The organism is Aestuariivirga sp., from assembly GCF_041738905.1.
Classification (GTDB): Bacteria; Pseudomonadota; Alphaproteobacteria; order Rhizobiales; family Aestuariivirgaceae; genus Aestuariivirga.
In genome coordinates, this window is sequence record NZ_JBGSOZ010000084.1 from 1 (window position 1) to 87176 (window position 87176).

Annotated in this window: 86 protein-coding genes; 39 read left to right on the forward strand and 47 right to left on the reverse strand. The window is 62.3% G+C overall.

Translation table 11 applies throughout. The annotated features are described in order from the left end of the window. Positions 1-85: 85 nt before the first annotated feature. On the reverse strand, positions 86-544 hold the full coding sequence (locus ACEW8Q_RS07100) for a GFA family protein (RefSeq protein WP_373503354.1): 459 nt from the start codon (positions 542-544) through the stop codon (positions 86-88). After that, on the reverse strand, positions 541-1029 hold the full coding sequence (locus ACEW8Q_RS07105; protein WP_373503355.1) for a GFA family protein: 489 nt from the start codon (positions 1027-1029) through the stop codon (positions 541-543). The genes ACEW8Q_RS07100 and ACEW8Q_RS07105 overlap by 4 nt, the downstream gene beginning before the upstream one ends. 103 nt (positions 1030-1132) lie before the next feature. On the opposite strand from ACEW8Q_RS07105, the gene ACEW8Q_RS07110 reads away from it, so the two are divergent. From ACEW8Q_RS07110 to ACEW8Q_RS07135, 6 genes are read left to right on the forward strand one after another with little or no spacing between them, the layout of a single operon-like run. Continuing rightward, positions 1133-2659 (forward strand): ATP-binding protein, encoded by a 1527-nt coding sequence (locus ACEW8Q_RS07110; protein ID WP_373503356.1) that lies wholly within the window; start codon positions 1133-1135, stop codon positions 2657-2659. Positions 2660-2676: 17 nt separating this feature from the next. Beyond that, a complete protein-coding gene (locus ACEW8Q_RS07115; protein WP_373503357.1) occupies positions 2677-4491 on the forward strand; it encodes a sensor histidine kinase in 1815 nt (604 codons plus the stop codon). Between the two features lie 59 nt (positions 4492-4550). Continuing rightward, entirely contained in the window at positions 4551-6098 is a 1548-nt protein-coding gene (locus tag ACEW8Q_RS07120) for a sensor histidine kinase (protein ID WP_373503358.1), read from the forward strand. A 46-nt stretch (positions 6099-6144) separates the two neighbouring features. Next, the gene (locus ACEW8Q_RS07125) at positions 6145-7566 is read left to right on the forward strand and encodes an ATP-binding protein (protein WP_373503359.1); all 1422 of its coding nucleotides are present in this window, start codon (positions 6145-6147) and stop codon (positions 7564-7566) included. Next, entirely contained in the window at positions 7566-8279 is a 714-nt protein-coding gene (locus tag ACEW8Q_RS07130) for a response regulator (protein WP_373503360.1), read from the forward strand. Before ACEW8Q_RS07125 ends, ACEW8Q_RS07130 begins: the two co-directional genes overlap by 1 nt. Before the next feature lie 27 nt (positions 8280-8306). Next, positions 8307-8672, forward strand: a complete 366-nt coding sequence (locus ACEW8Q_RS07135; protein WP_373503361.1) for a response regulator — start codon at positions 8307-8309, stop codon at positions 8670-8672. Positions 8673-8730: 58 nt separating this feature from the next. Here the strand turns inward: ACEW8Q_RS07135 and ACEW8Q_RS07140 are convergent, their stop codons facing one another. Next, the gene (locus ACEW8Q_RS07140; RefSeq protein WP_373503362.1) at positions 8731-9942 is read right to left on the reverse strand and encodes an NADP-dependent isocitrate dehydrogenase; all 1212 of its coding nucleotides are present in this window, start codon (positions 9940-9942) and stop codon (positions 8731-8733) included. A 146-nt stretch (positions 9943-10088) separates the two neighbouring features. Here ACEW8Q_RS07140 and ACEW8Q_RS07145 point away from each other — a divergent pair, with 146 nt between their 5' ends. Together ACEW8Q_RS07145 and ACEW8Q_RS07150 are read left to right on the forward strand one after the other, a co-directional pair. After that, positions 10089-11231: a gamma-butyrobetaine dioxygenase gene (locus ACEW8Q_RS07145; protein ID WP_373503363.1), complete on the forward strand. Its 1143-nt coding sequence runs from the start codon at positions 10089-10091 to the stop codon at positions 11229-11231. Continuing rightward, complete coding sequence (locus ACEW8Q_RS07150; protein WP_373503364.1) at positions 11228-11812, forward strand: HD domain-containing protein; 585 nt, start codon at positions 11228-11230, stop codon at positions 11810-11812. The genes ACEW8Q_RS07145 and ACEW8Q_RS07150 overlap by 4 nt, the downstream gene beginning before the upstream one ends. On the opposite strand, the gene ACEW8Q_RS07155 is transcribed toward ACEW8Q_RS07150, so the two are convergent. Together ACEW8Q_RS07155 and ACEW8Q_RS07160 are read right to left on the reverse strand one after the other, a co-directional pair. Then, entirely contained in the window at positions 11809-14496 is a 2688-nt protein-coding gene (locus tag ACEW8Q_RS07155; RefSeq protein ID WP_373503365.1) for a CHAT domain-containing protein, read from the reverse strand. The genes ACEW8Q_RS07150 and ACEW8Q_RS07155 overlap by 4 nt on opposite strands. 64 nt (positions 14497-14560) lie before the next feature. Beyond that, complete coding sequence (locus tag ACEW8Q_RS07160) at positions 14561-17524, reverse strand: CHAT domain-containing protein (protein WP_373503366.1); 2964 nt, start codon at positions 17522-17524, stop codon at positions 14561-14563. A 98-nt stretch (positions 17525-17622) separates the two neighbouring features. Here ACEW8Q_RS07160 and ACEW8Q_RS07165 point away from each other — a divergent pair, with 98 nt between their 5' ends. From ACEW8Q_RS07165 to murI, 3 genes are all read left to right on the forward strand, one after another. After that, complete coding sequence (locus ACEW8Q_RS07165) at positions 17623-18867, forward strand: MFS transporter (RefSeq protein WP_373503367.1); 1245 nt, start codon at positions 17623-17625, stop codon at positions 18865-18867. Between the two features lie 67 nt (positions 18868-18934). After that, on the forward strand, positions 18935-19750 hold the full coding sequence (locus tag ACEW8Q_RS07170; RefSeq protein ID WP_373503368.1) for an RNA methyltransferase: 816 nt from the start codon (positions 18935-18937) through the stop codon (positions 19748-19750). After that, complete coding sequence (gene murI, locus ACEW8Q_RS07175) at positions 19747-20565, forward strand: glutamate racemase (RefSeq protein ID WP_373503369.1); 819 nt, start codon at positions 19747-19749, stop codon at positions 20563-20565. The genes ACEW8Q_RS07170 and murI overlap by 4 nt, the downstream gene beginning before the upstream one ends. 4 nt (positions 20566-20569) lie before the next feature. Here murI and ACEW8Q_RS07180 read toward each other — a convergent pair whose 3' ends face one another. After that, the gene (locus ACEW8Q_RS07180; protein WP_373503370.1) at positions 20570-21403 is read right to left on the reverse strand and encodes a carbohydrate ABC transporter permease; all 834 of its coding nucleotides are present in this window, start codon (positions 21401-21403) and stop codon (positions 20570-20572) included. 242 nt (positions 21404-21645) lie between these two features. Here ACEW8Q_RS07180 and rpsD point away from each other — a divergent pair, with 242 nt between their 5' ends. Then, positions 21646-22263 carry a 30S ribosomal protein S4 gene (gene rpsD, locus ACEW8Q_RS07185; protein ID WP_373503371.1) on the forward strand — a complete coding sequence of 206 codons (618 nt, stop codon included), beginning with the start codon at positions 21646-21648 and terminating at the stop codon, positions 22261-22263. Between the two features lie 71 nt (positions 22264-22334). On the opposite strand, the gene ACEW8Q_RS07190 is transcribed toward rpsD, so the two are convergent. Further along, positions 22335-22604 carry an usg protein gene (locus tag ACEW8Q_RS07190; RefSeq protein WP_373503372.1) on the reverse strand — a complete coding sequence of 90 codons (270 nt, stop codon included), beginning with the start codon at positions 22602-22604 and terminating at the stop codon, positions 22335-22337. A 177-nt stretch (positions 22605-22781) separates the two neighbouring features. Here ACEW8Q_RS07190 and ACEW8Q_RS07195 point away from each other — a divergent pair, with 177 nt between their 5' ends. Then, the gene (locus tag ACEW8Q_RS07195; RefSeq protein WP_373503373.1) at positions 22782-23708 is read left to right on the forward strand and encodes a DUF3445 domain-containing protein; all 927 of its coding nucleotides are present in this window, start codon (positions 22782-22784) and stop codon (positions 23706-23708) included. On the opposite strand, the gene ACEW8Q_RS07200 is transcribed toward ACEW8Q_RS07195, so the two are convergent. The 13 genes from ACEW8Q_RS07200 to purC all read right to left on the reverse strand — a co-directional run bounded on the left by ACEW8Q_RS07200 (position 23709) and on the right by purC (position 34097). Further along, on the reverse strand, positions 23709-24077 hold the full coding sequence (locus tag ACEW8Q_RS07200; RefSeq protein ID WP_373503374.1) for a hypothetical protein: 369 nt from the start codon (positions 24075-24077) through the stop codon (positions 23709-23711). Between the two features lie 3 nt (positions 24078-24080). Then, positions 24081-25310: an MFS transporter gene (locus ACEW8Q_RS07205; RefSeq protein ID WP_373503375.1), complete on the reverse strand. Its 1230-nt coding sequence runs from the start codon at positions 25308-25310 to the stop codon at positions 24081-24083. A gap of 77 nt (positions 25311-25387) precedes the next feature. Beyond that, positions 25388-27175: a DMT family transporter gene (locus tag ACEW8Q_RS07210; protein ID WP_373503376.1), complete on the reverse strand. Its 1788-nt coding sequence runs from the start codon at positions 27173-27175 to the stop codon at positions 25388-25390. A gap of 4 nt (positions 27176-27179) precedes the next feature. Continuing rightward, on the reverse strand, positions 27180-28076 hold the full coding sequence (locus ACEW8Q_RS07215) for a DMT family transporter (protein WP_373503377.1): 897 nt from the start codon (positions 28074-28076) through the stop codon (positions 27180-27182). 195 nt (positions 28077-28271) lie between these two features. Then, complete coding sequence (gene grxD, locus ACEW8Q_RS07220; protein WP_373503378.1) at positions 28272-28592, reverse strand: Grx4 family monothiol glutaredoxin; 321 nt, start codon at positions 28590-28592, stop codon at positions 28272-28274. A 3-nt stretch (positions 28593-28595) separates the two neighbouring features. Continuing rightward, positions 28596-28832 (reverse strand): BolA family protein, encoded by a 237-nt coding sequence (locus tag ACEW8Q_RS07225; protein WP_373503379.1) that lies wholly within the window; start codon positions 28830-28832, stop codon positions 28596-28598. A gap of 154 nt (positions 28833-28986) precedes the next feature. Further along, positions 28987-29310: a hypothetical protein gene (locus ACEW8Q_RS07230; protein WP_373503380.1), complete on the reverse strand. Its 324-nt coding sequence runs from the start codon at positions 29308-29310 to the stop codon at positions 28987-28989. A gap of 86 nt (positions 29311-29396) precedes the next feature. Next, the gene (gene purL, locus ACEW8Q_RS07235) at positions 29397-31589 is read right to left on the reverse strand and encodes a phosphoribosylformylglycinamidine synthase subunit PurL (protein ID WP_373503381.1); all 2193 of its coding nucleotides are present in this window, start codon (positions 31587-31589) and stop codon (positions 29397-29399) included. An 80-nt stretch (positions 31590-31669) separates the two neighbouring features. Beyond that, a complete protein-coding gene (locus tag ACEW8Q_RS07240; protein WP_373503382.1) occupies positions 31670-31825 on the reverse strand; it encodes a hypothetical protein in 156 nt (51 codons plus the stop codon). A 154-nt stretch (positions 31826-31979) separates the two neighbouring features. Then, positions 31980-32159 carry a hypothetical protein gene (locus ACEW8Q_RS07245; protein WP_373503383.1) on the reverse strand — a complete coding sequence of 60 codons (180 nt, stop codon included), beginning with the start codon at positions 32157-32159 and terminating at the stop codon, positions 31980-31982. Between the two features lie 155 nt (positions 32160-32314). After that, positions 32315-32977 carry a phosphoribosylformylglycinamidine synthase subunit PurQ gene (gene purQ / locus ACEW8Q_RS07250; RefSeq protein ID WP_373503384.1) on the reverse strand — a complete coding sequence of 221 codons (663 nt, stop codon included), beginning with the start codon at positions 32975-32977 and terminating at the stop codon, positions 32315-32317. A 10-nt stretch (positions 32978-32987) separates the two neighbouring features. Further along, the gene (purS, locus tag ACEW8Q_RS07255; RefSeq protein ID WP_373503385.1) at positions 32988-33227 is read right to left on the reverse strand and encodes a phosphoribosylformylglycinamidine synthase subunit PurS; all 240 of its coding nucleotides are present in this window, start codon (positions 33225-33227) and stop codon (positions 32988-32990) included. A 90-nt stretch (positions 33228-33317) separates the two neighbouring features. Beyond that, complete coding sequence (purC, locus tag ACEW8Q_RS07260; RefSeq protein WP_373503386.1) at positions 33318-34097, reverse strand: phosphoribosylaminoimidazolesuccinocarboxamide synthase; 780 nt, start codon at positions 34095-34097, stop codon at positions 33318-33320. Positions 34098-34319: 222 nt separating this feature from the next. On the opposite strand from purC, the gene ACEW8Q_RS07265 reads away from it, so the two are divergent. The 6 genes from ACEW8Q_RS07265 (at position 34320) to ACEW8Q_RS07290 (ending at position 39585) form a co-directional block, all read left to right on the forward strand. Further along, positions 34320-34640 carry a DUF1476 domain-containing protein gene (locus ACEW8Q_RS07265; protein WP_373503387.1) on the forward strand — a complete coding sequence of 107 codons (321 nt, stop codon included), beginning with the start codon at positions 34320-34322 and terminating at the stop codon, positions 34638-34640. After that, positions 34641-35414, forward strand: coding sequence for an HpcH/HpaI aldolase/citrate lyase family protein (locus ACEW8Q_RS07270; RefSeq protein ID WP_373503388.1), 774 nt, complete (start codon positions 34641-34643; stop codon positions 35412-35414). Positions 35415-35489: 75 nt separating this feature from the next. Then, the gene (locus tag ACEW8Q_RS07275; RefSeq protein ID WP_373503389.1) at positions 35490-36692 is read left to right on the forward strand and encodes a hypothetical protein; all 1203 of its coding nucleotides are present in this window, start codon (positions 35490-35492) and stop codon (positions 36690-36692) included. Positions 36693-36749: 57 nt separating this feature from the next. Continuing rightward, positions 36750-37202, forward strand: a complete 453-nt coding sequence (locus ACEW8Q_RS07280; RefSeq protein ID WP_373503390.1) for a L,D-transpeptidase — start codon at positions 36750-36752, stop codon at positions 37200-37202. Positions 37203-37328: 126 nt separating this feature from the next. Next, positions 37329-37922, forward strand: coding sequence for a dimethylsulfonioproprionate lyase family protein (locus ACEW8Q_RS07285; protein ID WP_373503391.1), 594 nt, complete (start codon positions 37329-37331; stop codon positions 37920-37922). 175 nt (positions 37923-38097) lie between these two features. Further along, a complete protein-coding gene (locus ACEW8Q_RS07290; protein WP_373503392.1) occupies positions 38098-39585 on the forward strand; it encodes a calcium-binding protein in 1488 nt (495 codons plus the stop codon). 21 nt (positions 39586-39606) lie between these two features. Here ACEW8Q_RS07290 and purB read toward each other — a convergent pair whose 3' ends face one another. The 11 genes from purB to ACEW8Q_RS07345 form a co-directional block, all read right to left on the reverse strand. Beyond that, a complete protein-coding gene (purB, locus tag ACEW8Q_RS07295; protein WP_373503393.1) occupies positions 39607-40914 on the reverse strand; it encodes an adenylosuccinate lyase in 1308 nt (435 codons plus the stop codon). A 61-nt stretch (positions 40915-40975) separates the two neighbouring features. After that, positions 40976-41719 carry a DUF2259 domain-containing protein gene (locus ACEW8Q_RS07300; protein ID WP_373503394.1) on the reverse strand — a complete coding sequence of 248 codons (744 nt, stop codon included), beginning with the start codon at positions 41717-41719 and terminating at the stop codon, positions 40976-40978. Positions 41720-41722: 3 nt separating this feature from the next. Beyond that, on the reverse strand, positions 41723-41959 hold the full coding sequence (locus ACEW8Q_RS07305; RefSeq protein WP_373503395.1) for an Lrp/AsnC family transcriptional regulator: 237 nt from the start codon (positions 41957-41959) through the stop codon (positions 41723-41725). Between the two features lie 14 nt (positions 41960-41973). After that, the gene (locus tag ACEW8Q_RS07310; RefSeq protein WP_373503396.1) at positions 41974-43113 is read right to left on the reverse strand and encodes a branched-chain amino acid ABC transporter substrate-binding protein; all 1140 of its coding nucleotides are present in this window, start codon (positions 43111-43113) and stop codon (positions 41974-41976) included. A 104-nt stretch (positions 43114-43217) separates the two neighbouring features. Then, the gene (locus ACEW8Q_RS07315) at positions 43218-44333 is read right to left on the reverse strand and encodes a branched-chain amino acid ABC transporter substrate-binding protein (protein WP_373503397.1); all 1116 of its coding nucleotides are present in this window, start codon (positions 44331-44333) and stop codon (positions 43218-43220) included. Positions 44334-44425: 92 nt separating this feature from the next. Next, entirely contained in the window at positions 44426-45541 is a 1116-nt protein-coding gene (locus tag ACEW8Q_RS07320; RefSeq protein ID WP_373503398.1) for a branched-chain amino acid ABC transporter substrate-binding protein, read from the reverse strand. A 118-nt stretch (positions 45542-45659) separates the two neighbouring features. Continuing rightward, on the reverse strand, positions 45660-46001 hold the full coding sequence (locus tag ACEW8Q_RS07325) for a DUF6867 family protein (protein ID WP_373503399.1): 342 nt from the start codon (positions 45999-46001) through the stop codon (positions 45660-45662). 3 nt (positions 46002-46004) lie between these two features. Further along, entirely contained in the window at positions 46005-46727 is a 723-nt protein-coding gene (locus ACEW8Q_RS07330; protein ID WP_373503400.1) for an ABC transporter ATP-binding protein, read from the reverse strand. After that, positions 46724-47590: an ABC transporter ATP-binding protein gene (locus ACEW8Q_RS07335; RefSeq protein ID WP_373503401.1), complete on the reverse strand. Its 867-nt coding sequence runs from the start codon at positions 47588-47590 to the stop codon at positions 46724-46726. Before ACEW8Q_RS07335 ends, ACEW8Q_RS07330 begins: the two co-directional genes overlap by 4 nt. After that, positions 47590-48975: a high-affinity branched-chain amino acid ABC transporter permease LivM gene (gene livM, locus ACEW8Q_RS07340; protein ID WP_373503402.1), complete on the reverse strand. Its 1386-nt coding sequence runs from the start codon at positions 48973-48975 to the stop codon at positions 47590-47592. Before livM ends, ACEW8Q_RS07335 begins: the two co-directional genes overlap by 1 nt. 2 nt (positions 48976-48977) lie before the next feature. After that, positions 48978-49913 carry a branched-chain amino acid ABC transporter permease LivH gene (locus tag ACEW8Q_RS07345; RefSeq protein ID WP_373503403.1) on the reverse strand — a complete coding sequence of 312 codons (936 nt, stop codon included), beginning with the start codon at positions 49911-49913 and terminating at the stop codon, positions 48978-48980. A 190-nt stretch (positions 49914-50103) separates the two neighbouring features. Here ACEW8Q_RS07345 and ACEW8Q_RS07350 point away from each other — a divergent pair, with 190 nt between their 5' ends. The 3 genes from ACEW8Q_RS07350 to ACEW8Q_RS07360 are packed head-to-tail and all read left to right on the forward strand — an operon-like array spanning position 50104 to position 54988. Then, on the forward strand, positions 50104-50640 hold the full coding sequence (locus tag ACEW8Q_RS07350) for a PadR family transcriptional regulator (RefSeq protein ID WP_373503404.1): 537 nt from the start codon (positions 50104-50106) through the stop codon (positions 50638-50640). Positions 50641-50657: 17 nt separating this feature from the next. Continuing rightward, the gene (locus ACEW8Q_RS07355; protein WP_373503405.1) at positions 50658-51803 is read left to right on the forward strand and encodes an efflux RND transporter periplasmic adaptor subunit; all 1146 of its coding nucleotides are present in this window, start codon (positions 50658-50660) and stop codon (positions 51801-51803) included. A gap of 11 nt (positions 51804-51814) precedes the next feature. After that, positions 51815-54988 (forward strand): efflux RND transporter permease subunit, encoded by a 3174-nt coding sequence (locus ACEW8Q_RS07360; protein WP_373503406.1) that lies wholly within the window; start codon positions 51815-51817, stop codon positions 54986-54988. 43 nt (positions 54989-55031) lie between these two features. On the opposite strand, the gene ACEW8Q_RS07365 is transcribed toward ACEW8Q_RS07360, so the two are convergent. From ACEW8Q_RS07365 to ACEW8Q_RS07375, 3 genes are all read right to left on the reverse strand, one after another. Further along, entirely contained in the window at positions 55032-55601 is a 570-nt protein-coding gene (locus ACEW8Q_RS07365) for a NapC/NirT family cytochrome c (RefSeq protein ID WP_373503407.1), read from the reverse strand. A gap of 138 nt (positions 55602-55739) precedes the next feature. Further along, positions 55740-56459 (reverse strand): cytochrome c, encoded by a 720-nt coding sequence (locus tag ACEW8Q_RS07370; protein ID WP_373503408.1) that lies wholly within the window; start codon positions 56457-56459, stop codon positions 55740-55742. A 156-nt stretch (positions 56460-56615) separates the two neighbouring features. Next, positions 56616-57827, reverse strand: a complete 1212-nt coding sequence (locus ACEW8Q_RS07375) for a pyridoxal phosphate-dependent aminotransferase (RefSeq protein WP_373503409.1) — start codon at positions 57825-57827, stop codon at positions 56616-56618. A 62-nt stretch (positions 57828-57889) separates the two neighbouring features. Between ACEW8Q_RS07375 and ACEW8Q_RS07380 the strand changes: the two genes are divergently transcribed. Further along, a complete protein-coding gene (locus ACEW8Q_RS07380; RefSeq protein ID WP_373503410.1) occupies positions 57890-58249 on the forward strand; it encodes a hypothetical protein in 360 nt (119 codons plus the stop codon). 48 nt (positions 58250-58297) lie between these two features. Here the strand turns inward: ACEW8Q_RS07380 and ACEW8Q_RS07385 are convergent, their stop codons facing one another. Next, positions 58298-58831, reverse strand: coding sequence for a GNAT family N-acetyltransferase (locus ACEW8Q_RS07385; protein ID WP_373503411.1), 534 nt, complete (start codon positions 58829-58831; stop codon positions 58298-58300). Continuing rightward, on the reverse strand, positions 58828-60135 hold the full coding sequence (locus tag ACEW8Q_RS07390; RefSeq protein ID WP_373503412.1) for an NAD(P)/FAD-dependent oxidoreductase: 1308 nt from the start codon (positions 60133-60135) through the stop codon (positions 58828-58830). Before ACEW8Q_RS07390 ends, ACEW8Q_RS07385 begins: the two co-directional genes overlap by 4 nt. A 152-nt stretch (positions 60136-60287) precedes the next feature. Here ACEW8Q_RS07390 and ACEW8Q_RS07395 point away from each other — a divergent pair, with 152 nt between their 5' ends. From ACEW8Q_RS07395 to ACEW8Q_RS07405, 3 genes are all read left to right on the forward strand, one after another. Then, positions 60288-60839: an SRPBCC family protein gene (locus tag ACEW8Q_RS07395; RefSeq protein ID WP_373503413.1), complete on the forward strand. Its 552-nt coding sequence runs from the start codon at positions 60288-60290 to the stop codon at positions 60837-60839. An 89-nt stretch (positions 60840-60928) separates the two neighbouring features. Further along, entirely contained in the window at positions 60929-61720 is a 792-nt protein-coding gene (locus tag ACEW8Q_RS07400; RefSeq protein ID WP_373503414.1) for an oxidoreductase, read from the forward strand. Continuing rightward, positions 61717-62874 (forward strand): MFS transporter, encoded by a 1158-nt coding sequence (locus ACEW8Q_RS07405; protein ID WP_373503415.1) that lies wholly within the window; start codon positions 61717-61719, stop codon positions 62872-62874. Before ACEW8Q_RS07400 ends, ACEW8Q_RS07405 begins: the two co-directional genes overlap by 4 nt. Here the strand turns inward: ACEW8Q_RS07405 and gcvA are convergent. Next, entirely contained in the window at positions 62843-63760 is a 918-nt protein-coding gene (gcvA, locus tag ACEW8Q_RS07410) for a transcriptional regulator GcvA (RefSeq protein WP_373503416.1), read from the reverse strand. The genes ACEW8Q_RS07405 and gcvA overlap by 32 nt on opposite strands. A gap of 117 nt (positions 63761-63877) precedes the next feature. Between gcvA and ACEW8Q_RS07415 the strand changes: the two genes are divergently transcribed. Then, positions 63878-64057: a hypothetical protein gene (locus ACEW8Q_RS07415; protein WP_373503417.1), complete on the forward strand. Its 180-nt coding sequence runs from the start codon at positions 63878-63880 to the stop codon at positions 64055-64057. Positions 64058-64102: 45 nt separating this feature from the next. Here ACEW8Q_RS07415 and ACEW8Q_RS07420 read toward each other — a convergent pair whose 3' ends face one another. From ACEW8Q_RS07420 to ACEW8Q_RS07450, 7 genes are all read right to left on the reverse strand, one after another. Beyond that, positions 64103-64876: an SDR family NAD(P)-dependent oxidoreductase gene (locus tag ACEW8Q_RS07420; RefSeq protein ID WP_373503418.1), complete on the reverse strand. Its 774-nt coding sequence runs from the start codon at positions 64874-64876 to the stop codon at positions 64103-64105. Positions 64877-64881: 5 nt separating this feature from the next. Further along, complete coding sequence (locus tag ACEW8Q_RS07425) at positions 64882-65664, reverse strand: carnitinyl-CoA dehydratase (RefSeq protein ID WP_373503419.1); 783 nt, start codon at positions 65662-65664, stop codon at positions 64882-64884. After that, positions 65661-67700 (reverse strand): acetate--CoA ligase family protein, encoded by a 2040-nt coding sequence (locus ACEW8Q_RS07430; RefSeq protein ID WP_373503420.1) that lies wholly within the window; start codon positions 67698-67700, stop codon positions 65661-65663. Before ACEW8Q_RS07430 ends, ACEW8Q_RS07425 begins: the two co-directional genes overlap by 4 nt. A 135-nt stretch (positions 67701-67835) precedes the next feature. After that, positions 67836-68999, reverse strand: a complete 1164-nt coding sequence (locus ACEW8Q_RS07435; protein WP_373503421.1) for an acyl-CoA dehydrogenase family protein — start codon at positions 68997-68999, stop codon at positions 67836-67838. Between the two features lie 8 nt (positions 69000-69007). Continuing rightward, complete coding sequence (locus tag ACEW8Q_RS07440) at positions 69008-69778, reverse strand: SDR family oxidoreductase (RefSeq protein WP_373503422.1); 771 nt, start codon at positions 69776-69778, stop codon at positions 69008-69010. 125 nt (positions 69779-69903) lie between these two features. Continuing rightward, positions 69904-70974, reverse strand: a complete 1071-nt coding sequence (locus ACEW8Q_RS07445; protein ID WP_373503423.1) for a 3-hydroxyacyl-CoA dehydrogenase NAD-binding domain-containing protein — start codon at positions 70972-70974, stop codon at positions 69904-69906. Next, positions 70907-71800 carry a 3-keto-5-aminohexanoate cleavage protein gene (locus ACEW8Q_RS07450; protein WP_373503424.1) on the reverse strand — a complete coding sequence of 298 codons (894 nt, stop codon included), beginning with the start codon at positions 71798-71800 and terminating at the stop codon, positions 70907-70909. Before ACEW8Q_RS07450 ends, ACEW8Q_RS07445 begins: the two co-directional genes overlap by 68 nt. An 86-nt stretch (positions 71801-71886) precedes the next feature. Between ACEW8Q_RS07450 and ACEW8Q_RS07455 the strand changes: the two genes are divergently transcribed. Next, entirely contained in the window at positions 71887-72825 is a 939-nt protein-coding gene (locus ACEW8Q_RS07455; protein WP_373503425.1) for a GlxA family transcriptional regulator, read from the forward strand. A 31-nt stretch (positions 72826-72856) separates the two neighbouring features. Then, positions 72857-73093 carry a hypothetical protein gene (locus ACEW8Q_RS07460; RefSeq protein ID WP_373503426.1) on the forward strand — a complete coding sequence of 79 codons (237 nt, stop codon included), beginning with the start codon at positions 72857-72859 and terminating at the stop codon, positions 73091-73093. 18 nt (positions 73094-73111) lie between these two features. On the opposite strand, the gene ACEW8Q_RS07465 is transcribed toward ACEW8Q_RS07460, so the two are convergent. Next, a complete protein-coding gene (locus tag ACEW8Q_RS07465; RefSeq protein ID WP_373503427.1) occupies positions 73112-73702 on the reverse strand; it encodes a DUF2585 domain-containing protein in 591 nt (196 codons plus the stop codon). Between the two features lie 133 nt (positions 73703-73835). Here ACEW8Q_RS07465 and ACEW8Q_RS07470 point away from each other — a divergent pair, with 133 nt between their 5' ends. Next, on the forward strand, positions 73836-76115 hold the full coding sequence (locus ACEW8Q_RS07470; protein ID WP_373503428.1) for a spermidine synthase: 2280 nt from the start codon (positions 73836-73838) through the stop codon (positions 76113-76115). A 7-nt stretch (positions 76116-76122) separates the two neighbouring features. Here the strand turns inward: ACEW8Q_RS07470 and ACEW8Q_RS07475 are convergent, their stop codons facing one another. Then, positions 76123-76890 carry an FkbM family methyltransferase gene (locus ACEW8Q_RS07475; protein WP_373503429.1) on the reverse strand — a complete coding sequence of 256 codons (768 nt, stop codon included), beginning with the start codon at positions 76888-76890 and terminating at the stop codon, positions 76123-76125. An 82-nt stretch (positions 76891-76972) separates the two neighbouring features. After that, the gene (locus ACEW8Q_RS07480) at positions 76973-77398 is read right to left on the reverse strand and encodes a DUF4864 domain-containing protein (protein ID WP_373503430.1); all 426 of its coding nucleotides are present in this window, start codon (positions 77396-77398) and stop codon (positions 76973-76975) included. A gap of 257 nt (positions 77399-77655) precedes the next feature. On the opposite strand from ACEW8Q_RS07480, the gene ACEW8Q_RS07485 reads away from it, so the two are divergent. From ACEW8Q_RS07485 to ACEW8Q_RS07525, 9 genes are all read left to right on the forward strand, one after another. Continuing rightward, positions 77656-78120 carry a (2Fe-2S)-binding protein gene (locus ACEW8Q_RS07485; protein WP_373503431.1) on the forward strand — a complete coding sequence of 155 codons (465 nt, stop codon included), beginning with the start codon at positions 77656-77658 and terminating at the stop codon, positions 78118-78120. Between the two features lie 16 nt (positions 78121-78136). Continuing rightward, positions 78137-80506, forward strand: coding sequence for a xanthine dehydrogenase family protein molybdopterin-binding subunit (locus tag ACEW8Q_RS07490; RefSeq protein ID WP_373503432.1), 2370 nt, complete (start codon positions 78137-78139; stop codon positions 80504-80506). Positions 80507-80526: 20 nt separating this feature from the next. Beyond that, a complete protein-coding gene (locus ACEW8Q_RS07495) occupies positions 80527-81318 on the forward strand; it encodes a xanthine dehydrogenase family protein subunit M (RefSeq protein WP_373503433.1) in 792 nt (263 codons plus the stop codon). Positions 81319-81453: 135 nt separating this feature from the next. Continuing rightward, the gene (locus ACEW8Q_RS07500) at positions 81454-82374 is read left to right on the forward strand and encodes an AAA family ATPase (protein ID WP_373503434.1); all 921 of its coding nucleotides are present in this window, start codon (positions 81454-81456) and stop codon (positions 82372-82374) included. A gap of 5 nt (positions 82375-82379) precedes the next feature. Further along, the gene (locus ACEW8Q_RS07505; protein WP_373503435.1) at positions 82380-83633 is read left to right on the forward strand and encodes a VWA domain-containing protein; all 1254 of its coding nucleotides are present in this window, start codon (positions 82380-82382) and stop codon (positions 83631-83633) included. Positions 83634-83642: 9 nt separating this feature from the next. Beyond that, entirely contained in the window at positions 83643-83966 is a 324-nt protein-coding gene (locus tag ACEW8Q_RS07510; RefSeq protein WP_373503436.1) for an XdhC family protein, read from the forward strand. Positions 83967-84122: 156 nt separating this feature from the next. Then, entirely contained in the window at positions 84123-84791 is a 669-nt protein-coding gene (locus ACEW8Q_RS07515) for an XdhC family protein (RefSeq protein WP_373503437.1), read from the forward strand. Between the two features lies 1 nt (position 84792). Next, positions 84793-86412 (forward strand): NTP transferase domain-containing protein, encoded by a 1620-nt coding sequence (locus tag ACEW8Q_RS07520; RefSeq protein WP_373503438.1) that lies wholly within the window; start codon positions 84793-84795, stop codon positions 86410-86412. A gap of 83 nt (positions 86413-86495) precedes the next feature. Then, the coding region (locus ACEW8Q_RS07525; protein WP_373503439.1) for a M24 family metallopeptidase at positions 86496-87176 on the forward strand (681 nt) is incomplete at its 3' end.

Here is an 87176-nt window from a genome sequence, read left to right on the forward strand (position 1 = left end):
GGCGCAGGCCGGCGGCCCGGATGCGGCCAAGGCGGAAGAGGCGATGGCGGCCATCAAGTCCGCGCTGGGCTGATGCCCCGGCGCTTCAGTCCCGGTCGGGGTGCTGGCGGCTCCTGAGCTTCTCCATCATGTCGGCCGGAATATCGTCCTCGGTCCGCGTGCCCGGAAGGGTGTGAAGATGGGCGAAAGCCGGCAACCGGGACTCGGTGCCATACTGGATGGCAGGCATCACCCGCTCGGGATGGTCGAGCGATCCGATGGAGACGGCAATCCGGCTTGAATAGTCATAGGCAAATGACAGCGGCGTGCCGCAATCCCTGCAGAATCCCCGCTGCACGATCCCGGAACTCTGGAAGAACGCGGGTTCGCCCTTCGTCCAGGACAGGCCGGATTTCGAGGTGCCGACCAGGGCCGCAAAATAGTTTCCAAAGGCCTTCTGGCACATGCGGCAGTGGCAGATGTGGGGGTTCTCGAAGGGCGTGGTGATGGCGTAGCGCACAGCACCGCACTGGCAGCCGCCGGTTGCATGAGTGTCGCCCGTCATGGCCAGTGCTCCGTGTCGTGGTCGGGGTGTTGAAGGCTTTTCAGCTTCTCCATGTCTTCGGCTGAACGGTAGTCTGCCGTCTTCTGTTCCGGAAGATCGTGCATGGTATGAAACCACGAGAGCCTGCTCTCGGTGCCCGATTGCTCCGTCATCGGAGGAATGGAGTCCGGATCATCGAGCGTGCCGATGGCCAACTCGTAGTTCACGTCGCCATCCTCGCGCATGAACAGGGGTGTCCCGCAGGCCGCGCAGAAGCCGCGCGAGACGATGGCCGATGAGCGGAACAGGGACGGAACCCCTCGCGACCAGGCGAGGTTTCCAGCAGGAACACTGACGAGCGCCGCTCCGAAATTGCCGAAGGCCTTCTGGCACATGCGGCAATGGCAGATGCCGGCCTTTCCGAGCGCGCCTTCGATCGTGTAGCGCACGGCGCCGCACTGACAGCCGCCAGAGTGGGTCTCCTTGCGCAAGGGAATCTTTACCATGATGCCGCTAGTCTGGTCTCCGCGAGCAGGGATGTCCAGTCGCGGTGGACAGGGACTGGCATGGCCTTGCGGGGGCCTCGCGAGTGGGTTGGAGGGACCTCGGATGAGCAAGGATGAGTCTGGCACGGAACGCATTCAGGACGCTGTCGTCCTGCTCGACATCCTCGACAACCTTCCGACCTCGATCTTCGCCAAGGATGAGAATCTGCGCTTCGTCTATTCCAACGAAGCCCATTGCAGCATCATCGGCCATCCGGAATCGACCCTGCTTGGACAGTCCGATGCCGACTTCTATCCCGCCGCCGAGGCTGCCGCGTTCATCGCGCGGGACCGCGAGGTGATCGAGGAGGGAGCCACCATCGAGTGTGAGGAGGTCGCCACCGGCGCTTCTGGAATCTCGATTCCCGTGCTGACCCGCAAGACCAGGCTCGTCACGCCGGATGGCAAGCGCTACCTCATCGGCACGAATGCCAACATGACGGAGGTCCGCAAGCGCGAGGAACAATATCGCGCGCTGGCGCAAACAGTTCCCGTGGGCGTCTGGCAGGTGGACGAGACCGGCACCACGACTTTCGCAAACCCGCGCTTCATGGCCTATCTGGGGATCGACACGGACGATCTTCCGCAGACCGACATCGCCAGTCTTCTCGGTGGCGCCCGGCAGGACTTTCCTGGCATCGCGTCGCGGTTCGAAACCGACCTCGCCTCGCCAGCGAGCGGCGAGCGGCGGGTTCTGGTGATCAGTTCCGGCTGGCTGTCGCTGACCTCCGACGGCTTGCGTTCGGCCATCGTGAGTGTCGTCGACATCTCCGAGATGACCCAGTTGAAGCGCGTCAATGACGAGATCTCGCGCCTGAACAACGAGCTTGCCGGCAACATGAAGAAGCTGAAGGAAGCGCAGGACGAGGTGCTGCGGCGCGGCCGCATGGCACAGTTGGGGCAGCTGACGGCCACTGTGGCGCATGAAATCCGCAATCCCCTCGGCGCTGTCCGCACGGCCGCATTCCTGCTCGACCGGAAGCTGAAGGACAAGGGGCTGGGCGTCGAGCAGCAGCTCCTGCGCATCGCCAACGGCATCACGCGCTGCGACAACATTATTTCGCAGCTTCTCGACTTCTCCCGCACGCGGTCCTTGCAGGCCGAGGAAACGGCGCTGGACGAGTGGATGTCACGCATCGTCGCGGAGGAGGCCGAGCGGCTTCCGGCCGCCGTCACCATCGAGTGCGAATTCGGACTCGCAGATATCACCGCGATGATCGACGGCGCCCGCATGTGCCGCGTCGTCTCCAACCTGCTGTCGAACGCCTCGGAGGCGATGGTGGGCAAGGGTGACGATCCATCCAAGTTCACGACAGGCACGCCGCATATCCTGGTTTCAACGCGGGCCACGTCGCGCGGTGCTGAAATCATCGTGAAGGACAATGGCCCCGGCATGACGCCTGAAATCCTGTCCAAGGTTCTGGAGCCGCTGTTCACCACCAAGAACTTCGGCACTGGCCTCGGCCTGCCAGCGGTGGAGAAAATCTTGCAGGATCATCATGGCGGCCTCGAGATCGTCTCGGCGCCGGGAGAGGGCGCCACCATCACCGCGTGGTTCCCGCTGCGCCAGCCCGTCAGCGATGCGGCCTGACGGAAAGGACTGACACCGTGACGGAAGCCCTTGCATCCCGCGTCGCCGGCCTCAAGCTCGGAGGCATCGTCGCGGTGTTGCTGCTGCCCATGCTGGTCCTGTCCTTCTTCATGGTCAGTTCGCTGCGGCAGGACATCGGCTTTGCGCAGCGCGAACTGCTGGGCGTGGAAATGAACCGGCTGGTGATGCCTGTCGCCGTCAGTGCGGCGATGGGCAAGCTCGATCCTGCCGCGGTGGATGCGCTTCGGCAGTCAGGCGCTGCGATTTCCGCCGAACTGGGCGTGAAGGCGAAGTTCGACACCGCACTCGCCACCTTGCTCACCTACGGGATCAATCCCCGTTTCGCGCTTGATGCGCTTGTGGCCCTGCAGATCGACGTGGCCACGAAGTCGAACATCATTCTCGATCCATTTGCGGAGACATATTACCTGGGTTCCGTTCTGAGCCAGCACGGCCCTAGCCTTCTGGCCGACTATGTGAGGCTTTTCACACTTGCCTCGCGGGCGTTGAAGGACGGAGCCGTCAGCCGGGCGGATACGGCCGCACTGTTGCTTGCCACGGGCGCATGGAAGGAATCGCAGGACCGGGTGCGCGTCGGCATAAGCGAGGCCGCCGCCGCCACGCATGATCCCGCCTCCTATGCAGCACCGATTTCGATCGCAAAGGAAATGCTCGATCATCCCGAGCATGTGGCAATGCTCTTTGCAAGGACGCCGGATGGGGAGCTTGCGGCGAAGCTCGCCGCCGCTGACGAATTTGGTGCCGAGAGCGGCCACATCATAGAGGACATCGAAGAGCTCTGGTCCTTCTCCGCGGCCGCCTTTGCGCAGCGCCTCGATGGCCGGCTCAATGCGATGAGGCTGAGGCTTTATGCATTGCTGGCCATCGCGGCACTGGCATGCCTTGTGGGGGTCGGTGGCGCGGCCCTGATGTTCCGCTCGACCTTGAAGCAGCTGGATGGCGTGAAACTGTCACGTGACCAAGCCGAACTTGCACAGCGGGAGGCCGAGCAGGCCACTCGCGAAGTGACGCGGATGAACGAGGATGTCGTCCGGCTCAATGCCGATCTTGCGCGAAACCTGGCGATGCTGCGTGAAGCGCAGGACGACAGTCTGCGGAAGGGCAAGATGGCGCAACTCGGACATCTGACCGCGACCGTCGCGCACGAGTTGCGCAATCCGCTCGGTGCCGTCCGGACATCGGCCTTCCTTCTGTCGCGGAAGCTGAAGGACAAGGGCCTGGGCATCGAACCGCAGATCGAGCGCATCAACAATGGCATTACGCGTTGCGACAACATCATCTCGCAGCTCCTCGATTTCGCGCGGGCGAAGAACATCCAGCCTGAACGGATTGCCTTCGACGACTGGCTGGCGCGGTTGGTTGAGGAAGAAGCTCAGAAGTTGCCCGCTGCCGTATCGATTGAGTGCCGGTTGGGTCTCGACGGCCGGTCGATTTCCATCGACCCCGCCCGCATGAGCCGTGCTGTCATCAATCTGATCATGAACGCATCGGAAGCCGTTGTTGGCAAGGGCGATGATCCTTCACGATTTGCGGCACGGGCGCCGGCGGTCGGCATTTCGACGGCACTCTCGGCACGTGGGGTGGAGTTGACGGTCACCGACAACGGGCCCGGCATTGCACCCGAACATCTCGACAAGATCTTCGAACCGCTGTTCACCACCAAGAGCTTCGGGACAGGTCTCGGTCTTCCCGCCGTCCAGAAGATCATGGAACAGCATGGCGGTGGCCTTGAATTCAAATCCGCTCCCGGCCAGGGCGCTTCCTTTACCATCTGGTGGCCGGTGGACGTTCCCGAAGCGAGGGTAGCATGAGGTTTTGGAACAGGCGCAAGTCGGGACCGAGTTCACGGGAGGCCGGCACCTCGCAATCAGTGCAGAAGGCTTCCTGGCCGCGCGTCCATCTCATCTATTTCGCGCTCGCGTCCGTCGATGTCGCGGCCATCGCGGCAAGCCTCGTCATCGGCTTCCATATGCTTTCGACCTTCGAGAAGGGAGCCGACCGCAATCTGTCGTTTGACCGGCAGTCGGCGTCACTCATCGCGTTTTCATCTGCGATCACTGAAACGCAATCGGTTGTCGTGTCAGGCCTGATGCAAAAGCAGTTGATGGCTACCGCAGCCGATGTGCGCCTGAGGGCCGCCACCTTCCGCCGCGAGTTCGCACTGTTCCGGCAGCAGATGAATGGGTCCATCAGTTCCGCTGCGCTGAGCCGCATCACGCCCATCCTCTCCAAGATGGAGAGCGGCTTCAACTCCATGGAAGCGTCCGCCCTCAAGGCCATGGATGACATCGCGGCCGGCAACGCGGAGAGCGCGTGGCGGAATTTCTCGCAGATGCAGTCGCGCTACACGACCTTGCAGTTTCTTATCAGGGACGTCAGCCAGAAGGCCAATCTGCTCCGCAAGAGCGGGAATGAAAGCGACCTTGCAGCGGTCCGCGGCATCCAGAAATACGAGTACCTGATTGCCGGCCTGCTGGCCTTCATCATTCTGGGTATCATCGCCTATGGCCACTTCGTCGGCCGCCTGATGCAGCGGAAGTATGCGGAGGTCGCGGACGCCAACGAGCGCCTTGCCGCCTCGAATGACGAGATCCAGGCTCACGCCGCACAGGTGGAGGCTGTCAACCGGGAGGTTGCCGCGCTCAATCAGCAGATGCAGGAGAACCTCACCCGGCTTCGCGAAACGCAGGACGAACTTCTGCGGAAGGGCAAGATGGCTCAACTGGGCCAGCTGACGGCCACCGTCGCGCATGAACTCCGCAATCCGCTGGGAGCGGTACGGACCTCGGCCTTCCTTCTGGAACGCAAACTCAAGGACAAGCAGCTTGGCGTTGAGCCGCAGATCGAACGCATCAACAACGGCGTCACCCGCTGCGACAGCATCATCTCGCAGCTTCTCGACTTCGCGCGTTCCAAGGCCGTGCAACCTGAGACTCTTGCACTCGACGACTGGCTGGCGAAGCTTGTCGAGGAGGAGGCGCAGCGGCTTCCTTCCGCTGTGTCGGTTGAATGCCGGCTTGGTCTTGGCGAGCTTGCCGTGCCGTTCGATCCTGCGCGCCTCAGCCGGGCGCTGATCAACCTCCTGTCGAATGCGTCTGAAGCCATGGTCGGCAAGGGAGACGACCCATCGAAGCTCACGACGAGAAATCCAACGATTTCCATCGCGACGCGGCGATCGGCTCGCGGGGCTGAAGTGTCGGTCTCCGACAACGGTCCGGGCATTGCATCGGAACACCTGGAGAAGATTTTCGAACCACTGTTCACCACCAAGAACTTCGGTACGGGGCTGGGGCTTCCCGCCGTGCAGAAGATCATGGAGCAACATGGCGGCGGGCTGGAAGTGTCGTCCGCTCCCGGCCAGGGCGCCACCTTCACCATCTGGTGGCCGGTGACCGGGACTGCGGAGATTGCCGCATGATGCCTGTCAGCAGCGAGGGCTTTGGGTGAGCCACGCCGGAGCTTCCATGCCAATCGACGGCCTGTCCATGCGGGATGGCGCATTGCGCCGCCTCGCCTGCGGCCCACGCTTCCTGCTGGCAAGCATTCCGCTGGCCGCGCTTTGCTTTGGTGCGGTTGGCTATCTTGTCGTCGGGCACGCAACGGACCGGATTGTCCGGGCCGATGCACTGGCAACCGCTCAGGGCTGGTCGGCGCAGTTCATCCAACCCTTCGATGAAATGGACAGTCTGCTTGCCACCGGCGAAGTTACCGCTGGGCAGAAGAGCTTCTTCACCGCCTCGGAACGGCAGGGACAGATAATCCGTTTCAGGCTGTTCGATGTTCACGGGCGTCTCGTTATGGCTTCCGACGAAGTTGCCGCGGCGCCGGCCGACATAGCGCTCCGCGATCACGATCCCCATGCCGTGAAAGTCATCAACGGCGGCCGCGAGATTGTCCGGCTGATCGGAAATGCGAACGAAGCAGCACATCCGGTGGTTCTCGCGGAGGCCTATGTTCCGCTGCGGGACGGCCTTGGAGAACTGAGGGGCATCGTTGCCGTTTCCGTCGACGAGACGGCCATGGCCGAAAGCGTATCCAGCGCCTTGTTGTGGGCAGGTGCTGCACTCGGCGCGCTGATGGCGCTTGCCATCGGCACTTCCGCAGCGGTGATCGCCTATGGCAGGAGGTCCAAGCGGCACGCTCTTGATGCGGGTGCGATCGACACGGATCGTGCGCCGATGAACGCAAGCCTTACGGCGCTCGGCGAGGAACTGGAAACGGCACTCCGCCAGTTGAATGACGCCAAGACAAGGCAGTCAACGACAGAAAAAAATGTACCGCTTGGCCAGCTTCCGGTCATTGACCCCAGGAACTTGCACAGTCCGCAGGCGGTTGCCCAAACATCTGCCTTGCTGCTTGAAAGCAAGACCGGGGACAAGCGAAATGGCATCGAACCGCAGAGCATCGCGCTCGATGATTGGATCGCGCGGCTCGTCGAGGAGGAGGCAGAGAGACTGCCCCAGACCATGGAAATCGAATGCCGCCTCGGTCTTGGCGATAGCATTGCTTTCTTCGATCCGGATCGCCTGAACCATGTGCTCGTCAAATTGCTCGTGAATGCCGCGGAGACTTTTGCAGGCAGGGGCGGCGAAGCAGCCCGTGGATCGGTGGAGGTTCCGCGCATTACGGTTTCAACCCGTATCACCGGGCGCGGTGTGGAGATCGCGGTGGCCAACAATGGCCCCGGGATGCCGTCCGATCAACTGGGCAATATTTTCGAGCCGTTGTTCACGGCGAAAAGCGATGAAACCGATCTCGGATTGCCTGCCGCGTTGAAGATCATGGAACAGCATGGCGGCGGCATCGACGTTCAATCCCATCCCGGCCAGGGCGCGGTCTTGACTGCGTGGTGGCCTATCGAAACCCGCATGAAGGAGGCCTCCTGATGTCCAAGCCGCTGCGGATTCTTGTCGTCGATGACGACGAGGACAATGCCAACTCGCTGGGCGAACTTTTCGAACTCGAAGGGCACCACGTCACCGTCGCCCATTCCGGCGAAGATGCGGTGGCGGCCTATGTGACCTCGAACTTCGACCTCGCCTTCATGGATGTGATGATGCCGGGCCTCAACGGCGTCGAGAGCTTCATGGAAATCCGCAAGCTGAAGCCCGAGGCCAAGGTCTTCATGATGACCGGCTACAGCGTCGAGCAGCTCTTGCAGCAGGCGATGGACCATGGCGCCATGGGCGTTCTCACCAAGCCCGTCGACATCGACAAGCTTCTGAGAGCGGTGGACGAGGTGAGGCCCGGCGGCATCGTGCTGATCGCCGACGAGGACCCGATGTTCGGTGCCAGCCTCAAACAACTAGTGGAGGGTGCCGGTTTGCGCTGCGATCACCTGCGGCGTGAGAGCGACCTTCTGATGGATGCCGATGCACTGGCCATCATCGACATCGGTAAGCCGCTGATCAATTGCGTGGAAGTCTATACGCGCCTCAGGCGGCAGGGCCATGCGCGGCCCTCGATCATCGTTACCAAGTCCGCCGACCAGAGCGGCGATGCGATGGCGGCGCTGCGCGACGTGGCCGTGACCGGCATCCTGAACAAGCCCTTCGACCCGATGCTTCTGCTGCAGCGTCTCACAATTCTCGCAGCCTGATTGAAACCCGTATCCCTGGAGATCACGATGTCCCGTTCGCTCAATATCCTTGTCGTCGACGACGATGCCGAAAACGCCGAGTCCCTGGCTGAACTCTTCGCCATGGACGATCACAAGGTCATCGTCGCCTATGACGGCGACCAGGCGATCGAGGCCTTCAGCCTGAACAAGGTCGACATCGGATTCTTCGATGTGATGATGCCGGGCAAGAATGGCGTGGACAGCTTCCTCGAGATCAAGCAGATGCACCCCGAAGCCCAGATCTACTTCATGACCGGCTACAGCGCCGATGACCTGCTGAAGAAGGCCATGGAGAATGGCGCCAAGGGCGTGTTCGGCAAGCCGGTGGACCTGTCGAAGGTTCTGGCGATGCTGGAGAAGGCCGCCGCCTGATCAAGATTGACAAGCCGGGACCGGGCGTCATCCGCCCGATCCCGTGCCATTTTGTGGGTCAGGCCATCGCCTTCTGGAGGTTTGCGTCGACAGCGTCGAGGAAGCCCTCCGTCGAGAGCCACGACTGCTCGGGGCCGACGAGGACGGCGAGGTCCTTCGTCATCTGGCCGGCCTCGATGGTATCGACCACGGTCTTTTCCAACGTATTGGCGAATTTCAGCAGCGCCTCATTTTCATCCAGCTTGGCGCGGTGCTTGAGACCGCCGGTCCAGGCGAAGATCGAAGCCGCCGAGTTGGTCGAGGTCTGCTTGCCCTGCTGGTGAAGGCGATAGTGGCGCGTCACCGTGCCGTGTGCGGCTTCAGCTTCAACCGTCTTGCCGTCGGGCGTCATCAGCACCGAGGTCATCAGGCCCAGCGAGCCATAGCCCTGCGCCACAAGGTCTGACTGGACGTCGCCGTCATAGTTCTTGCAGGCCCAGACATAGCCGCCGGTCCACTTCATAGCGGAGGCCACCATGTCGTCGATCAGGCGGTGCTCGTAGGTGATGTTCTCGGCCTCGAACTGTGCCTTGAACTCGGCGTCGTAGATCTCCTGGAAGATGTCCTTGAAGCGGCCGTCATAGAACTTGAGAATGGTGTTCTTGGTGGAGAGATAGACCGGGTATTTGCGCGACAGGCCATAGTTGAGCGAGGCGCGGGCGAATTCCCTGATCGATTCATCGAGGTTGTACATCGCCATGGCGACACCGGCATCGGGCGCCTTGAAGACTTCCCTCTCGATCACCGTTCCATCCTCGCCCACGAACTTGATCGTGAGGGTGCCCTTGCCGGGGAAGGTGAAGTCGGTGGCGCGATACTGGTCGCCGAAGGCATGGCGGCCGATGATGATGGGTCTGGTCCAGCCAGGCACCAGGCGAGGAACGTTCTGGCAGATGATCGGCTCGCGGAAGATGACGCCGCCCAGAATATTTCGGATGGTGCCGTTGGGCGACTTCCACATCTGCTTGAGGTTGAATTCCCTCACGCGGCCCTCGTCGGGCGTGATGGTTGCGCACTTGACGCCAACGCCGTGCTTCTTGATGGCGTGAGCGGCGTCGATCGTCACCTGGTCGTCGGTCGCGTCGCGGTTCTCGACCGAAAGATCGTAGTAGTGTAGGTCGATGTCGAGATAGGGGTGGATGAGCTTCTTCTTGATGAGGTCCCAGATGATGCGGGTCATCTCGTCGCCATCGAGTTCGACGACGGGGTTGGCCACCTTGATCTTCGCCATGTCAATTGCCTTTTGTTGCACTGCAGAATCTGCTGTCCAGCCTATAGCAAGGGCCTGCCATGCGGGCAATTCAGACGGAAGAGGGAGGCGGCTTGCGGGTCAGCCTGGTGCAAGGCAGATTGCTGCTGAAGATGAAGGATCGAAACATGAACAGCCCTCAGCCTCGGGTGATCGACGGCGGCCGCGCCGTGGAAATGACGCTTGGCGGCACACCGCATCGCTTTCATGCTCTCTGGCTCCGCGACAACGCGCAGGACGGCGAGACGCGCAGCCCCGGCAATGGCCAGCGGCTGATCACCATTCTCGACATTCCGAAGGACACGCGGATTGCGGACGCCCAAGCGTCGAACGGCACCGTGTCGCTCCGATTCGAGCCGGAAGGACGGACCATCGACTATGATGCCGCATGGCTCGCCTCGCATGCCTATGATTGCCCGTCCTCCCGTGAGCCCGGCTGGACGGACCCGGACATCGAACGCTGGGACGGCAGGCTCCACAATCAGGTGCCATCCGAGAGCTGGGCCGCCGTCATCTCCGATCGCAACGCACTGGGCCGCTGGCTCGCTGCCGTGCGCCGTTTTGGCTTCGCGGTGATGACAGGTACGCCCACCGCGCCGGGCACGCTGTGCAACGTGGCAGAGCTATTCGGATATGTGCGCGAGACGAACTACGGGCGATGGTTCGAGGTGAGGGCGGAGGTCAACCCCAACAATCTCGCCTATACCAATCTCGGTCTTCAGGCTCATACTGACAACCCTTATCGCGACCCGGTGCCGACGCTGCAGATTCTTGCCTGCCTCGAAAACTCCGTGGACGGAGGGGATTCGATCGTGGTCGATGGGTTCAAGGTGGCTGAACGCCTGAAGCAGGAAAATCCGCGCGGCTTCGAACTGCTCGCGAAGCATTGCGCGCGCTTTGCCTATGAGGGCTCCAGCGGTGTGAGGCTGCGGTCCAAGCGGCCGATGATCGAGCTGGGGCCGGACGGCGAGCTGATCGCCATCCGCTTCAACAACCGCTCGGCGACGGCTTTCACCGATGTTCCCTACGGGGACATGGAGGATTACTATGCGGCCTACAGGCGCTTTGCGGAATTGATCGAGGATCCGTCCATGGAAGTGACGTTCAAGCTGAAGCCCGGCGAGCTTTTCATCGTCGACAACACCCGCGTGCTTCATGCCCGCAAGAGTTTCTCCGGTTCCGGCAAGCGCTGGCTCCAGGGTTGTTACGCCGACAAGGACGGGCTGCTCTCGACACTCGCCGCCATTGAAGAAGAAGGACTGCCCGCATGACCGCCCCCGCGCTCGACCGTTCAAACATCGTGGACTTGATCGCCGATATCTTCGAACGGCGCGGCGCCGAGTCCTATCTGGGCGAGGCCGTCACCATGTCGGAGCATATGCTGCAGGGCGCGGTGCTCGCCGAAAAGGAAGGCGCGCCCGAGGAACTGGTGGCGGCGGCGCTGCTGCACGACATCGGCCACTACACGTCCGAGTTCGGCACCATGTCATTGGGTGACGAGCGCGACAATTATCACGAGGAGGCGGGCGCTCATGTGCTGGAGCCTTTCTTCCCGCCGGTCATCACCGAATGCGTGCGGTTGCATGTGCCTGCCAAACGTTATCTGTGCGCCACTGACAAGGGTTACTATGACCGGCTGTCGGAAGCTTCCAAGCATACGCTCTCGTTACAGGGTGGGCCGATGAGCACGGAGGAAGTGACCGCCTTCGAGCGCAATCCTTTTCACCGCGAGGCAGTGCGCGTGCGCATGTGGGACGACGAAGGCAAGAAGCCCGAAATGCAGACGCCGCCGTTCCGGCACTATGTGCCGCTGCTGAAACGTGTTGTGGAGCGGCAGGGTGGTGGAGCCTAGAGCCAGTTGCCCATGAGGATAAACGGTGACCAGTAATAAGGGTGGCGCGTGGTGATGGCGGCATCTGGTGCGGGAGCTGCGGCAGGTTCCTCGCCATCAGTGGCGCCGCGGGTCTTGAGATCGACATCCGCAATGGGCATGCCGCGCAGCATGGCGATCTGGGCACGGCGCAGTGCATCGGCCTTGTCGAGCCCATCGTTCACGAGGCCCGCGTAGAAGTCCGCCATCAGCCGGCCCGAGGCATCGTCGGCGATGGGCCAGAGCGTCGCCATCACGGCGGACGCGCCGTTCATCTGCGCGATGGCGCCGAAGCTCTCGACTTCATCGCCTTCCGCGCCGCCGCCCTTGGCCGTTTCGCAGGCCGAGAGTGTCAGAAGATCGACGCCACCGAAGCGGAACCCGCGGCCCTTGCGGATCTGTTCGAGTGTCAGGGAATCGCCGTTGCCGAGCAGCAGGAACGAGTCGGTCTCGTTGCCGGGAACAAACTTGAAGTGGCTCGCGACGTGCAGGAACAGCGGCCGCTTCTTCAAGGCATCCTTCAGGCTGTCTGCTGTGAAGGACTGATCCAGCATGGGCGCGCCTGCCAGTTGGCCGCTGGCGTCGCTGCCCTCGAAAATTGCTTCCAGTTCCCTTGCAACGCCGGGAAGCGGCGAGAAGCCCGGATGTGCCGCGGTCAGCCCGAAGCCCGCGGCGGCTGCATCGTTGCGGTCCACCCCTTCGAACTTCGTTCGCGCGGCGGGCGTGTCCATTGCGATCGAATAGTCCTCGATGAGATAGCCCCGTTCCGATTTCAATGCTGCGAAGGGAAGGTAGCGCAGGAAGCCGCCAAGGTTCAGCATGATCACTTCCGTCCCCGAGGACTTCAGGTCGTCTTCCACGGGCTTGACGAGAATCTCATAAAGTTCAGACAAGTGATCATCGGCGGCAGGGTCTCGCGCTTCGATGGCGTTCAGCGCGTCGAAAATCTTCCGCGACAGATCGCTGCGCGACACACTCACCTTGCGATGCACCGAAACATCCTTCGCGGTAAGGAACAGGTGCAGTGTGTCGTCGAGGCTTGCCGCCTGCAGAAGCACGGTCGGGCGGGGCATGTCGCGCAGCAGTTCCTGCCGGTCGGCCGCATAATCGAGATTGAGCGCGGCAATCTCGTCCTGAACGTCGGCGGATTGTGATGCGCTGTCGGCAAGCAATCCGTCGACCGTCGAAATGAACGCCTCATAGCTCTTGTCGAGTTCCGCCTCGAGAGCGGCGATGCGGGCAATGTCGTCAGGGCTCAGCGTACCTGCCTGCTTTTTCTCGTTCAACTCATCAAGCTCGGTCGAGAGCGCCATGGCGCCCTGCATCGCGCCCTGAAGGCCTTCGGTGGCCGCGGACTCGCGTTTCGTCAATCCGGCCGTTCCGCTTTCGGTGCCGGCGGTTGAATCGCGGCGCACGAATTCGATGAGCTCCTGCTGTTTCAGCATGTCGAGCACGGCCTGACCTTCGGCGATGCGGCCCTCGGATACCAGAAGGTCGGCGAGGTCCTGATAAAGTCCCCGCCAACTTTCAGTCAGCGCGCTCGAACTGCTCTGGTCCAGCTCGCTGTTTTTCTCGCGGATTTTCTGGTGCGTGTTCACTGCAAGCTTTGCGAAGAGGATGGCCTTGCGCTTCTGCCCAAGAGCGCCGTAGGACTTCGACAGTGACCGCAGCGCCCAGCGTTTTGGCGCCAGGCTGATATCCTTGAAACGCTCGTAGACGACCAGCGCGCGGAGATTCAGGGCCACGGCCTCGGCATGGCGGCCTTGCCATTCGCGGATGATCCCCATGTTGTTCAGCACATAGCCGACGCGATCCAGCTTCGGGCCCGGTGCGCGGATGAGAATGTCCAGACCCTTGGCGGACTCCTCGTAGGCCTCGTCGTAGCGCTTGAGCTGGGCGAGCGACCAGCCGATATTGATATGCAGATATGCCACTTCCTGGCTGTTTTTCCCGGAGATGGGCTCAAGGATGGCGAGTGCGTCGCGATAGGCGGTGATCGAGTCCTCGTGGCGGGTCATGTTCTCGAGTGCGTTGCCCATGTTGAGCAATACATTGCCAACGGATGCCGAGGTCTTGCCGTTCAGTTTTTCGTAAATGCCGCGGGCGGTTTCAAGGCGTTTCATTGCCTCGCCGGGCAGGCCCATGAGCTGGTAGTTCATGCCCAGTTCCTCGTTGGCCACGGCCACCATCATCTCGTCGCCGGATGCCTTTGCCAGTTCGGCAACGCGCGACGCAGACTTCACTGCATCGCCATAGAGAGCGAGTTCACGCTCGGACACCGCAAGATAGTTGAGGATCTGGAGCGGGTTGCAGGTGGCCTTGTTCTCGTCGTTCTCGCAGAGCCAGAGCGTCCGCTTCAAGAGATCGCGGGCGCGGCGGTGATCGTCCTCCGCGCCACGGCTCAGGAAGATGTATCCGAGGAAGAAGTTCGCGTTCACGTCTCCGCGCGACGCCGCCGCCGAGTACCACTTGATGGCCATATCGAGATCGACTGGCACACCCTGTCCCATCCGATACCTGTCGCCCAATTCAATGAAGGCCGAGACGTCACCTTGCGCGGCGCGCTGCTCAACGGTGAGGTTCTTGCCGTCCGTCTCCTGGGCAAGGATCGGCGTGGCAAAAGCCATGGAGATAACGACGGAGAGAGGAAAGAAGAACTGGCGCATGAAACCGTTCACTTCGGAAGGGCTAGTGATGTGAATGATAATTCAGGCGGAAATGTGCGCTGTGTCAAAGCCAGTTTCCCATCAGGATGAAAGCCGACCAGAAATAGGGGTGCGAATGCGGCTGCGGTTCTGCCAGTGCTGCACCGGCCTCTTCATCAGCCCCCTGTGCGCCGCGTTTTACCAGCATGGCGACGGCATCGCCGCCACCATGGATCATGGCGACTTGCGCTGCCCGAAGTGCAGTTGCCTTGTCGAGTTCGCTCTCCAGCAGGCCGCGATAGAACTGCGCCATGAGTTCTGCGGTCGACGCATCGGAAATTGGCCACAGCGTGGCCATGACGGATGATGCACCGCTGGCCTGCGCCAGAGTGGCGAAGCTCTCGACTTCCTTGCCGTCTGAGCCAACTTCGCCCGCAGTTTCGCAGGCAGACAACGTGAGGAGGTCGACATCGGTGAACTGGAAGCGTTGATCGGTGCGGATCGATTCGAGTGACAGCGCGTCACCCGTTCCCAGCAACAGGAACGACTTGCTCTCGTCGCCGGGCTCAAGCTTGAAGTGGCTGGCGATATGCACGAATTGCGGCCGCTCTTCGAGGGCGAGCGCGAATTCATCGGCACTGAAGGCGCGGTTCATGCGCGGCATCCCTGCGAAGACGCCGGCATTGTCGCTGCCATCGAACAGTGTTTCCAGTTCCTGCGCCACGCCGGGCAGTCCTGAGAAATCCTGCAACGCGTCAGTCACGCCGAAGCCCACGGCGCGCGTGCGGTCGCGCTCGCTTTCCGCGTATTGCGTGTCGGCGGCTGGCGTCTGCATGGCGAGGGCATAGTCCTCGACCAGGTAGCGCTGGCCTGAATGCAAGGCCGCAAAGGGAATGTAGCGGAGGAAGCCTTCGAGGTTCAGCATCACGACTTCGGCTCCCGACGCCTTGAGATCGGACTCGACCGGCTTGATCAGCACGTCATAGAGCGCCTTGAGTTTGGCCTGGGCCTGAGAGTCCGCGCGGGCAGCGGCATTCCATCCATCGAAGGCCATGCGGGCAAGGAGTGCACGCGGCACCGCGACACTGCGATGGACCTGCGTGGAGGGTCCCGTGAGAAAGATGTGGACGGCATCATTCAGCGAGGCGATCTGGAGCATGACGGCCCGGCCCTTGAACTGGCGGAGCTTCTTCTGTGACTGTCCCAGCATGTCGAGGTGAAGCTGGACGATCTCGCCCTGAACGGCAGCCGTCTCGGTCGCCAGCGCGTCGATCAGCGCCTTCACTTCCGTCTGGAAGACGCGGTAGTTTTCCTTTAGCGCCGCCTTCAGCTCGTCAAGACGGGCCGCCTCCTGCTGATCGAGTTTCTGCTTCTTCGATTTCGCGATGAGCCTGTCGAGTTCGTCTGCCGCCGTGAAGGGTTCTTTCAGCAGCCGGTCGATCTCGCCAAGCGTCTTCTTCTCCGTCTTCGTGAGCGGTGCCTTGCTGTCGGTGGGCAGCAGGTTCGGCCTGCCGCCGCGCACGAAGTCGATGATCTCCTGGCTCTTGATCAGGTCGATCACGCGTTGGGCTTCCTCAAGCCGCCCTTGGCCGATCAGAAGATCGGCGAGAGAGAGATAGACGTCGCGGTAGCGTTGCGCGAAGGAGTTCGAGAGTTCGGGCGGCAGGTCGCGGTTGGCGGCACGGATTTCCTGTTGCTTGTTCACTGCCTTCTTGGCGAAGAGAATGGCGCCGTTGACGTTGCCATCCGCCGCGAGAACGAGGGACAGGGTACTCAAACTGTCGCGCAACTCGCTTGGCGAGTTCTCGCGCTCGAGGCTGCGGATGCTGCGAATGAGCGTGTCGATGGCCTTGCCACGCTCGCCGGCACGCGACTGCACAGACGCAAGCTCGCGCTGGACGATGGCCGAGCGGACATTCTCCGGCCCCAGCAGATCATCGAAGATCGAGATCGAAAGTCCGAAATGATATTCGGCGCCGTCGAGGTCGCCATCATCGCGGGCGTAGGTGCCGAGTCGGGTTTCAGCGTCGGCAACCGTCACATGCATCACGCCATAGGTTTCGGCGAAGCGGCGGCGGGCCTGCGACTGGTACTGGATGGCCTCGCCAAAACAATTGAGCCTGCCCATGCTGCGGGCCGCCTCGTCGAGCGCCTCCGCTGCGCGCTTGCTGCTTTTCTGCAACTCGAGGATCGCGAAGGACTGTCCGAGCGCGGTGAAAGATGCCGTCCATTCGCCAGCACGCCGCAGGGCGATCGCCTGATTGTGAAGGGCACGCGCGGTGGTGAGATCGAAGGGACCGAGCTGCGCACGCGCAATATCAACCGCGCGGGAAATCACAGTTTGCGCGCCTTGCAAGTCATCGAGGCGGCTGAGGATGGTGAATGTGTCGATCAGCACTTCAACGAGACTGCTCGCATGGCGCTTCGGGTTCAACTCGTAGATCTTCTGCGCGCGGCCCAGCGACGTGAGCGCATCGTTGAAACGGCTGAGACCGCGCTGCACCTGAGCCAACGTATGGCTGTTGAGTGCCTCCAGATCCGCGTCGCGCGCCGGTCCCGCGGAATAGAGCGCAATGGCTCTTTCGAGTTCGGTGATCGCGGCCTCGCGGCGGCGCATGTTGGAATAGAGGATGCCGCGCTCGCGCAGCAGCTCCGCCATGGCGAACCCCTGCGGGTCGAGCGCAAGCAAGGTCTTCTCTGCTTCTGCCATTTCGTCCAGCGCCGGCTTGAACTGCGAGGCACGGCGAAGCACCTGCGCGAGGTTGAGCCGGGCCGCCGCGGCCTCGATGCTCTCCCCGCCGTATTCAGCGATCACCTTGGCGAGCTGCTCACGCTTTATGGTCAGGTCCTGGGCCAGGTTGCGCTGCCTGCCGCCGCCGGGAGCCGGTGTGCTCTTGACGATGGGCGAGGCGTCCTTTGCGTAGGATGCGCTGGCGTCGGTAAAGGCTGCGGCGGCTTCGCGGCATGAAGGCGGGGTGGACGCAAACGCACCAGAACAGGCCCAGAACAAGCCCATGCCGATGATCGCCGTCTTCCTCACGCCATACATGGGGGGCGTTCTAACATAGATTGCAGCGCCCCGGAACGGCGGGAGACGGGGCCGCCATCTCACGGTTATCGCCCAAGCTTTGACAGTCTGTGGCGGGCATGGCAGGGCTCGTCACCATGAAGGTTACAGATCCCCGGGCCAACGCGCTGCGCCACAAGCCCTTCGTCTTCTATTGGCTGGCGCTCTGGGCTGCGAGCTTTGCCGTACAGATCATGTCGGTCTCCGTCGGTTGGCAGGTCTATGACATTACGCGCGATCCGCTGGACCTGGGGCTGGTCGGGCTGGCCCAGTTCCTGCCGCCGCTGCTTCTCGTTCTGGTGACTGGCCTCGCCGCCGACAAGTTCAATCGGCGCCTGATCATGGGCCTGTGCCTTGCGCTCGAGGCACTCTGCGCGCTGGCCTTCATGGTCTTCACATGGTCGAACCCGACGACGGTTCTGCCGGTCTTCGGCATTCTGGTGGTGCTGGGCATTGCGCGCGCCTTCCTCAACCCCGCATCAGACGCGCTGGCGCCCAACCTGCTGCCGAAGGAGGCGATCGCGCACGGTATCTCGCTCAACTCGATGGCATGGCAAATTGCCAACATCGTGGGGCCTGTGGCGGGCGGCCTTCTCTACGGTATCGGCGGCACCATCGCCTATGGCGTTGCCCTGGGGCTTATCGCACTCGCCGCCGTTCTGGTGATCCTCATCGGGAGCGTGCCGCAGGCCAACCACGCCGAGCAAACGACGCTCGACACGCTGTTCGCGGGCTTTGCCTTCATCCGCAAGGAAAAGATCGTGCTGGGTGCCATCTCGCTCGATCTCTTCGCGGTGCTGCTGGGCGGGGCCGTGGCGTTGCTGCCGGTCTATGCGCGAGACATCCTTGAGGTGGGGCCATGGGGCCTGGGCCTCCTGCGCGCGGCTCCGGGAATGGGGGCAGTCCTCATGGCGCTCTACCTGGCGAAATTCGGCATCAGGGACAGGGCAGGCGTCATCCTCTTCGTCTTCGTCGCCGCCTTCGGCTTCTTCACCATGGTGTTCGGCCTGTCGACCTGGGTGCCATTGTCGATTGCGGCACTGGCGCTGATGGGCGCCTGCGACATGATCAGCGTCTATATCCGCGAGACACTGCTGCAATTGTGGACCCCGGACGACGTCAGAGGCCGGGTCAACGCCGTCAACCGCGTCTTCATCGGCGCCTCGAACGAGCTGGGTGAATTCCGTGCGGGTGTCGTCGCCGCCGGGATTGGTGCTGTGGCCGCCGTCTCGCTTGGTGGGGCCGGCACCATGGCGGTGGCGTACTTCTGGTCGCGGTGGTTCCCGGAGCTTCGCACCGCGCGGCGGCTCGACGGCCGGTCCTGATCAGGATACTGCGTCCGGCAACTGAAGCCCTTTTCCTCAGGCCCGGTTGGGTCTATCTGCGCTGATCATGGCAGGCACCGACAAGACCAGGAATCAGGTTCTCGGACCCGCACCCATCGCGGTGCTGGTCAATCCGCAGCTCGGCGAGAACATCGGCACGGCGGCCCGCGCCATGGCGAATTTCGGGCTGCATGAACTGCGGCTGGTAGAGCCGCGCGATGTTTGGCCGAACGAGAAGGCGCTCACCTCGTCTTCCGGCGCCAACTGGATCATCGAGAGCGCAACCGTTCATGAAACGCTCGCCGACGCGCTGAACGACATGAACTACGTCTATGCGACGACGGCGCGCCCGCGCGGCATGATCAAGGAAGTGATCACGCCGGAGCAGGCGGGCCATGACATGCGCGCCCGCGTTGCGCGGGGCGAGAAGGTGGCACTGCTTTTCGGGCGAGAGCGCTTCGGGCTTTCGAATGACGAGGTGTCGCTGGCAGACGTGATCGTGACGGCGCCGGTCAATCCCGCCTTCGCCTCGATCAACATCGCGCAGGCGGTGCTGCTCATGGGCTATGAATGGTTCAAGGACCAGGCTGAAACGCTTGGCCAGCAAACGCCGGAACTCGCAGCCCTCGAAGGGCCGGGCCTGCAAACGCCGGACACGCGGCTCGCCACCAAGGAAGAACTCTACGGGTTCATCGCGCATCTCGAACGCGAGCTCGACGTCGCCGGGTTCTTCAAGACCGAGGACAAGAAGCCCGGCATGCTGCGGAACATCCGCAATTTGTTTGCAAGGGCCGCACTCACCGAACAGGAGGTGCGCTCGCTCCGGGGCATCGTCTCGTCGCTCACGCGGGCGCATGAGCGGAGGAAGGAAGGCAGGGGATGAGTGCGCCGCGCGTACTTCTTTTCGATTCAGGTATGGGCGGGCTCACCGTCGCCCGCGCCGTCCGCACGCAGCTCCCCGGCGCGCATCTTGTGTATTCCGCTGACAATGCGGGCTTTCCCTATGGAGCCTGGAAGGAAGCAGATCTCGCGAAGCGCATCGTCCTTGTGCTGGGCGCGCTGATCGAGCGGGTGGAGCCCGCCATCGTCGTCATTGCCTGCAACACCGCCTCGACCATCGCATTGGCCCAGTTGCGCGATGCCTACAAGGTGCCATTCGTGGGGACCGTTCCTGCGATCAAGCCCGCCGCGGCCCAGACCAAGTCCGGCATAATCGGCGTGCTGGCAACGCCCGGCACGGTGAGCCGCGAATATACCCACGCGCTGATCCACACCTATGCCTATCACTGCAAGGTGTTCCTCCATGGTGCGAAGCGGCTGGCCGAGATTGCAGAACTGAAACTCAAGGGCAGGCCTGTGGATATGGACGAGCTCCGCGAGGAGATTGCGCCGGTATTCCGCAAGCGTGACGGCCAGAAGACCGACGTGGTGGTGCTGGGCTGCACGCATTATCCGCTGCTGGTCGAAGACATGCTGAAGGTGCAGCCGTGGCTGGTCAAATACATCGACCCGGCACCCGCCATCGCGCGGCGCGTGGCGGATGTTCTGGACGAGACGCCGCTGAAAGAGGCCGAGAAGACTGTCCCTGTGCACAATTCGGTTCTTCTCACCGCGGCGCGTGGTCAGGCCGCAGACTCACTCGCCGCCTATGCCGCGATGGGCTTCGATCATCCGGAGTTCCTCGACCTTCCGGTCTGAGCGGCTAACCCTTCGCCAATCCCATCGTCAGGCCGCGGACGAGATGGCGCTGCACGAGCAGGATGAAGACGAAGCCGGGCAGGATGCTGGCGGTGCTCAAGGCCGCCGTGAAGCCCCAGGTCTGGGTGACGACGAGGCTCAACTGCACGGGCAGCAGCCTGATGCTGGTCGTCAGGAACAGCGCCATCAGGAATTCCGTCCACGAGAAGATGAAGCACAGCACGGCGGTGGCCGCGATGCCGCCGCGGACGAGGGGCGTATAGATTCTGACAAAGCACTGGACGGGCTTTGCGCCGTCGATCATAGCGGCCTCGCCCACTTCGCGCGGCACGTCGTCGAAGAAAGATTTCAGCAGCAGCACTGCGAAGGGCAGGTTCATCGCCGCATGGGCGAGGATGACGCCCAGCCGCGTGTCGCGGAGGCCCACATGATGGTAGACGAAGACCAGCGGCACGATGATGGCGATGGGCGGCATCAGGCGCTGGAACAGCACCCACAGGAAGAACTGCCGCCGCATCCGGAAGTCATGCAGCGACAGCATGTAGCTCGCGGGCAGGGCGACGGTGAGGACGAGGAGGGTCGAGCCCAGCGCGACCGTCACCGAATCGATGATGGAGGCTTGCGAGGCGAAGAAGGCCGGGCCGCCGCCGAGGATGGTCACGATGTAATTGTCGAATGTCGGTTTGAAGCCGAACCAGACTACCGCATCCTTGTCGAAGATGGCGGAGGCGGGTTTGAGCGACGTCAGGCCCCACCAGAAAAGCGGAAAGAGAAAGACGATCACGACCGCCATGGCGGCGGCATCCCGGAACAGGTTATGGAGTGGGCGGGGTGTCATCAGGTCCGAAGTCTTGGGAATCTCGGCCCAACTTGTGCGGCAGCCCCGCCAATCGCAAGAGCCATCCAGTCCATGGGGCCATGCGGGATTTGACAGGCCATCGGGCATCGCCTATACGCGCCGCAGCACGGGGTCCGTTCGGCCCCGTGTTTGCTTGCCCACGCCTCTTCATGAGGCTGTCGGCCGGGAGACCGGCGTCAAGGAGGGTAGGTTCTCTTGAAACGTCTATTGGAGACCGTAAAATGACGAAGCGCGCAACCGCGAAGTATAAAATCGACCGTCGCATGGGCGAAAACATCTGGGGCCGCCCGAAGAGCCCTGTGAACAAGCGTGAATACGGCCCCGGCCAGCACGGCCAGCGCCGCAAGGGCAAGATGTCGGACTTCGGCACCCAGCTGAAGGCCAAGCAGAAGCTCAAGGGCTATTACGCCAACCTCTCCGAGCGCCAGTTCCGCGCGGTTTATGACGAAGCCGTCCGCATCACGGGCGACTCGTCCGAGAATCTCATCGGCCTGCTCGAGCGCCGCCTCGACGTGGTGGTGTACCGTTCCAAGTTCGTGCCGACCGTTTTCGCCGCCCGCCAGTTCGTGAGCCACGGCCACGTCAAGGTGAACGGCCGCCGCGTGACCATCGCCTCGATCCGCCTCAAGGTTGGCGATGTGGTCGAGCTGACGGAAAAGGCCAAGGGCCTCGCCAATGTGCTTGAAGCCACCCAGCTGGCCGAGCGCGATACCCCGGACTATATCGAGGTCGATCACAAGGGCATGACCGCCCGCCTCATCCGCGTTCCAGGCTTGGGCGACGTGCCTTATCCGGTTCAGATGCAGCCGAACCTGGTCGTGGAATTCTACTCGCGCTAATCGGCGCGATTTTCCCGGCAGATTTCAGACGGCAGGGGAAACCCTGCCGTTTTTCTTTGGGCGGTGCAGCCTCAGTTCAGCGTCCACTCGCTGCCGACATGGCGCAGTTCTACGGGACGAACGATCCCGGCGTGCGCCACGCGGACGGAGGCCAGCGGCCCATCGAGATTGTGGGACCAGAAATCGAGGAATTTGATCAGCCTCGGGAATTTCGGGGCCAGATCGTAGTCCTGCCAGACGAAGGTTTGCAGGATGTCGCGGTAATCGGGCATGCGATACATGATTTCCGCCGTCGTCAAACTCCAGCCACGCAACTGACGCTCGAAGTCTCTGTCACCCATGTCGTTCCTCCTCAGATGTTGAGACTCAAGAATGGTGCCAAGGGCGATATGTTCACGTCAAGAGTGTGAATTAAGTTTTAATGTTTGAAAACAAAGCATTAGCAGCATAATCGAAGGAGTGCTGCCAAGTATTGGCGCCATCTGGACTTCCAGCTCCGATGCCTTGATACTGATGGAATGCCGCTCGATCACGCCCTCCCGAAGCATCGCCCCTATCGCAACTCCGGAGCCATTTTCCAGATCGGGCTCAAGCCCATGGACCCTGAACGATGGCTCGACACGGGTCCGGATCATGCGGCCTTCATGGCCATGAAGCGGGAGCGGCTCAAGGGCAGGCCGCCGCTTTTCTACCGCTCGATTCCGGAGTCCTTCGACGCGCAGTCGGAACTGCTGAATGCCGTCACGGCGCAGGTGCTGAAATGCCATGGCGCGCAATTCAAGATGGACGGCGGACATCTCATCGACCTTGTCGATGGCAGCCGGCATGACCTCGCCGACACGAGCCTCGAACCGTTGGAGATCGTCGGCAACGCGCTGGAGGAAGACTTCATCCTGTTCCAGAAGCGCGCTGGTCAGGACATCATCACGGCGGCGTCGAATGCCTATACGAGTTCGGGCCGCATCGTCTCCTGTGTGGGGCGCGACATGCGTTACGCGCACGATCCGGTGCCGGGCCTCAACGAACAGCTCGCGGCTCGAATCGACCGCGTGCTGGCGAATATCCAGAAGGGCGCGCCCGTCGTGCGCTTCAACTGGTTCATCACTGCGATTTCCAGCCGGCTGTTTCCACAGGGCTGGCACGAGGCGAATGTTTCGGCGTCGGAGCAGGTTGCGCGGTCGCTTCACGAGGATCATCGCCTTGCGGGTGAACTCCTCTGGCTCAGGGTCGAGCGCCAGACCTTCCTGAGACTGCCGGAAACGGAAGCGCTGGCTTTCGGCATCCATACCTATTCGGACCAGTTGTCGTCGATTTCGAATGATCGCGAAAGCCTGGAGGCAATGCACCGGCTTCTGGGGGAGTATTCCAAGGATCGTCTGAACTATTCCGCGATGCTGGCCACACGCGCACCGGTCCTGCGGTGGATCGAGGATAAACTGGCCTGACTACTGGCTGAAACTGGCAATCTTCGCATCGGCAAAGGCAAAGCAGCCTGCGATGGTGGGGCTGATCGGCAGGTCGCGATAGGCGCCGACGGCCCCTTGCTCCACGAGTCTCCCGGCCAGGCCAGGCTCGTCACCCGCGACCACCCAGATGAAGCCCAGCGCGCTGGGGCGCACCACGCGAGCCTCGGCGCGGGTGAGGCTAGCGAAAATCCTTGCTTCCGGGGTTCCCGGTTCGAAGACGGCGAGCATCATGCCACTGGCCTCTGGTGGCAGCGCGGAGTGGCGCATGACGATTGCCATGACCCCCAGCCATAGCGCCAGGACGCCGACGAACACACCCAATGCCAGCCGGTGGCCGGGCCAGCGCATCGCTCAGGCCGCCGCCATTTGCGGTGCCCGCTGCTCGCGGATGGGCAGGTGAACGATGAAGGCAAAGAGCCCGAGGCCAACACCCATCCACCAGACGGGATCATAGGTGCCGAACTGGTCATAGAGCTTGCCGCCGAGCCAGACGCCGAGGAACGATCCCACCTGATGGCTGAGGAACACGAAGCCATAGAGGGTCGCCATGTAGCGGGTGCCGAACATCACAGTGACTAGCGCCATGGTAAAAGGCACAGTCGACAGCCACAGCAGGCCCAGCGAGGCTGTGAAGATCAGCGTGGTGACGGGGGTGATGGGCAAAAGGATGAAGGCGGTGACCAGCACCGAGCGCAGGAGATAGATGATGGCAAGCGGCACGCGCTTTTCCATCCGGCCTCCAATGACTCCCGACGCATAGGAGCCGATGACGTTGAACAGGCCGATGGAGCCCATTGCGATGCCGGCAACCTCTTTCGAAATGCCGTGCTCGCCCAGATAAGGCGGCAAATGCACCGTGATGAAGGCGAGTTGAAAGCCGCAGACGAAGAAACCAGAAATGAGCAACCAGTATGAACCGTGGCCGAATGCCATGCCGAGCGCCTGGCGCATGGTGAGGTCAGCCTCGCCTGCATTGGGCTTTGTTTCCGTGCGGTTCTGCACCATCAAGGGCAGGGCGAAGGGGATGATCAACAGGATGCAAAGCGAGAGCACCGTCAGCGCGTGCTGCCAGCCATAGGCCGAGATCAGCGCGGCACCTAGCGGTGCGAAGATGAACTGGCCGAGCGAGCCCGAAGCCGTGGCGATGCCGAAGGCCCAGCTCCGCTTCTCGGGCGGCACGATGCGGCCCAGCGCCGCCATCACGATGCTGAAGGATGACAGGGCGATGCCGATGCCGACGAGAATTCCACCGCCAATCGTGAACATCACGGGCGTATCCGTGAATGCCATCATCACCGTGCCGATGCTGTAGACGACGGCGCCTGTCATCAGAACGCGCGCCGAGCCGTAGCGGTCGGCCAGCATTCCGGCGATGGGCGTGGCCACGCCCCACAGCAGGTTCTGCATGGCGAGCGCAAAGGAGAATATCTCGCGCGGCCACTGGTGGGCTTCCGAGATTGGCGCGGTGAAGAAGCCGAAGCTGGAACGCACACCGAAATTGACGATGGCCACGAGGCAGCCCGCCACAATGAGAACGGCGGGCGTGTAGTACCAGGGGATACGGGCGGCGGTGACAGGCATCAAGCCTGACTAGTCGAGTCAGCATCATCGGCAAAGCGCTGATATCTCATGCCGCGATGCCGCTGGGGCAAGGCTTGTCAGGCCTCGGCAAGCCGTAGCTTGGGCTTCCACAGCATCGGCCCGAACTGGGCGATGGCGACTCCGAGGATGATCAATACGCCACCGGCAAGGAGGGGCCATGTCAGGTGCTCGCCGAGCAGCAGGATACCGCCCAGCGCCGCCACTACCGGCTGGACGTAGAGGAACACGCCCGCAATCGAGCTCTCCATGTGGCCCAGCGCGAAATTCCAGGCAGACGTGGCGAGGAATGTGCCGAACACCACCACGAAGCCGACGGCCACCCAGGCGGTCGTTCCCATCCCCGCAAGCGTAGCCGGAAAGTCGAGCCCGACGAAGAGCGGCATCGGCAGCGCCGAGATCGCCATGGCGAGGCAGGCGACCTGCACTGACCCATATTTCCGCGAGGCGGGCCGGATGACCACCGTGTAGATGCCCCAGCCCATGGTGGAAAGTGTGACAAGGATGAGGCCCATCACCGATACATCGCCCGATGGGCCGATCGTGCTCCCCAGCATGAGGGCCGCCGTGCCAAGCATGGACACGAAGATGCCGGCCGCGAGCCAGGGGGTGAGGCGCTCGCCCGCGAGCAGCACGGCGAAGAGGGCGATGAACACAGGCTCCAGCCCGAAGAGCAGTCCGGTCCAGCTGGCGGGCACGCTCTGCATGCCGTAGGCGGCGAGGATCTGGTAGCCGAAGTTGCCGCAGATCGACGCGATGACGATGCGGCCCCAGTCGCGCCATGCAATCCGGGGCACGCCCATGACCATCACCACGACGACGGCAAGCAGACCCGCCGGATAGAGCCTCAGAACCATTGCCGTCTCGGGTGACAGTTCCAGGATGAGATAGCGCATCGCCACGGGGATCAGGCCCCACATGGTGACTGCGAAGAGGACCGCGGCCAGCCCCAGGAACCGTCTGTCGAGCCGCAGAGACGCACCAAACTGGGCAATGGCGACGCCGCCCATGATCAGCGATCCACCGAGAATCATTCCCGGCGTGATGGGTTCCCCAAGGATCAAGGCACCGCCCAGAACGCCAATGGGGGGCACGAGATAGAGGAAGGCACCAGCCGCCGCCGCCGGAAGCCGCGCCGCGCCGAAGTTCCAGGTTATGGTGGTGATGGAGGTGACGAAGACGACGAGATAGGCCATTTCCATCCACAGCTGGGGCGTCATGGCCGCCACTGTCTGCAGTGTCGACGGCCGGCCCAGAAGGGCCACGAGTACCGCCGAAGCGATCACCGCCGAGTTGGCCGAGACGACCATCGACCCGTATTTCCGGGTCAGCGGCTTGCTGACGATTGCGTAGATGGCCCAGCAGGTGCCAGAGCCGAAGATCATCGCGCAGCCGGTCAGGAATTGCAGGGGATCGCCCATCACGCCGAGGTCGTTCCACACGAGGAACACTATGCCTGCGAAGCCGACGGCGAGCCCGGCGATGGCAGCGGGGGTGAGCCGCTCCTTGGCGACGATCGCGCCGACCAGGGCAATGAGCAGGGGCTGGGTGCCGATGATCAGGCTTCCAGTGCCCGCATTGATCCGCTCGAAACCAAATGCCGAGCCCAGATTGTAGAAGGCGAGCGCGCAGGCGGCGGCGAAGACCATGCGCGGCCAGTCGCGCCGTTCCATGCGCCAGCTTTTCGTTGCGACGGCGACCCCGATAAAGATCAGTCCTACCAGTGCGTAGCGGATCGCCAGATGGTCGGCGGGGCCAAGCTGGACCGAGAGCGAGCGGAAGAAGACCGGGCTCACGCCCCAGACGAGCATGGTGAAGGTCAGGGCGAGAAGGGCGCGCGGATCCATCAGGTCACGGCCGCCCGAACAGCGCGGGGCCGAATTGCACCGCCGCCACGCCCGCAAGCATGATCAGGCCGCCGCTGACGACATAGACCGTCACCGCTTCGCCCAGCACAAGTGCGCCTGCGGTAACGGCCACCACCGGAATGAGATAGAGAAACGTGCCAGAGACTGTTCCCGACAGGTGCTTGGTGCCGTAGTTCCACAACATGGTGCCGCCAAGGCCCGCAGCCAGCACCAGATAGACGATCTCGAACCATTGCCGGAGATCGAGACGTGCCGCAAGGTCGGGCAGGGGCTCGCTTGCGGCTCCGATCATGATGGGCGCCGCGACGATCATGGTGAGAGCCGTCACCGTCAGGCTGTCATGCCGGTCCAGCAACGGCTTGGTGACGATCGTGTAGACGGCCCAGCAGGCGCAGGCGACCAGCAGGAACACGAGGCCCTTGAGGGACACCGTGTTGGGCGCGGTGGAGGTCAAATCCTGCCAGAACAGGACGATCGAGCCAGCAATGGCCATGGCGACGCCAAGGAGTACGAAGAGGGTCAGCCGTTCACCGAGGAGCATTGCGGCCAGCACGGCGATCATCAGGGGTTCGATCATGGTCACCAGCGTGCCGATCCCCGCGGGCACGAGTTCGAAGCCCGCGTTTACGAACCAATTGTAGCCGGCCATGCCCACGATGCCCGAAATCACGAAGCGCAGCCAATCGCTTCGTGGGATGCGCCATGTTCCCAGATAGGCCAGCATGGCGATATTGATGACGACGAGAATCGTATAGCGCAGAGCCAGCGAGTTTTCAGGCGACAGGGACAGCGCCAGCGTCCGCATGAATACCGCCGAGGTGCCCCACAGGAACATGGTGAGCAGCAGGGCGGCGATGGCGCGGGTCTTGAGGCTTTGCATGGAGAATCCGGACTGGCATTCATGCCTGCCCGATTGGTATCACAACGTCAATCACGCCTTGCGCGTGGTCAGACCTGCGGAACTGCTGCGACGCCACTGCCGGTTGCCGTCACCCGCCGCAAACGCCAAGTCCGCCGCGGGTGAGGCGGCGGTCCAGACGCTCGGCCAGTTGCGGCAGAAGACCCGAAGCTGGCCTCAGGCCACGCCCTTCTCGCCCATCAGGGTCTTCAATTCGCCCGACTGGAACATTTCCATCATGATGTCGGAGCCGCCGACGAACTCGCCCTTGACGTAGAGCTGCGGCACGGTCGGCCAGTTGGTGTAGTCCTTGATGCCCTGACGCAGCTCGTTCGAGTCGAGCACGTTGACGCCCTTGAAGGGCACGCCCAGCTGCTGGAGGATCTGCACCGAGCGGCCTGAGAAGCCGCACATGGGCATGTCGGCGGTTCCCTTCATGAAGAGAACGACGTCGTTCGTCTTCACTTCATTGTCGATCCAGGTGTTGATGTCGGTCATGATTTATTCCTCGGGAATGCTGGTTTGAAGTGCGAGGGCGTGCAACTCACCGCCCATCCGGCCCTTGAGCGCCGCGTAGACCATCTGGTGCTGCTGCACGCGCGACTTCCCCCTGAAGGAGGCGGAGACGACGTTGGCCGCATAGTGGTCGCCATCGCCCGCGAGGTCGCGGATTTCAACCACGGCATCTGGCAGCGCCTCCTTGATGAAGCGTTCGATTTCAGTCGCGGACATGGCCATGGCGGATCACTTTGCATGAAGTCGGGTGGCGGATGTCCGGAGAAATAGGCCACCACCCGGATGATTTCCAGTGATTTGACGTGACTGCCACATGACCCAGCGTTCCGGCGTTGGCTTCGTGCTTTCTGGGAAACGGCCGGTCGGCACTGGATCGTCAGTTCGCCTTGCGCGGCGAATAGGCCCAATAGCAGATTTCGGCGTTGTTGGAGCCCCAATAGCAGACCATGGTTTCATTCTGCTTCTTGACGAGCTTGGTGGCCCCAACCGCTGCGGGCTTGAACTTTCCGTTGTCGGCGCGGGCATAGACCGTGGTGCAGACTTCTCCGGTGCCGCTGTAGTAGCACTCGGTCCAGTAGCCCATCTTCTTCTTGAAGGTGACCCCCTTCGTCGGGATCTTCTGGAACTTCGACGTGTCGGCCGCGGCCGGCGCGGCGGCGATCATGGCGGCAGCAAGCACGAGTGTGAGGCGTGTAAGCATCGGTTGTGGTTCCCTGATGGAGTGCTCCCTCAGAGGTCAGCTAATACCTCTTCGAATTTGCGAGCAACCGGAAATTGGGCCTTCCGTCAGAGCTCGCCCGCCATGTAGGCCGGGAACCAGGTTTCATGCGCGGACTTCAGCTGCGCCACGGAAATGGAGGGTCCGCCTTCGACGCGGAACGACGCGTCCGTGGTGACTGTGCCGACGCGTATGACGTCAACGCCTGCCGCATGGCCCTGGGTGATGATCTTGGCGGCTTCGGAGGCTTTGCAGGTGACCACATAGCGGGCCTGATCCTCGCCGAAGAACTGCTCGTGGGTGAGGGAGACGAGGCTTGCGCCGAGACCCGACGCCATCGCCATCTCGATCACGGCCAGCCCAAGGCCACCATCGGAAATGTCATGCACAGCAGAGACTTGAGCGCGATTGATGAGAGCGCGCACGAAGTCGCCGTTGCGCTTTTCCTTGGCGAGGTCGACCGGGGGCGGGGCGCCTTCCTCGCGGCCGAGGACTTCGCGGAGATAGATCGACTGGCCGAGATGCGCGCCGTGGCCGCCGACCAGCAGAATGGCATCGCCATCCGCCTTGAAAGCGAGCGTTGCCATCTTGTCGAGGTCCTTCAGCACGCCGACGCCGCCGATGGCGGGGGTGGGCAGGATGCCCTGGCCGTTGGTCTCATTGTAGAGCGACACGTTGCCGGAGACGATGGGGAAGTCCAGCGTGCGGGAGGCTTCCGAGATGCCTTTGATGGCGAACACGAACTGCCCCATGATCTCGGGCCGCTCGGGGTTTCCGAAATTGAGATTGTCGGTGATGGCGATGGGCTCGGCGCCCACGGCCGTGAGGTTGCGCCAGCATTCGGCCACCGCCTGCTTGCCGCCCTCGAAGGGATCGGCCTCGACATAGCGGGGTGTCACATCCGTCGAGACAGCAATCGCCTTCTTGCCGCGGATGCGGACCACTCCAGCGTCGCCGCCGGGGATTTGCGCGGTGTTGGAGCCGATGAGACTGTCATACTGCTCCCACACCCAGCGCCGCGAACACATGTCGGGCGAGCCGACGATCTTGAGGATGGCGGCGGCCATGTCGTCCGGCGCTGCCACGTCCGTGAGCACGGGAAGCTTCTTCGGTTCCACCCAGGGGCGGTCATATTCCGGCGCCTCGTCGCCCATCTGCTTGATGGGAAGGTCGGCCTTCACCTCGCCCTCGTGCTTGATGACGAAGCGAAGCGTGTCGGTGGTCTTGCCGACGATGGCGAAGTCCAGCCCCCACTTGTGGAAGATGGCTTCCGCCTCCTTCTCCTGCTCGGGCCGCAGAACCATGAGCATGCGCTCCTGGCTCTCGGACAGCATCATCTCGTAGGCTGTCATGCCGTCCTCGCGGCAGGGCACCTTGTCGAGATCGAGCTCGATGCCGAGATCGCCCTTGGCACCCATCTCGACGGCGGAAGACGTGAGGCCCGCGGCACCCATGTCCTGAATGGCGATAACGGCGCCTGACGCCATCAGTTCGAGGCAGGCTTCGAGCAGGCACTTCTCGGTGAAGGGGTCGCCCACCTGAACCGTGGGGCGCTTTTCCTCGGCCTTGTCGTCGAATTCGGCCGACGCCATGGTGGCGCCGTGGATGCCGTCTCGCCCCGTCTTGGCGCCGAGATAAACGACGGGGAGACCGACGCCCTTGGCCTTGGAATAGAAGATCGAATCGGCACGCGCCAAGCCCACTGCCATGGCGTTGACGAGGATGTTGCCGTTGTAACGAGCGTGGAAGTTCACCTCGCCGCCGATCGTCGGCACGCCGAAGCTGTTGCCATAACCGCCGACGCCGTGGACGACGCCCGACACCAGATGCCGGGTCTTGGGGTGTGCTGGTTCGCCGAATCGCAGCGCGTTCAGGGCGGCGATGGGGCGGGCGCCCATTGTGAAGACGTCGCGCAGGATGCCGCCGACGCCCGTGGCCGCGCCCTGATAGGGCTCGATGAAGGAGGGATGGTTGTGGCTTTCCATCTTGAAGACGATGGCATCGCCGTCGCCGATGTCGATGACGCCGGCATTCTCGCCCGGGCCCTGGATGACCTTCGGCCCCTTGGTGGGCATGGTCTTGAGCCACTTCTTGGACGACTTGTAGGAACAATGCTCGTTCCACATGGCCGAGCAGATGCCGAGTTCGGTGATGGTGGGCTCGCGGCCCAGCAGCTTCACGAAGCGCTCGTATTCATCCGGCTTGAGGCCGTGGGATTTGACGAGGTCCGGGGTGATCTTGATATCGGGGGCGAGGCTCATGGGGGGAGGCTTTAGCGCCTCGCTCCCCAAATCTCAAATGCCCTTTGCGGGTCTTGTCGCCGCAAAAGCGGCTGGCAGCCTCAGGCGGCGGCCTTGCCGGACCCGGTGGCGGCGGGCTTGGACATCTGGGCCACGCGGAACTGCAGAACCTGGGTCGCGCGCTGCAGCGCCTCGACGTCCTCGGGCGACGGCGTCTTGCGGGTCTTGCCGATGAGCGTCTTCAAAATGCTGGTCATTCTCAACTCCACGTTCTGCTTGGTTTCCCAGTTCTTCCCAGAAGCACCCTGCATTTGACCGAAATAGTATCGTTAATCCAAGATTAACGGGTGTTTCGGTGAAGTGGTGCTTAGCGGGACCGTTCAAGTTTTATCGAATTCGTTCCCTGCCGCCTCAGAGCGGGCGGCCGAACATGTCGGTCGTCGGGGGCGGCGGCAGGCGGGTACTGGATTGCTGGATCATCACATTCACGCGCCACTGCAGGGCCTCGTTGGCTACGCGATAGGCCTCGGCTTCTTCCGGCGAAGCGGTAGCCTTGTTGTAACCCAGAAGCGACTTGATGAGACGGGCCATGAGATCCTCCTGATGCCTTGTTGTGGTGTCCGTTAATGATTGGACAACCACATTAGACGACGAAGGACGGCGTTAATCCATTCTTAATAGCGGCCTCGGTGAAGAGGCTGTTAAGGCGCGGGAAAGGATTTTACTTAGGTTTGTCTTAACTCTGGTCAGGCCGCCAGCAGGCTCTCGAACAGCGGGCGGCAATCGGTGCGGCCGTGCAGCGGTTCGATCATGTTCTCGGGGTGGGGCATCATGCCGATGACAGTGCCAGAGTCGTTGACGATCCCGGCGATGTCATTGAGCGCGCCATTGGGATTGGTGTTCTCGGCATAGCGGAAGACGACGCGGTTCTCGCCTTCGAGGCGTTTCAGCGTTTCGGCATCGCAGATGTAGTTGCCTTCGCCATGGGCGACGGGGCAGGAGACGATGGCGCCCTTCGTCATCCTGTTGGTGAAGAAGGTCGAGTCATTCTCGACCCTTAGCCTGACTTCCTTGCAAACGAAGCGAAGATCGGCATTACGGACGAGCGCGCCGGGCAGAAGTCCCGCCTCGGTGATGATCTGGAAGCCGTTGCAGACGCCCAGCACTTTAAGTCCCCTCAAGGCCTTGGCGCGGATGTCTTCCATGATGGGTGAACGCGCGGCGATGGCCCCGCAGCGGAGATAGTCGCCATAAGAGAAACCGCCGGGAACAACCACGAGATCGACCTTCGGCAACTCGGTCTCGGTATGCCACACGGCCACGGGCTTCGTGCCGGTGACGCTCTCAAGCGCCAGCATCATGTCACGCTCGCGGTTTATTCCGGGGAAGACGACGACGGCGGATTTCATGACTGCTCCGTCAGGCCAGTTCGATGTCGTAGTTCTCGATCACCGTGTTGGCGATGAGCTTCTCGCACATGGCCTTCACGGCCTCGCGGGCCTTGGCCGTGTCGGTCTCGGCCAGTTCGATTTCGAAATACTTGCCCTGGCGCACGCCGCCGACGCCGTCGAAGCCGAGATGGCCGAGTGCGCCTTCGATGGCTTTCCCTTGCGGGTCCAGAACGCCGTTCTTGAGGGTGACTTTGACTTTGGCTTTCATTCTACCGTCTTTCGATTTCGTCATCGCCGGACTCGTTCCGGCGATCTGCCAGATGGCCGGGACAAGCCCGGCCATGACGCACTTATCCGATCAGTTCAAATCCGTCTTCACCAGCTTGGGCTTCGAGCGTTCGGGCTTTTCGCCCTCGGCGATGATGCCTAAGCGGCGGGCGACTTCCTGATAGGCCTCGACGAGGCCGCCCATGTCGCGGCGGAAGCGGTCCTTGTCCAGCTTGTCCTGGGTCTTGATATCCCACAGGCGGCAGGAATCGGGGCTGATCTCGTCGGCCAGCACGATCCGCATCATGTCATTTTCGTAGAGACGTCCGAACTCAATCTTGAAGTCGACCAGCTTGATGCCGATGCCGAGGAAAAGCCCCGCCATGAAGTCGTTGATGCGGATGGCCATGTGCATCATGTCGTCGATCTCCTGGGGGCTGGCCCAGTTGAACGCGGTGATGTGCTCCTCGGAGACCATCGGGTCGCCGAGCTGGTCGTTCTTGTAATAGAACTCGATGATGGAGCGGGGCAGCTGCTGGCCTTCGTCGAGACCGAGGCGCTTGGCCAGCGAACCGGCGGCGACATTGCGGACCACGACCTCGAGCGGGATGATCTCCACCTCGCGGACGAGCTGCTCGCGCATGTTCAGCGAGCGCATGAAATGGGTGGGAATGCCAAGTTCGTTCAGGCGCGTGAAGATGAACTCGGAAATCCGCTGGTTGAGCACGCCCTTGCCTTCGATCACGGCCTTCTTCTGCGCGTTGAAGGCGGTGGCGTCGTCCTTGAAGTGGACGATGATGGTGCCGGGCTCCGGGCCTTCGTACAGGATCTTGGCCTTGCCTTCGTAGATACGGGTGCGCCTGCTGTTCATCTGAAATATCCTCATCAATACCCTAATCTACCCCCGTCCTTTTAGACCCGGAAGGCCGCTCACGCCAACTCTGCATCGCAATTTCGGGAAAGTTTCCCCAAAACCTTTTGGCCCGGCTCAATAAAGCAACGTGGTGCGCTGCACAATGTCTGTTTGTTCAGTTGATTTGGCCGGGGGAGGTGTCTAATTCAAGGCCACAGATCGGCTCAAGAGGAGACTTGCATGACCACCTTTGACAAGCGGGAAGAAGGCTTTGAAAAGAAGTTCGCGATGGACGAGGAGATGCTCTTCAAGGCCGGTGCCCGCCGCAACAAGCTTCTGGGCCTTTGGGCCGCTGAAAAGCTTGGCCTTTCGGGCGACGAGGCCGAGGCCTACGCCAAGACCGTCGTCGCGGCCGATTTCGAGGAAGCTGGCGATGAGGACGTGTTCCGCAAGGTGAGGGCTGATTTTGACGCAAAGTCGGTCGACCAGTCCGACCACCAGATTCGCCGCACCATGGAAGAACTCATGGCGGCGGCCGTCCAGCAACTGAAGGACCGTTAAGTGTCGGCTGCCCATTTCGACCTGCGGACGCGGCTCGCATCAGGCGAGCCGTTTCTGTTTTCATGGATGTCCATTCCTTCAGCCAGCCTCGCGGCGCAGGTCGCGCGCCTGCCGCTGGATGGCGTCTGCCTGGACATGCAGCACGGCATGATCGGGTTCTCCGACGCGGGGCCCATGCTGGCTGCCATCAATGCCGCGGGCAAACCCGCCATGGTGCGGGCGCTGTGGAACGACGCTGCGACGGCGGGCCAGGCACTCGACGCGGGCGCCTGTTGCGTGATCTCGCCCATGGTGAACACAAGAGCGCAGGCAGAGGCGCTGGTCCGCTCGGCCAAGTATCCGCCCATGGGTTCGCGCAGCTGGGGCGGCTACACGGCGCTCCAGGCTTCTGGCCTGCCGCCTGCCGATTATCTGAAGCAATCCAACCAGATGACCATGGTTTTTGCCATGGTGGAAACGGTCGAGGCGCTTTCGAATCTCGATGAGATCGCGGCGACGCCGGGTCTCGATGGGCTGTTCGTGGGTCCGTCCGACCTGTCGATCACGCTCTCCAAGGGGGCAGGGATCGACAAGCTGGGCAAGGATACGCTCGCGGCCATGGCGAAGGTCTCGGAGGCTTGCAAGACGAACGGTCTGGTCGCGGGTGCCTTCGGTGGCAGTTCGGATGTGATCAAGGCCTACATCAAGCTCGGCTACACTTTCATCGCCGCGGCGGTCGACGTCGACCTGCTGCAGTCGGGAGCGGCCGCTCTCCGCAAGTCCCTCGAGGTTTGACGGCGCGGAATATTCGCGCCACATTGGATCATCATGGATCAGCGTGCTCCCCTCATTCCGGGCCATGAGGCGATCTTGGATCGTCTCATCGGCCTTGCGCTTTGCGCCGGCCCGGTACAGTCGCAGACCGACAAGTACTTCACCAACACCAGCCGCATCGTGGGGCTCAACGGCGACTCGCGGGTGACCTTCGCGGTCTTCATGCGCCGCCGCGTTGTCGCGGCGCTGGAGCCTGCCATACGGCTGATCCGGCATTTCGTGCCTGATGTCGAGATCAAGCGCTACTACGCGGAGGGCGACATCGTGCCTTCCGAGTCGAAAATGCTCGAGATCACGGGATCGATGGCGAAGCTCTCGGAAGTCGAGACGCTGATGCTGCAGAAGATCGGCTTTCCCTGTGTCTCCGCCAACAATGCCTATGAAATGTGCCGGGCCATCCCGTCCGCCGCCTTCATGGACATGCATGCCCGCCATGGGTCTGGGGCCGAGATGAACATCCTCGCGGCCTACGGTGCGGCGGTGGGCAGTGCCGCGGCGCGACGGGCGGACCCCAACGTCAAGGGCTTCGTCGGTTCCTCGCAGGATCTCACCGCGCCCTTCTTTGGGGCTTCGGGCGGCATGGGAACCATGCCACACGCGCTGGTGGGCTACACTGACGGCGATGTGCTCAAAGCCATGCAGTTGTTCGCCGAGACTTTGCCGGAGGTGAAGAACCTCACGGCGCTCGTCGACTACACCGGCCAGGAAGTGACCGACGCGATCCGTTGCGCCCGCTGGTTCTATGACGAGGCCAAGCTGGACGGGCAGAGCAAGTCCTTCGGCGTCAGGCTCGACACGCACGGCGGGCGTTTTGCCGAGGGGCTCGACTACGAGAAATCGGTGGACACGGTTGGCCAATGGCTGGGTGTTCATGGTGAATACAATATCGTCGAACAGGTTCTGGGCGGCCGCGCCTTCCAACTCGACCCCAACAACATCCTGGTCGACAAGGTGCGCCGCATCCTGTTCGGCAAGGGCGTGTCGGCGGCGGCCATCATCCATGTGCGCCGCGCGCTCGATGCGGCGGGGTATGGGTCGGCCACCATCGTCGGCTCATCCGGCTTCGACCCACAGAAATGCCAGATAATGGGGGCCGCGCGGGCGCCGCTCGACATGGTCGGCACAGGAAGTTTTTTACCAGCAACTTTAACTGAGACTTATGCAACTGCTGATATCATTTCCTACGATGGCACGCGCCGGGTGAAGGTCGGGCGCGAATTTCTCTTTGAGGGAGACTAGCCAGAGGATTGCTTGACAGTTTGAGAGGGGGCTCTCGATGGGGACGGAGAAGAAGCGATGAAAAAGTTTTTGGCCTTGCTGGCCGGCTTGGCGTTCATGGTCTGCAGCATGGCAGGCATGGCGGAAGCCAGCTCCAAGAAGAAGGCAACGCCGGCGGTTCATATCCGGATCGACATTTCGAGCCAGTCGATGGCGGTCGATGTCAACGGCTGGTCCTACGGACGCTGGAAGGTCTCGACGGCGCGCGACGGCTACTACACGCCGCGCGGAACCTGGCGGCCCTTCCTGCTGAAGAAAATGCATTACTCGCGCAAGTACGACAACTCGCCGATGCCGCATTCGATCTTCTTCCTCGGCGGCTACGCGATCCATGCCACCAACTACACCAAGCAGTTGGGGCGTCCCGCCTCGCACGGCTGCATCCGGCTTCATCCGTCCAATGCGGCGAAGCTCTACAGCCTCGTGCAGAAGCACGGCATGGGTGCCACGCGGGTTACCATCACCAACTGAGGTCGCCCTGCATCGTGAACAGAGGGACGGCGGGCAATCGCTGTCCCTTTCCTGTTTCGGGTTGCGCCGGAGAGGGCATGGTCGAACGCTTGACGGCGCCCGATGCGGCATCATACGCATGATAGCATGAACGCCACTCGCGACTCCAACCTGCAAGTCCTCCTCGACCACGCCCAGGCGGCCATTTCCGAGCGCGCCGACGCGCGTATCGGCAAGGCCGCCGCCCTCATTTTCGGGCGTTTGTCGGAACGTGTTGGACAAGCTCTTGCGCTGCCTGCCGAACGGTTGCCGGTGTGCAGTCACCTCGAAGCCATCTATTCCGCAATGGAACTCGACGGTGGGCATCTTCCGGCGATCGCCAGCGCCTTCTCGGCGCTTGAACCGCGCCTGCTATGGACGCGCCGCAAGGGCTCGCTGCCGGACGGGTCGAATTTTTATGATGGCCATGCCAATGCCATGCTGATCGGTCCCGGCGGGATCGAGCAGCGCGACGATGTCTGGGTCGGTGTCACGGTGATGGCGCCCGACGTGCGATACATCGATCACAGCCACCCGCCGGAAGAGATCTATCTCGCGTTCACGCAGGGAGAATGGTGGAACGCTGCGATGGACTGGACAGAGCCCGAACCCGGCGGCCTCATCTACAATCCGCCGGGAATTCTCCACGCCATGCGGTCGGGTGAAAAGCCGATGCTGGCGCTGTGGCTTCTGCCTACCTGAGGCTATAGGCACTGGTTCGACCGATGCTTATCACCGCGTCTGGTTTGGAGTAAGCTGGCCCCAGTGCGTTTGCATGCACGCGCGGGTATTTCTGCACCTGTTACCTCAGAAACACTGATCCGGCTGGATTCCTGCTTTGGTATCCTGCTCCGGATCAAATGAAAGGAAAACAGCCATGGCAGTCACTGCTACATTCTCAGCAGGCATCCTCACTATACTCGGGGATTCGCTGGAAGATCTCATCATCCTGAGCCGCGACCCGGCAGGAACCATTCTCGCCAACAACGGTGCCATCACCATTTTGGGTGGTACGCCGACCGTGGCGAACACAAGCCTGATCAGGGTTTTCGGAGTAGGGGGCAACGATACGCTGTCGCTCAGTGAAACGAACGGCGCGTTGCCCGGAATCGAGTTTTATGGAGGCGGCGGCAACGACATCCTGACCAGCGGGTCCGGCAACGACATGCTATATGGCCAGGCGGGAGACGATGCACTGCTTGGAAAGAGTGGACAGGATCTGCTGGCCGGCGGATCGGGCAACGATGTCCTGACCGGCGGCGATGGTGATGACCAGATGTTCGGCCAGGGCGGTGATGACCGCATGATCTGGAATCCGGGCGATGACAGCGACCTTATGGAAGGCGGTGCCGGATTTGATACGGCCGAGGTCAATGGCGGCAACGGAGACGAAGTCTTCGCCGTTACAGCCAACGGCGCCCGCGTGCGCTTTGACCGGGTTACGCCCGCTCCCTTCAGCCTCGATATCGGAACGACCGAGACGCTGGTGCTGAATGCCCATGGCGGAAACGATCAAATCTCGGCAGTCGGCAATCTTGCAGCCCTCATCACACTCACACTTGATGGTGGCGCCGGCAACGACACCATTCTGGGTGGAAATGGTGTTGATATCCTGATTGGCGGAGACGGTAAGGACTTCGTCGACGGCAATCAGGGCAACGATGTTGCCTTCCTCGGGGCCGGAAACGACGTCTTCCAGTGGGATCCCGGCGACGGCTCGGACACGATCGAAGGCCAGGATGGAATTGACAGGCTTGTCTTCAATGGCTCAGGTGCAAACGAGAACATCAGTATCTCGGCCAATGGAACGCGAGCACTTTTCACACGCGATGTGAGTGCCATCGTCATGGACCTGAACGACGTGGAGCGGATCATCTTCAACGCGTTCGGCGGCACCGATAGCATCAGCGTGCATGATCTGAGTGGCACCGACGTCGATGGTGTCGCTGTGAGCCTGGCCGGCTTCCTCGGCAGCACCTTCGGCGACGGACAGGTCGACACTATCTTCATTGACGGGACGGCAGGCGACGATGTCATCACCTTCTCGGTCGTGGATGGCGTGCTCAAGGTGTTGGGCCTGCCCGCAACAGTCACCGTCACCAATTTCGAGGCTATTGACCAAATCGTTATCAATGGGCTCGGTGGCCAGGATGTTGTCGACGGCTCCGGACTCACAGGCATGCTTCTCACGGTCAACGGTGGTGACGGTGATGACGTGCTGATCGGGAGCGCCGCTGCCGATAGCCTGAACGGCGGGGAAGGTGATGACGTGTTGATCGGCGGAGGCGGTGTCGACGCGCTCGACGGCGGCACCGGTGACAACATCTTGATTCCGAGCCCAGTGCTCCTCGATCCGGTGTTTTGACGACGCCGCTGATGGAGGTGTTCAGCTGGCCCCGAACACTCGCCGGAAGATCGTGTCGACGTGCTTGGTGTGATAGCCGAGGTCGAAGAGGTTTTCGATTTCCGCGCTTGTGAGCAGGGCGGAGACGTCCTTGTCCTTCTTGAGAAGGTCGAGGAAGTTTCCTTCTCCGCGCCACACCGGCATGGCGTTGCGCTGGACGGCGGCATAGGAGTCCTCGCGGCTCATGCCTTTCTGGGTCAAGGCCAGCAGCACGCGCTGCGAATGGATGAGGCCGCCGAGCCGGTCGAGGTTGCGGTTCATGTTCTCGGGGTAGACCAGCAGCTTGTCGATGACGCCGGTCAGGCGCTTCAGCGCGAAATCGAGGTGGATCGTCGCGTCAGGGCCGATGCCGCGCTCGACGGAGGAATGCGAGATGTCGCGCTCGTGCCAGAGGGCCACGTTCTCAAGGGCCGGCACCACGGCGGAACGGACGAGGCGGGCGAGGCCCGTGAGGTTCTCGGTCAGCACCGGATTGCGCTTGTGGGGCATGGCGGAAGAGCCCTTCTGGCCGGGCGAGAAATACTCCTCGACCTCCAGGACTTCGGTGCGTTGCAGGTGGCGGATTTCCGTCGCCAGCCGCTCGATTGAACTGGCGACGACGGCAAGTGCTGCGAAATACATGGCGTGGCGGTCGCGCGGGATGACCTGCGTGGAGACGGGTTCCGGCTGAAGCCCCATCTTCTCAGCCACATATTCCTCAACGCGCGGGTCGATGTTGGCGAAGGTGCCGACGGCGCCGGAAATGGCGCAGGTGGCGACTTCCTTCCTTGCCATCAGCAGGCGCTCGCGGCTACGCTGGAACTCGGCATGGGCCTGTGCCAGCTTGATGCCGAACGTGGTCGGTTCAGCGTGGATGCCGTGGCTGCGGCCGATGCACACCGTGTTCCGGTGCTCCAGGGCGCGGCGCTTCAGGGCGCCGAGCAAGCCATCGACATCGGCGATGAGAAGATCGGCGGCGCGGACGAGCTGCACGTTGAAGCAGGTATCCAGAACGTCGGAAGACGTCATGCCCTGGTGCACGAAACGCGCCTCGGGGCCGACGATTTCGGAGAGGTGCGTGAGGAAGGCGATCACGTCATGCTTGGTGACGGCTTCGATCTCGTCGATGCGGGCAACATCGAAGGTGGCGTCCTTTGCCATTTCCCAGATTTTGGCCGCAGCTTCCTTTGGCACAACGCCCAAATCCGCAAGGCAATCCGTGGCATGGGCCTCGATCTCGAACCAGATTCTGAACCGGGTCTGCGGGTCCCAGATCTGGGCCATCTCTTTGCGGGTGTAGCGGGGGATCATCGGCGCGCCTCTCTTGTTGGCGCGGGATTAACAAATCCAGGGTCGTTGTGCGAGTGCTAAGTCAGTCGCTCAGGGTAAAGGGCACTGCAATGAAGCGGTGGTCCGCCCCCTCGAAGCCGCGGGCATAGACGCCGACGATGGCGACCAGCCTCTCGCTGTCCGGATAGCCTGAAGGCGCCACCACGGCGGCGATGTCGTAACCCAACGGGCAACCGCGTGACGCGGGGATCGCCTTGTCCTCGTGGATCGGGTGCGCGGTGCCGAGTTTCACGTCCTTCAAGGTCAGCGTGAAGCCGAGATAGGGGCCGTCCTCAGGGTAGCAGCCGGCGGGGTCGGGAAGCTTCAGCGTTCCCACAACGAGTTCATGCCGGGCGACGACGCTCTCGATAGGGGCCGGCCGCGCGCCCATGGAAGAATACCAGCGGTCGAATGTGATGCGCGACGGATCGGCAGCTGCTTCGGTTGCGGGGTTGGCGGCCAGAATCACGGTCAGTTCGGTGATGGACATTTCCGTGAGCAGTGCCTGGGCCTGCGACCTTGCCTTGTCTCGGGCGGCGGAGAGCTTCGCCTGCTCGTCCTCCAGCACGACGCGAACGGGACCGCCCTTCACCCACTCGTTCTCCTGCAGGTCGATGACGAAGACCTGCCAGTAGGGGAAACCTGACCCGTCCTGAATGCCATATTGCTCGAAGGCGAAGTAGCGGCTGTCCGGCGAGTAGCCGATGGCGTTGAACTCGGCTCCATCGGCGGCGAGCGTTGTGCCGCAACCGGCCAGCAGGGCGGCGCCGAAGACGAGGCAACGCATGGCTCAGAAAGCCTTGAAGGTGATGAGCGTGTAGGTGTCGCGGATGCCGGGGATCGTCTGGATCTTCTGGGCCACGAAATGACCGACGTCTTCCTTTTCGTCGAGATAGAATTTCACCAGCAGGTCGTAGCCGCCAGCGGTCGAATAGATTTCGGAGGCGATCTCGGCATCGGCGATGGCGGTTGCCACCTCATAGGCCCGGCCGAGCTCGCATTTGATCTGGACGAAGAAGGCGCGCATGGAAAATGCTCCGGTTAGGGTGTCGTATCGAGAAGCGGCGGCTCGAGCGTTGCCGGGTCGACCTCGACATAGCGGCCGTCGATCCATCTGAACCAGGCAAACCTGGGATCGATGAGATCGCCTTTGGGATCGAATCGCACTTCTCCGGTTACGGTGTTCACGCGGTTGCCGGAACGCAGCCACTCTGCGATCTTGGCGCTGTCGGTGCCACCGGTCGCTTCGGCCGCCGCGACCCAGGCCTGGACGGCGGCATAGGCATGGAGCGTGAAACCTTCCGGATTGAACTCTGCCTGCCTGAACTTCTCGACCGCCGATCGGGCGGCCGGGAACTTGCGGGCGTCATAGGTGAAGGTCATCAGGGTGCCTTCGCCCGCTTCCTTCGCCACATTCCAGAAATCGTCGGTCACTAGCTGGTCGCCCGAGATGATTTGCGCGCTGGAGCCCACATCGCGCAGTTCGCGCACGATGAAGCCGCCCTCGACATAGGAGCCAGCCAGATAGACGACCTCGGCGCCAGCGGTGCGCAGCCGCTCGGCCAGTGCTGAATAGTCCTTGGACCCCGGCTTGTAGGTGTCGTCAACGATAGGTGCCGTGCCCTTGACCGCCAGCGCGGCACGGAAGCGCTGAGCAAGAGCCTTCGCTGCGGGTGACTGGTCATTCAGGATGGCGATGGGTTTGCCGGGAAACTTCGCCAGCACAAGGGCTGCGGCGGCATCGCCCTGAGCGTCGTCGCGTGGGGCGATGCGGAGTACGTTCCAGCCGCCCTCGTCGGTGAGTTTCGGATGGGTGGAGGCCGGGCTGATCTGCACGATCCCGGCCTTCTGATAGACTTTGGATGCGGGGATGGAAGAGCCGGAGCAATAGTGCCCGATCACCGCCTTCACGCCCGCGGAGACGAATCCCGTTGCCGCATCGACCGCCTTGCGCGGGTCGCAGCCATCGTCGGAAAATTGAACCGCGAGCCGTTCGCCGCGAAGGCCGCCGGTGGCATTGATGTCGTCAACCGCCATCTGGACGCCGCGCTTCAACTGCTCGCCAAGTGCTGCATTGGGGCCCGAGAAAGGGCCAGCCGCTCCGATTAGGATATCGGCCATGACAGGTTGGGCTGTCAGCAGCAGGGCCGCAAGGGCAAGGGTCAGTCGGGCAGGGGTCATCGTCGGGCCTTCATTCGCCGCCAGTATCGGGTCTTCCCGCCCAGCGCGCAACAAAAGACCCGCGCTTTCGCATGCGCGGGCCCATGATAGCCGAAGCTGTCAGATCACTTGATCGACGGATCTTCGAAGTAGGTGCCGTCCTTGAACGTGTACCAGACGTAGACCGGATCGGTGAGGTCGCCCTTGGCGTCGAGGGTGATTTCGCCCAGCACGGTGGTGGTCTTGTTGCCCGCGCGGAGCCACTCGGCGATCTTCTTGGAATCGGTCGAGCTCGTGGCTGCTGCTGCCTGCTGGTACATCTGGAAGGCAGCGTAGGTGTAGAGCGTGTAGCCTTCCGGATCATAGCCGGACGCCTTGAACTCTTCGACGATTGCCTTGGCCGACGGAATGTTCCGGGGCTCGGGCGCGAATGTGAAGATGAGGTTCTCGGCGGCCTTGCCGGCGATGGTCCAGAGCTCGGCCGAGTTCATCGCGTCGCCCGACAGCATCTTGGCGTTCAGGCCCTGTTCGCCCATCTGCTTCAGCACGAGGCCGGCTTCCGGGTGATAGCCGCCGAAGTAGACGGCTTCGACGCCCGCATCCTTCATCTTGGAGACGAGGGCGGAATAGTCCTTTTCGCCCGCGTTGATCGACTCGCTAAGCACTTCCGTGAGGCCGGCGGCGGCCATCGCCTTGCGGGTCTCGTCGGCGAGGCCCTTGCCGTAGGCCGACTTGTCGTCGACGATCGCCACTTTCTTGCCGGCATAGTTCTTGGCGAGGAAAGCGCCGGCGACGCGGCCCTGCGCATCGTCACGGCCGCAGACGCGTGCGACGTTCCAGCCGCCTTCATCCGTCAGCTTCGGGTTGGTGGAAGCCGGGGAAATCATCAGGATTCCCTCTTCCTCGTAAACCTTGGAAGCGGGGATCGATGAGCCCGAGCAGAGGTGGCCTGCCACGAACTTGACGCCCTTGGAAGCCATCTGGTTGGCGACGTTCACGGCCTGCTTCGGATCGCAGGCATCGTCACCGATCTCGAGAACCATCATCTCGCCGTTGATGCCGCCCGCCGCGTTGATGTCGGCGACCGCCTTCTTGGCGCCCTGGCTGTATTGTTCGCCGAGTGCGGCGAGCTGGCCCGAGATGGGGCCAACGGTCGAAACCGTGATATCCGCCAGCGCCGAGGTGGCGCTGAGCATTGCTGCGAAACCGATTGCTAGCCCCGAGAGTGCAAATTTCTTCATTCTGTAGTCTCCGTCCCTGTTGATTTTGTTTTCGTTGTCTTGTTGGGAACATGCCTGCCCCATGAGAGCAGGCATGCTGTGTTTCAAAGGTCTTACTTGATCGAGGGATCCTCGAAATACTTGCCGTCCTTGAATGTGTACCAAACGTAGATCGGATTGACGAGGTCGCCCTTGCTGTCGAGGGTGATGTCGCCCAGCACGGTCTGTGTGGTGTTGCCGGCGCGCAGCCATTCGGAAATCTTCTGGCTGTCCGTCGTCTTGGTCGCTTCTGCCGCCTGCTTGTACATCTGGAAGGCGGCATAGGCGTAAAGCGTGTAGCCTTCGGGATCGTATCCGCTGGCCTTGAACTCATCGACCACCTTCTTGGCGGTCTCGAAGTTGCGGGGCTCGGGCGCGAAGGTGAAGATCAGGTTCTCTGCGGCCTTGCCGGCGATGGTCCAGAGTTCAGCGGCATTCATCGCATCTTCCGACACCATGCGCGCGTTGAGGCCCTGTTCGACCATCTGCTTCAGGATTAGGCCGGCTTCGGGATGATAGCCGCCGAAGTAGATCGCATCGACGCCGGCATCCTTCATCTTCGAGACGAGAGCGGAATAGTCCTTCTCGCCGGCATTGATGGATTCGTTCAGAACTTCCGTGAGGCCGGCGGCATTCATGGCCTTGCGGGTTTCATCCGCAACGCCCTTGCCGTAGGCCGACTTGTCGTCGACGATCGCCACTTTCTTGCCTGCATAGGACTTGGCCAGGAAAGCGCCGGCGACCTTGCCCTGTGCATCGTCGCGTCCGCAAACGCGGGCCACGTTCCAGCCGCCTTCTTCCGTGAACTTCGGATTGGTCGAGGACGGCGTGATCTGCAGGACGCCTTCTTCCTCATAGACCTTGGAGGCCGGGATCGAGGAGCCCGAGCAGAAATGGCCGGCGACGAACTTCACGCCCTTGGAGGCGAGCTGGTTGGCAACGTTCACGGCCTGCTTCGGGTCACAGGCGTCGTCGCCCATCTCGAGCACGAGCTTCTCGCCATTGATGCCGCCAGCCGCGTTGATGTCAGCAACGGCCTTGGTGGCACCCTGCCGCAATTGTTCGCCATAGGCTGCGAGCTGGCCGGTCAAAGGTCCGGCCATGCCGACAGTGATGTCGGCAAGCGCGGTCGACGCGCTGAGCGCGGCCGCAAATCCGAGCGCTACGCCCGACAGGATCAGCTTCTTCATTGATTCAACTCCCTTGGTGAAACCATTTGTTTTCTTGAGGATTGCCGCCCCATGCGGTCATATTTGCCCAAACGCGGAGCCATGGAAAGAGGGAAACCGCGTTCCGGGAAGCGAGGTATCAGGCTTTTGCGCGCCACGACAGGGGCCCTGCCTTTTCGTAAAGCCAGGGATACTGGTTGGCCATCTTCTTCGCCAGCGTCATGCGATACCCGAGGAAGGCACCGATCACCAGGACGACAAAGTCCGTCAACAGATAATGCAGCGACGTAAGGTTGGCTTCGAACAGCGCGAAGTGCAGGAAGCGCAGGCCGAGCGCCAGCGGAACCATGGCCAGCAGGGGCATCCAGATCGGGCGCCACTTCATGGCCATGCCACGGCCCGCCATGAAGGCGGCACCGCCGCCTCCGATGACGGTCATGATGATGAAAATCCAGAGATTGTCTTCGACGAAGAGCGACATGGATCAGTGTCCTCCTTCAAGGTAAGCCGCCCGTACCTCGGGCTTCGACAGAAGTTCCTTGCCGGTGCCCGACATGGTGATACGGCCGTTGACCATAACATATCCGCGGTGGGCGAGTTTCAGGGCGTGGAAGGCGTTCTGCTCCACGAGGAAAACGGTCAGTCCCTCGGTGCGGTTCAGTTCCTTGATCGCCTCGAAGATCTGCTTCACGATCAGCGGGGCGAGGCCCAGCGACGGCTCGTCCAGCAGGAGCAGGCGCGGCCTCGACATCAATGCGCGGGCGATCGCCAGCATCTGCTGTTCGCCGCCTGACAGCGTGCCGCCGCGCTGGCCTTGCCGCTTCTCCAGAATGGGGAACATCTTGAAGGCGCGCGCGAGGTCTTCCTGATAGTACTTCGGATCGCTCACTGTGGCGCCCATCTGGAGGTTTTCCAGAACGGTCATGCGCGGGAAGATGCGGCGGCCTTCGGGCGACTGGGAAATGCCCATCTGCGCGATCTTGTGGACCGGCATCTGGGTGATGTCCTTGCCATTGAAGGCAATCGTTCCGGTGCGGGCGCGGGGCGTGCCGCAGACGGTCATCATCAGCGTCGACTTGCCCGCGCCATTGGAGCCGATGAGGGTGACGATCTCCCCATCGTTCACATCCATGTCGATGCCCTTGAGGGCCTGAATCTTGCCGTAGAAGGTCTGGACGCCACGGACGGCGAGGAGAGGCTGGCTCATGACTGGCCTCCCAGCGCTTCGGCAACCGCGACGGCGGCCACCTCGTCTTCTTCCTCGTCCTCGACACCGAGATAAGCGCGGATGACGGCGGGATCGGATTTCACATGGGTGGGATCGCCATCGGAGATCTTCTGGCCGTAATCAAGCACCACGATATGGTCGGAGATGCCCATGACGACGCTCATGTCGTGCTCGATCAGGAGGATCGAAATGTCGCCCTCGGACCGGATGGCGCGCAACAGCTTGTTCAATTCCTCGGATTCGCGTGGGTTGAGGCCGGCGGCAGGTTCATCAAGGCAGAGCAGGCGCGGCTCGGTGCACATGGCGCGGGCGATTTCGAGACGGCGCTGGTCACCATAGGGCAGGTCGCCCGCGGGGTCGTCGGCGCGGTCGATCAGGCGCACTTTTTCAAGCCACGCCTTCGCAAGTTCAATCGCCGCCTTCTCGGTCCTGCGGAAATGGCCGCTGCCGAAGATGCCGCCCACCGTGTAGCCCGAGGCGACCATCAGCTTGTTGTGCTGGGCCACCATCAGGTTTTCCAGGACGGTCATGCCGGAGAACAGGCGAATGTTCTGGAAGGTGCGTGCCACCTTTGCGTTCTGGGCGATCTTGTAATCGTCCATCTGTTCGAGGAGGAATTCCGTTCCATCGCCGTGCTTCAAGGCAATGCGTCCCTCGGTCGGCTTGTAGAATCCGGTGATGCAGTTGAAGACGGTCGTCTTGCCAGCACCATTGGGGCCGATCAGCGCGGTGATCTGGTTCGGGTAGGCGTCGAAGGAGAGGTCCGACACGGCGGTCAGTCCGCCAAACCGCATCGTCACGTGCTCGACCGAGAGCACCGGGTTTGTCGCAGCGCTTGTCATCAGCCGTGACCCTCCTTCACGAGGTCACCGGAGACGGACTTGCGCTCCTTCAGGAACACGGTCGGTTGCCGCCGTGTGACGAAGCCTCGCGGCCTGAAGCGCATCATCAGCACCATGGCGAGACCGACGGCGAGCATGCGGAAGTGCACGGGGTCGGTGCCCTCGGGGAGCACGGCCTGCAGGAAGTTCAGTTCACGGAACAGTTCGAATGATCCCATGATGGCAATCGCAGCGAAGACGATGCCGATCTGCGAGCCCAGCCCGCCCAGAACGACGATGGCAAGGATGATGGCCGATTCGATGAACACGAAGCTTTCCGGGCTGACGAAGCCCTGGCGGGCCGCGAAGAACGAACCCGCGAAGCCACCGAACATGGCGCCGATGGCGAAGGCCGTGAGCTTGGTGTTGGTGGTATTGATACCGAGGGAGCGGCAGGCGATTTCATCCTCGCGCAGTGCCTCCCAGGCCCGCCCGATCGGCAGGCGGCGCAACCGGTTGGTGACGAAATAGGTCAGCAGCGCCAGCGCCAGGATCACGTAGTAGAGGAAGATGTAATAGTAGATACGGTTGTGCTCGATGCCGAAGAAGGCCGCGAAACCATTCTCGCCAGCCACGAAGGGCAGGCCAAAGAAGGTCGCCTTCGGAACGGTGATGCCCTGCGGGCCGTTGGTGAAGTCGAACCAGTTGATGAGCACGAGGCGGATGATTTCACCGAAGGCCAATGTGACGATGGCGAGGTAGTCTCCTCGCAACCTCAGCACGGGGAAGCCGAGAATGACCCCCCACAAGGCTGCGAGCAGGCCCGCCAGCGGCAGCGTGATATAGAAGGCCCAGGGCACGATGCCGTCGCCGAACCAGTAGGGGAAATAGACGGTGGAGAGGAGCGCGTAGGCATAGGCGCCGACTGCATAGAAGGCGACGTAGCCGAGGTCGAGGAGGCCGGCGAGACCCACCACGATGTTGAGGCCCCAGGCCAGCATGATGTAGGTAAGGATGTAGATGGCGAGGTCGATGGTGCGGCGATCGGCGCCCGAAATGACCGGGAGCAGGATGGCGAGGGCCACCAGGACCGGGAAGACCCATGGCCCGATGGTGTCCGCGATGCTGGCGCGGGCAGGGCCGGCCTTTGCCGGTGGGGCGGCTGGCGCTCGGTTCCACACGAAGACGTGCATGAGGAGCCGGACGGCGAGGACTACAGCCAGGATGATGGCGACAGTGCCCCAGCGCGACTGCAGCACCAGGGAATACTGTGTGATCACCGACTTGTAGGCGACCATCGGCACCAGCAGCAGCAGGCAGACGATGGCGGTGCCAATCAGGTCGCGGGTAATTGCCGCGTAGTCGAGCGGACGGGCCTTGGAGGCAGAGAGGTCTTGCGATGTCATGCTCAGACCTTCTCGACTTCAGGTTTGCCCAGCAGCCCCTGGGGCAGGAAGATCAGGACCACGACCAGCACCGTGAAGGCGGCGACATCCTTGTACTCGACAGTGAAATAGGCTGACCACATGGTTTCGATGAGGCCGATCACCAGGCCGCCCAGCATGGCGCCCGGCAGCGAGCCGATGCCGCCCAGCACCGCCGCCGTGAAGGCCTTGATGCCGGCGAGGAAGCCCACGAAGAAATCGGTGACGCCGTAGTAGAGGAAGAACATGAGGCCGGCGAAGGCCGCGAGGGCCGCACCCAGGATGAATGTGATCGAAATCGTGCGGTCGACATCGATGCCCAGAAGGGCTGCCATCTTCTGGTCCTGCTCGCAGGCGCGCTGAGCGCGGCCGAGCGAGGTCTTCTGGATGAGGAGGGTGAAGACGGCCATGATGATGAGCGTCGAGACGATGATCAGGATCTGCATGTTGGTGAGGCGGACGATGAACTCACCGGAAGCAGTTGCCCTCTCCATCAGTTCGTAGCCGCCCGTGACAATGGGCTGCACCGGCTTCGGCCGGCCCTCCTGGTTCACGCGGACGAATTCCTGCAGCACGATCGACATGCCGATGGCGGAAATCAGCGGTGCCAGGCGGAACGAGCCGCGCAATGGTTTGTAGGCGAGGCGCTCGATCGTCCAGTTGTAGGCCGAGGCCACGACCATGGCGATGGCCGCCACGAGGATGAGCGAGAAGAGTATCACCAATACGCCGCTGCCGCCCGTGAGACCCATTCCGAGCACGACCAGAAAGGCCGCGACGGAACCAACCATGAACACATCGCCATGGGCGAAGTTGATCATACCGATGATGCCGTAGACCATCGTGTAGCCGATGGCGATGAGCCCATAAATGGACCCCAAGGTCAGACCATTAATCAGCTGCTGGAGAAAATACTCCATGAGCCCCCCTGTGTTTCTCTTTGTCTGGCGCACATTTCGGCTGCCGTTAAGCCTTCATAAACAGATCATTTTTCGAACACAAGCGCGGGAGTGGACAAGTCCGTGGCAGATCAGGCCTTGAAGCCTATGCCAGTCCGATATATATCGGCCCGGCATCTATCGGACCGCCATATATCGGACCAGCATTTACATGAACGTCAGAACGCTTTGCCTTGGCGTGCTCTCTACCGGAGAGGCGTCGGGCTACGAGATCAAGAAGGACATCGAGGAGGGGCTGTTCAGCCACTTCATCGAGGCGAGTTTCGGCTCGATCTACCCGGCGCTCACGCAACTGGCTGGCGAAGGGCTGGTCACGGTCCGGGCCGAGGAACAGTCGGGCAAGCCCGACAAGAAGGTTTATGCGATCACGGAAGCAGGGCGCGTGGCCCTGGCGAAGTCGATTGCGGTGACGCCGGCGCGCGATAAGTACAAGTCCGAGTTTCTGTTTCAGATGCTGCTGCAGCAATATATCAACCGCGACGTGATGATTGCGGCCGTGGACAAGCAGCTGGCTGACCTGAACCAGGATCTGGCGCGTATCGCGGAATGCAGGTGTTCGGAGCAGCCCCATGCGGGTGCGCGCTTCGTGGCGGACTACGGCGAGGCAGTGCTGACAGCAGCTGTCAACGTCCTGAAAGAAAAGAAGGCTGAACTGCTGCGCCCGGCGACGGCGCAGGCGGCCGAGTAAGACTGGGAACGAAGCACATGATACGGCGCATACTCTATCTCCTTTTGGTCACTGTCCTCCTCGGCGGACTGGGCGGGGCCATTGCTTTCTATGCCTTCGACTTCAAGCCGAAGATGATCGCAGGGATCATCATGAATTCGCCGCGCCCGCCGGAAACGGTTTCGGCGGAGCCGGCACGCACGGATTCATGGCAGCCGCAGATTGCCGGCATCGGCACGCTGACGGCCTTTCAGGGCATCGACGTGACGCCCCAGGTGGGGGGCATCGTCAAGGAACTCAACTTCGAGTCCGGGCAGGATGTCAGCAAGGGCACGCTGCTGGTGAAGCTCGACACCGCGACCGAGGAAGCTGACATTCGCAGCATCCAGGCCGAACAGGCCAACAACGACAAGGAACTGAAGCGCCGCGAGGCGCTGGCCGACAAGGGCATCGTGGCGCGCACCGAGCTCGACACGCTCAAGACCCGCGAGCGCGTGCTGCAGGCAACGCTTGACCGCCGCCGCGCGGAAGTGGCCCAGAAGTTCATCTACGCACCATGGGATGGACGCGTGGGCATCAAGGACATCGCGCTCGGCAGCTATCTGGCGCCCGGCCAGAAGATCGTGTGGCTGCAGAAGATCGATCCTATCTTTGTCGATTTCACCGTGACCGAGGCCGACTATGGCCGGATCAGCATGGGCCAGAAGATCACCGCGAGCTTCAACGCCTATCCGGGCGAGAGCTTCGCTGGCAAGATCGTGACGACCGACGCGCGGGTCTCCGACTCGAGCCGCATGATCACGGTCCGGGCAGAAATCGCCAATGCGGACAAGAAACTTGTGCCGGGCATGTATGCCAATGTGCTGGTCGATTCCGGTGAGCCGCAGCAGGTCGTTACGGTTCCGCAAACGGCCGTGACGTTCTCGCTCTATGGCGACAATGTGCTGGTGGCGGCGCTTGCCAAGGAGCAGCCCAAGGAAGAGGGCGCTGCTCCTGTCTATGACATCGAGCGCCGCTTCGTGAAGACGGGGTCCGTGCGCGACGGCAGAATCTCGATCGAGAACGGGCTGAAGCCCGGCGACCAGGTCGTCACCGCAGGCCAGAACAAGATCGATCAGGGCAGCAAGGTGGTGATCGATAATTCGATCGCCATGAAGCTCCAGGATACGAGCACCATACAATAAGGACCGGCCCGATGCATTTCACAGACATCTTCGTGAAGCGCCCGGTCCTTGCGACCGTGGTCAGCCTTCTCATCTTGCTCGCCGGCATCCAGGCCGTGCTGCAACTGCCAATTCGTCAGTTCCCGGAGGTGTCAGACACCAAGATCGAGATCACGACGGTTTATCCCGGCGCCAACGCCGACCAGATCAAGGGCTTCATCACCACGCCGCTGCAGCAGGCGGTGGCCTCGACTGAGGGCGTGGACATCATCGAGTCCAAGTCCTCGCAGAACATCTCCACCATCACGCTGAAGCTCAGGCTCGACGCCGATGCCGACCGCGCGCTGGCCGACGTGCTCTCCAAGGTCAACGAAGTGAAGGGCGTGCTCCCCGAGGAAGCCAATGATCCGGTCGTGAAGCGCACCACGGGTGCCGGCTTCGCGCTGATGTACATCAGTTTCAAGAGCGAGCAGATGAGTTCGCCGCAGATCTCGGATTACCTCGACCGCGTGGTGAGGCCGAAGCTGCAGGCGATTTCAGGCGTGGCTGCAGCCGATATTCTTGGCGGCTCGACCTTCGCCATGCGGATATGGCTCGATCCCGACAAGATGGCGTCGCTTGGCATCACGCCGCTCGACGTGCGCCAGGCGCTCGCCGCCAACAACTTCACCACTGCCGCGGGAGAGATCAAGGCCGACTTCACGCAGAAGAACATCAACGCCCAGACATCGCTCGAAACGCCGGAGCAGTTCGGCCAGCTTGTCGTCGCCACGCGCGGCGACACGGTGATCCGGCTGGGGCAGGTGGCGCAGATCGATCTCGGGCCTGAGAACTATGGCTCGACTTCCGCCTTCGACGGCCTCAAGGCCGTGTTCATGGGCGTGCAGACCACGCCCGATGCTAACCCGCTCACCGTCATCGCGAGCGTCCGCGACGCCATGCCGGAAATCCAGCGCATGTTGCCATCGGGCCTTGAAGCGAACATCGCCTATGACGCGACCGAGTTCATCAATGCCTCGATCGAGGAAGTTGGCAAGACGCTGCTCGAGGCGGGCGCCATCGTCATCGTCGTCATCTTCCTGTTCCTCGGCAACATCCGCTCGACCATCATTCCGGTCGTCACCATTCCGCTGTCGCTCATCGGCGTGGCGCTGGTGCTCGTGGCTTTCGGCTATTCCATCAACCTTCTGACGCTGCTAGCGTTGGTGCTGGCCATCGGTCTCGTGGTCGATGACGCCATCGTCGTCGTAGAGAACATTCACCGTCACATCGAAGAGGGCATGCAACCGTTCGACGCCGCCATCAAGGGCGCGCGGGAAATCACCGGTCCCGTCATCGCCATGACGGTCACGCTGGCGGCGGTCTATGCGCCGATCGGTTTCACGGCGGGCCTCACAGGCGCGCTGTTCCGCGAATTCGCGTTCACGCTGGCGGGTGCCGTCATCGTGTCAGGCGTGATCGCGCTCACGCTATCTCCGATGATGACGTCGAAGATGCTGAAGCCGCACGCGAAGCTCTCGTGGTTCGGCCGCCTCGTCGAGCGCGTCTTCGGCGGGCTGCAGCGCTTCTACCGGCGGAGGCTTGACGGCACGATCAAGCAACGCGCGGTATTTGCCTGGATTGCTGTGCTCACCATCGGCTTGTCTGCTGTTCTCTACAACGCGATCAACCGCGAGCTTGCACCGGCTGAGGACCAGGGCGTTCTCTTCGCCTTCGTCAACGCGCCGGAGCACACCAACCTCGACTACCTGACGACCTATACCGACGATCTGACGGAAACCTTCCTCAAGATTCCTGAGAAGCAGAACCTCTTCGCCATCAACGGGTTTCCCAATTCCCACTCGGCGTTCATGGGGCTGATCCTGAAGCCGTGGGGCGAGCGCGGACGCTCCGACCTGTCAGTGATGGGCGAGTTGCAGCCGAAGTTCAAGGCTGTCTCGGGCGTCAACATCTTCGCGACCGCGCCCTCCGCCATTCCGGTGGGCGCTGGCGATCTGCCGATCGAGTTCGTGCTTACCTATCCGGGTGACTACACGCGGCTGGCTGAAGTGCTGGACACGCTGAAGAACGAGGCGATGAAGAGCGGGCTCTTCATCTTCACCAACGCCGACCTCCGCTTCCAGACCCCGCAGGTTGAACTGATCGTCGACAAGGACCGCGCCAACAAGCTGGGCGTGACCATGCAGGACGTGGGCGCAACGCTCGCCACATTGCTGGGCGGCAATAACGTCAACCGCTTCACTGTGCAGGGTCGCAGCTATCAGGTGATCCCGCAGGTGCCGCGCACCGAACGCGAGTCGATCGACCAGATCATGAAGTACAAAGTGCGTGCCACTGATGGCACCATGGTGCCGCTCTCCGCCTTCACGACGGTGAGCCAGTCGGTGCAGCCCAACGGGCTTGCGACGTTCCAGCAGTTGAACTCAGCCATGCTGCAGGGTGTGCCGTTCCCCGGCCGCACCATCGGCGAGGGCATCGCCTTCCTGCAACAGAAGGCCGACGAGATCATGCCGCAGGGCATGGCCTATGACTTCAAGGGCGAGAGCCGGCAGTTCGTGAAGGAAGGCAACACGCTGGCCGTCACCTTCGCCATCGCGCTGCTCTTGATCTATCTCGTTCTCGCAGCACAGTTCGAAAGCTTCCGCGATCCGTTCATCATCCTGATCGGCCTACCTGCAACGGTGTTCGGCGCGCTCTTTGTGCTGTTCATCCTGGGTGAGGTGAACGGCGCGATGCAGAACAATCCGCCGATCAACTTAGGCTCCGGCACGATCAACATCTATACGCAGATCGGCCTCGTGACCCTGATCGGCCTCATCGCCAAGCACGGCATCCTGATGGTGGAGTTCGCCAACAAGCTGCAGGAGACGATGGGCTATGACAAGAACACGGCCATCAAGGAAGCTGCCGCCACGCGTCTCCGTCCCATCCTGATGACGACCGCCGCCATGGTGATCGGCGTCGTGCCGCTGCTGATCGCGGATGGCGCTGGCGCCAGGAGCCGCTTCGACATCGGCGTCGTCATCGCGGCGGGCATGACCATCGGCACGATGTTCACGCTGTTCATCACGCCGGCGATCTATTCCTACGTCGCCCGCGACCGCCGCCACATGCATGACCTCGAGAACGCGTCGGACGTTCTCGATCATGCAGTCGTGGCGGCCCCGGCGAACGATGTGACGCCCATGCCCAAGGCGGCGGAGTGACGACAGGCAAATGAACGTGTTGGGGGCCGCAGCGATGCGGCCCTCAGTCGTCTCTGGGGGGCAACTTGTGAGCGATGCCCTTGTGGCAGTCGATACAGGTTTCTCCCGTCTTCATCGCTTCCTGCATCTTCTCCGAAGCGCGCGCGGTCTGCTTGTGGAAGGCCATGCTCTCGAAGCTGTGGCAGTTCCGGCATTCCCTTGAGTCCGTGGCCTTCATGGCGGTCCAGACGCGGGCTGCGAGCTCCGGGCGTTTGGCCTCGAATTTTTCGAGTGTGTCGATGGTGCCTGCGAGATGGTGGTAGAGTTCGCCTGTCGCCTGGATCTTGCGGATGACCTTGTGGGTCCAGTCCTTCGGGACGTGGCAATCAGAGCAGATGGCGCGCACGCCCGACGCGTTGCTGAAATGAACCGACTTCTTGTATTCCTCATAGACTGTGCTCTGCATCTCGTGACAGGAAATGCAGAACTCCAGGGTGTTGGTTTTCTCCATCGCCGTGTTGAGGCCGCCCCAGAAGATGATGCCGCCGAGACCGCCGACGACGAGAAGCGCTCCGAGACTCCAGGAGGCGGAGGGGCGCCAGAACCAGCCCCAGAGACGGCGCAGAAGAGACATGATGGTGAACTCCGTTGAGTGATGCGGGCGCGGTCAGCACCGGGCACGCGCCGTGATGGCCTTGACGCCAGACCCGGTGAGGTCTGGCGTTCAGCTTTCCTGATGTGCAGATCGATGAGGCCGAACCATTGCCCCCATTTACTCGGCTGGAAGCGTTCCCAGGTAGGCGAGAACGTTGGCCGAGATCTGATGGTCGATCGCGCGCAAAGCGGGCATCACTTCGCCCGGCTGGCCATTCAGGATCTTGTGCATGACCTCCCATGGGTTGGAGGTAAGCGAACCCAGGGGAGGCATTCCTGTGGGAAGTTTCCCCTCCGCTCCATGGCAACCGATGCAAGCTGTGACAAAGACCTGCTTTCCAGCTTCCGCGTCACCTGTCGACTTCTTGTCGGCAATGTATTTTGACCAGTCGATCCGGCCATAGACGACGAAGTTGGCCAGATCATTCAGATCTTGCTCTGCCAGCTTGTCGCCATAGCCATGGGCATCGGCCTTGAGAAGTGCGACCACCGCGGCCGGGTCGCCGCCTTTCATCCCGTTGATGCCCTTGATTCCCGACGCATGGCTCCCCGTGGCGTAGGCGCCATCTGCACCCAGACCGTCCCAGCCATGGCATTCCTTGCAGCGCCAGTTGCTGGCTGCATCTTCGGCATATTTCTTGTTGCTGGCGGGGTAGAGCTTATGAGATTCCTTGGGGGCGTCGACCTTCAAGACCTTGTACCACTTGTCATAAAGCTTGCCGCCCCGGGCGATGGACCCCTGATCGGGTTCGGCAATCGCCGCCCCGGCCACGAACACACTCGCAATGGCGATCGAGACAAAGGCCCCGAACCGGGCCAGCCGTCCTAGATTGGGCATTTCGTTTCTCCTCAGTTCTCATTTTGTTAGCTGAGGCTTCATTCCCAATCGGCAGCTTGCAACTTGCGGAGGCGCTGCGTCAACCTGCATCTTTCCGGAATATTTTTCAGCGTACGGATGTTCGACAGGGTGATTGCCGTGCTGGATTCCGCAAGATCAGAGAAGCGAGGACAAGGCTTTCTGCAACCGCGCAATGGCCTTTTCGATCTCGGCTTCACTGCAGGCGAAGGAGAGGCGGATCGAGCCCGGCGCGCCGAAGGCTCCACCAGGAACGGTGGCGACGGCGTGTTCGTCGAGCAGCCAGTCGCAGAGGCGGTCAGTCGTATCCATGACATGATTGCCGGCCTTCTTGCCGAGAAGGGCGGACACATCGGGGAAGGCGTAGAAGGTGGCCGGAATGTCGCCGATCTTCATGCCCGGAATGGCGCGCAGCCCGTTCAACACCATGTCGCGGCGGGCCAGATAACGCAGGCGCATGCGCTCCACTTCATCACGCGGGCCTTCGAGTGCGGCGACTGCGGCGCGCTGCACGAACTGGTTTGCGCCCGCCGACAATATGCCCTGCATGCGGCCCATTGCCTTGGCGATCGGTTCCACCGCAGCGGCATAACCCAGCCGCCAGCCGGTCATGGCGAAGCCCTTGGAGAAGCCGTTGACCGTGATGGTGCGCTCGCGCATGCCGGGGAGAGTGCCGATCGAGACCATTTGGCCGCCGAAGAGGATATATTCGTAGATCTCGTCCGAGAGCACCATCATGCGCGGGTGTGCGAGAATGATTTTCGCAATCTCTTCGAGTTCGGCCTTCGTCCACACGGCTCCTGTCGGATTCGATGGCGTGTTGAGAATCAGCAGCTTGGTACGGGGCGTCACCGCCTCCGCAATGCGGCGGGCCGGGACCTTGTAGTCTTCCTCGACGCTGGCATGGAGCACCACCGGCGTGCCGCCTGCAAAGCGCACGCCGATTTCATAGGACACCCAGAAGGGCGCCAGCATGATGACCTCGTCGCCCTTGTCGATGATCGACAGCACGGCATTGGCAATCGCCTGCTTGGCGCCGTTGGCGACGCAGATTTCATTGGGGCCGTAGTCGAGGGCGTTCTCGGTTTTCAACTTCTTCGACAGGGCAGTCCGCAATTCAGGAATGCCCATGACGGGGGAGTAATGCGTGAAACCCGCCTTCATGGCGGCGGTGGCGGCGGCCTGGATATTGTCGGGCGTGTCGAAATCGGGCTCACCCACCGTGAGGCTGACGACGTCGACGCCCCGGCCACGCATGTCGCGGGCCTTCTGGGCCATGCGGACGATCGGGCCTTCGTCGGCGGACTGGGTGCGGGGAACGAGAAGGGAGGCTGGATCGAAATCTGTCATGATGCCGCCTCTATACGTCGCAATGCTTGCCCGGTCGAGACTTGGAAGGCATAAGGCGCGGAATGAACACCACATTGAATCGCTTCGCGCTGCTGGCCGTCATCGGGCTCGCTCTTGCGGCCTGCAAGTCCGGATCCGACGTGCGGATCACCAATGACAAGCCGGAGGCGGTGCAATGGCCGCCGCGCTCGGAGCCGATCTTCTACAATGGCAAGACCTACCGGCTGGACTTCAGCCCGCGCGGCAGCGGCGTCTATGACATGGCGGTTTCGGGCATGAGTTCCGGCCAGAAGAAGGATGCGATAGCTGTGGCCACCTCGTCGCTCGGCTATTTCGCCTGTCCCGATGGCCAGAAGGGCCGGCTGCAGAACGAGGCCGCCTATTCAGGCTCGAAGTGGCGGATGCAGGCCAAGTGCGGCTGACCAAGTGCGGTTAGAGCCCCGGGCTGGTTTTTTTCGTCTGCACCGCCACTACGGATTCGACCGCAGCCGCGCATAGACCACATCGTCCGCCCATTCGCCCTTGAACCATTCGCTCTGCCGGAAATGGGCTTCCTTCACGAAGCCCGCCTTTTCAAGCACGCGGCATGATGCGGCGTTGCGCGGGTCGGCGGAGGCGGTGATGCGGTGGAGGGGGAAGGCCGCGAACATGTAGTCCACCAGCCCGCCAACAGCTTCGGTGGCGAGGCCCCGGTTCCACCCGTCTCGCGCGATGGTGTAGCCGATCTGGGCAAGCCGCGGTTCGTGTTCCATGATCCGGATTCCGCAATCGCCCACGAAACGGCCCGTCGCCTTGTCCTCGAGGGCCACCTGATACCAGCCCGGACAGCCGGGATGGAGGCGGGCCAGGTCTTCCAGAAAGGCGCGTCCTTCGGCTTCCGAATAGCTCTCCCATGACTGGTAGCGGGCCACCTCCGGGTCGTTTCGCATGGCGACGAATGCTTCGATATCTCTTGGCAGGAAGCGGCGGGCGACCAGGCGGCGCGTCTCAAAGAGAGTGTTCATCCGAAGCGGCGGTCGATCCAGTCCCGCGTGCGGAAGTAGCGGCCGATCCATGGCAGGAACCAGGTCGAGCCGTTGTACATCGCATGATCGGGGAACTCCGGGCGGTCGAAGGCGCACACCCGGTTGACCTTGCCAGCGATCTTGCGCGCCGTCTGGTGGCCGAGATAGCTCATCATGGCGACGCCCGAGCCGTTGCAGCCCAGCGCATAATGCATGTTCTGGAGCTTGCCCATGTGCGGCACCTCGTCGAGCGTGAAGGCGACGTTGCCGGTCCAGGCATGGGTGATCCGAGTTCCCTTCAATTGCGGGAAGCGGTCGAGCATGAAGCCGTGGAGGATGGGAGCCGTCTCGACGGGATCGGTGTGGCCGAACTTGGCGCGTCCGCCGAAGATCAGGCGCTTGCCGTCCGGCGACATGCGATAATAGGTCAGCACGCGGCGGGTATCGGCGATCGAACGGTTCTTCGGACTGATCGAGGCGGCAATTGCCGGATCGAGTTCCTCGGTGGCGATGATGTAGGAGCCGACGGGCACCACGCGGCGCTTCAGTTCTGGCGTCACGTCGCCCGTGTAGCCGTTGGTGGCGATGATGACGTCCCCGGCCTCGATCGTGCCACGGGGCGTTTCCACCTGCCAGCCGGAACCTGATTGCGTGAGCTTGGTTACCGGCGTCTTCGAGGCAATGGGGATGTTCCGCGTCTGGCAAAGGTCGAGCAGTCCCTTGAAGAACAGCGCCGGATGGAGATGACCAGCGCGGCCCACGACCATGCCTCCACGATAATAGTCGGAGCCGATTTCCTCGCGCTGGCGTTCCGGCGTCACGATATAGGCCTCGGAGCGGGCGGCACGGTTCAGCATGTCGACTTTCTTGACCATGCCGTCGTAATGGCTCTTGCACCATGCGCCGAGAAAGTATCCGGTGCGTGTCCAGCCACAGTCTATCTTCTCGCGCGCAATGAGGTTTTCGACATGGCTGAAAGCGTCGGCAGCGTCGGCGAGATAGGGCGCTGCCTCGTCTTCCTCCATGGCCTTCGCCATGTATCGCTTGCCGACGTTGACGCCGCCCGACACCATGCCGCCGTTGCGGGACGAACCGCCAAAACCCGGCTCGTTGGCATCGAGCACGATGCAATCGATGCCTTCGCGGTAAAGTTCGAGCGCGGCGTTGAGACCCGCATAGCCCGCGCCCACGATAGCTACGCGAACGTTTTTCGGGAGCGCAATCTCGGGCAGTGGCGTCGGTTGGTGGGCCTCCCACCAGAAGGGACGGGGCTTGAAGTCGGCGGTAAACAGCGATGCACTCATGATGGGAGTCAGATTGCGCGATCCGTCGTCCCGAAACAAGCGTGACGGGAGCAGGGGAGCCACGACCATGCCGTATGGAGGCCTTCTCCTTATGCGTTGCGACAAGTCTCCAAGGCGCTAGAATTGACCACGAGTTCAGAGAGGACGGCGGCATGGCGAAATCGATCATCAAGGGAATCGTGCTGATTCTGATCGTGGCGGTGGTGACGCTGGTGGGCGGCGCCTATCTGCTGCCACCTGAGGCGAGGGTCAGCCGGGCAAAGGTGATCAATGCTTCACCTGAGCAGATATTCGCCATCGCGGGCAATCTCAGGCGCTTCAATGAATGGTCGCCCTGGGCGTCGCTCGATCCTGAGACGGTTTATCGTTTCGAGGGTCCGGACCAGGGCGGCGTGGGCCAGAAGATGAGTTGGGCCTCGAACGATCCCAATGTCGGAAAGGGAACGCAGACCATCACCGAACTGGTGCCTAACCAGAAGATCGTCACAGATGTTGATTTTGGAGAGATGGGCCAGTCCCTTTCGACGATGACACTTCAACCGGCGGATGGCGGCACGCTGGTGACCTGGGACTTTCAGGCCAAGCTGGACGGCGTAATGAACCGATGGATGGGCCTCATGTTTGATCGGTTGATCGGTGGCGACTACGAAAAGGGCCTCTCCAACCTTGAGTCAGTCGTCGAGAAGGAGGCCGCGGGCGACTGACCGCAGCCCTGCTTGCCGCTCATGGCAAGGGGGCTTGGAGGTGCGACCGCGAGCCAATAGAAGGTTCTCCGCACTTCGGGGAGAATTTCATGGCGGACGGCAGGATTGCGCTCATTACGGGCGGGGCGCAGGGCATCGGTTTTGCAACGGCAAAGCGGTTCCTTGAACTGGGCTTCGGCGGCGTCATGCTGCTCGACCGCAACGGCGCAAAGCTGAGGGAGAGTGCCGAAAAGCTCAAGAGCCTCGGTCGCGTCGAGGTTCTGGAGGGCGACCTGATGGACGTGACGCTGTCTGCCCGCGCTATCGGGGCCACGGTTTCAGCCTTCGGCCAGCTTGATGTGCTGGTGAATGCCGCCGGCAATACAGAGCGGTGCGGCCTTGATGATACGACGCCTGAAGCCTACGAGCGGCTGTTCGGCGTCAACGTGCGGGCAGCGCTCTTCATGATGCAGGAGGCGGTGAAGGTGATGCGGCTGGCTCGGTCCGGCACCATCATCAACGTTTCGTCCATGCTGGCCCATGGCGGCCCGCCCAACCTTGCCACCTATTCGGCTTCCAAGGCCGCGCTCAACACGCTCACGCGCTCGGTCGCCAATACGGTCAAGCGCGAGGGCATCCGCGCCTTCGCCATCAATCTGGGCTGGGTTCACACCGACGGCGAACAGGCCCTGCAGACGTCGTTTCATGGCATGCCGGTGAACTGGGCCGACGAGATCGGGCGGCGGATGCCATCGGGCCGTCTTATCGTGCCCGACGATGTGGCAGGGCTGATGGCCTATCTCATATCGCCGTCGGGGCGGATGATGACGGGTGCCATCATCGACTATGAGCAGGTGCCAACCGGCGTATTCGAAGCGCATCCCGCGCTGGCGCCGGAATGACTCCCAGCGAGCGGACGCCGCTTCTCCTCCTCACGCTCTCCATCGCTGCGGTCGGCATTCAGGCGCTGATGCTGTCGCCGTTGCTGACGGATATCGCCAGCGGTCTTGGAACGGGGCCAAAGGAAGTTGGCTTCGCCGCCGCTGCCTATGGCGTTGGCGTGGCCTCGGCGGCCTTGATTGCGGCTCCGCAGCTTGGTCACTGGCCAAAGCGCGGCGCCATCCGCATCGCCTTCGCGGTGCTGGCGGTTTCGCTGTTCCTCTGCGGCTTCGCATGGGACTGGCGCGTGGTGGCCGCCGCGCAACTTGTCGCCGGGCTCGCATCCGGTGTTATCATTCCGGCGACCTATGCGCTGACTGGAGACATCGCTCCTCCCGAGCGGCGCTCTCAGGACATGGGAAAGGTCCTGTTCGGCTGGTCCGTGGCGATGGTGGGCGGCGTGCCGCTGGCTGCCATTCTATCCGGCCTGTTGGGCTGGCGCGGCACCTTCATGGCAGTCGGCGCCGTCGCTGCCGCCATGACGCTGGCGGGCGCATTGCTGCCAAGGGTGGAAAGCCATGGCGATGGCGAGCGTGTGCGTTATGGCGACGTGCTGCGGCTCCCCGGAGCCTGGACCGGCTATCTCTCGACCTTCGCCTACATGATCGGCTTCTACCAGACCTACACGTTCATCGGCGACCATGTGCGGCAGCTGCACGGGGCGGGCGCATGGCTCGGCGGCACCATCTCGCTCAGCTACGGTCTGGGTTTCGGCTTCGGCGTCGTCTTCGACAAGTGGATCGACCGCAAGGGGCCGGCCAACGTGCTGCCCCTGGGGCTGGTGCTGGTGGGCTTCAACTATGTGATCCTGCCCTTCATGGCGGAGACCATCATGACAGTGGCGCTCTATCCCTTTGTCTGGGGCCTCGCCAACCACTTCTGCATGACGGCGCTGGTCTCATACATGGGCTCCCTCTCGCCCCGGATGCGCGGCACGGTGATGGGCCTGTTCTCGTTCACCACCTATGTTTCGCTTGGCACGGCGGGGGCGATCTATGGGCCGGTCTATGATGCGCATGGATTCTTCGCTGTGTCGTTCGCCTCGGCGGCGACGGTCGCGGCGGCGACGGTCGCGGCGGCGGCTCTCATGGCTGGCTGGCGGCTGCTTCAGAAATGATCCAGTCGCGGAAGGCCCTTGTCATGGGCCGGTCGGACGTATCCCGGCGCGTGATGAGGTAATAGGCGAATTGTGCGGGGCTCCGGAGCGCCAGCTCGAAGGGCTTGACGAGGCGCCCCTCCGCCAGATCGTCCTTCACCAGCGTCGAATCGCCCAGAGCCACGCCATGGCCGTCGATGGCGGCCTGAAGCGCCAATGAGGTCTGGCTGAAGTGAAGGCCGCGCGAATCGTTGAAGTCCTTGATGCCGGCCGCCAGCATCCACATGCGCCAGTTGGGCCAGACGGCACCCTGCGCCTCGTATTCGAGGTGGATCAAGGTGAACTGGAGAAGGTCACGCGGTTCCTTCAGCGGCTTCCGGCCGATCAGGATTTCAGGGCTGCAGACCGGAAACAGCGTATCGTGGAAGAGCTTCTCCACAACGAGGCCGGGATAATTGCCTTCTCCAAACCGGATCGCCACGTCCACGTCCTCGCGGTCGAAGTCGAGCGGGGCGGCGGAGACGTCGATCCGGACATCGGCTCCCGGCATCGATTCGAGGAACCTGTCGAGGCGGGGCACCAGCCATTTGGCGGCGATCGAGGGCGAGGCGGTGACCCGCACCTGCATCGGGTTATCGGCCTGGCGGATGCGCTGGAGGGCGTGGGAGAGGCCGTCAATGGCATCGGATACCGCAGGCTTGAGGATCTGCCCCTGCCGCGTCAACTGCATGTGGCGGCTGGTGCGCTGAAAGAGCGGGACACCCACGGATTCCTCCAGTTCCTTGATCTGATGGCTCACCGCAGCAGGCGTGACGTTCAGTTCCTGCGCCGCACGGGTGAAGTTCAGGTGGCGGCAGGCGGCGTCAAAGGCCTTCAGGGACTGCAGGCCCGGAATGTGGCGCAACATGTGCGATCCTCAAATTACTCTTGAAGATTAACATAGAACTCGTCGTTTGTGGAAGCCTTCAGCAAGGCGTATCTTAGCTTCAGTTCAATTGTTAACAAAAAAGAAAGATTGAAGATCATGTCCCGCCACACCGCAACCGCCACGTCGCCCGTCAGCCTGTGGGCCGATGTTGAAAGCGCCGTGCGCCGGACGCTGACCGCGCTTGCCGCCTCGGCGCAGCAGGTTCCCTCGTTTGAGGAACTCGAAAGCGAGCAGGCCCGCATCCGCCAGAGCAGCCGCCACTGGCTGCTCGGCTGAACGTCCTCTCCGACTGAGGCCCTGGTGTAAAACCCGGGGCTTTTTTTATGGGCTGGTGCGCGGATGGCCCGCCGTGGTGCCGCCGTCGATCTGAAGTGCTGAGCCAGTCATGAAGCGGGCGTGGTCCGACGCCAGATAGAGAATGGCCGACGCGATTTCCTGAGGCTCGGCGATGCGCCTCAGCGGAGCCGAGTTGGCGAGTGCCGCCTCAGTCGTGGCGGGATCATCGGAGGCGTCGATCACGTCGCGGCGGACCATGTCGGTATCGACATAGCCGGGACAGACGCAATTGACGCGAATGCCGGGTGCGAGTTCCAGCGCTAGGGCGCGCGTGAGGTTCACGACGCCGCCCTTCGACGCGCAATAGACCGCGAGGCCCACTTCGCCGATAAGGCCTGCGTCAGACGCGAGGTTGACGACATTGCCCTTCGAGGCGCGAAGATGCGGCAGGGCGGCCTGCGTGCAGAAGAAGGTGCCCTTGAGATTGATGTCCAGCGCCTGATCCCAGTCTTCTTCGGTGACCTCCTCCATCGGACCGCCATTGGCTATCCCGGCGCAATTCACCAGAACGTCGAGGCCGCCCAGTTCGGCAATGGCGGCCGCCACGATCTTCCGGCAGTCGCCGGCCTTGGCCACATCGCCCGGCGCGGGCACGGCTTCCGTGCTGAGTGTGGCGAGCGCCTTGAGAGTCGAGGCTTCCGTTCGTCCGTTCACCGCCACGCGTGCGCCTGCATCGAGAAAGGCCTCGACGGCAGCACGTCCGATGCCGCGCGTGCCGCCGGTGACGAGGATGCGCTTGGCGGTGAAATCGAAGGTCATGAGGCTTAGCGCCCCTTCCACTGGGGTTTGCGTTTCTCGGCGAAGGCTTTCGCACCTTCGAGCTGATCCTCGCTCGAATAGAGAAGATCGACGGTCTTCAGCTTGCGCTTGGTCACCATGTCGAAGGCCTGCTGCACGGGCAGGTGCGCGGTGTCGCGGGTGATCTCCTTGATCGCGGCGAAGACCAGCGGAGGCCCGTCTGCCAGCTGGTCGGCGACTTCGCGGGCGCGGTCCATAAGCTTGTCCGCGGGAACGATCTCGTTGATGAGGCCCCAGTGCTTTGCTTCCTTTGCGTCGATGCGGCGGCCGGTGAACAGCATCTCCATGGCGACATGATAGGGGATGCGGCGCGGCAGCTTGATGGAGGCGGCATCGGCAACCGTGCCTGAATTGATTTCGGGGAGCGCAAAGGTCGCATGGTCCGCCGCGATAATGATGTCGCACGAGATCATGATCTCGAAGCCGCCGCCGAAGGCAAGGCCGTTCACCGCGCAGATGACGGGTTTGTTAAGGCCAGGCAATTCCTGCAATCCGCCGAAGCCGCCGACGCCATAGTCCGAGTCAGGAGCCTCGCCTTCCGCAGCCGCTTTCAAATCCCAGCCGGGGCAGAAGAATTTCTCGCCCGTGCCGGTGAGGATGGCGACGCGCAGCTCCGGGTCATCGCGGAAGGAGGCGAAGATGTCGCCCATGATGCGGCTCGTCGCGGCATCGATGGCATTGGCCTTGCCACGCTCGATGCGCACTTCCAGAACGCGGCCGCGGCGGGTGGTGTGAATGGGTCCGGTCATGTGGTCCTCATCTTGATCAGGGCATCGACGGCGACAGCGCCGTCGGGCAGAACGAGCAGGGGGTTCACGTCGAGTTCCTCCACGAGTCCGCGATGAGCATCAGCAAAAGCGGCGACGGCTTCCACGGCGCGAATGACCGCGTCCTTGTCACCCGACTTTCCCCGGAAGCCTTCGACCAGCTTCCAGACCTTCAGTGTCTTTAGCGCACGCTCGATCTCGGGCCGCGACGTGGGAAGGATAAGCGTCACCGAGTCTTTCAGCAACTCGGTGAGGATGCCGCCTGCGCCAACAACGAGTGCGGTTCCGTATTGCGGATCGGAGGTCAGGCCGATGATGAGTTCAGCGACGGCGCCCGTTACCATGCGTTCGACAAGAACGTCTATTGAGAGCTTCGCCATCCGCTGGGCGGCGGCTTCGACATCTGCTGCGGATTTGAGGTTCAGCGCCACACCACCTGCTTCGGTCTTGTGGGCGATGGCGGCGGAGGACACTTTCAGCGTTACGGGATAGCCGAGCTTTGCAGCCGCGGCGACGGCATCAGCAGCATTGCAGACAATGCCCTCGGGAACGCTGAGGCCGTGGCGCTTCAGGAGTTGCTTGGCATCGTGCTCGCTGAGGACACGCGCGTTGCCGCCCTTCACGGTGGGCGCCAGCATCTCCGGCAGAGCATCGGCGCGGGCCCAGTTGCGGCCGATGAAGGCGGCGGCTTCGAATGCCGTCAACGCATCGTCGAGCCCCATCATGGGCGCAACGCCGCTTGTGGAAAGTTCCGACGCAAGATCGAGCGGCATGCCTTCGGAGAGTGTGGCTACCACTGCGGCACGCGCTCCCGTCGCCTGCGAGGCGTTGACCAGTGCGCGGGCCGTCGTGGCCCAGGCGTCGGGCTTCATCTTGGGGTGGGTTGGCGTATCGAGGATCACCATGGCGACGTCGAAGCCGCCCTTCAGCACTTCAGTGAAAGTGGCTTTCAGCTTATCGGGCTGGTTCCAGATGAAGGTGTGGTAGTCGAGGGGGTTATCGATGGCGACATATTCGTTGAGCGTCGCTGCGACCTGCGGTTTCGTCTCGGCATTGAAGGGCGGGAAGCTCACCTTCTTTTCAAGCGCCATGTCGGCGACGAGCGCGGCCTCACCGCCGGAGCAGCTCATGGAGACGAGGCGCGAGTCGGCAATGGGACCGCCGTTGTGGAGGAACTTCAGCGTTTCCGCGAAAGCCGAGACCGACTTCATGCGGGCCACGCCATAGCGCTCGAAGAGCGCGTCATAAAGCGTGTCGGCTCCGGCGAGGGAAGATGTATGGCTCATCGCAACCTTGGCACCCTGTTCGGAGCGGCCAGTCTTCAACACCACGATGGGTACCTTGCGCTGGCGGGCGAGCGCCGCGGCACGCGCGAAGGCGGCGACATCGGGGAGACCTTCGACATGGAGGCCGATCGCCGAAATGCGCTTGTCGGCGGAAAGCGTCTCCACCATGTCATGCATGCCGACGTCGACCTGGTTGCCAATCGAGAAGACGGCAGCTACAGGCAGGCCCCGCATCAGCATGGTGAAGTTGCAGGCGATGTTGCCAGACTGCGTGATCAAGGCCACGCCGCGCTCGACAGGCTCCAACCCGGTCTCATCGGGCCAGAGCGCCGCGCGCGACAGCGTGTTGACGAAGCCATAGCAGTTTGGGCCCATCAGCGGCATGCCGCCGGCAGCTTTCAGGAGTTCGTCTTGAAGATCGGAATTGCCGGTTTCTGCAAAACCAGCCGCATAGATCACAGCGCCGCCACAGCCCTTGGCCCTCAGTGCACGGACGATCTCGATCGTGGGTTCGCGTTTCACTGCGACGAAGGCGGCATCAACGGGTTCCGGAATCTCGTCCGCCGACCTGAACGTGGGGATGCCGGACAGTTCCTCGCGCTTCGGGTGGACCGCATAAATCTTCCCGGTGAAGCCAAGTTCACGCGTGCGGTTGATCGCAACGGCACACTCGTTGCCGCCGATGAAGGCGATGGACTTCGGGTTGAGAAGGCGAGAGAGATCTTTGGTCATTCAGCTTTCGTTCCTGTCCCTCTCCCCTCGCGGGGAGGGTGTCATGCGAAGCATGACGGGTGAGGGGCCGGCATTGAACTCCCCTCATCCGGCGCTTCGCGCCACCTTCTCCCGAAAGGGGAGAAGGGAAGTTTGTCACCCTCCCAGCGGCCGCAGCAGCGCGCGGGAAATGATGTGGCGCTGGATTTCAGAGGTGCCTTCCCAGATGCGCTCGACCCTTGCGTCCCGCCAGATGCGCTCCAGCGGCAGGTCGCTCATCAGACCCATGCCGCCGTGGATCTGGATCGCTTCATCGGCGACGAAGGCCAGCATCTCGGTGGCTTTAAGCTTGGCCATTGCCATGTCCATATCGGTCACGGTCTTGTTGTCGAACTTCCATGCGGCTTCCAGCGTCAGCAGTTCGGCTGCCTTGCATTCGAGCGCCATGTCGGCGAGCTTGAAGCTCACCCCTTGAAACTTGCCGATCTGCTGGCCGAACTGCTGGCGGTCCACCGCATATTGCTTGGCGTGTTCCAGCGCGCGCTCGGCGCGGCCGATGCACGTGGCCGCGACCTGAAGGCGGGTCGCGCCCAGCCAGTCGTTCGCCACTTCGAATCCCTTGTGGACTTCGCCAAGCACCTGGCTCTTGTGCACGCGGCAATCGTTGAATTCGAGGATGCAGTTGTTGTAGCCGCGGTGCGAGACGTTCTTGTAGCCGGGGCGAACCGTGTAGCCGGGCGTTCCCATGTCGATCAGGAAGGCAGTGATCAGCTTCTTCTTGCCGCGCGGCGTATCCTCTTCGCCGGTCGCGGCAAACAGGATGACAAAGCTCGCTTCGTCGGCATGGCTGATGAAATGCTTGGTGCCGTTGATGATGAAGTCGTCACCATCCTGCCTGGCGAAGGTCTTCATGCCGCGCACGTCGGAGCCGACGCCGGGCTCGGTCATGGCGAGGCAATCGGATTTCTCGCCACGCACGGCCGGAAAGAGATATTTCTCACGCTGCTCGCCCTCGCAGGCCATCAGGATGTTCGAGGGACGCGCGACGCAGGTCCAGTGCAGCGCATAGTTGGCGCGGCCCAGTTCCTTCTCGTACAAAACCCAGGTCAGCGTATCCAGGCCGGCACCACCCACTTCGGCGGGCATGTTGGCGGCATATAATCCGGCTTCGATGGCCTTCTTCTTGATCTCGTCGCGGAGATCGTGGCGGAGCACGCCCGTCTCCTCGATTTCGGACTCGTGCGGATAAAGTTCGTTGACGACGAAATCGTGCGTCGTCTTGACGATCATCTGCTGTTCTTCGGTGAGGTTGAAATCCATCTACTAACTCACTTGATGTGGAAGGTCTCGACATGGCCGTCGATGGCGATGTCCTGGCCGGTGATCATGAAGGCTTGGGGGGAGGCGAGGTACACCGCGAGGGCGGCAACCTCATGCGCTTCGGTGAGGCGCTCGAGCGACTGGTTGCCGACGATTTCCTTCGCCACCACGTCGAAGTCAACGCCGCGTACGTCGGCCTCACCCTGGATCACGCGGTTGATGCGGTCACCCTTGACAGACCCCGGACAGATGGCGTTGCAGCGGACGTTGTAGCGGCCCAGTTCGATGGCGAGCGACTTGGTGAGGCCGATGACACCCCACTTGGCAGCCGCATAGGGCGTGCGATTGCCGAAGCCATGCTGGCCGGCATTGGAAGACATATTGATGATGACGCCGGATTTCTGCGCCTTCATCACTGGTGCGGCGCGTCTTGCGCAGAGGAAGTATGAGTCGAGACAGATCTCGATGCATTCCTTCCAGTCGGCCAATTCGATATCTTCCACCGGAGCGGTGGGGCCCTTGATGCCGGCGTTGTTCACGAAGACGTCGATGCCACCCAAGTCCTCCAGCGCGTCGTCAAACCAGGCGTCGATTTCGCCCTCGTTCCGGACGTTCACGCGGCTTGCTGCGATGTCGGGGAATTCCTCGCGGAATTTCGTCAGCGCGGCCTCGTTCACGTCGCAGATGTGGACCTTTGCGCCCTCGGCCGCGAAGGCGCGGGCGATGGACTTGCCGATGCCGTCGGCGGCGGCGGTGATCATGACGCGTTGCTGTGGCATGTGATGGTCCCTCCAAGACTGTCATTGTCATTCCCGCATTCATTGCGGGAACCTATGGTTCGTTCCGTTCTGCCTTCGAGATTGCGGCACAATGGGTCACCGGGACAAGCCCGGTGAGGACAACATCAGGATTTGGCCTTCGCAGTCTTCTTCCGGGCCTTCATCTCGCGGTCCAGGACCAGTCCGGCACCGATCTTGTGCTTCTTGAAGACCTTCATCATGTCGACCAGAACCGCGTTGCGCTTGGCTTCGATCTCGGAGACCTTGCGACCCGCAGCTTGCGCTTCGCAGCCTTCGACAAGACGGGTTTCCAGCTCCTTGTTCCACTTGGGGAACTTGAGGTCGGTCCAGTCGAGCTCCAGCGTCGGGTCGAACTGCTTGATGAAGTCTCGCATGCCGCCGGGGCCGCCGGCCACATGATAGGTGAGGAACGAGCCCATGAAGGCCCAGCGCATACCGGCGGAATAGACGATCGAGTCGTCGATGTCGCCGGTGGTCGCGATGTCCTTGTTCAGGATGTGCAGCGCCTCGCGCCAGAGGGCTTCCTGCAGGCGGTCGCAGACATAGCCCATGATCTCACGCTTGAGCCTGAGGACCTGCATGCCGATCGACTCGAAATAGACCCCGGCACGCAGCATCGCGTCTTCCGATGTCTTCTCGCCCGGAACCGTCTCGACCAGCGGCAGCAGGTAGACGGGGTTGAACGGGTGGCCAATGATCACGCGTTCGGGGTGCTTGCACTGGCTCTGCAGGTTACTCGGCAGGAAGCCCGAGGACGATGAAGCGATGATGACATGAGGTGCGGCCACCGCGTCGATGTCGCGGAACAGCTTGATCTTGAGGTCTTCGCGCTCGGGCGCCGCTTCATGGATGAAGTCGGCCTTCGACGCCATCTCCTTCAGGTCGGTGGTGAAGGTGAGCTTGCCCTTCTTCACCGGCTTGCCGAGGAGTGCTTCAAGCGACGGCCAGGCTGTCTTGATCTGCGCCTTGAGGCGTTCTTCCGCTGTGGGGGACACATCATAGGCGATGACGTTGAAGCCGCGGAACAGCAGGCGCGCGGCCCACCCCGCACCGATAAGGCCGGTTCCTGCGATGCCGACGGTCTTGATGGATTTCGGAGCGGCCATGTTACTTCTTCCTCGGTGCGAGCTTGAGGATCTCGCGGCCTTCGTCCGGCGAGGCGACTTTCGTGCCAAGCAGTTCGATGATCTTCACGGCCTTCTCGACCAGCGTGCCGTTCGAGGCGTGGACGCCGCGCTCAAGCCAGAGATTGTCCTCAAGGCCAACGCGCACATGGCCGCCGAGCAGGACGGCCTGCGCGACTGCGGGGAACTCGTTCCGGCCGATGCCGAAGGCGGCCCAGACGGCATTGGGGGGAAGCTGCGCCTTCTGATAGGCCATCGTCTCGGTATCGTAGGGGGCTCCCCACGGGATGCCCAGGCAGAGCTGAAACATCGGCGGGTCCTGAATCAGGCCTTCGGCGACAAGCTGCTTGCCGAACCACAGGTTGCCTGAATCGAAAATCTCCATTTCGGGCTTCACACCATAAGACATGATGAGCTTCGCCTGCTCGCGGAGCTGGGCCGGGGTCTGGATCACGATGGTGTTGCCATCGCCGAAGTTGAGCGTGCCACAGTCGAGCGTGCAGATTTCCGGGCGAAGTTCCTTCACATGGATCAGGCGCTCCTCGGGGCCGACGCAATCGGTGCCGGGGCCGAAGTCGAGCGGCTTGGCGCCGGAGCCCACTTCCACGTCGCCGCCCATGCCGGCGGTGAGGTTGATAATGACGTCCTTGTTCTTGTCGCGGATGCGTTCCATCACCTCGCGGTAGTATTCCACCTTGCGCGAGCCCTTGCCTGTCGATGGTTCGCGGACGTGGCAATGAACGATTGTGGCGCCGGCGGAGGCTGCTTCGAGTGCCGAATTGGCGATCTGCTCCGGGGTCACCGGAATGGCCGGGTGCTTGCCGACGGTGTCGCCCGCGCCGGTGACCGCACAGGTGATGATGACTTTGGACTGCATGGAATCCTCCTTTTGGTGGCGCGACAGTAGGACGGCTGATAAATCGACATTTGACTTTTTTCGCCATTCAGTTTTCTTTTCCCGCCATGGCTCGATACGATGTCGTCTTCCTTCTGGTCCCCAAGTTCTCGATGATTGCGCTTTATGGGGCGCTCGAGCCCCTGAGGGTGGCCAACCGCTTTGCGGGTCCGACCTTCTCCTGGCGCTTCGTCTCAGGCGATGGACAACCGGTGGCAGCGTCCAATGACATTCCCGTTTCGGTGTCGGGCGGACTGGGAGACATCGGCAAGCCGGACATGGTGGTGATCTCTGCCAGCTATGAACCGGAAAAGGGAAATACCCGGCCCATGATCTCCGTCCTCAAGGGACTCGCGCGGAAGCGCGTGCTGCTGGCCGCTATCGATACCGGGCCATTCCTGCTTGCGGAGGCGGGGCTGCTCGACGATTATCGCGCCACCTGCCATTGGGAGAGCCTTCCCGGTTTTCGCGAGAGCTATCGGAAGGTTCAGGTGGAGCAATCTCTTTATGTGACCGACCGCGACCGCATGACCTGCGCGGGCGGCGCCGCGGCCATCGACATGATGCTGGACTGGATCGGCAGGCTGCTCGGCCGTCCGCTTGCCGTTCTGGTGGCGGACCAACTGGTACATTTCCGCTCCGTCGAACAACCGTCCCAGGCGAGGCTTCCGGCGGCGGCACGCTATGGGACGACCGATGCGCGGCTCCTGAAGATCATCACGGCCATGGAAGAGCAGGGGGAAGACCCGCTCGATGCACCGGCGCTGGCCGATGTTGCAGGAATTTCGGTCCGCCAGATGGAACGCTTGTTCCATGAGAAGCTGGGCGAGAGGCCAATGGGTTTTTACCTGAAGCTCAGGCTCGAGAAGGCGGAACGGCTGATCACCTATTCAACCATGGGCATGCGTGAAATCTCGGTCGCCTGCGGGTTCTCCTCTCTGCCGCTGTTCTCGCGAAACTTCCGCCAGCGTTACGGAAGGCCACCATCGGCTCTGCGGACGTCTTGATTCTGTCTGCGGGCCGGGTTTCAATGCCGCCATGACCGGTGCGATCGTTTTCATCATGCTGTCTCTGGCGGGCAATGCCGTTCCGCTTCAGCCTACGCCGGGCAACTGGTGCGAAGTGGGGCAGGTGGTCATCATCCCGGATGGACGCGAAGGCCCTGTAACTTCGGTCTCGGGTAATCTTTGCCGGGTTCTTGTCTATGGCCAGAAGTACGGATCGCTCTGGCCTCATTACCTTATCGAGCCAGCGCATCCGGTCTATGGACGATAAGACCCGCAGTTCAATGAATTAAGCGCCCATCTGCCACTGCTTGATGAAGTCCATGGGCCAAATCAGCATGATGACGTTCAGCGTGAGATTGTCACGGATGACGGCGGCAGCGAGCAGTTCGAAGCCGAAGGCAATGAGGATCGTCAGCCAGACGGGCAGCCGGGAGGCCAGCCAGAAGCCCACAGCCATCGCAAGCAGGTCGCTTGCGGAGTTCACGATGCTGTCGCCGTAGTAATCCAGGGACACAGTGGCTTCGCGATAGCGGTCGATGATGAAGCTGCTGTTCTCGAGGATCTCCCACGCGCCTTCGATTGCTACGGCGACTGCCAGCCTGCTCCCGAAACTCCAGTCGCGGGCGAGAAGCCAGAGCACGCCATAGAAGATGAAGCCGTGAATGATGTGGGAGAGCGAGTACCAGTCGCTCAGGTGCTGGGAGGTCTCGCTGCTCCACACCGGGGCATGCCAGAACTTGATCGTTCCGCAGGCACAGATGGGCAGGCGCCCCATGAGCCGCAACACAAGGAGTGTCGTGGCCGCCAGAACCACGGCCAGGGCCAGTCCACGAAGATTTCCGTCCTGGCGGGGTTGTTCGCCTGCTTCAGCCGTCACGCCCGACACACCTCATTACACTTCGTTCAGAATGCTCTTCCAAAGGTGATTTGCCCAGTGTCGTTAACGGGCACTTAAGCGGTGCTCGCGCAGAGTGGATGGCAGTGTTTAGCGTTCAATGTACCGGTGCTCGATGACGTCCGTGGAAGTCGCCAAGAGAAACGAACTGTCCACGGTGAAGCCGAAGGCTGTGGTTGCAGTCTTCGCGGCGACGCTGTTTTCCAGCGCGCTGCTGATGTTCCTCATCCAGCCGATGTTCGCCAAGATGGCGCTGCCGCGCCTTGGCGGCACGGCGGCCGTATGGTCGCTGGCGCTGGTCTTCTTCCAGGGCGTCCTGCTGCTCGGCTATGGCTATGCTCATATTCTTGTGAAGTCGCTGAGCCTCCGCACCGGCGTGATCGTCCATGGCCTGATCATGGCTGGCGCGATGATCAGCCTTCCCATTTCCATTTCCGCCAACTGGGACATCCCGCCGGAAAATGGCCAGGCCATGTGGCTCATGGGATTGTTCGCGGTGTCGGTCGGCCTGCCGTTCTTTGCGATCTCGGCCAACGCGCCGCTGCTGCAATCGTGGTTCTCGCGGTCGGGCCATGCGCAATCGCATGATCCGTATTTTCTCTATGGCGCCAGCAATGCGGGAAGCTTTGCGGCGCTGATCGCCTATCCGCTGGCGATCGAGCCCTTCATCGGGCTGCTGCCGCAGACACATTTGTGGAGTGCCGGCTACGTCCTGCTCGTGGTGATGGTCGCGTCCTGCGGCTTCCTTGCGGCCAGTGCCGTTCCCTCAGGCGCCTCCGCCGAAGGCACCACCGCCGCCGAAGCCGATGTGACATGGATTGACAGGCTGACGTGGGTGGCGCTCTCCTTCGTGCCGTCGGGACTGCTCGTCGGCAGCACGGCGCACATCGCCACCGACCTCGTGTCAGCGCCCTTCATGTGGGTCGTGCCGCTGGCGATCTATCTGCTGACCTTCGTCATCACGTTCCAGACGAAACCCTGGATTCCGCACAGCTTCGTCATCGACCGGCTGGGCGTCATCATTGCCCCCCTCTGCCTCTTCGCGCTGTCGCCCGCCACCCAGATCTGGCTGGTGCCGATCCATCTGCTGGTTGTCTTCACGCTGATGATGGCCTGCCACGGAGAACTGGTGCGCACGCGCCCCGCCGCAGGCAAACTGACCGAATTCTATTTCCTGATGTCGCTCGGCGGCGTGCTTGGCGGCATGTTCGCCAGCCTTCTCGCGCCCAACATCTTCAACAGCGTGATCGAATACCCGCTGCTGATGATTGCCGGCTTCGCGGCTGTCGGCATCGTGAGAGGCAAGGCAAAGGCGCTGACGCCGAAGTTCTGGCTGACCCTGGCGCTCGTCCCGCTGATCCTGATCCTGCTTCTGCTGAGCGACGGCACCGGCGCCTCGATCAAGCACTTCATCATGATCGCCTGGCTGCTGATCGCGCTGGCACTGCTGCTTGCCACCAGCCGCGAGCCGCTGGCGCAGTCTCTCATCCTGCTGTCTGTGATGTTCATCTACCAAACAGTGAGCAAGGTTCCGGCCCCCATCGCGCAGTCGCGCAGCTTCTATGGCGTGCTGTCGGTCTACCCGGCCGATGATGGCCGCTATCATTTGCTCGCCCATGGCACGACCAAGCACGGTTCGCAGATGCGGAAGGACGAGAACGGCCTCCGGCTGACCGACAATCCCGAGCCGCAATCCTACTACTATGCGAACGGTCCCTTCGGTTCCCTGATCGGCCATCTGCGCGAAGGCGGCAACAAACTCGACAGTGTCGCCATCGTGGGCCTCGGCACCGGCGCCATGCTGTGCCACGCCAATTCGGGCGAAAAGTGGTGGTTCTACGAGATCGATCCGGAAGTGGTTCGGATCGCCGCCGACCCGCAATACTTCACCTATCTGCGCGACTGCGGTCCCTCGGCCGGCGTGGTGATGGGCGATGGCCGCTTGCGCCTCCAGCAGGAGACGGCCGACAAGTTCGACCTGATCGTGCTCGATGCCTTCTCGTCCGACTCGGTGCCCGCGCACCTGATGACCTCCGAGGCGCTCGACACCTATCTCTCGAAGCTCAAGCCCGATGGCGTGATCGTGTTCCATATCTCGAACCGCTTCATGGAGCTGGCAAGCGTCATCGAAGGTGCTGCGCGGTTGAAGGGTCTCGATGCCTGGTACAACACGCTCGACCTGAAGTATTGGAAACCCGACGCCTCGCGGCTCGATCTCAGGCCCTATCTCGCCGTCATCGGCAAGAACCCCGGTGCCGTGCGTGGCCTTGCCAACGATCCCGCCTGGCATCGCGCCACGGCGGATGAGGTAGCTCCCGCCTGGACGGACGACTACTCCAACATCCTGGGCGCGATCTGGCGCAACTATTCGGGCAAGACGCCGTTCGACCGTTGATCCGTCTTCAGCTGACAGGGGTGGAGCGCGTGGCGATGATCCATCCGCGCTGTTCATATTGCTGCCGGATTGCCGTCATGAACCCGGCCTGCCGCAAGTGCGCCGCCAGCATCTCTCCGGTGTGACCCTCCACGAGATCGCCATGGAACAGCACCAGCATCAGGCTGACCTTTGCCAGCGTGGCGCGGTCGGCTGACAGCAGGATCGGGAACTCGGCGCCCTCGCAGTTGAATTTCATGAAGTCGACGTGCGCGATGTTCCGCTCGAACAGGTAGCGGGCGAGGGTGCGGGCCGGCACGGTTTCGGAGGTGCCATTGAAGTTCAGCGTGGTGGAGTCGCCCCAGCTTTCGCCCTCGGGCGCGTGGTAAAGCGTCACGAAATCATTGGAGTCCGAAATTGCCAGCCGGTCGGCGATCACGTTGCCGGCGGTGTTCAGACGAAGATTGGTGCTCAGCAGCCCGAAGGTCTCCTGCCGGGCCTCGATCGTATAGACCCGTCCCACAAGGCGCGAGACCAGCAGGGCGAAGTCGCCGAGATGTCCGCCGACCTCGACGACCACATGATCGTTGCAGGGCTGATATTCCGGCACGCCCGAGAGAAAGATGTCGCGTGCGAAGCTGTGTTCCAGCACGCCCTCATCGGACGTGCCGGGCCGGTAGGCGACGGTGAAACCCATTTCCTCGTGCAGGAGAAGCGTTGCTGCGGCATCGGCGGGCATGCCGGACCTGATCGCGTGTTCTTTCACGGCGTCGAGGCTACCCAGATTGTTGTTCATGCAACTTGAATTCCACCGAGTTGAAATGACAGCGTTACGCCTCCCCAGCCATGTTGAAAACGGAATGCGGGAGGGCCTTATGTCAGGCGTTGATGTCGGGGGCTCTCACGATGGCGCATCCGCTGATCTGCCACGAGCCGTCTGGCTGCTGCTCCATGGTGTAGATCGCCTCATAGGTGATGCCGTCCGGGCCAACGACGGTGACGCGCTGCGTGGGCCGGCCGGATGCGCTGAAGCCCGCGTCGCCAAACTTGAACGATTGCGGCCGGTAGACCGGCTGGTAGCCCTTGCGCACCATGTTCATGAAGACGTCCGGGTTGGGGAAGACCTGCTTGATCATCGGCGCGGCGTAGGAATAGGCGCGTGCGCCGTCGTCAACCCGGAATGCCTCGATCTGGCCCTGGATGATGTCGCGGAATGCGCTCCTGTCCGACTCGCTCAGCGATTGAGCCTGGGCGAAAGGCATGAACAGCATGAGAGCGGCCAGCACGATAAACAGACGGCGCATCGAAACCTCCCGGAATTGATCTATTATCTGGCATCTACGCTACAGCTGTGGCGGCGGTTTCATGTGTGCGCCGCAACATGATGAGATTCCAGATGAATTTCTTGCCGCACCGGCCCCGAGCATACTTGACGATGCCGGATTGGCGGATGAGTATGCGCCCCGGCGAACACAGAATTCCCCACCGGGCAATGCTTTGACTTTCAAGGCGGCGAAGCTTGCTCCGGATCAAGCGGGAGGCCATTTGGGAGGACCACTCGATGCCTGCAATCTCCATGAAAGTGAATGGACAGGCCGTCTGCGGCGAAGTTGAAGGCCGCACTCTGCTTGTCGAATTCCTGCGCGACAAACTCGGACTGACCGGCACCCACGTCGGCTGCGACACCAGCCAGTGCGGCGCCTGCGTCGTCGAAGTGAACGGCAAGGCGGTTAAGTCCTGCACGGCGCTGGCGATTTCTTGCGCTGACGCGGATGTAACCACCATCGAGGGCCTCGCCCAGAACGGCAAGCTTCACCCGATGCAGGAAGCCTTCCGCGAGCATCACGGACTGCAGTGCGGCTTCTGCACGCCGGGCATGATCATGGCGGCAGTCGACATCGTGAAGCGCAAGGGCAAGTCGCTCGACGAAGACACCATCCGCCACGAGCTCGAAGGCAATATCTGCCGTTGCACGGGATATCATAACATCGTCGCCGCCGTTAAGGCCGGCGCGGCAAACATGTGATTGGGAGGACTCTCTGATGAGTGACACCGGAACCGGAATCGGCGCCCGTGTGAAGCGCAAGGAAGACCAGCGCTTCATCACCGGAAAGGGCAACTACACCGACGACATCAACCTTCCCAAGCAGACCTGGGCCTATTTCGTGCGGAGCCCCCATGCTCACGCCACGATCACGTCGATCGATGCGTCTGCCGCGAAGAAGATGCCGGGCGTCGTCGGGATCTTCACCGGCGATGATGTGGCGGAGGACAAGATCGGCGGCCTTATCTGCGGCTGGATGATCCATTCGAAGGACGGCTCGCCCATGAAGGCGGGGCCGCATCCCATCCTCGCTGTCGGCAAGGTGCGCTACGTGGGCGACCATGTGGCCGTGGTCGTCGCCGAGACGAAGGACCAGGCCAAGGCTGCAGCGGCAGCCGTGCAGGTGGACTATGACGTGCTGCCGCATGTCGTCGACGTGGCGCATGCCATGGGTCACAAGGCGCAGATCCACGACGCTGCCCCCGACAACCGGGTGTTCAACTGGTCGATCGGCGATGAAGCCGCGACTGACGCCGCCTTCAAGTCGGCAGCGCATGTGACGAAGATCGACCTCGTCAACAATCGCCTGATCCCCAATGCCATGGAGCCCCGCGCCGCGATCGGCTCCTATGATTCAGGCATGGACCACTACACGCTCTACACCACCAGCCAGAACCCGCATGTGGCCCGACTGGTGATCTCCGCCTTCCATGGCCTGGCGCCGGAGCACAAGCTCCGCGTGATTGCGCCGGACGTTGGCGGCGGCTTCGGCTCCAAGATATTCATCTATGCCGAGGAAGTGGTTTGCGTCTGGGCCTCGAAGCGTATCGGCGGCCGTCCGATCAAGTGGACTGCCGAGCGTTCGGAAAGCTTCCTCGCCGACGCGCATGGCCGTGACCACGTCACCCATGCCGAGATGGCAACGGATGCCAACGGCAAGATCACCGGCTTCAAGGTTCACACCAAAGCGGCGATGGGTGCCTATCTCTCGACCTTCGCCTCCTGCGTGCCGACCTATCTTTATGCCACGCTGCTGTCGGGGCAATACGCCATCCCGAACATCTATGCGGAAGTGGACGCCATCTACACCAACACGGCTCCCGTCGACGCCTATCGCGGCGCCGGACGCCCCGAGGCGACCTATGTCGTCGAGCGCATCGTCGAGACGGCGGCGCGCGAACTGAAGATGGACCCGGCCGAATTCCGCCGGAAGAACTTCGTCACGCAGTTCCCGCACCAGACACCCGTCATCATGTGCTACGATGCGGGCGACTATTCGGCCGCCCTCGACAAGGCGCTGGACATTGCCGAATACAAGAGCTTCCCCGAGCGCAAGGCGGCGTCCGCCAAGAAGGGCAAGCTTCGCGGCATCGGCTTCTCGGCCTACATCGAAGCCTGCGGCATCGCTCCCTCGGCGGCCATCGGCTCGCTCGGTGCAGGTGTCGGCCTGTGGGAGTCGGCTGAAGTGCGCGTCAACCCGGTCGGAACGGTGGAGGTCCTCACGGGCTCTCACAGCCACGGCCAGGGCCACGAGACGACCTTCGCGCAGCTCGTCTCCGACCGCCTCGGCATCGACATCAACAACGTAGCAATCGTTCATGGCGACACCGACAAGGTGCAGTTCGGCATGGGCACCTACGGTTCACGCTCTGGTGCTGTCGGCATGACCGCCATCTCCAAGGCGCTCGACAAGATCGAGGCCAAGGCGAAGCGCGTCGCGGCTGCGGTGATGGAAGCGAGCGCCGATGACGTCGAGTTCAAGAATGGCACCTTCACGGTGAAGGGGACCGACAAGAAGATGGCGTTCGGCGAAGTGGCCTTGTCGGCCTATGTGGCCCACAAGTTCAATTCCGCCGAGATCGAGCCCGGCCTCAAGGAATCGGCCTTCCACGATCCGTCGAACTTCGTGTTCCCGGCGGGCGTGCATATCGCCGAAGTCGAGATCGACCCGGATACGGGCGTCACCGAGGTGTCGAGCTACACGGCGGTCGATGACTTCGGCAATGTCATCAATCCGATGATTGTCGAGGGCCAGGTTCACGGCGGCATCGTGCAGGGCATCGGCCAGGCGCTGGCGGAGGGCTGCGTCTATGACGCGGAGTCCGGCCAGCTGCTGACCGGGTCTTACATGGATTACCAGATGCCGCGCGCGGCAAACGTGCCGTCGTTCAAGCTGGGCTTCACCTGCACGCCTTGCCCGAGCAACCCGCTCGGCATGAAGGGCTGCGGCGAGGCCGGCGCGATCGCCTCTCCGGCGGCGATCATGAATGCTGTCACCAATGCGCTCGACGTGAAGGACGTGCCGATGCCGGCCACGCCGCACGTGATCTGGAAGACCTTGCAGCCCATGAAGAAGGCCGCGGAATAAGGCGGGAGGACCCAAAGACCATGGAAAACTTTAATTATCATCGCCCCGCCACCACGGCGGACGCTGTCAAGGCCATGAAGTCTGCCGGCGACGGCAAGTTCATGTCCGGCGGCATGACGCTGATCCCGACGCTGAAGCAGGGGCTCGCGTCCCCGAGCGACATCATCGATCTCAGCGGTATCAAGAACAGTGGCGTCAGCGTCGGCGCGACGGTCGTCATCAAGGGCGGCACCACCCACGCCGACGTGGCTGGAAGTGCCGACCTCAAGAAGGCCATTCCGGGGCTGGCGGCACTTGCTGGCGGCATCGGCGACCCTCACGTCCGCCATCGCGGCACGATCGGCGGTTCGGTTGCCAACAACGACCCGGCGGCGGATTATCCTTCCGCCTGCCTCGGCCTTGGCGCCACCATCCACACCTCCAGCCGCAAGATCGCGGCGGACGATTTCTTCACGGGCATGTTCTCGACCGCCCTTGAGGACGCCGAAGTGCTGGAAGCGATCGAGTTCCCGATCCCGAAGGTTTCGGGTTACGCCAAGTTCCCCAATCCGGCTTCGCTCTACGCCATGGTCGGCGTGTTCGTGGCGCAACTGGCCGATGGCTCGGTGCGCGTGGCGGTGACGGGAGCAGGTGCCGGGGTGTTCCGCGTGCCCGAGATGGAGGCAGTTCTTGCCAAGAACTTCTCGGCTGCGGCGCTGAACGGCATTGCAGTGGCGTCCAAGAACCTGAACGTCGACATGCATGCCTCGGCTGAATATCGAGCACATTTGATCACGGTCATGGCAAAGCGGGCCGTGGAAGCGGCTAAGTAATCTGCGGTTGACGCCGTCCTCTCACACTTTCGTCATGGCCGGGCTTGTCCCGGCCATCTTTATCCAGCGGGGCAAGATGCCCGTGACAAGCACGGGCATGACGACAGAGAGAGGAACAAACAGACACGAGGACAAATGACCCAGTTGCCCGCCTCGATCGACGACACCGTGAAGTTGCTCCGATCCACTGGCTATATCGTGGGGCGAGACCTTGCGACGGTGGTGTTCCTGTCCCTCAAGATGGGGCGGCCGCTGTTCCTCGAAGGCGAGGCAGGTGTGGGCAAGACCGAGATTGCCAAGGTGCTGGCCGACACGCTGGGGCGCAGGCTCATCAGGCTCCAATGCTATGAAGGGCTCGACATCAACTCGGCCGTCTATGAGTGGAATTATTCCGCCCAGATGATCGAGATCCGGCTGGCGGAAGCCTCTGGTGAACTCGACCGCGAGCGGTTGGGGCAGGACATATTCGCCGAAAAATTCCTGATCAAACGGGCGCTTTTGCAGGCGCTTGAGGCGCCGAAGGGCCAGGCGCCTGTCCTGCTGATCGACGAACTGGACCGCACGGATGAGGCTTTCGAGGCCTTCCTGCTGGAGGTGCTGTCGGATTTCCAGGTCACGATTCCGGAACTCGGCACCATCAAGGCCGAGGAACCGCCCATCGTCATCATTACGTCGAACCGCACACGCGAGGTTCACGACGCGCTGAAGCGGCGCTGCCTCTATCACTGGGTCGGCTACCCCGATGCCCAGCGCGAGCTTGAAATCGTCAAGGCCCGCCGTCCATTGGCCTCGGATGCGCTGGCGAAGGAAGTGGTGCTTTTCGTGCAGGCACTGCGCGGCGGCGATCTCTACAAGTCGCCCGGCGTGGCCGAAACGCTCGATTGGGTGACGGCGCTTCATGAACTCGACTCCCTGACGCTCGACCCGCAGATGGTGAACGACACGCTTGGCGTGCTGCTCAAATATCAGGACGACATCTCACGCATGCAGGGCACCGAAGCCAAGCGCATCCTCGACCAGATCAAGGATGAAATCCGGACGATGTCACATACATAAGGGCGATGCAGAATCCCTTCTCCAGTCCCGCCAACCAGAACCTGCGGCCGCTGTCCGGCAAGCTCGCCGAGAACATCATGCACTTTGCGCGCGTGCTGCGCGAGGCGGGCATCCCCGTGGGGCCCGGGGCTGTCATCGATGCGTTGGACGCGGCCATGTCGGGTTCGCTCCGCACGCGCGATGATTTCTACTGGACGCTCCACGCCGTCTTCGTGAAGCGGCGCGACCAGCGAGAGCTGTTCGACCAGGCGTTCCATGTCTTCTGGAAGAAACCCAAGATGCTGGAACAGCTGATGCAGTTGTTCTTCCATTCAATCACCCGCGATGCCGGCGAGAAGGCGAAGCAGGCCGGTTTCCGGCGGTTGGCGGAAGCGATGTTCGACAAGCACGAGTCTCAAAGCCAGAAGCGCGAGAAGAAGGACGATATCGAGGTCGATGCAACGATGACGGCGTCTGCCGATGAGGTTCTCCGAAAGAAAGACTTCGAGCAGATGACCGTGGCAGAACAGGCGCAGGCGCGGCAGGCCATTGCACGGCTGAGGCTGCACCGCACCGAAGTAATGACGCGGCGCTACAGACAATCGCTGAAAGGCCCCGCTATTGACATGCGGCGGACGCTCAAGGGCAGCCTCCGTGCCGGAGGCCATTTCATCGATCTCGAACGGCGTGAAAAGCAGTGGCACGAGCCACCGCTCGTGGTGCTCTGCGATATTTCGGGCTCATGCTCCAACTACAGCCGCATGTTCCTGCATTTTCTCCATGCGCTGACGAATGACCGCGACAGGGTGAGCGTATTCCTGTTCGGAACGAGGCTCACCAACATCACGCGCGAGTTGAGGCGGCGCGATATCGACGAGGCGATGGCAAAGGTGTCATCTGCCGTGAAGGACTGGTCAGGCGGCACGCGCATCGGCACGTCGCTGAAGGAGTTCAACTATCACTGGAGCCGCCGCGTTCTCACGCAAGGCGCTCACGTGATGATCATGACCGACGGCCTAGATCGCGAGGATACCACCACGCTGGAACACGAGATGGAGCGGCTCAGGCGGCAGACCAAGCGCGTCATCTGGCTCAACCCGCTGCTGCGTTTCGACGGGTTCAAGGCTTTGGCTGGCGGCGTGCGCGCCATGATGCCCTATGTGGACGAGTTCCGGCCCGTGCACTCTCTCGACAGCCTGCGTGATCTTGCCGCCGCCCTTGCCGGGCCACCCACGGCGGAGCATGATCCACGCAAGTGGTTGAAACAGACCCTTCACTAGGAGGTCATCATGGCCGTATCCGATCACACCATCCTCCAGCAGGCCGCCGACTGGCTGAACCAGGGCCGCAAGGTGGCGATTGCGACCGTCGTCGAGACATGGGGCTCAGCGCCCCAGCCCATCGGCAGCCAGCTCGTCATCGATGCTGAGGGCAATTTCATCGGTTCGGTTTCGGGCGGCTGCGTCGAGGGCGCGGTCGTCACCGAGGCGGTCGACATCATTTCGTCTGGCCAGCCGAAGTTGCTGCAGTTTGGCGTGGCCGACGAAACCGCCTGGAAAGTGGGCCTCGCCTGCGGCGGACGTATCGGCGTTTATGTGGAGCTGGTGAAGTGATGGGCTGCTCTGGTTTTCCTTCTCCCCTTGCGGGAGAAGGTGGCGCGAAGCGCCGGATGAGGGGCCTTGGCGCGTTGCGGAGCCAACCCCTCAACCGTCTCGCGCCTTCGGCGCAATCCACCTTCTCCCGCAAGGGGAGAAGGGAAGGGAGCGGACATGAAGCGTGAACTGCTCGAGGCGCTGCTCGCGGCACGCGGGAACCGGCAGGCGGTGGCACTTGTCACAAATCTTTCGACGGGCGAGCAAAGGCTTGTTCCGCGTGCGCAGGCCAGGAATGATCCGTTGGCTGACAAACTGGATGAAGCCTTCCGGTTCGACCAGTCGGGGAGCCACGAGGGCCAGTTCGTCAATATCCACAACCCGCCGCTCAGGCTCGTCATCATCGGGGCCGTCCACATCGCCCAGAGCGTGATCCCCATTGCGCAGCAGCTGGGATACGATGTCACCGTCATCGATCCGCGTGGCGCCTTCGCCACGGGTGCGAGGTTTCCCGGCATTGCGCTCCATGCCGAATGGCCTGACGAGATCCTGCCGCAGATGTCGCTCGATCCGCGGACCGCGATGATCGCGCTCACCCACGACCCCAAGATCGATGATCCGGCACTCTTCACGGCGCTGAAATCCGACGTCTTCTATATCGGCGCGCTCGGATCGAAGAAGACTCAAGCCTCGCGCGCCCAGCGGTTGAAGGATGCCGGCTTCAAGGAACAGCAGATTGCCCGCATCCATGGCCCCATCGGGCTCAGCATCGGCGCCAAGGGTGCACCCGAAATCGCGGTGTCGATCATGGCCGAAATGACGCGGGCGTTGCGCCTCGGGGAATGACATGATCTTCGGCGAGTTGCCCGTTGCAGACTCCGAGGGCGCCATCCTCGCGCATTCGGTGAAGCATCCTGCAGGCCTGTTCAAGAAGGGGCGCGTGCTCTCGGCCCAGGATGTCGCCACGCTCACGGAATCCGGTGTCGCTTCGGTTTTTGCGGCAAAGCTCGGCCCCGACGATGTGCCGGAGGACGAGGCCGCATCCGCCGTTGCCCGCATCATCGGTGCTGTGGGCACCACGGCACAGGCACCCTTTACCGGCCGCGCCAATCTTCACTCGTCGGTGCGTGGGCTCGCCATCATCGACACGGAACGGGTACGGGCGCTGAACCGGCTCCATGAAAGCCTGACGCTGGCAACCGTGCAGCCCTTCGCCATCGTTGAGGAACGCGAGATGGTGGCCACGGTGAAGGTCATTCCCTTTGCCGTGCCACGCGACGTTCTCACGCGGGCGTTGGACATCATCGGCGCCGAACCCCTCATTCGCGTTGCGGCGTTTCAGGCCAAGCGCGCCGGACTCATCATCACCAGCCTGCCGCAGACCAAGCCCTCCATCATCGCCAAGTCCGAGTCCGCCATGCGCGAACGCATTGCGGCGCTCGATGGCGTTCTGGCGGAGGTCCGCGTGGTGCCGCATGCCATTGCGAATGTGACGGAGGCCATTGCCGAACTCCGCCAATCGGCCTGCGATCCGGTGCTCGTCTTCGGGGCTTCAGCCATCGTCGACCGGGGCGACGTGATCCCGTCCGCTGTCGTGAAGGCCGGTGGAGAGGTGCTGCATCTCGGCATGCCTGTAGACCCCGGAAACCTGATGATGCTCGGCGCGCTGGGTGATGTTCCTATTATCGGTGTGCCGTCATGCGCGCGGTCACCGAAGCTCAACGGCTTCGACTGGGTGCTGGCGCGCCTGATGGCGGATGTACCGGTGCGCCCGGCTGACATCATGGACATGGGAGCAGGGGGGCTTCTTGCCGAAATCCCCACGCGGCCTTCACCCCGCGAAGGAAAACCGAAGCCGCAGCGGGCGCCGCGCGTGGCGGCGATTGTCCTTGCGGCGGGCCAATCCTCGCGCATGGGCTCCAACAAGCTTCTGGCGGACGTGGGCGGCCTTCCCATGGTGCGCAAGACTCTCGATGCGGTTGTTGGCGCGGCGGATTCGATTGTCGTGGTGACCGGCCGCGATGCCGATCACATCGCCGCGGCACTTCACGGCCTGCCCGTCAGCTTCATGCATAATCCGGATTTCGCGCACGGGCTGTCGACCTCGCTGCGGCGGGGGCTTGACGCCCTGCCTGCCGATACAGATGCCGCCGTCATCGTGCTGGGCGACATGCCGCTGGTGACGCCCGATGTAACCCGCCGCCTCATCGCGGCCTATAGCCCGGCGGAGCACCGCTCGATCTGCGTGCCCGTTCATGGTGGCGCGCGCGGCAATCCGGTGCTGTGGGGGCGCCAGCATTTCGAGGCACTGAAATCCCTGTCCGGCGACAGGGGCGCACGCATCCTGTTCGATCAGTATGCGGATGAAGTGGTCGAGGTCGCCATGCCGGATTCAGCCGTGCTGACAGATGTCGATACGCCGGAGGCACTGGCGCGGCTGCGTGGCGAAGGCCTCGTTGCACGCTGAACATGCCAGGGCCGTGCCCAGGTCACATTGCCCGCTTCCGGTGATTCCACTAGCCTTGGTTCAGACAAAACGAGGGGATGATCATGCGGGCTAAATTCGCAGCCTTTACGGAAGCCGAGCACCGCGACCGCCTTGCGAAGGTGCGTGCCCTGATGAAAGAGCGCGATATCGGCTGCTGCATCAGCGTGGCCCCGGAGTCGCTGTTCTACTATGGCGGCTATGACTCGTGGGTCAGCGCCAACAGCCCGCAGGCCCTGATCTTCACGGCAGATGACGACGAACCGACCATCGTGCTGCGCGATACCGACCTGTCGCTTGCCTATGAAAGTACCTGGGTACGCGACATCCGGGCCTACCGGCTGATGTTCGACAATGTTCCGGCGGTCATGGCGGACGTGGCGCGCGAGAAGGGATTGCGCGGCGGCAAGGTTGCCATTGAAATTCAGTCCTACGCCATCCCGCATTCACTCGGCCTCGCATTGGCGCACGCACTGGCACCCGCCGGGATCGTCGATGCCACGGTGATGATGGGGTTGCCGCGCCTGATCAAGTCGCCCGCCGAAATAGCCTATCTTCGGCAGGCCGCTTCCTATGCTCAGGCGGGGCTCGATGCGATGCGGCGCGCCACAAGGCCGGGCATGACCGAGATCGCGCTCGCCGCCGAAATCGAGAACGCGATGCGCGTGGCGGGCAGCGACTACTGGTCGATCCCGACCGAGCTATCGGCGGGCGAGCGTTCGGCCGGTGGCCATGCCACGCCGCGC

Bases quoted from the DNA above. Each gene is read 5' to 3' on its own strand.
- rpsD (WP_373503371.1), top strand. From the start codon at position 21,646: ATGACGAAGCGCGCAACCGCGAAGTATAAAATCGACCGTCGCATGGGC.
- ACEW8Q_RS07155 (WP_373503365.1), bottom strand. From the start codon at position 14,496: ATGCGCCAGTTCTTCTTTCCTCTCTCCGTCGTTATCTCCATGGCTTTT.
- purL (WP_373503381.1), bottom strand. From the start codon at position 31,589: ATGAGCCTCGCCCCCGATATCAAGATCACCCCGGACCTCGTCAAATCC.
- ACEW8Q_RS07435 (WP_373503421.1), bottom strand. From the start codon at position 68,999: ATGGATTTCAACCTCACCGAAGAACAGCAGATGATCGTCAAGACGACG.
- ACEW8Q_RS07165 (WP_373503367.1), top strand. From the start codon at position 17,623: ATGGCAGGGCTCGTCACCATGAAGGTTACAGATCCCCGGGCCAACGCG.
- purQ (WP_373503384.1), bottom strand. From the start codon at position 32,977: ATGAAATCCGCCGTCGTCGTCTTCCCCGGAATAAACCGCGAGCGTGAC.
- ACEW8Q_RS07375 (WP_373503409.1), bottom strand. From the start codon at position 57,827: ATGACAGATTTCGATCCAGCCTCCCTTCTCGTTCCCCGCACCCAGTCC.
- ACEW8Q_RS07215 (WP_373503377.1), bottom strand. From the start codon at position 28,076: ATGCAAAGCCTCAAGACCCGCGCCATCGCCGCCCTGCTGCTCACCATG.
- ACEW8Q_RS07325 (WP_373503399.1), bottom strand. From the start codon at position 46,001: ATGTCGCTCTTCGTCGAAGACAATCTCTGGATTTTCATCATCATGACC.
- ACEW8Q_RS07515 (WP_373503437.1), top strand. From the start codon at position 84,123: ATGAAGCGTGAACTGCTCGAGGCGCTGCTCGCGGCACGCGGGAACCGG.
- purS (WP_373503385.1), bottom strand. From the start codon at position 33,227: ATGAAAGCCAAAGTCAAAGTCACCCTCAAGAACGGCGTTCTGGACCCG.
- livM (WP_373503402.1), bottom strand. From the start codon at position 48,975: ATGACATCGCAAGACCTCTCTGCCTCCAAGGCCCGTCCGCTCGACTAC.
- ACEW8Q_RS07460 (WP_373503426.1), top strand. From the start codon at position 72,857: ATGACCGGTGCGATCGTTTTCATCATGCTGTCTCTGGCGGGCAATGCC.
- ACEW8Q_RS07265 (WP_373503387.1), top strand. From the start codon at position 34,320: ATGACCACCTTTGACAAGCGGGAAGAAGGCTTTGAAAAGAAGTTCGCG.
- ACEW8Q_RS07225 (WP_373503379.1), bottom strand. From the start codon at position 28,832: ATGGCCATGTCCGCGACTGAAATCGAACGCTTCATCAAGGAGGCGCTG.
- ACEW8Q_RS07290 (WP_373503392.1), top strand. From the start codon at position 38,098: ATGGCAGTCACTGCTACATTCTCAGCAGGCATCCTCACTATACTCGGG.
- gcvA (WP_373503416.1), bottom strand. From the start codon at position 63,760: ATGTTGCGCCACATTCCGGGCCTGCAGTCCCTGAAGGCCTTTGACGCC.
- ACEW8Q_RS07160 (WP_373503366.1), bottom strand. From the start codon at position 17,524: ATGTATGGCGTGAGGAAGACGGCGATCATCGGCATGGGCTTGTTCTGG.
- ACEW8Q_RS07485 (WP_373503431.1), top strand. From the start codon at position 77,656: ATGCCTGCAATCTCCATGAAAGTGAATGGACAGGCCGTCTGCGGCGAA.
- ACEW8Q_RS07170 (WP_373503368.1), top strand. From the start codon at position 18,935: ATGGCAGGCACCGACAAGACCAGGAATCAGGTTCTCGGACCCGCACCC.
- ACEW8Q_RS07370 (WP_373503408.1), bottom strand. From the start codon at position 56,459: ATGCCCAATCTAGGACGGCTGGCCCGGTTCGGGGCCTTTGTCTCGATC.
- ACEW8Q_RS07395 (WP_373503413.1), top strand. From the start codon at position 60,288: ATGGCGAAATCGATCATCAAGGGAATCGTGCTGATTCTGATCGTGGCG.
- ACEW8Q_RS07430 (WP_373503420.1), bottom strand. From the start codon at position 67,700: ATGACCAAAGATCTCTCTCGCCTTCTCAACCCGAAGTCCATCGCCTTC.
- purB (WP_373503393.1), bottom strand. From the start codon at position 40,914: ATGATCCCCCGCTACACCCGCAAAGAGATGGCCCAGATCTGGGACCCG.
- ACEW8Q_RS07480 (WP_373503430.1), bottom strand. From the start codon at position 77,398: ATGCGCCGTCTGTTTATCGTGCTGGCCGCTCTCATGCTGTTCATGCCT.
- ACEW8Q_RS07330 (WP_373503400.1), bottom strand. From the start codon at position 46,727: ATGAGCCAGCCTCTCCTCGCCGTCCGTGGCGTCCAGACCTTCTACGGC.
- ACEW8Q_RS07305 (WP_373503395.1), bottom strand. From the start codon at position 41,959: ATGCGCGCCTTCTTCGTCCAGATCAAATGCGAGCTCGGCCGGGCCTAT.
- ACEW8Q_RS07425 (WP_373503419.1), bottom strand. From the start codon at position 65,664: ATGACCGGACCCATTCACACCACCCGCCGCGGCCGCGTTCTGGAAGTG.
- ACEW8Q_RS07190 (WP_373503372.1), bottom strand. From the start codon at position 22,604: ATGGGTGACAGAGACTTCGAGCGTCAGTTGCGTGGCTGGAGTTTGACG.
- ACEW8Q_RS07285 (WP_373503391.1), top strand. From the start codon at position 37,329: ATGAACGCCACTCGCGACTCCAACCTGCAAGTCCTCCTCGACCACGCC.
- ACEW8Q_RS07135 (WP_373503361.1), top strand. From the start codon at position 8,307: ATGTCCCGTTCGCTCAATATCCTTGTCGTCGACGACGATGCCGAAAAC.
- ACEW8Q_RS07405 (WP_373503415.1), top strand. From the start codon at position 61,717: ATGACTCCCAGCGAGCGGACGCCGCTTCTCCTCCTCACGCTCTCCATC.
- ACEW8Q_RS07440 (WP_373503422.1), bottom strand. From the start codon at position 69,778: ATGCCACAGCAACGCGTCATGATCACCGCCGCCGCCGACGGCATCGGC.
- ACEW8Q_RS07205 (WP_373503375.1), bottom strand. From the start codon at position 25,310: ATGCCTGTCACCGCCGCCCGTATCCCCTGGTACTACACGCCCGCCGTT.
- ACEW8Q_RS07130 (WP_373503360.1), top strand. From the start codon at position 7,566: ATGTCCAAGCCGCTGCGGATTCTTGTCGTCGATGACGACGAGGACAAT.
- ACEW8Q_RS07455 (WP_373503425.1), top strand. From the start codon at position 71,887: ATGGCTCGATACGATGTCGTCTTCCTTCTGGTCCCCAAGTTCTCGATG.
- ACEW8Q_RS07210 (WP_373503376.1), bottom strand. From the start codon at position 27,175: ATGGATCCGCGCGCCCTTCTCGCCCTGACCTTCACCATGCTCGTCTGG.
- ACEW8Q_RS07310 (WP_373503396.1), bottom strand. From the start codon at position 43,113: ATGACCCCTGCCCGACTGACCCTTGCCCTTGCGGCCCTGCTGCTGACA.
- ACEW8Q_RS07315 (WP_373503397.1), bottom strand. From the start codon at position 44,333: ATGAAGAAATTTGCACTCTCGGGGCTAGCAATCGGTTTCGCAGCAATG.
- ACEW8Q_RS07145 (WP_373503363.1), top strand. From the start codon at position 10,089: ATGAACAGCCCTCAGCCTCGGGTGATCGACGGCGGCCGCGCCGTGGAA.
- ACEW8Q_RS07500 (WP_373503434.1), top strand. From the start codon at position 81,454: ATGACCCAGTTGCCCGCCTCGATCGACGACACCGTGAAGTTGCTCCGA.
- ACEW8Q_RS07385 (WP_373503411.1), bottom strand. From the start codon at position 58,831: ATGAACACTCTCTTTGAGACGCGCCGCCTGGTCGCCCGCCGCTTCCTG.
- ACEW8Q_RS07350 (WP_373503404.1), top strand. From the start codon at position 50,104: ATGAACGTCAGAACGCTTTGCCTTGGCGTGCTCTCTACCGGAGAGGCG.
- ACEW8Q_RS07335 (WP_373503401.1), bottom strand. From the start codon at position 47,590: ATGACAAGCGCTGCGACAAACCCGGTGCTCTCGGTCGAGCACGTGACG.
- ACEW8Q_RS07380 (WP_373503410.1), top strand. From the start codon at position 57,890: ATGAACACCACATTGAATCGCTTCGCGCTGCTGGCCGTCATCGGGCTC.
- ACEW8Q_RS07105 (WP_373503355.1), bottom strand. From the start codon at position 1,029: ATGGTAAAGATTCCCTTGCGCAAGGAGACCCACTCTGGCGGCTGTCAG.
- ACEW8Q_RS07300 (WP_373503394.1), bottom strand. From the start codon at position 41,719: ATGCGTTGCCTCGTCTTCGGCGCCGCCCTGCTGGCCGGTTGCGGCACA.
- murI (WP_373503369.1), top strand. From the start codon at position 19,747: ATGAGTGCGCCGCGCGTACTTCTTTTCGATTCAGGTATGGGCGGGCTC.
- ACEW8Q_RS07240 (WP_373503382.1), bottom strand. From the start codon at position 31,825: ATGACCAGCATTTTGAAGACGCTCATCGGCAAGACCCGCAAGACGCCG.
- ACEW8Q_RS07360 (WP_373503406.1), top strand. From the start codon at position 51,815: ATGCATTTCACAGACATCTTCGTGAAGCGCCCGGTCCTTGCGACCGTG.
- ACEW8Q_RS07415 (WP_373503417.1), top strand. From the start codon at position 63,878: ATGTCCCGCCACACCGCAACCGCCACGTCGCCCGTCAGCCTGTGGGCC.
- ACEW8Q_RS07345 (WP_373503403.1), bottom strand. From the start codon at position 49,913: ATGGAGTATTTTCTCCAGCAGCTGATTAATGGTCTGACCTTGGGGTCC.
- ACEW8Q_RS07180 (WP_373503370.1), bottom strand. From the start codon at position 21,403: ATGACACCCCGCCCACTCCATAACCTGTTCCGGGATGCCGCCGCCATG.
- ACEW8Q_RS07125 (WP_373503359.1), top strand. From the start codon at position 6,145: ATGCCAATCGACGGCCTGTCCATGCGGGATGGCGCATTGCGCCGCCTC.
- ACEW8Q_RS07245 (WP_373503383.1), bottom strand. From the start codon at position 32,159: ATGGCCCGTCTCATCAAGTCGCTTCTGGGTTACAACAAGGCTACCGCT.
- ACEW8Q_RS07140 (WP_373503362.1), bottom strand. From the start codon at position 9,942: ATGGCGAAGATCAAGGTGGCCAACCCCGTCGTCGAACTCGATGGCGAC.
- ACEW8Q_RS07450 (WP_373503424.1), bottom strand. From the start codon at position 71,800: ATGCAGTCCAAAGTCATCATCACCTGTGCGGTCACCGGCGCGGGCGAC.
- ACEW8Q_RS07505 (WP_373503435.1), top strand. From the start codon at position 82,380: ATGCAGAATCCCTTCTCCAGTCCCGCCAACCAGAACCTGCGGCCGCTG.
- ACEW8Q_RS07490 (WP_373503432.1), top strand. From the start codon at position 78,137: ATGAGTGACACCGGAACCGGAATCGGCGCCCGTGTGAAGCGCAAGGAA.
- ACEW8Q_RS07495 (WP_373503433.1), top strand. From the start codon at position 80,527: ATGGAAAACTTTAATTATCATCGCCCCGCCACCACGGCGGACGCTGTC.
- ACEW8Q_RS07475 (WP_373503429.1), bottom strand. From the start codon at position 76,890: ATGAACAACAATCTGGGTAGCCTCGACGCCGTGAAAGAACACGCGATC.
- ACEW8Q_RS07200 (WP_373503374.1), bottom strand. From the start codon at position 24,077: ATGCGCTGGCCCGGCCACCGGCTGGCATTGGGTGTGTTCGTCGGCGTC.
- ACEW8Q_RS07110 (WP_373503356.1), top strand. From the start codon at position 1,133: ATGAGCAAGGATGAGTCTGGCACGGAACGCATTCAGGACGCTGTCGTC.
- ACEW8Q_RS07355 (WP_373503405.1), top strand. From the start codon at position 50,658: ATGATACGGCGCATACTCTATCTCCTTTTGGTCACTGTCCTCCTCGGC.
- ACEW8Q_RS07520 (WP_373503438.1), top strand. From the start codon at position 84,793: ATGATCTTCGGCGAGTTGCCCGTTGCAGACTCCGAGGGCGCCATCCTC.
- ACEW8Q_RS07400 (WP_373503414.1), top strand. From the start codon at position 60,929: ATGGCGGACGGCAGGATTGCGCTCATTACGGGCGGGGCGCAGGGCATC.
- ACEW8Q_RS07195 (WP_373503373.1), top strand. From the start codon at position 22,782: ATGCCGCTCGATCACGCCCTCCCGAAGCATCGCCCCTATCGCAACTCC.
- ACEW8Q_RS07365 (WP_373503407.1), bottom strand. From the start codon at position 55,601: ATGTCTCTTCTGCGCCGTCTCTGGGGCTGGTTCTGGCGCCCCTCCGCC.
- ACEW8Q_RS07420 (WP_373503418.1), bottom strand. From the start codon at position 64,876: ATGACCTTCGATTTCACCGCCAAGCGCATCCTCGTCACCGGCGGCACG.
- ACEW8Q_RS07100 (WP_373503354.1), bottom strand. From the start codon at position 544: ATGACGGGCGACACTCATGCAACCGGCGGCTGCCAGTGCGGTGCTGTG.
- ACEW8Q_RS07390 (WP_373503412.1), bottom strand. From the start codon at position 60,135: ATGAGTGCATCGCTGTTTACCGCCGACTTCAAGCCCCGTCCCTTCTGG.
- ACEW8Q_RS07320 (WP_373503398.1), bottom strand. From the start codon at position 45,541: ATGAAGAAGCTGATCCTGTCGGGCGTAGCGCTCGGATTTGCGGCCGCG.
- ACEW8Q_RS07280 (WP_373503390.1), top strand. From the start codon at position 36,750: ATGAAAAAGTTTTTGGCCTTGCTGGCCGGCTTGGCGTTCATGGTCTGC.
- ACEW8Q_RS07150 (WP_373503364.1), top strand. From the start codon at position 11,228: ATGACCGCCCCCGCGCTCGACCGTTCAAACATCGTGGACTTGATCGCC.
- grxD (WP_373503378.1), bottom strand. From the start codon at position 28,592: ATGACCGACATCAACACCTGGATCGACAATGAAGTGAAGACGAACGAC.
- purC (WP_373503386.1), bottom strand. From the start codon at position 34,097: ATGAACAGCAGGCGCACCCGTATCTACGAAGGCAAGGCCAAGATCCTG.
- ACEW8Q_RS07470 (WP_373503428.1), top strand. From the start codon at position 73,836: ATGACGTCCGTGGAAGTCGCCAAGAGAAACGAACTGTCCACGGTGAAG.
- ACEW8Q_RS07510 (WP_373503436.1), top strand. From the start codon at position 83,643: ATGGCCGTATCCGATCACACCATCCTCCAGCAGGCCGCCGACTGGCTG.
- ACEW8Q_RS07230 (WP_373503380.1), bottom strand. From the start codon at position 29,310: ATGCTTACACGCCTCACACTCGTGCTTGCTGCCGCCATGATCGCCGCC.